The organism is Kribbella sp. NPDC020701 (assembly GCF_055562215.1).
Genome location: NZ_JBVHFT010000023.1, coordinates 1 through 106,185 on the forward strand (window position 1 = coordinate 1; position 106,185 = coordinate 106,185).

The 106,185-nt window shown below is 68.0% G+C and carries 101 protein-coding genes and 2 pseudogenes; 44 read left to right on the forward strand and 59 right to left on the reverse strand.

The window, feature by feature from the left end; translation table 11 throughout:
• The first annotated feature begins 244 nt into the window (after nt 1-244).
• The 3 genes from ACZ3HV_RS38615 to ACZ3HV_RS38625 are packed head-to-tail and all read left to right on the forward strand — an operon-like array spanning nt 245 to nt 2,419.
• Nucleotides 245-1,045: a nitroreductase family protein gene (locus ACZ3HV_RS38615; RefSeq protein WP_465692061.1), complete on the forward strand. Its 801-nt coding sequence runs from the start codon at nt 245-247 to the stop codon at nt 1,043-1,045.
• A 17-nt stretch (nt 1,046-1,062) separates the two neighbouring features.
• A complete protein-coding gene (locus ACZ3HV_RS38620; RefSeq protein ID WP_465692063.1) occupies nt 1,063-1,938 on the forward strand; it encodes a universal stress protein in 876 nt (291 codons plus the stop codon).
• A 4-nt stretch (nt 1,939-1,942) separates the two neighbouring features.
• Nucleotides 1,943-2,419, forward strand: coding sequence for a GyrI-like domain-containing protein (locus tag ACZ3HV_RS38625; RefSeq protein ID WP_465692065.1), 477 nt, complete (start codon nt 1,943-1,945; stop codon nt 2,417-2,419).
• A 48-nt stretch (nt 2,420-2,467) separates the two neighbouring features.
• Here ACZ3HV_RS38625 and ACZ3HV_RS38630 read toward each other — a convergent pair whose 3' ends face one another.
• Nucleotides 2,468-3,520, reverse strand: coding sequence for a zinc-dependent alcohol dehydrogenase family protein (locus ACZ3HV_RS38630; RefSeq protein WP_465692067.1), 1,053 nt, complete (start codon nt 3,518-3,520; stop codon nt 2,468-2,470).
• Nucleotides 3,521-3,716: 196 nt separating this feature from the next.
• On the opposite strand from ACZ3HV_RS38630, the gene ACZ3HV_RS38635 reads away from it, so the two are divergent.
• Entirely contained in the window at nt 3,717-4,223 is a 507-nt protein-coding gene (locus ACZ3HV_RS38635; RefSeq protein WP_465692069.1) for a DUF1579 family protein, read from the forward strand.
• On the opposite strand, the gene ACZ3HV_RS38640 is transcribed toward ACZ3HV_RS38635, so the two are convergent.
• Nucleotides 4,216-5,076: a universal stress protein gene (locus ACZ3HV_RS38640; protein ID WP_465692071.1), complete on the reverse strand. Its 861-nt coding sequence runs from the start codon at nt 5,074-5,076 to the stop codon at nt 4,216-4,218. The two genes, ACZ3HV_RS38635 and ACZ3HV_RS38640, sit on opposite strands and share 8 nt — an antisense overlap.
• A 134-nt stretch (nt 5,077-5,210) precedes the next feature.
• On the opposite strand from ACZ3HV_RS38640, the gene ppk2 reads away from it, so the two are divergent.
• From ppk2 to narI, 8 genes are all read left to right on the forward strand, one after another.
• Nucleotides 5,211-6,017 (forward strand): polyphosphate kinase 2, encoded by an 807-nt coding sequence (gene ppk2, locus ACZ3HV_RS38645; RefSeq protein ID WP_465692073.1) that lies wholly within the window; start codon nt 5,211-5,213, stop codon nt 6,015-6,017.
• A 111-nt stretch (nt 6,018-6,128) separates the two neighbouring features.
• The gene (locus ACZ3HV_RS38650; protein ID WP_465692075.1) at nt 6,129-6,941 is read left to right on the forward strand and encodes a 2-oxo acid dehydrogenase subunit E2; all 813 of its coding nucleotides are present in this window, start codon (nt 6,129-6,131) and stop codon (nt 6,939-6,941) included.
• Nucleotides 6,938-7,708, forward strand: a complete 771-nt coding sequence (locus ACZ3HV_RS38655) for a universal stress protein (RefSeq protein WP_465692077.1) — start codon at nt 6,938-6,940, stop codon at nt 7,706-7,708. Before ACZ3HV_RS38650 ends, ACZ3HV_RS38655 begins: the two co-directional genes overlap by 4 nt.
• Nucleotides 7,709-7,710: 2 nt before the next feature.
• A complete protein-coding gene (locus ACZ3HV_RS38660; RefSeq protein ID WP_465692079.1) occupies nt 7,711-8,949 on the forward strand; it encodes an MFS transporter in 1,239 nt (412 codons plus the stop codon).
• Nucleotides 8,946-12,644, forward strand: a complete 3,699-nt coding sequence (locus tag ACZ3HV_RS38665) for a nitrate reductase subunit alpha (protein WP_465692081.1) — start codon at nt 8,946-8,948, stop codon at nt 12,642-12,644. Before ACZ3HV_RS38660 ends, ACZ3HV_RS38665 begins: the two co-directional genes overlap by 4 nt.
• Nucleotides 12,644-14,266, forward strand: coding sequence for a nitrate reductase subunit beta (narH, locus tag ACZ3HV_RS38670; protein ID WP_465692083.1), 1,623 nt, complete (start codon nt 12,644-12,646; stop codon nt 14,264-14,266). Before ACZ3HV_RS38665 ends, narH begins: the two co-directional genes overlap by 1 nt.
• Complete coding sequence (gene narJ, locus ACZ3HV_RS38675; protein WP_465692085.1) at nt 14,263-14,946, forward strand: nitrate reductase molybdenum cofactor assembly chaperone; 684 nt, start codon at nt 14,263-14,265, stop codon at nt 14,944-14,946. Before narH ends, narJ begins: the two co-directional genes overlap by 4 nt.
• Nucleotides 14,943-15,656, forward strand: a complete 714-nt coding sequence (gene narI, locus ACZ3HV_RS38680; RefSeq protein ID WP_465692087.1) for a respiratory nitrate reductase subunit gamma — start codon at nt 14,943-14,945, stop codon at nt 15,654-15,656. The genes narJ and narI overlap by 4 nt, the downstream gene beginning before the upstream one ends.
• Before the next feature lie 161 nt (nt 15,657-15,817).
• Here the strand turns inward: narI and ACZ3HV_RS38685 are convergent, their stop codons facing one another.
• From ACZ3HV_RS38685 to ACZ3HV_RS38700, 4 genes are all read right to left on the reverse strand, one after another.
• The gene (locus tag ACZ3HV_RS38685; protein ID WP_465692089.1) at nt 15,818-17,770 is read right to left on the reverse strand and encodes a heparinase II/III domain-containing protein; all 1,953 of its coding nucleotides are present in this window, start codon (nt 17,768-17,770) and stop codon (nt 15,818-15,820) included.
• 218 nt (nt 17,771-17,988) lie between these two features.
• Nucleotides 17,989-18,813, reverse strand: a complete 825-nt coding sequence (locus ACZ3HV_RS38690; RefSeq protein ID WP_465692091.1) for a M55 family metallopeptidase — start codon at nt 18,811-18,813, stop codon at nt 17,989-17,991.
• A 66-nt stretch (nt 18,814-18,879) separates the two neighbouring features.
• Nucleotides 18,880-19,644 carry a carbohydrate deacetylase gene (locus tag ACZ3HV_RS38695; RefSeq protein WP_465692093.1) on the reverse strand — a complete coding sequence of 255 codons (765 nt, stop codon included), beginning with the start codon at nt 19,642-19,644 and terminating at the stop codon, nt 18,880-18,882.
• Nucleotides 19,645-19,770: 126 nt separating this feature from the next.
• Nucleotides 19,771-19,992 (reverse strand): hypothetical protein, encoded by a 222-nt coding sequence (locus ACZ3HV_RS38700; protein ID WP_465692095.1) that lies wholly within the window; start codon nt 19,990-19,992, stop codon nt 19,771-19,773.
• A 398-nt stretch (nt 19,993-20,390) separates the two neighbouring features.
• On the opposite strand from ACZ3HV_RS38700, the gene ACZ3HV_RS38705 reads away from it, so the two are divergent.
• Nucleotides 20,391-22,376 carry a hypothetical protein gene (locus tag ACZ3HV_RS38705; protein WP_465692097.1) on the forward strand — a complete coding sequence of 662 codons (1,986 nt, stop codon included), beginning with the start codon at nt 20,391-20,393 and terminating at the stop codon, nt 22,374-22,376.
• Between the two features lie 20 nt (nt 22,377-22,396).
• Entirely contained in the window at nt 22,397-23,542 is a 1,146-nt protein-coding gene (locus ACZ3HV_RS38710) for a S1C family serine protease (RefSeq protein WP_465692099.1), read from the forward strand.
• A 1-nt stretch (nt 23,543) separates the two neighbouring features.
• Here ACZ3HV_RS38710 and glsA read toward each other — a convergent pair whose 3' ends face one another.
• The 12 genes and pseudogenes from glsA to ACZ3HV_RS38770 all read right to left on the reverse strand — a co-directional run bounded on the left by glsA (nt 23,544) and on the right by ACZ3HV_RS38770 (nt 35,005).
• A complete protein-coding gene (glsA, locus tag ACZ3HV_RS38715; RefSeq protein ID WP_465692101.1) occupies nt 23,544-24,530 on the reverse strand; it encodes a glutaminase A in 987 nt (328 codons plus the stop codon).
• Nucleotide 24,531: 1 nt separating this feature from the next.
• Nucleotides 24,532-24,711 carry a hypothetical protein gene (locus tag ACZ3HV_RS38720; protein ID WP_465692103.1) on the reverse strand — a complete coding sequence of 60 codons (180 nt, stop codon included), beginning with the start codon at nt 24,709-24,711 and terminating at the stop codon, nt 24,532-24,534.
• Nucleotides 24,711-25,421, reverse strand: a pseudogene (locus ACZ3HV_RS38725) (leucyl aminopeptidase family protein). Before ACZ3HV_RS38725 ends, ACZ3HV_RS38720 begins: the two are co-directional and overlap by 1 nt.
• A gap of 46 nt (nt 25,422-25,467) precedes the next feature.
• Nucleotides 25,468-25,857, reverse strand: a complete 390-nt coding sequence (locus tag ACZ3HV_RS38730; RefSeq protein ID WP_465692105.1) for a hypothetical protein — start codon at nt 25,855-25,857, stop codon at nt 25,468-25,470.
• Nucleotides 25,858-26,060: 203 nt separating this feature from the next.
• Nucleotides 26,061-28,712 carry a LuxR C-terminal-related transcriptional regulator gene (locus tag ACZ3HV_RS38735; RefSeq protein ID WP_465692107.1) on the reverse strand — a complete coding sequence of 884 codons (2,652 nt, stop codon included), beginning with the start codon at nt 28,710-28,712 and terminating at the stop codon, nt 26,061-26,063.
• A 161-nt stretch (nt 28,713-28,873) separates the two neighbouring features.
• Entirely contained in the window at nt 28,874-29,728 is an 855-nt protein-coding gene (gene qcrC, locus ACZ3HV_RS38740; RefSeq protein ID WP_465692109.1) for a cytochrome bc1 complex diheme cytochrome c subunit, read from the reverse strand.
• A gap of 97 nt (nt 29,729-29,825) precedes the next feature.
• Complete coding sequence (locus ACZ3HV_RS38745; protein ID WP_465692111.1) at nt 29,826-30,323, reverse strand: hypothetical protein; 498 nt, start codon at nt 30,321-30,323, stop codon at nt 29,826-29,828.
• Nucleotides 30,324-30,350: 27 nt separating this feature from the next.
• Entirely contained in the window at nt 30,351-31,010 is a 660-nt protein-coding gene (locus ACZ3HV_RS38750; RefSeq protein WP_465692113.1) for an alcohol dehydrogenase catalytic domain-containing protein, read from the reverse strand.
• Nucleotides 31,007-31,816 carry a carbohydrate ABC transporter permease gene (locus ACZ3HV_RS38755; RefSeq protein ID WP_360374076.1) on the reverse strand — a complete coding sequence of 270 codons (810 nt, stop codon included), beginning with the start codon at nt 31,814-31,816 and terminating at the stop codon, nt 31,007-31,009. Before ACZ3HV_RS38755 ends, ACZ3HV_RS38750 begins: the two co-directional genes overlap by 4 nt.
• Nucleotides 31,813-32,625: a carbohydrate ABC transporter permease gene (locus ACZ3HV_RS38760; protein WP_465692115.1), complete on the reverse strand. Its 813-nt coding sequence runs from the start codon at nt 32,623-32,625 to the stop codon at nt 31,813-31,815. The genes ACZ3HV_RS38755 and ACZ3HV_RS38760 overlap by 4 nt, the downstream gene beginning before the upstream one ends.
• A gap of 62 nt (nt 32,626-32,687) precedes the next feature.
• Nucleotides 32,688-34,034 carry an ABC transporter substrate-binding protein gene (locus ACZ3HV_RS38765; protein ID WP_465692117.1) on the reverse strand — a complete coding sequence of 449 codons (1,347 nt, stop codon included), beginning with the start codon at nt 34,032-34,034 and terminating at the stop codon, nt 32,688-32,690.
• The gene (locus tag ACZ3HV_RS38770; RefSeq protein WP_465692120.1) at nt 34,022-35,005 is read right to left on the reverse strand and encodes an alpha/beta hydrolase; all 984 of its coding nucleotides are present in this window, start codon (nt 35,003-35,005) and stop codon (nt 34,022-34,024) included. The genes ACZ3HV_RS38765 and ACZ3HV_RS38770 overlap by 13 nt, the downstream gene beginning before the upstream one ends.
• Nucleotides 35,006-35,132: 127 nt before the next feature.
• On the opposite strand from ACZ3HV_RS38770, the gene ACZ3HV_RS38775 reads away from it, so the two are divergent.
• A complete protein-coding gene (locus ACZ3HV_RS38775) occupies nt 35,133-35,756 on the forward strand; it encodes a TetR/AcrR family transcriptional regulator (RefSeq protein ID WP_465692122.1) in 624 nt (207 codons plus the stop codon).
• Nucleotides 35,757-35,758: 2 nt separating this feature from the next.
• Here ACZ3HV_RS38775 and lhgO read toward each other — a convergent pair whose 3' ends face one another.
• Both lhgO and ACZ3HV_RS38785 read right to left on the reverse strand, forming a co-directional pair.
• The gene (lhgO, locus tag ACZ3HV_RS38780; protein WP_465692124.1) at nt 35,759-36,964 is read right to left on the reverse strand and encodes an L-2-hydroxyglutarate oxidase; all 1,206 of its coding nucleotides are present in this window, start codon (nt 36,962-36,964) and stop codon (nt 35,759-35,761) included.
• A 78-nt stretch (nt 36,965-37,042) separates the two neighbouring features.
• Nucleotides 37,043-38,551: a M48 family metalloprotease gene (locus ACZ3HV_RS38785; RefSeq protein WP_465692126.1), complete on the reverse strand. Its 1,509-nt coding sequence runs from the start codon at nt 38,549-38,551 to the stop codon at nt 37,043-37,045.
• Between the two features lie 211 nt (nt 38,552-38,762).
• Between ACZ3HV_RS38785 and ACZ3HV_RS38790 the strand changes: the two genes are divergently transcribed.
• Complete coding sequence (locus tag ACZ3HV_RS38790) at nt 38,763-39,380, forward strand: RNA polymerase sigma factor (RefSeq protein WP_465692128.1); 618 nt, start codon at nt 38,763-38,765, stop codon at nt 39,378-39,380.
• Nucleotides 39,358-39,816, forward strand: coding sequence for a hypothetical protein (locus ACZ3HV_RS38795; RefSeq protein ID WP_465692130.1), 459 nt, complete (start codon nt 39,358-39,360; stop codon nt 39,814-39,816). The genes ACZ3HV_RS38790 and ACZ3HV_RS38795 overlap by 23 nt, the downstream gene beginning before the upstream one ends.
• Nucleotides 39,817-39,823: 7 nt before the next feature.
• Here the strand turns inward: ACZ3HV_RS38795 and ACZ3HV_RS38800 are convergent, their stop codons facing one another.
• Nucleotides 39,824-42,346 carry a CHAT domain-containing protein gene (locus ACZ3HV_RS38800; protein WP_465692132.1) on the reverse strand — a complete coding sequence of 841 codons (2,523 nt, stop codon included), beginning with the start codon at nt 42,344-42,346 and terminating at the stop codon, nt 39,824-39,826.
• A 155-nt stretch (nt 42,347-42,501) separates the two neighbouring features.
• Between ACZ3HV_RS38800 and ACZ3HV_RS38805 the strand changes: the two genes are divergently transcribed.
• The 4 genes from ACZ3HV_RS38805 to ACZ3HV_RS38820 all read left to right on the forward strand — a co-directional run bounded on the left by ACZ3HV_RS38805 (nt 42,502) and on the right by ACZ3HV_RS38820 (nt 47,068).
• Nucleotides 42,502-44,019, forward strand: a complete 1,518-nt coding sequence (locus ACZ3HV_RS38805) for a S8 family peptidase (RefSeq protein ID WP_465692134.1) — start codon at nt 42,502-42,504, stop codon at nt 44,017-44,019.
• 111 nt (nt 44,020-44,130) lie between these two features.
• The gene (locus tag ACZ3HV_RS38810; protein ID WP_465692136.1) at nt 44,131-44,706 is read left to right on the forward strand and encodes a dihydrofolate reductase family protein; all 576 of its coding nucleotides are present in this window, start codon (nt 44,131-44,133) and stop codon (nt 44,704-44,706) included.
• A gap of 140 nt (nt 44,707-44,846) precedes the next feature.
• Nucleotides 44,847-46,472, forward strand: a complete 1,626-nt coding sequence (locus tag ACZ3HV_RS38815) for a PASTA domain-containing protein (RefSeq protein ID WP_465692138.1) — start codon at nt 44,847-44,849, stop codon at nt 46,470-46,472.
• Entirely contained in the window at nt 46,469-47,068 is a 600-nt protein-coding gene (locus tag ACZ3HV_RS38820; RefSeq protein WP_465692140.1) for a hypothetical protein, read from the forward strand. The genes ACZ3HV_RS38815 and ACZ3HV_RS38820 overlap by 4 nt, the downstream gene beginning before the upstream one ends.
• Nucleotides 47,069-47,253: 185 nt before the next feature.
• Here the strand turns inward: ACZ3HV_RS38820 and ACZ3HV_RS38825 are convergent, their stop codons facing one another.
• From ACZ3HV_RS38825 to ACZ3HV_RS38850, 6 genes are all read right to left on the reverse strand, one after another.
• The gene (locus ACZ3HV_RS38825) at nt 47,254-48,273 is read right to left on the reverse strand and encodes a LacI family DNA-binding transcriptional regulator (RefSeq protein WP_465692142.1); all 1,020 of its coding nucleotides are present in this window, start codon (nt 48,271-48,273) and stop codon (nt 47,254-47,256) included.
• Between the two features lie 10 nt (nt 48,274-48,283).
• On the reverse strand, nt 48,284-49,141 hold the full coding sequence (locus tag ACZ3HV_RS38830; protein ID WP_465692144.1) for a carbohydrate ABC transporter permease: 858 nt from the start codon (nt 49,139-49,141) through the stop codon (nt 48,284-48,286).
• Entirely contained in the window at nt 49,138-50,049 is a 912-nt protein-coding gene (locus ACZ3HV_RS38835) for a carbohydrate ABC transporter permease (protein ID WP_465692146.1), read from the reverse strand. Before ACZ3HV_RS38835 ends, ACZ3HV_RS38830 begins: the two co-directional genes overlap by 4 nt.
• Nucleotides 50,046-51,317: an ABC transporter substrate-binding protein gene (locus ACZ3HV_RS38840; RefSeq protein WP_465692148.1), complete on the reverse strand. Its 1,272-nt coding sequence runs from the start codon at nt 51,315-51,317 to the stop codon at nt 50,046-50,048. Before ACZ3HV_RS38840 ends, ACZ3HV_RS38835 begins: the two co-directional genes overlap by 4 nt.
• A gap of 34 nt (nt 51,318-51,351) precedes the next feature.
• The gene (locus tag ACZ3HV_RS38845) at nt 51,352-52,809 is read right to left on the reverse strand and encodes a sulfatase family protein (RefSeq protein WP_465692150.1); all 1,458 of its coding nucleotides are present in this window, start codon (nt 52,807-52,809) and stop codon (nt 51,352-51,354) included.
• Nucleotides 52,810-52,896: 87 nt separating this feature from the next.
• Nucleotides 52,897-53,721: a nuclear transport factor 2 family protein gene (locus tag ACZ3HV_RS38850; protein ID WP_465692152.1), complete on the reverse strand. Its 825-nt coding sequence runs from the start codon at nt 53,719-53,721 to the stop codon at nt 52,897-52,899.
• 136 nt (nt 53,722-53,857) lie between these two features.
• On the opposite strand from ACZ3HV_RS38850, the gene ACZ3HV_RS38855 reads away from it, so the two are divergent.
• A complete protein-coding gene (locus ACZ3HV_RS38855; protein WP_465692154.1) occupies nt 53,858-54,592 on the forward strand; it encodes a GAF and ANTAR domain-containing protein in 735 nt (244 codons plus the stop codon).
• On the opposite strand, the gene ACZ3HV_RS38860 is transcribed toward ACZ3HV_RS38855, so the two are convergent.
• The gene (locus tag ACZ3HV_RS38860; protein ID WP_465692156.1) at nt 54,593-54,916 is read right to left on the reverse strand and encodes a plasmid stabilization protein; all 324 of its coding nucleotides are present in this window, start codon (nt 54,914-54,916) and stop codon (nt 54,593-54,595) included.
• A 105-nt stretch (nt 54,917-55,021) separates the two neighbouring features.
• On the opposite strand from ACZ3HV_RS38860, the gene ACZ3HV_RS38865 reads away from it, so the two are divergent.
• Nucleotides 55,022-55,501, forward strand: a complete 480-nt coding sequence (locus ACZ3HV_RS38865) for a DUF6328 family protein (RefSeq protein ID WP_465692158.1) — start codon at nt 55,022-55,024, stop codon at nt 55,499-55,501.
• 167 nt (nt 55,502-55,668) lie between these two features.
• On the opposite strand, the gene ACZ3HV_RS38870 is transcribed toward ACZ3HV_RS38865, so the two are convergent.
• The 5 genes from ACZ3HV_RS38870 to ACZ3HV_RS38890 form a co-directional block, all read right to left on the reverse strand.
• Nucleotides 55,669-56,016 carry a DUF1707 SHOCT-like domain-containing protein gene (locus tag ACZ3HV_RS38870; protein WP_465692160.1) on the reverse strand — a complete coding sequence of 116 codons (348 nt, stop codon included), beginning with the start codon at nt 56,014-56,016 and terminating at the stop codon, nt 55,669-55,671.
• Nucleotides 56,013-56,600, reverse strand: a complete 588-nt coding sequence (locus tag ACZ3HV_RS38875) for an ArsR/SmtB family transcription factor (RefSeq protein WP_465692162.1) — start codon at nt 56,598-56,600, stop codon at nt 56,013-56,015. The genes ACZ3HV_RS38870 and ACZ3HV_RS38875 overlap by 4 nt, the downstream gene beginning before the upstream one ends.
• A 209-nt stretch (nt 56,601-56,809) precedes the next feature.
• Complete coding sequence (locus tag ACZ3HV_RS38880; RefSeq protein WP_465692164.1) at nt 56,810-57,298, reverse strand: hypothetical protein; 489 nt, start codon at nt 57,296-57,298, stop codon at nt 56,810-56,812.
• A 25-nt stretch (nt 57,299-57,323) separates the two neighbouring features.
• Nucleotides 57,324-57,854: a DUF6458 family protein gene (locus tag ACZ3HV_RS38885; protein WP_465692166.1), complete on the reverse strand. Its 531-nt coding sequence runs from the start codon at nt 57,852-57,854 to the stop codon at nt 57,324-57,326.
• An 80-nt stretch (nt 57,855-57,934) separates the two neighbouring features.
• On the reverse strand, nt 57,935-59,317 hold the full coding sequence (locus ACZ3HV_RS38890) for a serine/threonine-protein kinase (protein ID WP_465692168.1): 1,383 nt from the start codon (nt 59,315-59,317) through the stop codon (nt 57,935-57,937).
• A 107-nt stretch (nt 59,318-59,424) separates the two neighbouring features.
• Here ACZ3HV_RS38890 and ACZ3HV_RS38895 point away from each other — a divergent pair, with 107 nt between their 5' ends.
• Entirely contained in the window at nt 59,425-59,583 is a 159-nt protein-coding gene (locus ACZ3HV_RS38895; protein ID WP_465692170.1) for a hypothetical protein, read from the forward strand.
• Nucleotides 59,584-59,627: 44 nt separating this feature from the next.
• On the opposite strand, the gene ACZ3HV_RS38900 is transcribed toward ACZ3HV_RS38895, so the two are convergent.
• The gene (locus ACZ3HV_RS38900; RefSeq protein ID WP_465692172.1) at nt 59,628-60,074 is read right to left on the reverse strand and encodes an SRPBCC family protein; all 447 of its coding nucleotides are present in this window, start codon (nt 60,072-60,074) and stop codon (nt 59,628-59,630) included.
• Between the two features lie 583 nt (nt 60,075-60,657).
• Between ACZ3HV_RS38900 and ACZ3HV_RS38905 the strand changes: the two genes are divergently transcribed.
• Nucleotides 60,658-60,840: a hypothetical protein gene (locus tag ACZ3HV_RS38905; protein ID WP_465692174.1), complete on the forward strand. Its 183-nt coding sequence runs from the start codon at nt 60,658-60,660 to the stop codon at nt 60,838-60,840.
• Between the two features lie 6 nt (nt 60,841-60,846).
• Here ACZ3HV_RS38905 and ACZ3HV_RS38910 read toward each other — a convergent pair whose 3' ends face one another.
• Together ACZ3HV_RS38910 and ACZ3HV_RS38915 are read right to left on the reverse strand one after the other, a co-directional pair.
• The gene (locus tag ACZ3HV_RS38910; RefSeq protein WP_465692176.1) at nt 60,847-62,070 is read right to left on the reverse strand and encodes an MFS transporter; all 1,224 of its coding nucleotides are present in this window, start codon (nt 62,068-62,070) and stop codon (nt 60,847-60,849) included.
• A 70-nt stretch (nt 62,071-62,140) separates the two neighbouring features.
• Nucleotides 62,141-62,638, reverse strand: coding sequence for a winged helix-turn-helix transcriptional regulator (locus tag ACZ3HV_RS38915; RefSeq protein WP_465692178.1), 498 nt, complete (start codon nt 62,636-62,638; stop codon nt 62,141-62,143).
• A gap of 12 nt (nt 62,639-62,650) precedes the next feature.
• Here ACZ3HV_RS38915 and ACZ3HV_RS38920 point away from each other — a divergent pair.
• A pseudogene (locus tag ACZ3HV_RS38920) lies at nt 62,651-63,621 on the forward strand (ABC transporter ATP-binding protein).
• On the forward strand, nt 63,618-64,388 hold the full coding sequence (locus ACZ3HV_RS38925) for an ABC transporter permease (RefSeq protein WP_465692180.1): 771 nt from the start codon (nt 63,618-63,620) through the stop codon (nt 64,386-64,388). The pseudogene ACZ3HV_RS38920 and the gene ACZ3HV_RS38925 overlap by 4 nt, the downstream one beginning before the upstream one ends.
• Here the strand turns inward: ACZ3HV_RS38925 and ACZ3HV_RS38930 are convergent.
• Nucleotides 64,385-65,245, reverse strand: coding sequence for a hypothetical protein (locus ACZ3HV_RS38930; RefSeq protein WP_465692182.1), 861 nt, complete (start codon nt 65,243-65,245; stop codon nt 64,385-64,387). The two genes, ACZ3HV_RS38925 and ACZ3HV_RS38930, sit on opposite strands and share 4 nt — an antisense overlap.
• Nucleotides 65,242-65,514, reverse strand: coding sequence for a hypothetical protein (locus ACZ3HV_RS38935; protein WP_465692184.1), 273 nt, complete (start codon nt 65,512-65,514; stop codon nt 65,242-65,244). The genes ACZ3HV_RS38930 and ACZ3HV_RS38935 overlap by 4 nt, the downstream gene beginning before the upstream one ends.
• Before the next feature lie 270 nt (nt 65,515-65,784).
• On the opposite strand from ACZ3HV_RS38935, the gene ACZ3HV_RS38940 reads away from it, so the two are divergent.
• The 4 genes from ACZ3HV_RS38940 (at nt 65,785) to ACZ3HV_RS38955 (ending at nt 69,265) form a co-directional block, all read left to right on the forward strand.
• Entirely contained in the window at nt 65,785-66,069 is a 285-nt protein-coding gene (locus tag ACZ3HV_RS38940; RefSeq protein WP_465692186.1) for a twin-arginine translocation signal domain-containing protein, read from the forward strand.
• Between the two features lie 14 nt (nt 66,070-66,083).
• Entirely contained in the window at nt 66,084-67,463 is a 1,380-nt protein-coding gene (locus ACZ3HV_RS38945) for a DUF4331 domain-containing protein (protein WP_465692188.1), read from the forward strand.
• Entirely contained in the window at nt 67,460-67,798 is a 339-nt protein-coding gene (locus ACZ3HV_RS38950) for a hypothetical protein (RefSeq protein ID WP_465692190.1), read from the forward strand. The genes ACZ3HV_RS38945 and ACZ3HV_RS38950 overlap by 4 nt, the downstream gene beginning before the upstream one ends.
• Nucleotides 67,799-67,927: 129 nt before the next feature.
• Nucleotides 67,928-69,265 carry a sigma-54-dependent transcriptional regulator gene (locus tag ACZ3HV_RS38955; protein ID WP_465692192.1) on the forward strand — a complete coding sequence of 446 codons (1,338 nt, stop codon included), beginning with the start codon at nt 67,928-67,930 and terminating at the stop codon, nt 69,263-69,265.
• Between the two features lies 1 nt (nt 69,266).
• Here ACZ3HV_RS38955 and ACZ3HV_RS38960 read toward each other — a convergent pair whose 3' ends face one another.
• The 8 genes from ACZ3HV_RS38960 to ACZ3HV_RS38995 all read right to left on the reverse strand — a co-directional run bounded on the left by ACZ3HV_RS38960 (nt 69,267) and on the right by ACZ3HV_RS38995 (nt 77,577).
• Complete coding sequence (locus tag ACZ3HV_RS38960) at nt 69,267-69,884, reverse strand: hypothetical protein (RefSeq protein WP_465692194.1); 618 nt, start codon at nt 69,882-69,884, stop codon at nt 69,267-69,269.
• Complete coding sequence (locus ACZ3HV_RS38965; protein WP_465692196.1) at nt 69,881-70,678, reverse strand: amidohydrolase family protein; 798 nt, start codon at nt 70,676-70,678, stop codon at nt 69,881-69,883. Before ACZ3HV_RS38965 ends, ACZ3HV_RS38960 begins: the two co-directional genes overlap by 4 nt.
• Entirely contained in the window at nt 70,675-71,739 is a 1,065-nt protein-coding gene (locus ACZ3HV_RS38970; RefSeq protein WP_465692198.1) for a hypothetical protein, read from the reverse strand. The genes ACZ3HV_RS38965 and ACZ3HV_RS38970 overlap by 4 nt, the downstream gene beginning before the upstream one ends.
• Entirely contained in the window at nt 71,736-73,346 is a 1,611-nt protein-coding gene (locus ACZ3HV_RS38975; RefSeq protein WP_465692199.1) for a hypothetical protein, read from the reverse strand. Before ACZ3HV_RS38975 ends, ACZ3HV_RS38970 begins: the two co-directional genes overlap by 4 nt.
• A 23-nt stretch (nt 73,347-73,369) precedes the next feature.
• The gene (locus ACZ3HV_RS38980) at nt 73,370-74,674 is read right to left on the reverse strand and encodes a hypothetical protein (RefSeq protein WP_465692201.1); all 1,305 of its coding nucleotides are present in this window, start codon (nt 74,672-74,674) and stop codon (nt 73,370-73,372) included.
• 9 nt (nt 74,675-74,683) lie between these two features.
• On the reverse strand, nt 74,684-75,523 hold the full coding sequence (locus ACZ3HV_RS38985; protein ID WP_465692203.1) for a hypothetical protein: 840 nt from the start codon (nt 75,521-75,523) through the stop codon (nt 74,684-74,686).
• A 27-nt stretch (nt 75,524-75,550) separates the two neighbouring features.
• A complete protein-coding gene (locus ACZ3HV_RS38990) occupies nt 75,551-76,177 on the reverse strand; it encodes a hypothetical protein (protein WP_465692204.1) in 627 nt (208 codons plus the stop codon).
• Nucleotides 76,178-76,308: 131 nt separating this feature from the next.
• Nucleotides 76,309-77,577: an RNA polymerase factor sigma-54 gene (locus tag ACZ3HV_RS38995; protein WP_465692206.1), complete on the reverse strand. Its 1,269-nt coding sequence runs from the start codon at nt 77,575-77,577 to the stop codon at nt 76,309-76,311.
• 101 nt (nt 77,578-77,678) lie between these two features.
• Here ACZ3HV_RS38995 and ACZ3HV_RS39000 point away from each other — a divergent pair, with 101 nt between their 5' ends.
• The gene (locus ACZ3HV_RS39000) at nt 77,679-78,878 is read left to right on the forward strand and encodes an MFS transporter (protein ID WP_465692208.1); all 1,200 of its coding nucleotides are present in this window, start codon (nt 77,679-77,681) and stop codon (nt 78,876-78,878) included.
• A gap of 296 nt (nt 78,879-79,174) precedes the next feature.
• On the opposite strand, the gene ACZ3HV_RS39005 is transcribed toward ACZ3HV_RS39000, so the two are convergent.
• Nucleotides 79,175-79,348 carry a CsbD family protein gene (locus ACZ3HV_RS39005; protein ID WP_465692210.1) on the reverse strand — a complete coding sequence of 58 codons (174 nt, stop codon included), beginning with the start codon at nt 79,346-79,348 and terminating at the stop codon, nt 79,175-79,177.
• Nucleotides 79,349-79,376: 28 nt separating this feature from the next.
• Nucleotides 79,377-81,077 (reverse strand): SulP family inorganic anion transporter, encoded by a 1,701-nt coding sequence (locus tag ACZ3HV_RS39010; RefSeq protein WP_465692212.1) that lies wholly within the window; start codon nt 81,075-81,077, stop codon nt 79,377-79,379.
• Nucleotides 81,078-81,530: 453 nt separating this feature from the next.
• Here ACZ3HV_RS39010 and ACZ3HV_RS39015 point away from each other — a divergent pair, with 453 nt between their 5' ends.
• Nucleotides 81,531-81,749, forward strand: a complete 219-nt coding sequence (locus ACZ3HV_RS39015; protein WP_465692213.1) for a hypothetical protein — start codon at nt 81,531-81,533, stop codon at nt 81,747-81,749.
• Between the two features lie 99 nt (nt 81,750-81,848).
• On the opposite strand, the gene ACZ3HV_RS39020 is transcribed toward ACZ3HV_RS39015, so the two are convergent.
• The 6 genes from ACZ3HV_RS39020 to ACZ3HV_RS39045 form a co-directional block, all read right to left on the reverse strand.
• On the reverse strand, nt 81,849-82,163 hold the full coding sequence (locus ACZ3HV_RS39020; protein ID WP_465692214.1) for a hypothetical protein: 315 nt from the start codon (nt 82,161-82,163) through the stop codon (nt 81,849-81,851).
• A 69-nt stretch (nt 82,164-82,232) separates the two neighbouring features.
• The gene (locus ACZ3HV_RS39025; protein ID WP_465692216.1) at nt 82,233-82,805 is read right to left on the reverse strand and encodes a TetR/AcrR family transcriptional regulator; all 573 of its coding nucleotides are present in this window, start codon (nt 82,803-82,805) and stop codon (nt 82,233-82,235) included.
• On the reverse strand, nt 82,802-83,737 hold the full coding sequence (locus tag ACZ3HV_RS39030) for a GTP-binding protein LepA (protein ID WP_465692218.1): 936 nt from the start codon (nt 83,735-83,737) through the stop codon (nt 82,802-82,804). Before ACZ3HV_RS39030 ends, ACZ3HV_RS39025 begins: the two co-directional genes overlap by 4 nt.
• Nucleotides 83,738-83,880: 143 nt before the next feature.
• Entirely contained in the window at nt 83,881-84,705 is an 825-nt protein-coding gene (locus tag ACZ3HV_RS39035; RefSeq protein WP_465692220.1) for an NADPH-dependent oxidoreductase, read from the reverse strand.
• A gap of 10 nt (nt 84,706-84,715) precedes the next feature.
• Nucleotides 84,716-85,732, reverse strand: coding sequence for an aldo/keto reductase (locus ACZ3HV_RS39040; RefSeq protein ID WP_465692222.1), 1,017 nt, complete (start codon nt 85,730-85,732; stop codon nt 84,716-84,718).
• Nucleotides 85,733-85,936: 204 nt separating this feature from the next.
• Complete coding sequence (locus ACZ3HV_RS39045) at nt 85,937-86,923, reverse strand: methyltransferase (RefSeq protein ID WP_465692224.1); 987 nt, start codon at nt 86,921-86,923, stop codon at nt 85,937-85,939.
• A gap of 134 nt (nt 86,924-87,057) precedes the next feature.
• On the opposite strand from ACZ3HV_RS39045, the gene ACZ3HV_RS39050 reads away from it, so the two are divergent.
• Both ACZ3HV_RS39050 and ACZ3HV_RS39055 read left to right on the forward strand, forming a co-directional pair.
• The gene (locus ACZ3HV_RS39050) at nt 87,058-87,354 is read left to right on the forward strand and encodes a muconolactone Delta-isomerase family protein (protein ID WP_465692226.1); all 297 of its coding nucleotides are present in this window, start codon (nt 87,058-87,060) and stop codon (nt 87,352-87,354) included.
• A gap of 1 nt (nt 87,355) precedes the next feature.
• Nucleotides 87,356-88,228, forward strand: coding sequence for a hypothetical protein (locus tag ACZ3HV_RS39055; protein WP_465692227.1), 873 nt, complete (start codon nt 87,356-87,358; stop codon nt 88,226-88,228).
• 3 nt (nt 88,229-88,231) lie between these two features.
• On the opposite strand, the gene ACZ3HV_RS39060 is transcribed toward ACZ3HV_RS39055, so the two are convergent.
• On the reverse strand, nt 88,232-88,960 hold the full coding sequence (locus ACZ3HV_RS39060; protein ID WP_360374506.1) for an SDR family oxidoreductase: 729 nt from the start codon (nt 88,958-88,960) through the stop codon (nt 88,232-88,234).
• Between the two features lie 183 nt (nt 88,961-89,143).
• On the opposite strand from ACZ3HV_RS39060, the gene ACZ3HV_RS39065 reads away from it, so the two are divergent.
• Nucleotides 89,144-89,803 (forward strand): VOC family protein, encoded by a 660-nt coding sequence (locus ACZ3HV_RS39065; RefSeq protein ID WP_465692230.1) that lies wholly within the window; start codon nt 89,144-89,146, stop codon nt 89,801-89,803.
• Between the two features lie 10 nt (nt 89,804-89,813).
• Here the strand turns inward: ACZ3HV_RS39065 and ACZ3HV_RS39070 are convergent, their stop codons facing one another.
• Nucleotides 89,814-90,245 carry a VOC family protein gene (locus tag ACZ3HV_RS39070; RefSeq protein WP_465692232.1) on the reverse strand — a complete coding sequence of 144 codons (432 nt, stop codon included), beginning with the start codon at nt 90,243-90,245 and terminating at the stop codon, nt 89,814-89,816.
• Between the two features lie 185 nt (nt 90,246-90,430).
• The gene (locus tag ACZ3HV_RS39075; RefSeq protein WP_465692234.1) at nt 90,431-91,699 is read right to left on the reverse strand and encodes a hypothetical protein; all 1,269 of its coding nucleotides are present in this window, start codon (nt 91,697-91,699) and stop codon (nt 90,431-90,433) included.
• A gap of 65 nt (nt 91,700-91,764) precedes the next feature.
• Here ACZ3HV_RS39075 and ACZ3HV_RS39080 point away from each other — a divergent pair, with 65 nt between their 5' ends.
• From ACZ3HV_RS39080 to ACZ3HV_RS39090, 3 genes are all read left to right on the forward strand, one after another.
• Nucleotides 91,765-92,658: a MurR/RpiR family transcriptional regulator gene (locus ACZ3HV_RS39080; RefSeq protein WP_465692236.1), complete on the forward strand. Its 894-nt coding sequence runs from the start codon at nt 91,765-91,767 to the stop codon at nt 92,656-92,658.
• A 76-nt stretch (nt 92,659-92,734) separates the two neighbouring features.
• A complete protein-coding gene (locus tag ACZ3HV_RS39085) occupies nt 92,735-93,499 on the forward strand; it encodes an SDR family NAD(P)-dependent oxidoreductase (RefSeq protein ID WP_465692238.1) in 765 nt (254 codons plus the stop codon).
• The gene (locus ACZ3HV_RS39090; protein ID WP_465692240.1) at nt 93,496-96,351 is read left to right on the forward strand and encodes an aminotransferase; all 2,856 of its coding nucleotides are present in this window, start codon (nt 93,496-93,498) and stop codon (nt 96,349-96,351) included. The genes ACZ3HV_RS39085 and ACZ3HV_RS39090 overlap by 4 nt, the downstream gene beginning before the upstream one ends.
• Nucleotide 96,352: 1 nt before the next feature.
• On the opposite strand, the gene ACZ3HV_RS39095 is transcribed toward ACZ3HV_RS39090, so the two are convergent.
• Nucleotides 96,353-99,223 (reverse strand): aminotransferase class III-fold pyridoxal phosphate-dependent enzyme, encoded by a 2,871-nt coding sequence (locus tag ACZ3HV_RS39095; protein ID WP_465692243.1) that lies wholly within the window; start codon nt 99,221-99,223, stop codon nt 96,353-96,355.
• A gap of 104 nt (nt 99,224-99,327) precedes the next feature.
• Between ACZ3HV_RS39095 and ACZ3HV_RS39100 the strand changes: the two genes are divergently transcribed.
• Complete coding sequence (locus ACZ3HV_RS39100; RefSeq protein WP_465692245.1) at nt 99,328-100,029, forward strand: GntR family transcriptional regulator; 702 nt, start codon at nt 99,328-99,330, stop codon at nt 100,027-100,029.
• Between the two features lie 37 nt (nt 100,030-100,066).
• On the opposite strand, the gene ACZ3HV_RS39105 is transcribed toward ACZ3HV_RS39100, so the two are convergent.
• Complete coding sequence (locus tag ACZ3HV_RS39105; RefSeq protein ID WP_465692247.1) at nt 100,067-101,761, reverse strand: amidohydrolase; 1,695 nt, start codon at nt 101,759-101,761, stop codon at nt 100,067-100,069.
• A 127-nt stretch (nt 101,762-101,888) separates the two neighbouring features.
• Between ACZ3HV_RS39105 and ACZ3HV_RS39110 the strand changes: the two genes are divergently transcribed.
• The 4 genes from ACZ3HV_RS39110 to ACZ3HV_RS39125 all read left to right on the forward strand — a co-directional run bounded on the left by ACZ3HV_RS39110 (nt 101,889) and on the right by ACZ3HV_RS39125 (nt 106,051).
• Nucleotides 101,889-102,995: a C45 family autoproteolytic acyltransferase/hydolase gene (locus ACZ3HV_RS39110; RefSeq protein ID WP_465692249.1), complete on the forward strand. Its 1,107-nt coding sequence runs from the start codon at nt 101,889-101,891 to the stop codon at nt 102,993-102,995.
• Nucleotides 102,992-103,831, forward strand: a complete 840-nt coding sequence (locus ACZ3HV_RS39115; protein ID WP_465692251.1) for an alpha/beta hydrolase — start codon at nt 102,992-102,994, stop codon at nt 103,829-103,831. The genes ACZ3HV_RS39110 and ACZ3HV_RS39115 overlap by 4 nt, the downstream gene beginning before the upstream one ends.
• A gap of 15 nt (nt 103,832-103,846) precedes the next feature.
• On the forward strand, nt 103,847-104,869 hold the full coding sequence (locus ACZ3HV_RS39120) for an ABC transporter substrate-binding protein (protein WP_465692253.1): 1,023 nt from the start codon (nt 103,847-103,849) through the stop codon (nt 104,867-104,869).
• A 120-nt stretch (nt 104,870-104,989) separates the two neighbouring features.
• A complete protein-coding gene (locus ACZ3HV_RS39125; RefSeq protein ID WP_465692255.1) occupies nt 104,990-106,051 on the forward strand; it encodes a FecCD family ABC transporter permease in 1,062 nt (353 codons plus the stop codon).
• Nucleotides 106,052-106,185: the final 134 nt, after the last annotated feature.

The following is a 106,185-nucleotide window of genomic DNA, read 5'->3' on the forward strand; positions in this document are numbered from 1 at the left end:
TCGCCGTCAGGCTCGATGGTGCGAGCCGGCAGCCGGTTCGGCGTGGTGGTCATGATGGCTTCCTTTCACTCGATTCCGACACTTCGATCGTCGAATCTCAGCACCGCGCCGGTCAGGGCCCTTGTCACCTCAGCACCGCGAGCCGAACGGCCCGTCAGCTAGGGACTCTTGCCGCTAGGCCACACCCCACAGTCAGGCGCAGGCTGGAGGAGGCACACGATCCAGGCCGCAGAACGGACCGCTGATGAACTCAACCTCCGGGCTCACCGACGACGAGGTCGACATCCTGCTCACGGCCGCGGTGACCGCACCGTCGCTGCGCAACACGCAGCCGTGGCGGTTCGAGGTGCACGGGCCGGTGGTCGACGTACTGCTCGACGAGAAGCACTCGCTGCCCGCCGAGGATCCCGCCGGCCGCGCCGCGCGGATCGCTCTCGGGGCGGCCGTGTTCAACATCCGGGTGGCGGCGGCGATGCTCGGCCACGAGTCCCTCGTCGCTCCGGATCCGGATCCGCAGTACCCCGAGATGGCGGCCCGGGTCTTCCTCGCCAGACGCGAGGCGCCGGTGCCGGTGCTCAGCCGCCTGTACGGCGAACTCCATCGGCGACACACGTATCACGGGGCGCTCCTGGAGCGTGCCGTCTCACCGAAGGTGCTGCAAAAGCTCGACGAAGCGGCACAGTCCGAGGGTGCTCGGCTGCAGTGGCTCGGCCAGACCGAGCTGACACAGCTCGGCGCCATCGGCCAGGGGGTCTACGAGACGCAATCGGCCACCGGCGTACTCACCACACGAGATGAGCACACCGCGGCCTGGGTGCAAGCCGGCCAGGCACTGCAGCGGGTTCTGCTGGTGGCCACGTCGTACGACCTGACCGCGTCGTTCCTCAATCAAGTGCTTGAGCGCACCGCTCCGCGCTTCCAGGTCCGGGAGCTGATCGGCGGCCGGCTCTGGCCGCAGATGGTGATCCGGATCGGCTACCCCGCCCAGCCCAACGGCCGGACGCCCCGCCGGGGCTGGCGCGATTCCTTCGACCAGTGGTTCTGAGACACAGGGAGGTTGACATGTCGTCACAGCCCAGTCCGATCGTGATCGGGTACGACGGCTCACCGAGCAGCCAGAACGCGCTGCGCTGGGCCGCCGCCGAAGCGGCCCGGCAGCTGGCACCGCTGAGGATCGTCGAAGCGTTCGAGCTCGTCATCGTCTCGCGTCCGTCACCAGGACAGGTCGTACCGCTCGACGCCGTACGGACGGCCCGGCAGAAAGGGCTCGAGGCTGTCGCCGAGGGCGTCCGCCTGCAGCACCCCGGACTGCACGTCGAGACGAGCCTGGTGAGCGGCGGCGCCGTCGCGTCCGTGCTCGACGAGGCCGAGCGCGCCCGGCTCGTCGTCCTGGGATCACGTGGCCTCGGGGGCTGGAGCGGGCTTCTGCTCGGCTCCGTCGCGGCCCAGGTGACCACCCACGCGCAGTGCCCGGTGGTCGTGATCCCGCACGACCTGCGGCCGCACGCTCAGGAGGGACCGACCGTGGCTGTCGGCGTCGACGGTTCCAAGACATCGGCCAAGGCGATCGAGTTCGCCTTCGACCAGGCGGAGGCGCTGCACGCCAAAGTCGCCGCCGTCTACGCGTGGAGCAGCCCGTTCCTCACCTACGCCGACGGTGCGTCGATGCTCCAGTTCGACGACGAGAAGATCGAGGACGAGGCGCGGCTGCTCGTCGCCGAGTCGGTGGCCGGCGCGGCTGCCGACCATCCCGACGTGCAGTGGACCACCGAACTGGTCAGCGGGTCGGCTCCCCAAGCCCTGGTACGCCGGTCCGAGTCGGCCGACCTGGTCGTCGTCGGCTCCCGCGGCCGGGGCGGCTTCACCGGCCTGCTCCTCGGCTCGGTCAGCCAGAGCGTCCTGCACCACGCCCAGTCTCCCGTCGCAATCGTGCGCTGACGCCATGTCCAGCCTCCGTCCGCAGACACGAATGCTCTCCGAGCAGGCAACGGCTGTCCGGCGCGCAGTACTCGTACCGGACCACCTCTCCGACTGGGTTCCGCAAGCGTGTGCCGAGGTCGCCACCTACCTGCATCGACGCGGCATCGCGCCGGCCGGCTACCCGTTCGCGCGCTGCCACTCGTTGCTCGACAACCTGATCGAGGTCGAGGCCGGAATCCCGGTTGCGGCCCCGATCGCGGGATCCCGCGCGGTCGGCCCGTCAACGCTCCCGGCCGGTCCGGCCGTCGTCGTCTGGCACACGGACCCGCACGAGAAGATCGGCCTCGCCCAGCACGCGATCGACGACTGGTTGCAGTCCGAACCTGCCGACCGGACCGGAGACAGCTGGGAGGTCTACCACGATCTGCCCACCTGCGATCAGGTCGGCGTGCGCATCGAGGTCATCCAGCCGATCGTCTTCGCAACAGCAACCGTTTGATCCCGAGCAGCCGCGGTCCGCAGATTGCGGACCGCGGCTTGGTTTCTCCTAGGCGATCCCGGCCTCGGTGAAGAGCGCGACCTTCAGGGCGCCGGTCTCCGCGGGCCGCGAGAAGACGTCGTACGCGTCCTGCATCTCGTCGAGGCCGAACCGGTGGGTGATCAACCCCGGCAGCTCCAGCCGCCCCGCGGCGAGCATCGACAGCAACCGCGGGGTCGAGAACGTGTCCACCAGCCCGGTGGTGATGGTGACGTTCTTGATCCAGAGATCCTCCAGATGCAGCGTCGCCGGCGCACCGTGCACGCCGATGTTCGCGACCGTGCCGCCCGGCCGGACGACGCGAGTACACAGCTCGAACGTCGCCGGGATGCCGACCGCCTCGATCGCCACGTCAGCCCCCAGCCCACCGGTCAGCTCACGAATCGTCGCCTCCACGTCCTCGTCCGGACCCAGCGCGAGGTGCGCGCCCCGCTCGAGCGCGGCCTTGCGCCGCGAGTCGGCCGCGTCGACCACGACGATCCGCGACGGGCTGAACAACTTGCTGGTCGCGATCGCCGCCAGGCCGATCGGTCCCGCGCCCACGATCACGACCGTGTCACCCGGCGACACCTTGCCGTTCAGTACGCCGACCTCGTACGACGTCGGCAGGATGTCGGCCAGCAACACCGCCGCCTCATCGGTGACGTTGTCCGGCAGCTTGTACACCGACCGATCGGCGAACGGGACCCGGACCTGCTCGGCCTGGGTGCCGTCGATCAGATGGCCGAGGATCCAGCCGCCACCGCCGAGGCACTGCCCATAGTGACCCTGCCGGCAGTACTCACACCGGCCGCACGACGTGATACACGAGATCAGCACCCGGTCACCGATCGCGACGTCCCGGACCCCGCTGCCGACGTCGACGACCGTACCGACCGCCTCGTGACCGAGGATCCGGCCCGGCTCGACCGTCGGCACATCGCCCTTCAGGATGTGCAGATCGGTGCCGCAGATCGTCACCGCGTCGACGCGGACGATCGCGTCCTCGGGATCCTGGATCACCGGATCCGGCACCTCGTGCCAGCTTCGCTGCCCCGGACCGTTGTAGACCAATGCCTTCATCACAGACCTCCCTAGGCGAGACTTCCCACCTTCGACACTCGCCCTCCGAACCGCCTCGCCGCAGCGGCCGAACAACCCCCTTCCCCAGGACCTTCGACCCTCCCCGCACCGCCTGCGCACCGCTTGACTGGAGCCAAGCGGGAGGTGGCCACATGTCCAGAGAAATGCCCGTACTGCTTGGGATCGACGGCTCCCGATGACCCAGGTAGCAGGAGTTCCGTTGCCGTCGCAGCCCGGCGAGGAGCTGGCTGGGCTCGCGCGATTCCATCGGGATGCCCGGTGGACCGGCACCATCGAAGCGGGCGGGATGGGACCTGGCAGCCCGGCGATGACTGCGACCGGCGAAGGTCGCCACCACACCATCCAGAACGGATTGTGGATCGTCGGCGACTACCAGCAGGACCAGTTCCTCACCGATGGGACCTTCGTCCTGCACTGGCAGCTTCGGTGGTTGGCCGGCTGGGATCCGCAGGCCGGCGAGTACCGCGCGTCGGTCGCCGACAACTACGGCCACGTCGAGATCCTGTCCGGTCACATCGACGGGGACCTGCTCACGTTCGAGAGCATCGGAAGCCCACCGGTCCGCCTGCGCTTGTCGTGGCAGCTCGTCGACGAGGCGACCATGGTTTGGCGCAACGAGGTCGCCGTACAGGGCGGTCCGTTCGAACTTGTCGAACGGTACGTCTGTACCAGCATCAGCTAACCGCGGTTCGCTTCTCGTGGGGGCGGATGATTGCGACCGGTGAGTCTGCGTGATACAGGAGGCTTTGGCTGACGGATCCCACCAGCAGGCCGGCGACACCGCCGCGGCCGCGGGAACCGACCACCACCAGGGACGCTGTCGCCGACAGATCGACGAGCTCAGCGCTCGCCCGGCCTCCGATCACCGACGCCTGCGCCCGTACCGTCGGGTACTTGTTCCGATACGGCGCGAGGCTCTCGGCCAGCCAGTTCTGCAGCAACCCCTCGGTGCTCGCGACCGAATCGGCCTGCTGATCCTGAGGATGCCAGCAGTACACGACCCTCAATGGTTGCCCGGTCCGGGCAGCCTCCTCGAACCCGAAGGCCACGGCCTGCTCCGAGTCCGCCGAGCCGTCAGTGCCCACCACCACCGGTCCGGTACGCCGCTCACCGCGCACCACGACCACCGGACACGGAGCCTTCGCCGCAACCGACGTCGCCACCGAACCAAGCACGACCGCCGACATCTTGTTCCGCGACCTGGTCCCGACCACCACCATCTCGGCCTCCCCCGCCTCGGTCAGGATCGCGTGCGCCGGATCATTGTTCGCCAGCCACCCGGACCCACCCTCGTAGCCGAGCCGGTCCCGCGCGTACCGCACGGCGGTTTCGACCTGCTGCTCGTACTCGTCCAGCGGCATGGGCGACGGAACATAGCCCTCGACCCCCAGCGCAGGCCACCTGCTCAGCTCATTCAAATAGGCTCGGACCACCCGGACCGCGACCCCGCGCGCTTCAGCCGCCTCGACCGCCCAGTGCAGCGCCAGCTGGCTCTCGGGCGTGTCGTCGATACCCACGAGGATGAACTTGTTCATCGATTGCTCCCTTCGCTGAGGCGCCGCACCACCAGACCGTAGCGCTCCTGCGGTGTGGCCGGAACCGCCCGGGCCGGCTCCTCTTCGCGCTGTTGATGCTGTGATCTGGGCGGCGGATGCGAGATGGTTCAGGGATGAGTGGTACGACGAAGCGGTTGCCGAAGAAGACGTACGTGCGGGAGTTGCTGCGGCTGCAGGCCGAGCTGGTGAAGTTGCAGGAATGGGTCAAGGTCGAAGGCGCTCGGCTGGTGGTGGTCTTCGAGGGCCGCGATGCGGCCGGGAAGGGCAGCACGATCAAGCGGGTGACTGAGTTCCTCAACCCGCGGGTCGCGCGGATCGTGGCGCTGCCGTCGCCGACCGAGCGGCAGCGGTCGCAGTGGTACTTCCAGCGGTACGTCGAACACCTGCCGGCGGCCGGCGAGATCGTGCTGTTCGACCGCAGTTGGTACAACCGGGCCGGTGTCGAGCGGGTGATGCGGTTCTGCACGAACCAGGAGTACGCGCGGTTCCTGCACCAGAGCCCGATCTTCGAGCGGCTGCTGGTCGAGGACGGCGTACTGCTGCGCAAGTACTGGTTCTCCGTCAGCGACAGCGAACAGGAGAACCGCTTCCGCAGCCGGCTCGAGGACCCGATGCGCCGCTGGAAGCTCTCCCCGATGGACCTCGAGTCGATCACCCGCTGGGAGGACTACTCTCGCGCCAAGGACGAGATGTTCGTCCACACCGACATCCCCGAGGCGCCGTGGCACGTGGTCGAGAGCGAGGACAAGCGCTCGGCCCGGATCAACATGATCGCGCACCTGCTGTCGACGATCCAGTACCACGAAGTCCAGCGGCCACCGCTCGGCTTGCCACCCCGCCCACCGTCGAAGGGCTACGAACGGCCACCACGCGACATGCAGACCCAGGTTCCCGACCACGCCGCCGAGCTGCGGCGCTGAGAGTCGAAGGTCCTTAAGAGTCCAAAGTCCCGAACTCCGTGGACCGATCGACCGATGCGTACGGCGTTGTGCCGTCCGATCCTGGAATCAGATCGGTTCAGGAGGTGGATCGTGCAGCACGCGGACGCGAGGGTCGTCCAGGTCCCCTGGGCCCGGCAGCTCGTGATCGATGCGGGCCGGGCCGCGCGGCGCCGCCATCCGATCCATGGCCTGGTCGAGGTGGACGTGACCTCGGCTCGGGGTGCGCTCCGCGCCCACGAGGAAGCCACCGGCGAGGACTTGTCGTTCACCGCGTTCGTGATCGCCTGTGTCGCCCGCGCGGTCGCCGCCGATCCGAGCGTCCAGGCGTACCGGGATCTCCGCGGCCGTGAGGTGATCTTCGACCAGGTCGACGTCGGACTGCCCATCGAGGTCGAGCTGAACGGGAGCCCCTTCGCCTTCACCCACGTCCTGCGCGACGCCGGTAGGCGAACCGTGCAGGACCTGCATCGCGAGATCCGTGCGGTGAAGGCGGATCCGCAGCTCAGCCCGTCGGTACGCAAGACACCTTGGGTCCATGCGTATCTGCTCCTCCCGGGGTTCGTCCGGGTCGCTTTGCTCGGGACGCTGCACCGGCTTCCGCATCGCCAGCGAGACATCGCCGGAACCATCGGCGTGACGGCGGTCGGGATGTTCGGCGCCGGCGGTGGCTGGGGTATCGCGTTCCAGCTCCATACGCTCGGCATCGTTATCGGAGGCATTGTCCGCCGGCCCATCCTCTTCCAGGGCCGGCTGGTCGAACGCGAGTACCTGCAGCTGACCGTCAGCGTCGACCACGACATCGTCGACGGCGCCCCGACAGCACGCTTCGTCAAGCGTCTGCGCGATCTGCTCACGGTCGCCGACGGCATCCCGTCCGGCGTACCGGCAAGGAGGCCGGCATGAAGGTTGTCGTAGGTATCGACGGCTCACCAGCTGCGGAAGCCGCCATCAGGTGGGCAGCGGCCGAAGCAGCCTCGCTCGGCGCCGAACTGAACCTCGTGCACGCGGTGCCGCCACCGCCCGACCCGTCCGCTCAGCACATCGTCACCGCCGCGATCGCGCTCGCCCGCCAACTCCAACCGGCGATCACCGTCGACGGCTGGTCCGAGACCGGTTGGCCGTCGACCGCCCTGGTCAAGGCCTCCGCTGATGCCAGAATGGTGGTCATCGGCAGCCGCGGCCTGGGCCTCATGCTCGGCGCACTGATCGGCTCGACCGGCCTCGATCTCGCGGCCAACGCCTGGTGCCCGGTCGTCGTCGTACGCCCCGATCTCAATCCGGCCGGGCGCCGCGTCGTGATCGGGTACGACGGCTCGTCCGCCAGCGACACCGCCCTCGACTTCGGCCTGGACTACGCCCGCCGCCACGACCAAGCTGTCCGCGTCGTCGCCGCGCAACCTCCGGGAACCGAGCTGCACCGGATCACCGAGACCGAACTGCAGGACGCCGTACGCCAACGCGGCGGCCACGACGCGGAACTCATCCAGATCACCGGCCACCCCGCCGAACACCTCCTGCGCCTCGCCGCCGACGCGAGCCTGATCGTCCTCGGTGCGCGCGGCCGCGGCGGCTTCGCCGGCATGCTCCTCGGCTCGGTCAGCCAAACCGTCCTCCACCACGCCGACTGCCCGGTGGTCATCATCCCCACCGCCACGACAACCGGAGGCTGACGATGAATCAGCTGGACCGGGCGTCACAACGGGCGCCGTGGGTGATGCTCGCTGTTGCCACTGTGGGGTTCGCGGTCAACTTCTGGGCCTGGGCGCTGCTCAGTCCGCTCGGTCCGCTCTTCCGGACCCAGGGCACCCTCGGCAGGCTGTCCGAGTCCGACGTGGCGCTGCTGGTCGCCGTACCGGTGGTGGTCGGCTCGCTCGGCCGGATCCCGGTCGGTGCGCTGACCGACCGGTTCGGCGGGCGGGTGATGTTCCCGCTGGTCACGGCCGCGACCATCGTGCCGATCCTGTTCATCTGCTTCTTCGCCCTCGACTCGTACGGCGCACTCCTGATCGGCGGCTTCTTCCTCGGCATCGGCGGCACGGCCTTCGCGGTCGGCGTACCGTTCGTCAGCGCCTGGTTCCCACCCCAGCGCCGCGGCTTGGCGGTCGGCATCTTCGGCGCGGGCATGGGCGGTACGGCGATCAGCGCGCTGACCACCGTCAAGCTGTACAGCAACGCCGGCCACCGGGTCCCGTTCCTGATCACGGCCGGCATGATGGCCGGGTACGCCGTACTCGCGTGGCTGGTACTTCGGGACGCACCGGGCCGGCGCCCGGCACAGGGCTCGTTCGTGGCGCGGCTGGTCTCGAACGCCAAGCTCCCGATCAGCTGGCAGGCCTGCATCCTGTACGCCGTCGCCTTCGGCGGCTACGTGGCCTTTTCGGTGTACCTGCCGTCGTACCTGAAGACCGCCTACGACCTGAGTGCCGCTGACGCGGCCAACCGGATGGCCGGCTTCGTCGTCATCGCCGTCCTGATGCGACCGCTCGGCGGCTGGATGTCCGACCGCTTCGGACCAGTGCCCGTCCTCGCTGTGTGTTACGGGATCGTCGTCGCGGCCGCTGCAGTCGCCGCCACCACCCCGATACTCGAACACATCGGTACGGCGGCCTTCCTGTCCATGGCGGCCGCGCTGGGCGGCGGCAGCGGAGCGACGTTCGCACTCGTTGCCAAGGTCACCGATCCGGCCCGGGTCGGCGGCGTGACCGGGCTGGTCGGTGCGGCCGGCGGACTGGGCGGCTTCGTGCCGCCACTGATCATGGGCTACGTCTACGGCCACACCGACTCGTACGGGATCGGCCTGATGTTGCTGTCCGTGACTGCGGCCTTGACCCTGCTGCTGACTGTCACCATCGTGAGAAGGACCGCGAACCAGAAGCGCAACGAGCACTCGATCAGCGAGGCGACTGCATGAACACTGGGGATCGTTCACCGGCCAACACCGAGATCGGGCTCGACGGCGGCCTCAGCGAGGCGCTGGTTCGGACTCGCCGCTACTTCACCAAGGGCAGGGTCTCCGACGACCTGCGCACCTTGGACAAGGTCGGCGGACGCGGCGCCGACGACTTCTACCGGGACCGATGGAGCCACGACAAGGTCGTCCGCTCCACCCACGGCGTGAACTGCACGGGTTCCTGCTCGTGGAAGGTGTACGTCAAGGACGGCATCATCACCTGGGAGACCCAGCAGACCGACTATCCCTCGGTCGGTCCCGACAAGCCCGAGTACGAGCCCCGCGGCTGCCCGCGGGGCGCGGCGTTCTCCTGGTACACCTACTCCCCCACGCGCATCCGCTACCCCTACATCCGCGGCGTCCTGCTGCAGTTGTATCGCGAGGCCAAGGCCCAGTACGGCGATCCGGTCGCCGCCTGGGAGCACATTGTCAACAATCCGACGCTCGCACAAAAGTACAAAGCTGCCCGCGGCAAGGGCGGTCTCGTTCGAGCGACCTGGGACGAGGCGACCGAGCTCATCGCAGCCGCCTACGTGCACACGCTGAAGAAGTGGGGCCCGGACCGGATCGCCGGCTTCTCGCCGATCCCGGCGATGTCGATGGTGTCGCATGCCTCCGGCGCCCGATTCACCTCGCTGATCGGCGGCACGATGCTGTCGTTCTACGACTGGTACGCCGACCTCCCGGTCGCGTCTCCACAGGTGTTCGGCGACCAGACCGACGTCCCCGAGTCCGGTGACTGGTGGGACGCCGGCTATCTGATCATGTGGGGCTCGAACCTGCCGGTGACGCGGACACCCGATGCGCATTGGATGGCCGAGGCGCGCTACCGCGGACAGAAAGTCGTCGCGGTCGCACCGGACTACGCGGACAACGTGAAGTTCGCCGACGAGTGGTTGCCTGCGGCACCTGGTACGGACGGCGCGCTCGCGATGGCGATGGGCCACGTCATCCTCAAGGAGTTCTTCGTCGACCGCGAGACGCCGTACTTCACCGACTACGCCAAGACCTACACCGACCTCCCGTACCTGATCCGGCTCGATGCCGCGGGCAACGGTGTCCACCGACCCGGCAAGTTCCTCACCGCAGCGGATCTCCCCGACCACGAGGAGGAAGACGCCGACTTCAAGACCGTGGTGCTCGACTCCGTCACCGGCCTGCCCGTCGTACCGAACGGGTCGCTCGGGCACCGCTTCGGCGAGGCCGGCCAAGGCAAGTGGAATCTGGACCTGGGCTCGGTCGATCCCGCATTGACGCTAGCCGGCGAGGACGCCGAGACCGTGCTGCTCCGGTTGCCGCGATTCGACACCGGAGACGGGTCGGCCGGTGACCTGATGCGTGGTGTCCCGGCACGCCGGATCGGCGGACACCTCGTCACGTCCGTCTACGACCTGATGCTCGCGCAGTACGGCGTTGCCCGCCCCGGATTGCCCGGCGACTGGCCCAGCTCGTACGACGACCTCATTCCGTACACACCCGCCTGGCAGGAACGCATCACCGGCGTTCCGGCTGCAGCCGCCGCCCGGATCGCCCGTGAATTCGCGCAGAACGCCGAGGACTCCGGCGGCCGCTCGATGATCGTGATGGGTGCCGGCACCAACCACTGGTTCCACTCCGACACCATCTACCGTGCGTTCCTGGCGCTGACGACATTGACCGGCTGCCAGGGTGTGAACGGCGGCGGCTGGGCCCACTACGTCGGGCAGGAGAAGTGCCGTCCGATCACCGGCTGGGCGCAGCTCGCGTTCGGGCTGGACTGGTCACGACCGCCGCGCCAGATGATCCAGACGGCGTACTGGTACCTGCACACCGACCAGTTCCGCTACGACCCGTTCGGTGCGGACACGCTGGCGGCGAAGACGGGACATGGACAACTTGCGGGGAAGACCACCGCGGACCTGATCGCGCTCAGCGCCCGGCTCGGCTGGATGCCGTCGTACCCGACCTTCAACCGCAATCCACACGACCTCGCCGACGAGGCGCACGCAGTGGGACGACCGGTCGCCGAGCATGTCGTCGACCAACTCAAGACCGGCGCCCTCCGATTCGCCTGCGAGGACCCGGACTCCCCCGAGAACTTCCCGCGCATCCTGTCGATCTGGCGCGCCAACCTGCTCGGTTCCTCGGCCAAAGGCAACGAGTACTTCCTCGAGCACCTCCTCGGCGCCGGATCGTCGCTGCGGGCGAGTGAGGGTGCTCATCCGCAGGACGTGGACTGGCATGACGAAGCGCCTCGCGGAAAGCTCGATCTCCTGCTGACGCTGGACTTCCGGCAGACCAGTACGACGCTGTTCTCCGACGTCGTGTTGCCTGCAGCAACGTGGTACGAGAAGCACGACCTCAACACCACCGACATGCACCCCTTCATCCACTCGTTCAACCCCGCCATCGCACCGCCGTGGCAGACCCGCACCGACTGGGACGCGTGGCAGACGATCGCGGAGAAGTTCAGCGAGCTGGCCCAGCAGCATCTCGGCGTACGCCGCGACGTCGTCGCCGTACCCCTTCTGCACGACACCCCCGACGAGCTGGCGAACCCGCACGGAGTCGTCCGCGACTGGAAAGCGGGCGAGTGCGACCCTATCCCCGGCGTGACGATGCCGAAGCTGGTCGAGGTCGAGCGTGACTACGGCGCCGTCGCGGCCAAGATGGCGGCCCTCGGCCCGCTGATGGACAAGCTCGGCGCAACGACCAAGGGCGTCACGTTCGACGAGACCGAGTCCGTCGAGTACCTGCGCGCGAAGAACGGCACCGTCCGCGGCGGACCCGCCGACGGCCGCCCGTCGCTGGTCCGCGACATCCACGCCTGCGAAGCGATCCTGGCCCTCTCCGGTACGACGAACGGCCGCCTCGCCACCGAGGGATTCAAGACGCTGGAGACCCGGGTCGGCAAGCCACTGCACGACCTCGCCGCGGAGAACGAGGGCAAGCGCATCACGTTCGCCGACACCCAGGCCGCACCCGTGCCGGTCATCACCTCACCTGAGTGGTCGGGCTCGGAAACCGGCGGCCGGCGCTACTCACCGTTCACGATCAATGTCGAACGGCTCAAGCCTTGGCACACGCTCACCGGTCGCCAGCATTTCTTCCTGGACCACGACTGGATGGCCGAGCTCGGCGAGAACTTGCCGGTCTACCGACCGCCCCTGGACATGGGCGCCCTCTTCGCCGAACCAGAGATCGGCTCGGTCACCGAGCACGGTGTGACGGTTCGCTACCTGACTCCGCACAACAAGTGGTCGATCCACTCGGAGTACCAGGACAACCTGTTCATGCTCTCGCTGTCGCGCGGCGGCCAGACCATCTGGATGAGTGACCAGGACGCCGCGAAAGTCGGCATCGCGGACAACGACTGGATCGAGGCGGTCAACCGCAACGGCGTGGTGGTGGCGCGGGCGATCGTCTCGCACCGGATGCCCGAAGGCACGGTCTATATGCATCATGCGCAGGACCGGCTGATCGACGTACCGATCGCGGAGACGTCGAAGAAGCGCGGCGGCATCCACAACTCGCTGACCCGATTGCTGATCAAGCCGACGCATCTGATCGGTGGCTACGCGCAACTGTCCTTCGCCTTCAACTACCTAGGACCGACCGGCAACCAGCGCGACGAGGTCACCGTGATCCGGCGGCGCTCGCAGGAGGTGACGTACTGATGCGAGTGATGGCGCAGATGGCGATGGTGATGAACCTCGACAAGTGCATCGGGTGCCACACCTGCTCGGTCACCTGCAAGCAGGCCTGGACCAACCGGTCCGGCACCGAGTACGTCTGGTTCAACAACGTCGAGACCCGCCCCGGGCAGGGCTATCCGCGGACCTACGAGGACCAGGAGACCTGGAAGGGCGGCTGGACGCTCACCAAGCGCGGACGGCTCACGCTGAAGGCCGGCGGGCGGTTGAAGAAGCTGCTGACCATCTTCTCCAACCCGAAGATGCCGTCCATCCAGGACTACTACGAGCCCTGGACGTACGACTACGCGACGCTCACCGACGCGCCGGCCCAGCAGCACACACCGGTCGCGCGGCCGAAGTCGTTGATCTCCGGGCAGAACATGAAGGTGTCCTGGTCGGCCAACTGGGACGACGACCTGGGCGGTTCCGCGGCGACGGCCGAGCGCGACCCGGTGCTCAAGAAGGTCGGCGACAAGGTCAAGTTCGAGTTCGAGCAGACGTTCATGTTCTACCTCCCCCGGATCTGCGAGCACTGCCTGAACCCCTCGTGCGCGGCGTCCTGTCCGAGCGGCGCCATCTACAAGCGGACCGAGGACGGCATCGTCCTGGTCGATCAGGACCGCTGCCGCGGCTGGCGGATGTGCATCTCCGGTTGCCCGTACAAGAAGGTCTACTTCAACCACCGCACCGGCAAGGCCGAGAAGTGCACCTTCTGCTTCCCGCGGGTGGAGGTCGGGCTGCCGACCGTGTGCTCGGAGACCTGCGTCGGCCGGCTGCGCTACCTCGGCCTGATGCTGTACGACGCCGACAAGGTCCTGGCCGCCGCGTCGACACCGGACGAGCACGGACTCTACGAAGCCCAGCGGGATGTGTTCCTCGACCCCTCGGACCCCGACGTACGACGGGCAGCCGAGCGGGCCGGGATCCCGCACGACTGGATCGAGGCCGCTCAGCGATCGCCCGTGTATGCGCTGATCAACCGCTACAAGGTCGCGCTGCCGCTGCATCCGGAGTACCGGACGTTGCCGATGGTCTGGTACATCCCGCCCCTGTCCCCGGTCGTCGATGTGGTGCGGGAGACGGGTGAAGACGCCGAGCAGCGGGAGAACCTGTTCGCCGCCATCGACGCGCTGCGGATCCCGATCGAGTACCTGGCCGAGCTCTTCACCGCCGGGGATGCCGGGCCGGTCGACCTGGTGCTGCGCAAGCTCGCCGCGATGCGCTCGTACATGCGTGACATCAATCTCGGCCGCGACCCCGACGGCAGCATCCCGCACGCGGTCGGCATGACCGAAGAGGACCTGTACGACATGTATCGCCTGCTCGCACTGGCCAAGTACGACGAGCGCTACGTGATCCCGGCCGCGCACACCGAGCAAGCGCACGCACTCGAGGAACTTGCCTGCTCGCTCGACTACGAAGGTGGTCCGGGCATGGGTGGATCCGGTCCGTTCGGCGAGGGCTCCGGCGTACCGACCCCGATCGCCGTGGAGAACTTCCAGATGCTGAAGGACCGGCAGACCTCCGACCGCGTCAACCTGCTCAACTGGGATGGCAAAGGCACACCACCGGGGTTGTTCCCGCCGAAAGGCGATGAAGAATGACGAAGTACGCCGAACCGACGCTGCCCGCGCACCAGTTGACGATCACCTGGCAGGCCGCATCCTTGCTGCTCGACTACCCCGACGAAGCGCTCATCACCCGACTGGACCTCATCAACCGTGCAGCAGCCGAACTGCCGGCGGCACTCGCGGATCCATTACGCGCCACGGCGCACGAGCTCGGGTCCGTTGACCTACCTGTGCTCCAGCAGCGGTACGTCGACACGTTCGACAACCGGCGGCGGCACAACCTCTACCTGACGTACTTCGCCCACGGAGACACCAGGCGTCGTGGAGTCGCACTACTGCGCTTCAAGCAGACCTACCTGCGGTCCGGCTTCGTGCTGGACGACAGCGAACTGCCCGATCACCTCTGCGTGGTGCTGGAGTACGCGGCAACGGTTGACCGGCACCTCGGCTGGCGCCTCCTGCTCGATCACCGCGCGGGCCTCGAGCTGCTCCGGCTGGCTCTCGCGGAGGCCGGGTCCGCCTGGCACGGCGCCGTACGGGCGATCACCGCGACCCTGCCACCGCTCGCCGGCGACGAACGCGCCGCGATCGACCGGCTCGCCGCCGAAGGCCCGCCGCAGGAGGAGGTCGGACTCACGCCGTACGCGACACCTGCCTTCGATCCGGCGACACAGTCGTTGCCGATGCCAACGTTCCCCGGAGCACGCCGATGAACGAGTTCCTGTGGGTGGTCGTTCCCTACATCTGCCTGACGGTCTTCGTGGTCGGGCACTTCTGGCGGTACCGGTACGACAAGTTCGGCTGGACCACCCGCTCCTCGCAGCTGTACGAGAACAGGCTGCTGCGCTGGGGCAGCCCGCTGTTCCACTTCGGCATCCTCGGAGTGTTCCTAGGGCACGTGATCGGTCTCGGTGTGCCAGAGTCCTGGACCGAGGCCGTCGGCATCTCGGAGGGCCTCTACCACTTCCTCGCCGTCTCGATCGGCGCGCTCGCCGGCTTTGCCACGGTGGCCGGCCTGGCCATCCTCATCTACCGCCGCCGCACGGTCGGACCCGTGTTCTCCGCCACGACCCGGATGGACAAGGTCATGTACCTGTTCCTCGCCACGGTGATCGTGCTCGGCCTGGTGAACACGGTGGCGGCGAACATCTTCGGCGATTACAACTACCGCGAGGGCCTCTCTGTCTGGTTCCGCGGCATCTTCCGCTTCGACCTCCACCCCGAACTCATGGCCGAAGCTCCCCTCACCTTCCAACTGCATGGCCTGGTCGCGATGGCCCTCTTCGCTCTTTGGCCCTTCACCCGCCTCGTCCACGTCTTCAGCGCTCCGATCGGCTACCTCACCAGGCCCTACATCGTCTACCGAAGCCGCGCCCCCCAGACCCCCACCCACTCCCCCCGCCGCGGCTGGGACGGCCGCTGAGGCACAGTGGTGGAACTGTAAGGAGTCGACCACAGTGAGGGCGGGTTTGCGTGGCAGCGACAGGCGGGGCGCCGACTCGTGCGCGGTGGGCTGACCGCCGTACAAGTTGTCATCGGCATCGCCGCCGGCCGAGACCGCCGGCGGCGATGACACGAATCGGGTCAGCCGGCTCGGTAGACGGAGCCGCCGGGTGAGACGGCTACCACGGCACGCTGGCCGCCGACGTTGAGGTAGATGATGAAGGTGCCGCCGGACTGACGGGTGGTGTAGCTGACTGAGCCGGTGGCACGGACGGGTACGACGAACGACAGGATCGACGCGCTCTTGCCGGCCCGGGCCAGCAGCACGGTCGGAGCGGACTTGCGGACGAAGATGCTGGGGTAGTACCAGCCTTGGATCGGGTTCGTCTGGGCCTGGTTGATCAGCGTCGCGCCGGCCGGGAGCGCCTGCTTGAACGGGACCTGGAACACGACCGTCTTGGTCGTGTCACCCGGCGCCATCGAGACCGCGGTGGTCCGGGAAAGGACGGTGGCCCGCTGGCCCGGCGGCAGGTGCCACAGGGTCCGGAAGGACTGCGCAGTGGTCGCCGACGCACGGTCCCAGGTGACGAGCAGGTCCGGACCCTTGAGGACCAGAACCGACCGGACGCGGCTGATCCCGCTCCCCGGCACATCGGTGAACTGGTACGCCTCCGCGTTCGACTTCACCGAGTAGGCAGTCAGCCTCGTCACCGGGTTCACGTCCTTCGCCAGCGGCGTCGCCAACACACTGTGGGCGCTCGGGCTCATCACCCAGGTGCGGTACGCGCCCGCCGAGTACGCCGCAGACCCGCTGTCGATGACGATCTCGCGGCCCCGGGCCGTGTAGGTGATACTCGTGTGATCGCTGTGCCCATGGAGTGCCCGCGCCGGCCCGTACCTGATGCTGTACGTCGACTCACCCGCGAATCCCCTGGCCGGATCGGTGCCCCAGCCAGTCCGGCCGAAGACATAGCCGGCCGAGTAGACCCCGACTCGCCACGGCGGCGCCACACCCTTCGTACCGTGCGAACCGGCGTACTCCATCGGCGTCCCGGGGTACGGGTACGTCGCCCGCAGTTCGGTGTCACCGAGTTGGTGCAGGTTGCCGAGCGAGTTCGTCGCCAGCGCCAGCCATTTCGCCAGCAACGCGCGCCGGGTCGCGATCGTCGTACCGGGATCGACGCCACAGTTCTGCATCACGGCCATCGCGCGACCCCAGAGCGAGTAGTTGAACGCCGCGTACCCGGTCGACTGTTCGTTGGTCGCCCCCTGGGAGTCGATCGAGGTGGTGATGGCGGCCCCCAGACGCTGCTGGGCCAGGTTCTTGTAGTCGGTCCGGTTCAAGGTGCAGCCGACTCCGAAGAGCGCGATGCTCTCGTCGGTGCCGTGGTTCCAGGCGCCGCTCCAGTAGTTCGTGAGGAATCTCGCGTGGTTCAAGAGCGCCGTGTCGACCCAGGCGTAGCGGGTCGGCACCGTGGTCACCTGCAGCCCGGTCAGGATCGCCTGCCGGAGGCAGATCAGTACGTTCGTCCGGTGCATCGTCGACTCCCACGCACCGACGTTGCCCTTCCACGAATACGGGTTGTCGCGATACCAGTCCCACGCGATGGTGTTCACCCGGGTGAGCGCGGTCAGATCGCCCTGGCCCGCCGCGATGATGCCCTGGCCGAGCCAGCGCAGCGAGTGGAACCACATGTACCAGCTCGTGTTCTTGTACGGGTTCGCCGCCCAGTTGATGTTTCCGCCGCCGTTGCCGACCTTGTACGGCGCGAAGGGTCCCCAGGTGTACACATCGCGGTACAGATTCGCCAACGGGTTCGGCTTCTCGATGCCGCTGAAGCCCGGGCACGCGTAGAACGGCGCCGCCAGCGACCGGACCTGATTCTTCCCGATGTCCGTGGCGGCCGGCGCGGACGCTGGTACGACATTGCTGCCGCCGGGCACGAACTGTGCCCCGTCCGGCCCCTCCGGCCCCGGTACGATCGCGATGCCGGGCCCCGCCGCCGGCGTTCGAGTTGTTCCTGTTGCCGCTCCCGCCCCCAGCACCAGAGCGGCGATCCCGACGGCCACCCCGGCCGTGCTCGTGAATCGCATGACGTTGTCCTTCCCCCGCCGTCGCCGGACACCGGCGACGGCACGCAGCTGTCTGGCGGCGCACGTGCTGGCCATGCCCCCTGGCTGCCAGGTACGCCTTTACCGACGGTGAGCCCGCGGCCCGCCGCGTAGGTGGTCCGCTCACCGCCGGTGTCGTCGAAGAAACTCCCTATCTGCCTTGATGCAGGGGAGCCACCGAATGTTGCGCTGGGGTTCGGTTATTCGCTCACGCCGCGGCTGAGGAGTACGGCGGCGATGAACGTGCGGAACAGTTGCAGCGGGTCGTCGTTGCGCAGGGCAACGACCTTCTCCTCGACCTGCTCGACGCCGCGCAGTGCGCACGCCAGCTCCGCGAACGCGCGGTTGTGGTACCGGATGGTCAGCTCTGCCGGCAGCGTGACACTCGGCAGCCGGAAGCCGGCCACCCGGTCCAGCGCGCGCTGCGCACCATCCCGGATCAGCTCACGTGCCACCTCTGGATGCACGGACAGGGCGGCATTGTGCGAGACCGACTCCTTGACGACCACCGACTCGATGTCGGGGCAGAACGGTTGCGCCTCATCGATCGTGACCCGATCGCCCGAGATGAGTACCACCGGAACCCCGTGGGCGAGAGCCACCAGAGCGTTGACTCCGGACTCTCCGGCGATCGCGCCGTTGAGACGTACTTCGGCAATGGCGCGAGGGTTGTACGTGTGGTGCAGCACCGAGGACGTTGCGCCGGCCGAGCCGTGGTACGAGATGAAGAACGCCGCATCGAAGGAGTCGTCGAGACCTTCCATCATGTACATCGGCTTGTGCTTCCCGGACAGATAGCTCGCGCGGCCGTGGAGCTCGTCCGGGCGAAGGTTCTGCATCGTCGAGTGTGAGTCATTGACCAGGAACTCGGTCGCGCCGGCGGCGAGTGCGCCGTCGATCGCCGCGTTGACCTCCGCCTGCAGTTGGCCCCGGTAGTACTCGTACTCCTCACCCGGCCCGCGGCACTGAGTCCAGTCGACGACCCCCGCCGTACCCTCCATGTCGGTCGACAAGAACACCTTCACAACGCGCTCCGTTCCGTCGGCCACTTTTCGGTCACGGCCGCACTCCAACCCTTGCCGTGGCCGCCGTCAGTCGGTGAAGGCGTTGCGCATCGACACCAGCTCGATGCCGCGCTCCTCGATCGCCTTGCGGATCTCCGGGTCGGTCACGATCTCCTGATCCGAGAGCCGGTATTCCTCGGCCCAGCGATAGGTCTCGCTTCCGGGTGCGTGCATCGCACCGAGCTCGGGTCCCGCGACAGCGCAGTGCGTGACCAGCAGGTGTACGCCGGGCGTCAGGCCGGCGATGTGGTCGAGAACCCAGTCCTTCTTGACTGCCGCGTCCCGGTCGCTCAGTGTCTCGATCGAGCCGAACCGCTGCGACTCCACAGGGCCGTAGATGAACGGCCTGCCGACGGCGTTCGAGACCTCGTCGTACGCCTGCTCCGACGCCGACTGGCCCATATGAACGTCCAGGTAGTCGACAGTGAGCCCTTCCGCAGCGAACTTCGCCGCCTGAGCGGACAGCTCACGTACGGCGTCGGCCTGGGTGATGGAAGCCCGTGCCTCGGCCACCGTCCGGAAGAAGGTCCCATCCTCCCCCACCAGCGAGGGCCCATCGGTGAGCGGCCGCCACCGCAGAAAATCCCACTCGCACGTCAGCGTCTGATGTACGCCGAGCGGAATCCCGTACTCACGCGCCAGCGCTGCAGCCCCCGTGAACCACGGGCACGCAGCCATCGTCGACGCCTGCGTCAGGATCCCCTCCCGAAACGCCTGCACCGTCCCGACGTTGACGGCATGACACATCCCGAAGTCATCACCCTGAACGATCAGCCGAACCTCACCAGCCACGCCCACTCCTCCGCTCAACACCCGAAAGGCGACCGTACCCCAACGGGTCAGCGGAAGAAGTCTAGGCCGTGGCCTATGAGGACGGCGGCGAGGATGGTGAGGAGGGGCCGCCTCAGTGCCGACGCGTCAAGGGCTGTCCGGTGGCGGGGCCGGAGGGACCTGCATCACTTCGAGGATGTTGATTCCCAGCATGTCGAGGTGGTTCAGGATGCCGGCCAGCGCTGCCTGGTCGTCAAGATACCCGTGGAGGACAGTCTGCGCAGGCTCCTCATCGGCGGTCAGTGTGGGGAACGCGTCGGTCAGGTCGCGCGACAGGGTTCCCTTCACGCGAATCACGTAGTGGCCCATGGGACGCCCCTTTCACGACCCGTCGCCAACGACTCTGCTGCCTCGGGCACTCCGAGACATCACCCTTCCTGGGCGACCGGGGCGATCTGGTACGTCGCGGGAACGTCATCGATCTGTACCACCGCCTGGTCCCCCGGATCGGGGGATGGTCGTTTCGCGTCCGATCAGCAGGCTGGGAGACGTGGCCGAGCCGCCCGCGCCCCAACCGGTGGTACCGATCCACAGCGCTGCACGGCGGAAGATCCCGAAGCCTGCGCTGTGGCTTGTCCGGCCCCGCCGGCCGGCTAGCCAGTCCGACGCAGCGCACAAGGGATCACCCGGATCGGGTGACCCACGCGGCAACAATGGGGTCGAGCCGGAGGGTGTCGGGATCAGGTCGGCAAGCCCATGCTGCTGCCATGAGAGCTCTGCCACTGGTCATGTCCGCTCTGGCCACGGTGACGGTCCTCTGCCTGCCGGAGCCGGCCGCCGCCGCGGGTTCGCCCGAGGATCCCGCCGCGCAAACGCTGGCCGAGCGTTACTCCCCCGTCGTCAAACTGCAGAAGGCTTCCGCGAGGTGCGAGGACGGCGAGCAGTTTCAGCCCACCGACGTCGAAGCCGTCCTGGGTGATCAGCAGGTCGCGCTCCGTGGGCCGTGGCGACCGCCCGACCTCGTCAAGCCGCAACCGGAAGGCGCGGACCTCGGTCACGGTTTCCCCGGCCACTTCCTGGACTTTCCCGGCGACCCCCTGCGCCCCGGCTGCGACTATGCCGAGTGGTCGGCGCTCATCAACGCGACGCACCCGGCGACCGTCTACGCCCATGTCGTCCGTGACCCCGAGTTCCCCGATCAGATCTCCTTGGAGTACTGGTTCTTCTACGTCTTCAACGACTACAACAACACCCACGAAGGCGACTGGGAATCGATCCAGCTCGTCTTCAAGACGGCCACACCGGCGGCTGCGCTGACCATGAGCCCGGCCGCCGTCGGGTTCAGCCAGCATGGTGGAGCCGAGCGAGCACGGTGGGGCGACGCCAAGCTCCAGATCGTCGACGGCACTCATCCGGTCGTCTACCCGGCCGCGGGCTCGCACGCCAACAAGTACGGCCAGCGCCTGTACCTCGGCCGCGGTTCGGAAGGACTGGGTTGTGACGACACGACCAATCCGGCATCCGAGCTCAGACCTCGCGTCGCCTATGTGCCGATGGCCCGCGCGGACTACGTCCAGCAGTACCCATGGCTGGCCTTCGAGGGGCGGTGGGGCGAACGGCAGCGGTCCTTCTTCGACGGGCCGACCGGGCCGAACATGAAGGACTCGTGGACCACGCCCATCCAGGACGCGGAGGCGACCTGGCGCGACGACAGCAGTACCGTGCCGGCCGGCACCTTGCTCGGTCCGAGCAGCACCGGTGTCTTCTGTACGGCCGTCGCGACCGGATCCAACCTGGTCCGCGAGACGCTCGACCGGACCTGGCTGCTCGGCCTGCTGCTCGCCGCGCTCGTGGCGCTGATTTGGTTCGCGGCCAGCCGTACGCGCTGGAGCCCTGCGGATCCGCTGCCGGCCCGGCAGCGACGGGCGTGGGGTCAGGCAGTCGTCTCCGCGCTGCGGTTGTTCCGGCAGCGCCCCTGGCTCTTCGGAGGCTTCGCCGCGGTTTTCGTCATCCTGAGCCTGGTGACGGTTGTGCTGGCCAAGCTTCAAGTGGCCAGACGTGATGCTCCGACCGACCTCGGTGCCCCGACCGAGAACGCGACCGGTCTCTGGGCCTCGCTGGTCGCCATCGCTGTCACGCTCCTGACCATTGCGACGTACGTCGCCCTCCTGGCCGCCGTCACGGCCATGCTCGACCAGCTGGACCGAGGGGTGCCGCCGTCAACCGGTGCCGCGTTGCGCGAGGTGGTGTCGAGCCGGCGGCCGCTGAGCCGTGCGGCCGGGGTGTACTTCGTCGTGATCGCCGTACTCACGCTGGTCGTCGCGACGATCCCGGTCGCCGTCTACTACGCGGTCAGCCGGGCGTTCGCCGTACCGGCCGTCATGGCGGAACACTGCTCCGGGAGTACGGCGCTCAGCCGCAGCAAGATGCTGGTCAGGGGCCGGTGGTGGCGCACCGCCGGGCCACTCGCGATCATCATCGGACTCGGCCTGGCGGCAGGCCCGATCGCCGGGATCGCCCTGCTGCTCGGCACAGATCTGCCGGCCACGCTGGTCAACGTCACGTCGTCGATCCTCTTCGCCCTGGCGATGCCGGTCGCCTCGACGGCCCTCGTGTACCTGTACTTCGACCGCGCCGTGGCACTACCGGAATCACCTGGATCGGGTGACCTGCCGGACGCGGGCCGAACCTATTCTCGGGATGGCGACGGGAGCGTCGAGCACGACCTGCCATCGGTGCGTTCCGACTCCTGAGCGGACCAGAGGAGGCCGAGATGGTCCAGGCCGACGGCGAAGTGCCGGAGCCGGCAGCTACCCCACCGACCGGCTGGCGGCGCTTCGTCCCTGGACGCCCGCTGGCCCTCGCGATCGCGGCCGGCCTCGTCGTCGGCGCGCTCATCACCGCGCTGATCTTCGTCATCGCGCAACGCGACGACAGCACGGTCGACGCGGCCGGCAACGCGGACCCGGGTACGGCGATGTGCCCCGCGATCCCGGTGGCGAACCAGGTCCTGCCGTCGATCGTCACGATCGCGGCGAGCCGGGGCGCCGCCGCCGGCACCGGGTCGGGGCAGATCATCAAAGACGGTGGCTACATCCTCACCAACGACCACGTCATCTCGGTCGCCGCGGGTGGCGGCACCGTGTCCGTCCTGTACAGCGACGGTCATCGCTCCGACGCGGTCATCGTCGGCCGTGATCCGAGTACCGATCTGGCGGTGCTGAAAGCCGCCGACAGCGCGAAGGGCTTTCCCGTGATCGGCTTCGGATCGTCGGCGTCCGTACAGGTCGGTCAGCCGGTCGTCGCCCTCGGCGCTCCGCTCGGACTCGCCAGTACGGTGACGTCGGGCATCGTCAGCGCACTGGATCGGTATGTGCCGGTGCCGGGCGACGGCGTGACCCACCATCTGATCGGTGCCATCCAGACCGATGCGGCCATCAACCCCGGCAACAGCGGAGGCGCTCTGGTCAACTGCGCGGGACAACTGGTCGGCGTCAACGCGGCGATCGCCACGGTGCCGAACGAAGCCGGTGTCAGCGGCGGCGGAAGCGTCGGTCTCGGCTTCGCGATCCCGATCGACCTGGCGAAACCGATCTCCGACGAGCTCATCCGAACCGGCGAGCCTGGACATCCGACCACCGGCCTGCAGGTGCAGGAGATACCGCCTTCGGTCGCCGAGGCAGCGGGCACCCCGACCGGACTCTTCGTACTCGCGGTCGACGCCGGTGGACCGGGTGAGAAGGCCGGGCTGAAGGCAGGCGACATCATCACCAAGGTCGACAACGCACCGGCCGTCAGCAGTGAGCAGATCGTGGTCGCGACCCTGACCCGCAAGGTCGGAGACACCATCGAACTGACCTACCTGCGGCCCGGTACGGCGGCCCCGGCCACCACCACCCTTACCTTGGGCGCCCCGTAGGTCACGCGGGCGGTACCGGCTGCGAGGCGAGCAGGTCGAGCCCGAGCCGGCGGGCGAGAAACTGTGTGGCCAGCCGGCCGTTGACGCTGTTGCCGGCCTGATCCAGCCGCGGCCCGAAGGTTGCCAACGCACCCTTTCCGGGTGAGACCGTCACGATGCCGCCACCGATCCCGCTCTTGCCCGGAACGCCGACGTCGAGCAACCAGTCACCGGAGGTCTCGTACAGGCCGGCGATCGTCATCACCGCCAGCGTCACCCGGGCGACGTCCGGATCGATGACCCGTTCCTGCGTCAGCGGGCAGATCCCGCCGTCCGCCAGCGTCGCGCCCATCACCGCCAGGTCGGTCGCCGCGACGCTCAGACAGCTCTGCCTGGTGTAGAGCTCGGTCGCCTCATCGGGATCACCGACCAGGCCGCCGACACTCTTGAGCAGCGCGGCGAGGGCGCGGTTGCGGTGGTTCGTGGCCAAGGCCGACGCGAGTACGTCGGCGTCCAGCCGGAGCTCGCGTCCCGCGAATCGAGACAGACCATCGACGATGAACCGCCAACGCTCGTCCACCGAGCCGCCAGGCGTGAGGCTGGTCGTCGCGATCGCACCGGCGTTCACCATCGGGTTCGTCCGTCCCGCCTGGGACTGCTCGACCGCCTGCACCGAGTTGAAAGCCAGCCCGGTCGCATTCACCCCCACCAGGGAGCGGATCGCATCGACACCGACCGCCTGACAGGTCAGCGCGAACACGAACGGCTTGGCGACGCTCATGATGCTGAACGGCCGGCGGGACTCCCCCGCCTCGAACCGGCGGCCGTCGATCGCCTCGACGCAGATCCCGAAGGAGTCCGGATCGACTCGGGTCAAGGCGGGGTACACGTCCGACACCGCACCATCGCGGATGCCACGGAAGCGCTCGTACGCCGTCCGAACCAGCTCGGCGACGGCTGCCACCTCAGGCAGACCGCCGGTCGAAATGTATCTGTCGGCGATCGACATCTCAGAAGTGCCAGACGAGCGGGATGATGACCAGTGCCGTCAGCAACCACCACGCCATCACCACGAGGCCGAGCTTCCAGTAGTCCCCGAAGCGGTAGCCCGCCGGGCTCATGATCATCATGTTCGCGGGTGTGGAGATGGGAGTCAGCAGCGCCGCCGCGCCGGCGACGGCGATGAGCATCAGGACCGGCTTGACCGACGTCCCGGTCCCCTCGGCCGCTCGAGGAAGAGCGCGGCGGTGATCGAACCCGCGTTGACACCGCCCATGTTGGTCAGGTCGGCGATCGACGAGTCGAGCTGCGATCGGTAGGACTTGTGCAGCGGGAGCTCCCAGACCGGTTCGTCGGCGACGTCGCCCGCGCGCTTCAGTTGCTCCACCACAGCAGAGTTGTTGCCCATCACACCGGCGATCTCGACACCGAACGTCCGCAAGCAGGCGCCGGTCAGCGTCGCGATGTCGACGATCGCGTCGACCGGCTCTTCAGCGGCCATCGCCAATCCGTCGGCCATGACGAGACGCCCTTCCGCATCGGTGTTCAGCACTTCGACCGTCGTACCGTTGCGCATCCTCAACACGTCACCCAGCTTCATGGCCGACCCCGATGGCATGTTGTCGGTGCACATCATGTAGCCGGTGACAGCTGTCGTACAGCCCAAGTCGCGCAGGGCTGTCATCGATGCGAGGACGGCCGCGGCCCCGGTCATGTCGTTCTTCATCTGCGCGTGCGACTCGTCGCTCGGCTTGAGGCTGATGCCGCCGGAGTCCTACATGACGCCCTTGCCGATCAGGGCGATCCGTCCCGTCGGGTCGGCAGGCTCGTAGCGCAGCCGGATCATCCGGGGCGGCTCCACACATCCCCGGTTGACGCCGAGGATTCCGCCGCACCCCATCGCGATCAGCTGGCCAGCGAGCCAGCAGCACGCCTTCGGTCACCGCCTAGGCGAAGTCGGCGACGGACACGCCGACGTCGCGGGCCGGAACCTCGATCGCGAGGCGCTTGTGCCACGGCACCGCACGGGCGAACTCCGCGGCCAGATCCCGCACGAGTGCGACGTCGAACTCGCCGGGGGCACCGATGCCGACCGCGACCCGCACCGGACCGTCGGAGCGGGGTTGGACCAGCGTCTGGCCGCGGTCTCCCTTGAAGCCGGCGGACGCCAGACCCGCCCGGTCGGTCCCGAGCTCGTCGGGTGGGTCCCCGTCGGCCGCGACCGGTACGGCGAGGGCGTCCGCCTCATCCTCGGCCTGCTTCAGTGAAGCGACACCGACCCTGGCCCGGAATCTGGTCGAAGGAATCGGATCGAAATCGTCTGGGGTCGTGTTCACGAAACCTCCTCCGGTCGGAGCGCGGCCGCCAGGGCCTGTCCGTGCCGCGGGGCAGCCGCGTCGCGGTTGCCCCGGGGACGTCTCATCCCATCAACCGGGCCCCTCCCCGGCCTCCTCCGATTAGGGTGAATTCCCCGGCCCCGCGCGACGGGCAGCCATCGGCGTACGGCGGCCACGCTGGATCACCCGGTACGGGGGATGAACTACAACAGGCCGACAGAACGAGCGACTCGCAGCGCCGCGGATCGCTTCTCGACGCCCAGCTTGCGGTAGAGCGAGATCAGGTGCGTCTTGACGGTGTTCTCGGTGATGAACAGCGCCTGGGCGATCTCGGTGTACGAACTGCCGAGCGCGAGCTGGTCGAGCACATCCGCCTCGCGGGCCGTCAACCGGATCCGGGCATTGTTGATCATCGCGTCGAGACGACGCGGCGGCGGGGCGTGGACGTCGAGCCGGGTCCGGGCCAGCAAAGTCATCCCGCCGGCCTGGCTCCACCCCGGCTGGTAGCTCGACAACTTCTCGAGCGCCACCGCGGCGAACGGATGCGGGTTCGGGCCGGTGACGTGCTTGCGCAACCGGTCGAGGAAGGCAGGCTCGTCGCCGGCCGGAGTGAGCGCATGCAGCATGCGTTGCGGCGTGACCCGGTTCAGGGTGTCCACCAGCGCGGCTTCGGCGGCCGGCTCGTCACCGGCTCGGCCCAGCAGGACGGCTCGGAACGACGCGGCCATCGAGGCCAGCGGCGGATAGAGGCCGGGCCGGTCGACCACATCGTCGATCAGCTTGAGCGTCATCGGGATGTCCCCCTGGACGATCGTGGCCAGCGCCCGGACCAGCTCGGCCTCGGCGGGGTTCCCGGTCCGCTCGAGCACGGTCACCTGTGTCTCGATGGCTGCCTTGTCTCCGACCAGGGTCGCCAGCCAGGACCGTACGAGCGCCAGGTCCCGGGACAGGAACGACGGCAAGGGACCGGCCGACGCCGGGTCGGTGGTGAGCTCGGTCAGCGCCTCGCCCAGGCGCCCTCGCTCGACCAGGAGCACCGCTCGCAACATCGCACGCAACGCCACGACCACCGTGTCCGCCCCGGCCACGTCGGTGGCCGCGACGACCTCGTGGCAGTGCCATGCGGTGTCCAGATCGAGCTCACTGAGTGCCGCGAGTCCCAGGACGACCTGCGCGCGTACGGCGTACTCCTCGGGTAGTCCTTGTTCTCCGCCCGCGTCGATCGCCGCCTGTGCCGAACGGGCCGCGTTCCGGATCTGGCCGCGCACACACTCCACGACCGCCCGGTGGGCGAGACCACCTGCGATCAGCCGATGATGGCCCACCATCCGCGCGGTCACGAGTGCCTCGTCCAGATGGCTGACGGCCGCGTCCAACTCGTCGGCCCAGGTCTCCGCGGCCGCGAGCTCGATCAGCAGCCAGGCCAGTCGCTCAGGCCCCAGGACGGCGCGGGGCCGGCCGTCACCGTCGGTCGGAGCCAGGGCCAGCAGGTCTCTCGCCCGCCCGATCGCCGCGTGGACGTCGTGCCAGCCGTAGCGCGATTCCCACAGGCGCAGCAGTACGGCGTCCGCGGCCAGCGCGTCGTCGTCCGGCGTACCCGAATCCGTCCCCGCGGCCAGGCCGTCGGCCCGCGCCGCGTCCAGGACCGCCCCGGCCACGTCCCCGTTCACTCGCCGCAGCAGGCCGCGGACACCGATCAGTCGGGACTGCTCGTCGACATAACCGGCCGGCAGCGCTTCGAAGGCGGCCTCGACCAGACCGGACTCACCGGCAGCCAGTATTCCCGGCCCGTGACCGAGCAGGATCCGGGCGACCAGCGCCGCGTCGTCGGCCTCGAGTGCGCTGCGCAGTGCTGAGCAGCCGTCACCACGGTTCTCGAAGTAGAGGGCAGATCGATGCCGCCCGGCGACGGCCAGCTGCCTGTCCGCGGGGCTGACCGCGACGCGGCGCCGGAGCAACTCCAGGAGCAGCGGGTGGTATCGGTAGAGCGGCTCGCCGGCCGGATCGTCGGCGTACGCCGTCACCAGGAGTCCGCTGCCCGCGAGATCCGCAAGCATCGGACCGGCCTCGGCGTCCCCGCTCAGCACCGTTGCGAGGTGTTCGGTCAACGTGGTGGTTCCGAAGGTGCTCAGCAGCATCGCCTGGACCCGCTCGTCGAGAGTGCTCAATGATTCGCCGAGCAGGAGATCGAGCACCGGCCGTTGATTGACCAGGGCCCACACGGCGTCACCGGACGCGGCGAGCGTCCGGGCGGCGAGAACCAGCGCGGCAGCCCAGCCAGCGGTCTTCTCCTGGAACAGCTGGATGTCGTCGGTGGTCGCGTTCCGGGCGTGCGCCTGGACGAGCGCGGTCGCCTCGGCATCGTTGAATCGCAGATCCCGCGAACGCAAGGTCAGCGCCATCCCCCGGAGCTCGAGCTCCGGCACCGGCAGCGGGAGGTCGTACCGGCTGGCGAGCAGCAGCCGGACCGAGTGGGGTGACTCCTGCAGGACGTCCGACATCTCGGCGACAGCTGACTTCGGCAGCAGGTGCGCGTCATCGACCACGATCGGATCCGGGGCATCGGCGCCGATCACCTGCGCGAGGACGCCGCCCAGCGCGCCGGGCGTCTGTCCGGACACCCAGATCACCGGCTCGCCGGACTTCTGCCGGCGCGCGACCCAGTCCGACAGCAGCACCGTCTTGCCGGTACCGGCCGGGGCGATCAGCATGGTCAGCGACGACCGAATGCCGAGGTCGAGGGCAGAATGCAGCCGCTCGCGAGTCACCAGCGTGAGTGGCGGCCGCGGGATCTTCGCGGCAGCCGGATGCTGGAACTCCTCGCGCGCCCTTCCTCCAGAACCCGGGCTCGTCACACGCGTCGCCCTCCTCTGGGTGGGCGTGCCCTTTTTCGGTGAGTTGTCCGGCTTTTTGCGTCCTCGAGAAACGAGACTAACCGGTGCGCACCGATTGCGGGAGTAGAAACGCGGAGTGGTGTTTACGTGGCGAAACTGGCCGACCTCACAGGCGTTTGTTTTCAGTCGCCTTTTGTCTTAATTCGCCGGCCGTGGATCCGGGGTACTTTCGCCCCGATCCAGACCGCCACCACGACCAGGAGACCGATCCCGAGCAGCCATCCCCACAGGCCTTCGGAGACGGGTCCGAGCCGCCCGAGACCGAAACCTCCCGGGTCCTTCTCGTTCTGCAGTGCAACGATGTAGGCGATGATGGCGCGCTTGTCCTCGGGGAGCAGCACATCGTCGGAGAAGACGGGCATCTGTTGTGGACCGGTGAGCATCGCCTGATACATGTTCCTCGGCGTGGTCTCCATCAGCGATGGCGCGTAGCGGCCGTTCGGGAGCGCTCCACCCCGCCCGGCGAAGTTGTGACACGCCGTGCAGTTCGTCCGGAACAGTTCGCCACCCCGGACGATCTCCTCCTGCGTCACCTTGCTGATGTCGTACGACTCCGACGCGGGCACCGCGGGTCCCGGAGCGAGCGAGCCGATGTACGCCGCCAGCGCTGCGATCTCCTCCTCCGTGTACGCAGGGGCCTTCTGCGGGATCTGGGCACCGGTCTGTGCCGCCGGCATCCGTCCCGTGCTGACTTGGAAATCGACCGCGGCCGCGCCGACACCGATGAGCGATGGTCCTGTCACCGCGCCGTCGCCGTTGGTCCCACCTTCGGCGTGCAGGCCGTGACAACTCGAGCAGCCGACCGCGAACAGCTTCCGGCCTTCCTCGATCTGCTGGGACTGCGCCCCGTCAGCACCCGCCGCGCCGTCCGGCACCAGTACGCCGTACGCCAGGCCGACCGCTACCAGGGCAGCACCGATCACGAGCGCCTTGGCGAAACGCCCTCGACGTAACGGCCGTGCGGTCGCACTGTCCATCTTTCGGCACCTCCCGGCTGACACGGGACACCAGCAAACCTGGCCGCGGTCCCGGCTGTGATCCCCCGATTCGGGCGAGCTTCCCTCGTTCTCAGGCTCAGCGAGCGTCGCGCTTCGCCTGACGGCGGGCGCCTTGGGCCTGGGTGGATGCATCCTTCTTCAATCCACCCGTGGTCTTGGTCGCGCGCGGCCTGCCGGCCGCTTCCACGGTCGACTTGGCGACCGTGCTCATCGCCGGACCGCCGGCCTTCGCGGACCTGGCCGCCTCGATCCGCTCGCTCCGCAGTTGCATCGACGCGCGATTGGCTGCCACGGCAACTTCCCGGCTCACCCTCGCCAGCACCGACTCGAACAGCTCCGCCTTGTCGCGATCGCGCTGGTTCTTGGCGTACGACATCCCGCGTCCACCCGCCTGCGCGACGGCGGCACTCGCTGAGCGCCGATAGTTCTTCACGTACTTCGTCCGAACCCGCCGGATCCGCTGGTGCAGATCCAGGAGCTCGTCCTCATCCAGACCCTTCAGCACATCCCGCTCGGTCTCAGCCACCAGCATGCGCTCAGCATCCGTCAACGAGTTCAGCAAGCCTTGATTCATGAGACTCTCCTAGCCGCCTTCCGCAGACTACGTGACCACCACACCTCCGTCGAGAGTCATCACAATGAGCGCTTTGACAAAACCATCCTCGAAGACCACGTCGAACGCGTCGGTCAGCTGGGCCACGTCGCCGGGGCTGAATGCGGCCGAAGCGCCGTACAGCAACGCGGCTCGCTTGGCGTCTTCCCGTACGTCGATCGCGACAAGCTCCCCGATCGGGTTCGTCGCCAGTAGCTGGATGAGGCACAGCCCCATGAACCCAGCTCCGACCACGGCAACGCGATCGCCGGTGTCGATCCGCGCCCGGCGCAATGCCTCGACGATGCAACCAAGTGGCTCACCGATCCCGGCCGCGTCGCTGAGCCCAGGCGGTACGACGACGGCGTACTCGGCCGGTACGACCATCAGCTCGGCGAACGACGAGGTCCAGCGACCGGTGACGAGGTCGCCGATAGCTGGGGCGTCGACACCGTCTCCCACGTCGACGACGCGGCCGACGGGCTCGTGTCCGAGCGTTCTCGGGGCACCCTCGGCCGGACCGCTCGACCACGCCGGCAGCTCACTGGCGCACAGGCCGTTCGCGATCACCTGGACCAGCAGCTCGCCAGGTCCGGGCGCGCGGACCTCGATCTCCTCGAGCTTCGAGGTTGCCGGGGCGACGAGGACGCTGTGGCGAGGGTGGTTCACTTCACGGCTCCTTGCATCAGGGCTTTGACGAAGTTGCGCTGGAAGATCAGGAAGATCACCAGCGAGGGCAGGATGATCAGCAGCGATCCGGCGCACAGCAGCACGATGTCGGTGCCGTACTGGCCCTGGAAGGCGCCCAGCCCGCCGGCCACGGTGCGCTTCGTCGGGTCGTCGACGAGCACCAGCGGCAGCAGGTACTGATTCCAGCTGGCGAGGAAGAAGAGCACCGACAACGCGGACCACGCCGAGGTGGCGAGTGGAAGATGGATGCGGCGGAACGTCTGCCAGGAGGTCGCACCGTCGACCTTCGCGGCTTCGGTGAGCGCCGGCTCCGCACCGAGGAAGTGTGCGCGCATCCAGAAGACCCCGAAGGGCATCAGCAGTCCGATGAGTGGCAGGACGATCGCCAGCCGCGTCCCGAGCAGTCCCATGCTCCGGAGGTCGTAGTACAGCGGGGTGATCAGTGCCTCGAACGGCAGGGTCAGCCCGACGAGCAGCAGACCGTAGATCGCCTTGCCGAAGGGCACGTTCAGCTGGGCGAGCGCGTAGCCCGCGGCCGTGGCCATGGCGACCGTGGCCGGGACGACACCCAGCACGATGAGCGTGCTCGAGCGGAACAGGGCGAGGAAGTTCGCCGCACTCCACGCGTCCACGAAGTTGTGCCAGTGCGGATCGCTCGGCCAGCTGAGCCCCTGGGGCGTGCTGCCCGGCGCCGCGAGTGCCGTGGTGAACATGCTCAGCAACGGCACGATCGCGAACAGCATCAGTGCGAGCAGGATGCCGGTGCGGGTGACTCGCTGGGTCATCGCTCCCTCCCGAGCCGCTGGATCGGCCAGATGACCACCAGTACGAGCGCGGCGAGGAACACCGCCAGCGCCGAGGCCTGGCCGACGTGCTGCTGCAGGAACGTCAGCCGGTAGATCTGTACGCCGGGCACCATCGTCTGGTAGCCGGGGCCGCCCTGCGTCGAGATCTGGATGACGTCGAAGCTCGCCAGCGCCGCGATCATCGTGAACGTCGTACACACGACGAGCTCCCGCCGCAGCCCGGGCAGCGTCACGGCGAAGAACTCGCTGATCCACCCGGCGCCGTCCAGCTTGGCCGCCTCGTACAGCGCCGGGTCGATCTTGCCGATCCCCGCGAGCAGCAGCACCGTGCAGAAGCCGAGCATGACCCAGACCCCGATGACACCCACCGCGGGCAAGGCGGACGTGAAGTCACCGAGCCACGCCCGCGTGTGCCGATCGAGGCCGACCGCGCGCAGGACCTGGTTGACCAAGCCGTTCGAGGAGTACATCCAGGTCCAGGCGATCCCGGCCGCGACCAACGGCAGTACCTGTGGGATGAACAGCACCACCCGCGCCGTCGTACTGAACGCTCCCGGCCGGAGTTCGCGGATGAACGAGGCCGCGACGAGCCCGAGCCCGACCGGTAGGACCGTGTAGAAGATGATGAGGATGAAGGCGTGCTCCACGGAGGCCAACAGCTCCGGTCGGGTGAAGATCGCCTTCCAGTTGTCCAGCCCGGCCGGTGTCGCGCGGCCGATGCCGTCCCAGTCGTAGAACGAGTACTGAACGGACTGCAGCATCGGGAACAGCACGAACACGGCGTACATGCCGAACCCTGGCGCAACCCAGAGCAATGCACTCCAGCGCCGAGGCTGTCGGTTCGCCACCATCACCTACCGAGGTCGCGTGCGTAGTCGGACTGCACCTTCGCCGCGTACGCCTCGGGTGTCGTCTTGCTTGCCAGCAGCAACTGTGTCTGCGGGATCAGGCTGTTGACGTGGATCGAAGCCGTTGCGTCGGCCATGAAGCCAACCAACCCGTTGCTCTTCAGCAGCTGCTGGAACGCGCCGACGGTGGCAGCGACCGCCGATCCCGCGGGCGCGGTCGGCGCCGCGGCGTCCGACGGGCCTGCCGGCACCAGGCCGCCGAGGGTCACCGTGTCCTGCCGCGCTTTCTCGTTGGTCTGCACGAAGTCCAGGAACGCGGCCGCAACGTCGGCATGGGACGACTTGGCCGGGATCCCCAGGTTGGCAGCGGCGGTCATCGCGTACGACGGCCCGCCGGCTTCACCGGCCGGGAAGAGGAAGAACCCGAACTGGCCGGCCCCGGCCTTGTCCAGTCCCGGCGCCTGCCAGTTGCCGCTCGGGAAGAACACACCGTTGCCCTTGGCAAACTCGACAGGTGCCCGGGTCTGGTCGATGTCGTTCACGTCGGCGGGCAGGTATCCGGCCTTTCCCCAGCGCTGCAGCGTCGTGGCGGCCTTCACCGTCGCCGGGTTGTCGATACTTGCGCCGGGCTTGGCGAAGTTCCAGTCCTGGACACCTTGCGCGTCGGCCTCGGTCGCCATCACCAGGTTCTGCAGCGGATACACGCTGCCGCCGTCCTTGCCGTTGATCATGATCGGCTGCAGCCCGGCGGCCTTCGCCTTGGCGAGCAGTTGCTCGAACTCGGCGACGGTCGCCGGTGGCTGCGTCATGCCGATCCGTTGCGCGAGCGCCTTGTTGTAGTACACCCCGGTCAGGCCGAATCCGGCGCCGGCGGCGTACAGCGAACCCGTCCCCCGCTCTTTGCCGTCCGGCCCGACGCGGGTCGAGCTGAACTGCGACTGCGGCCACTTGTCCCAGCCGTACGCCGCGGCATACGGGTCGAGGCTGGCGAGCAGGTGATCGTCGATCAGGTTGCCGAGCTGCGAGACCCGGACGAGATCAGGCACGTTGCTCCCGGCAAGGATGTGCGCGATGTTCGTAGTCAGGGTGGCGTAGTCCTGGTTCTCCACCTTGACCGTGACGTTCGCGTACTTGGCGTGGAACAGGTCGCCGAGCGCGGTGTAGAACGGGACGTCGACGCCGCTGTTGACGAGCAGCTTCAGGGTGACCGGCTCGGTCCCGACGCCGGTGGTCGCCGGCTTGGACGGCACCGGGCCGGCTTCGGAGTTCCCGCCGGGTGCACAGGCGGTGATGAGCAGAGTGGTGGCCGCTACCACGGCGGCCAGGCGGTACGTGGTCAGCGATCGCACGAGAACTCCCTCGAAGGCTGGATGGATTGGAAGGCACGGCGTACGGCGTCGCCGGCCACGCCGATGGCGTGATGTGAGTCGGTCATGACGGTGAACATCTCGAAGAAGCCATGGATCTGGCCCGCGTACTCGTGCAGCTCGATCGGCACGCCGGCCGTCTGCAGGCGCCGGGCGTAGTCCTCGGCCTCGCCGCGGAGGAAGTCGTGTTCGGCGGTGATGATCGTTGCGGGCGCAACGCCGTACACAGATCGGGCATGGAGCGGTGACGCGTACGACGCCGTGCGCGCGGCTGGATCGGGGACATAGGTCTCCCAGATGTGCTTGAGCCGTCGATAGCTGTTCGAGCCGAAACCCGGCCGGCCGGCGAAGCGCTCGTACCGCTGCTGGAACCCGATCTTGTAATCGGTGTCCTCGGTGCTGTCGAGCACCGGGTAGACGAGCAGTTGGGCTGCCAAATCGACGCCGTCATCGCGTGCCTTGAGCGCCGCCGCGGCGGCGAGATTTCCGCCTGAGCTGTCGCCACCGACGGCCACGCTGTCGAAGGTGCGTCGAGCCCATGTGATGGCGGTCCAAGTGTCGTCGAAACCGGCCGGAAAGGGGTGCTCGGGAGCCAGCCGGTAGCCGACCGACAAGACAGCGCAGGCGGCCCGGTTCGCCAGAGCGCGGGCGACACCATCGGCGGTGTCGAGGTCGCCGTGCATCCAGCCGCCACCGTGTGCCCAGATCAGCACTTGTCGTTCGCCACCAGTGGGTCGGTAGAGCCGGCCCGGCACGCCGCCCGCGTCGATCGACTCGGCGGAAGCGACCGATGAGGGCTCGCCGGACACGGCCAGGACCTTCTCGCGCGCGTCCGCCCGCACCGTCGCGATGTCGGCGCTCCACGGGTCGGGTGATGAGCCGGAGCTGTCCAGGAAGGCCTGGACCTGCTCGTGCGGCCGGGGCGGGGATTCCCGCGGGGACGCTGCGCTCATCGGGACCGTCCTTTCGTTGCCTCAATCCAGACTGAGTACTCAGTCTGTTTTGCAAAGCTACCGAGTACTCAGTCGGTTGTCTATGCTTGGCGGCGACCGTTTCGGCCCATCGCGAGGGAGATCGACCGTGCCCGCTACCCAGAAGCCCAAGACCTCGGCCAAGGGCCTCGAGACCCGCGAGCGCATCGTCGACGTCGCCGTACGCTTCATCGCCCGCAACGGAGCGCGCGGCACGAGCCTGGCCGACATCGCGGCCGAGGCGGGTGTGTCACAGACCGGGTTGCTCTATCACTTCGGCAGCAAGGAGGCGCTGCTCAACGCCGTGCTGGACCGCCACCTGGCTTTCACCGAGGAGTGGCTGTGGGGCGACGGGCCCGACCCCGGCGTCAAGATCGTGGACATCATCGCCCGGCACATGGCGAGCTGGCCGAGCCAGCACGACGACAAGGTGTACAGCCTGCTCGGCATGAACACGGTCGTCCTCGGCGAGAACGTCTCCCCCGACACCGACCTCCACCCCCGCCTGGTGGAGGGCTACCGCACGACCATCGAACGCGTGACGGCGACCTTGCGGTCCGCCCAGCACCGCGGCGAGATGCGCGACGACATCGATCCGCAGCTCAAGGCCATGGAGATCATCGCGTTCTGCTACGGCCTCGAGGCCGCATGGCTGGTCAACCCGACGATCCCGGTCGCCGAGGCAGCCGCCCGCTGGGCCGCGCAGCAGACCACCCAGATGACGACGCCCTGACCTCAGGCTCGGTCGGCGCTGAGTTCTTCGGCTATCCGGTCGGCGATGGTCAGGCAGGCGGTGGCGGCTGGCGAGGGGGCGTTGAGGACGTGGAGGGTGCGGCCGTCGCGGAGGAAGAGGAAGTCGTCGACGAGTTTGCCGTCGCGGGTGACCGCTTGGGCGCGCACGCCGGCGCCTGAGCGTCGTACGTCGGAGACTCGTAGCTCGGGCAGCATTCGCTGGGCTTCGCGGACGAGCGCTCGGCCGGTGAGTGAGCGCATGACCTCCTTGGCGCCGGTCTTGGCGTAGCGCCGCGCGAGCTTCCACGAGCCCCGGTAGAACAAGGACTCCCGCAGATCCCGAGCCACGATCTTCCGCCAGGAGTAGCCCTCGCGCGCCAGGGCGGGTACGGCGTTCGGCCCGACGTGGACCGTGCCGTCGATGCCACGGGTGAGGTGTACGCCGAGGAACGGCAGGTCGGGATCGGGCACCGGATAGACCAGACCCTTCACCAGGAAGTCACGCTCCGGGACGATCTCGCTGAACTCGCCGCGGAACGGAAGAATGCGGACACCTGGCTCGAGTCCGGAGGCCCGCGCGAGCCGGTCGCTGTGCAAGCCGGCACAGACCGCGGCGCGATCCGCCTCGATCACGTCGTCCGTCGTACGCACGCGGACGACGGAGCCCACGTTCTCGATCGACGTCACCGTCACCCCGGTACGGATCTCGCCACCGGCCGCGCGGACGTCGTCGGCCAGGGCATCCGCCACGAGCTTGAAGTCCACCCGGCCGGTGGAATCGACCGCCAGGGCAGCTTTCACGCGCAGATGCGGTTCGCGCTCCGCGACCTCGTCGAGGGTCAGCCGCCGGACCGGGACACCGTTCGCATGGCCGTTGCCGAAGAGCCGGTCGAGCTGTGGCAACTCGGCCTCGGTGGTCGCGACGACGAGCTTCCCGCAGATGTCGACCGGGATGCCCTTCTCATCGCAGTACTCCTTCAGCGCCGCTCCCCCGGCCACGGCCAGCCGTGCTTTCAGGGAGCCAGGCTTGTAATACAGCCCGGAGTGCACAACCCCCGAGTTGTGCCCGGTCTGGTGCGCCGCGACCGACCCTTCCTTCTCGAGCACGATCACCGGCGTCCCGGGATCAAGCCGCTGCAAGGCCCTCGCCACGGCCAAGCCGACGATCCCGCCACCGACCACAACCGCAGTTCTCCCCGCAGATCCCATCGACCCCTCCTGCAACGACGACTCCCGACCTGTCCACAAGAGGCGGCACAGGTGCCGATAAATACAGTTTCGAGAAGCCTAGGAGATCACGGCGTGCTGCTTCCACCAGGCGTAGAGGTCATCGACCTCGAGAGTCTCGTCCTGGGCGATGGCGAGGAGGGCCGCGTCGTCGGTGCCCCACAGGACCGTCGCCTTCCCCGAACGGGCGGTGTAGCAGGCCAGCGATCCACGGGTGATGCTGTTGGACGTCCACGTCGTCCGGTGGTTCGAGCCGGTCTCGCACTGACCGGTTGCCATCTCGCCGACGTACCGCTCGAAGGCCGCGCGCAGTGTGGCCGCGCTCGGGTAAGCCAGGTAGCTCACCGTCTCGGGTGCCGAGGAGCCGGTCGGGGTGCAGTCGACCACCAGCACGACCTCATCGGACTCCGGTGTCCCGGTAGTGCAGGTCGCTCGCAGGTCCGCGGGCAGTCTCGCGATCAAGACGTCCGCCGGGTCCAGCGTCGGCTGGATCGGGCTCGGGGTAGTGACCGGGTCGGTAGGCAGTACAGGTTCGGGTTCGCTGCCGCCGCCCCGGTTGAAGTAGTCGTAGGCGAAGTTTGCGACGCCGGTGTCCCGCACGGTCAGTCCGGTCAAGATGCCGCCGAGGAGCAGCAGGACGGACAACGCGACACCGATCGCCGGGGCCGCTCCGTTCGCTCGCCGGCTTCCCAGCTGCGCAAGGACACCGTCGAACTCCCGGGTGGCCGGGTCCACCTCGCTGCGAAACGCCTCGAACCCCGCGGGTTCGCGCTGAGCCGCGAAGGACAACAGTTCGAGGTACCTGTTGGTCGCGTGTGGCGAGAAGTGGAGCAGTTGGGAAAGCCGCAGGAGCATCCGACGTCGCGCGTGGAGGGCCTGGGCCACGAAGCCGCCGGGCCGCACATGGGTCGAGATGTCCTTGCCGACCAGGTCCCGGTAGAACGCCTGCAGGCTCACACCGAGATCTCCGCAGCAGGCGAGCGCGATCCGGTCGCCGGTGTACACCGTCGCGCGGTACCACGGAGCGACGAACGGTCCGACCAACCGCGGGAGCGCCAAACCCCGCAGGATCGACAGGATCAGCGACCAGGCTGTGTGCCGCGCCTTGAGCGCTCCGACGTACGTCGCCAGCAGAAATACGAACTGCCCGCGCTGACTGTCGTCCGACAGATCACCGATCACGTCGCCCTCGACCAGGATGAACCGGACACCGAAGAAGCTGATCATCGCGACCGGCGCCGACGTCTCGCCGAGCGTGCGGCTGGTCTTGTTCACCACGAAGATGTCCAGCCGGCCCTCGTACGCCAACCGGGCCCGGACCTCGCGGACCACGTCGTCGACATCGGGAAGGGTCGCGGCCGATACGTGGACCGCGTTCGCGAGCAGGTGAATCCGCAGCACCATCTGCACCACGCGAATCAGCAGGATGAGCAGCACGAGGATGACGATGATCAGCGCGATCTCGAGGGCATGGCCGGTCGACAAGAAGACGAACACCGCGCCCGCGACCACCGCCGTACTGGCGATGCACGCGAGGGCGAAGCGTGAGCCCTCTGTCGGATGGCGCAAGGCACTGACATCAAGCGCGTTCGACCTCGGTGGCGCGGGTGCCGGCGCCGGTCTGTACATCGGCGGTGTGCTCATGGGATCCCCCCGAAAACGAGTCCTCTACCGACGGACCCGGCGCGGCGTCCTCCAGATACCTGGCACCGAGATGTATCTGGCGGTCCCCTGGTGCGGTCCGTACCAATAAGAGCCCTGAACAACAGGGGGAACCGGAATGATGGATGAGGTTTCACCGGTCACCGATCTGGTGACCGCCGCGGCCGGGGGCGAGCAGCAGGCGTGGCGCGAGCTCGTCGTGCGGTACGCGCCGTTGCTGGTGTCCGTCGTCCGGCGGTTCCGGCTGACGCCGAGCGAGACCGACGACGTCGCACAGACCGTGTGGCTGCGGCTGGTCGAGCACCTCGACAGCCTGCACGAACCGCAGGCGATCCCGGGGTGGATCATCACGACCGCACGTCGCGAGTCGATCCGGTACCTCTCGACCAGCCGTCGGCTGCGGCCCAGCGATCCGCTGGATGCCGAGTATCAGTCGGTGGCGGCCGACACCGGTGAGCCCGACGACGGCCTGTGCCGGGCCGAGCGGCACGAGGTGCTGCTCGCCGGGATGGCTGAACTGCCGCGCCGGCAGCGCGAGTTGCTGTTGTTACTGCTGGAAGACCCACCACCGTCGTACGTCGAGATCAGCGAGCGCACCGGGATTCCGGTCGGCAGCATCGGGCCGACCCGCTCACGCGCGCTGGAGCGGCTCCGCGGCTCGCCGCCGGTCAGAGCGTACGTCGAAGCTTCGGAATCGTCGGGAGGTGATCCGCATGACGCGGCGACGCTGGGATGACGACGACCGCCTCCTGGAGGATCTCGCGGAGGCTCTCCGGGAGACCGCACCGCTGGCACGGACGGTCGCCGAGCATGCCGAGGGAGCGCTCTCGTGGCGCACGATCGACGAGGAACTCCTGCGGGCCTTCCTGACCTTCGACTCCTCGCTGGAGCCGGTTGCGGAGACCCGGGCTGAACCCGGGGAGAACCGGCTGCTGGTGTTCACCTCCGCTCCCCTGTCGATGGAACTCGAGGTGACGTTGGTCGAAGTGGTCGGCCAGATCCTCCCGCCCAGCGCGGGCGAGATCCTCATCGAGACCTCGGACGGCGCGGAGTACCGCGTCACAGCCGACGAAACCGGCTTCTTCGTCCTGCCGACCCTGCCTGCTGGTTCGGTCCGGCTGCGCTGCGACACGGCCACCGGCCGAGTGGTCACCGACTGGGTGCGACTATGACCGGCGCTCACGCTCCAAGGGCAATGAAGGACTGCGCAGCCGTGCGCGCCAACTGGCCGTCGCCGACCGACTCCCGGGCCTGGGCGAGTGCTTCGGCGAGATCGTCTCCGAGTCGCAGCCTGCCATGCAGACCCAGCATCAGCGGCACCGTCGCCGGGTCGCTCACTGGTACGACGCTCGCCACCAACCCTGACGACCCGAGCGCGACCAATGCGCTCACCAGACCGAGCAACTCGTCCGCACCGCTGGGTCCACCAAGGGCCGAGCTGCAACTCGACAGCACCACTCGGTGTGGCGCCCGTTCCAGCCGTTCGAGGTCGTACACCGTGAGCGGTCCGTCATCCAGTTCGAGCGCCGAGAACAGCGGGCTGTCCGCCCGGAACGTGCCATGGGCCGCGACATGCACCAACGCCGCCCCGTCCATCGCTTCCAGCACCGCTTCGGCCGTCGCATCGCCACCGGTGAGCACCACCGCGTCCGGATACAGCTCCGCGAGACGCCGTACCTCCTCTCGTCCTGTCGACAGCTGTGGACCACCGATCAGCACCACCCGCTGTGACGACGGCGCAGCGTTCCGGGCACGCAACCAGGCTGCCGCCGACGGGGCCACCGACGTAGGCCGGTGCCGTAGCGAGGGCAGGAGGCTCCAGGGAACTGCGTGCAGCCGGCCTGTCGGTACGACGACCACCGGGCCGTCCTCCAGATGCTTGACCACGTCACCCAGCAGGGCCGTCTCGAGTCGGGCTCCGATGTCGTCAAGATCGAGCTGGTGCGCGCCGCGTCCGGTCGCCTCGCGTCGCAGTGCGAACAACGCGTGGGAGAGCCGATGAGTCGCCAGTGCGGTAGGACCGACCGGCTTGAGGCGGATCCGCCCACGCGCCGCGACCATGGCGTACAACTGATCGTCAACGTCGGTGAGCTCGACCAGGCTGCGATCTCCGAGGTGATCGAGCAGATCGGTACTGCGGAACTGGTCGGGCCGGTCGCCCGTAGCGCCGGGTGTCACCAGGACCCGGCGGCGTACGACGGCCTCGAGGCGCCGGCGCTCGCGATGCAGCGGACCGGATCCGGCGCGGTAGTCGCGGCTGGCCTCCAGACGGTGAGTCAGGTCCCGCAGCGCGGTCAGATCGGCGACCAGGCCGTCATCGCGCTGCGGCCGGACCGGCGGGATCGCGAGCACGGTGGCCCGCCAGCGTTCACTCCAGTCGAGGACTTGGCGGGCATTGCCGCGCTGGACGGCGTACCGGAGCGCCATCGAGGCGAGCTCCGCGCCCTGGGCGGTGGCCAGGACGCGGAGTTCGGTGGCACCGAGAGTGCGCACGTAGATCTCGATCAGGCTCAGGCCCTGCCGGCAGGCGGCGAGCATCGCGCGCGGACGGCCGTCGCCTTGGTGGAGCGTGGCTTGAGCGAGCCAGCCGGCGCCGCGTGCGCGCAGGCCACGGTGCCGCGCTGCGGCCGCGATCTTCAGGTGGCGTGTGGCCTCGGCCGAGTCGGTCCGCGCGAGAGCGAGCCGACCGGTCAGCAGATGCGCCTCCGCGGCCAGGTCCAGGTCGAGCCTGTCGAGCTCCGCACAGACCCGTTGGCCGGTGTGCAGCAGACGCGCCGTACGGTCGCCGCCCGCGTAGCGGGACTGGAGCAGTGCAAGCTCCGCACGCGCCGCCCACCACGGACGCTGCTGGCGGCGGAGCAGCTTCAGCGCGTCGCGGCTGCGGCTCTCGGCCAGATCCAGAGCGCCGACCGCGTGCGCTGCCAGTCCGGCGCAGTACAACAACTCTGCGCGGCGCGCCGTCGAGCCATGCTGCTGTTCGATCCGGTCGAGCGCGCTGTTGATCTCGGTGAGTGCGTCGCGCGTCAGACCGGCCGCCAACAGAACCAAACACTTGTTGGCGAAGAAGTCCGGATCGAGGACGCCGAGCTCGTCGACCACCCGTTGTGCGTCGTCGAGGTACAGCAGCGCCGTCGGCAGATCACCGCGGGCGAACGCCGCTGCACCACGCGCCTGCCGGGTGTCGGCGTACTCGGCCTGCTGACCGCACTTCGCGAACAACTCCTCGCTGCGGGCGTAGTCCTCGTCGGCGCGATCGATCGCGCCCATGGCCAGCAACACCATTGCCCGGTGGGTCAGCGCCCGCGCCTCCCAGACCAGGTCGCCCGTGTCACTCAGCAGCGCCACTGCCTGTTCAGCGTCGGCCAGCGCCTCGTCGTACTTGCCGAGCACCGCGCCCCACACCCAGACGCGGCGGATCAGGATCCGACCGGCGGGCACGCCGGTCCGGCCGGGCGCGATCGAGTTGAGCGCGGCCACCCCGCGGTCGGTGTGACCCTCCATCACCAGGGCCACGCCGAGGCTGGCCAGAATGTCGGCCTCGTGATCCCGATCGGCCGCCTGACGAGCATGCCGGTGCGCCGCCTTGAGCTCGACCACCGCCTGATGGATGTCGCCGAAGTCGCGGTGGACGACCCCCGCCGCCTGATGAGCTGCCGCGGCCTCGGAGTGCGACGGGGAGTTCGCCAGTACCTCTTCGGCCATCCTCAGAGCCTCAGCCGGCCGCGAGAGTGCAAGCGCATGCAACTCGAACGCGTCCACGCCAAAACCCGCCCTCCCGTTACCCGAACATCTTCCGATCGTAATACCCCCGCCTCGCGCATTCTCCGAATTTCTTGACCACAAAGGAGGGGACCAAAATGCCAGCAGACCAACGCCTCAAAGAAGCACTGCACCTCATCCTGAAAGACCCGAACGAGGACGGCGGGCCCGAACGGTGGCGTGGCACTACGGCCGCGTACCCAGACGATTGGGAAAACCTCGGATACGTCGAGTACTTCTATCGGCGGGACACTCTTCTCGTCCGCACGGAGGACGTTGACCTGGTGCTCGACGCCCTGACTCGAACGCCCGAGCCTGATGACCAGGAAGCGCAGCCTGCTGACGAGCAGAAGCCGAGTCGTGAAGACGTCGGACCGATCATTCCCGAAGACGTCGCGATCGGCCTGTTGCCCGTGATCGACGGGGTCACCAGCCTGGTCTGGCGAAATGGCATGCCCCATGACGCGGCCGGCAGAGCGAGCCTCCGGAGGGTCCGTGGCGACCAGGCCGGCGCTGGGTACGGCGAGCGGCCCAACGATCACGATTCACTGTCGACGCCGAACGTTCTCCGCCGGCTGGATCAAGTACTCGGTGTGGGAAAGGCGACCCCCAACCACGCTCTCTCGTTGTGTGGCAACGGGCATCCGTGCCCGGCGACGGAGCCGGCCGTGGTGCCGAGCGGGTCGGCGGGCCCAGTACCGCCGATGACCAGCGGAATCTGTTGCGGGACGCACGGATGGGACGGCCATGGCGTGGTGGTCGGGGTCGTCGACGAAGGTCTGATCGACGGCGCGTCGCGGATGTGGCCGTGGATGGCCGGCGTGGACGGCGACACCGAGGACCCCTACGTGACTGGCAAGAAACTCATCAAGGCCTACGCCTGCCACGGGACCTTCGTGGCCGGCTGTGTGCGCTGTATGGCACCGAAGGCCACGGTGTGCGTCAAGCGGGCGGAGCCCATCGACTACCACGAGGACGCAGGCATGGCGTACGAGGACGAGATCATCCGGCGGATGGACGCCGTGCTCGACCTGGGTGCGGACATCATCGTCTGTGAGTTCGACGGCATCACCCGGTTCCATCGCCCGATGCTGACCTTCAACGCCTTCTACGACAAGCGTTTGCGCCACTTGAATGCCGTCGTAGTTGCACCGGCCGGAAACGACACGACCAACCTGCCGACGTTCCCGGCGGCGTATTCCTGGGTGATCGGGGTCGGAGCACTGTCTGCGGACGGTAACAGCCGTGCGGATTTCTCCAACTACGGCGGTTGGGTGGACGTCTACGCCCTCGGCGAGGATCTGGTCAACGCGTTCGGGGTCGGTGACTACGTTTGCTTCGAAGACGAAAAGCCACATGAGGTACGACGCTTCGCGGGGATCGCGAGCTGGAGTGGGACGTCGTTCTCGGCGCCGCTGATGGCCGGGATGATCGCGGCGCGGATGTCCGCGACGGGAGAGAACGCTCCCATCGCCGCGGAAGCGCTGTTGCGCTTGGCCCGTAGCCAGGCTCTGCCGGGTGTCGGCCCAGTGCTGCTGCCACACCAGGTTTGCGGCACTCCGCGCGAGCCCTGCCATTCCAGATGCGACTGCGAGTGCGGGCCTAAGCACTGCTGACCGAATGTGACCGGCGTCACATTGGGCTTGGTGTGGGGGGTGTCGAGTTCGGGTGGTGTTGTTCGATGCACTGACGACAGCACTTCGAGCACAGCAGCCAAGGAGCATCCGATGCGTACTCTGATCGCCACCGCGTTCGTCTCACTCGACGGCGTCGTCGACTCCCCCGGCGGCGAGCCGGGCTACCGCAACTCGGGCTGGACGTTCAAGGACATCCCGTTCGACGAGGCCGCCTACGAACTGAAGGGCCGTGAGCAGACCGAGGCGGCGGCCATGATGATGGGCCGGGTCAGCTACGAGGCCTTCTCGCCGGTCTGGCCGACGATGACCGAGGACTTCCCGCTGTACCGCACAATGCCGAAGTACGTCGTCTCGACCACCTTGAAGGACGAGGACCTGGTGACCAACTGGGGCGACATCACCATCCTGCGGTCCCTCGACGACGTCGCCGCGCTCAAGGAGACCGAGGGTGGCCCGATCATCCTGCACGGCAGCGCCACCCTTGACCGCAACCTGTCCGACGCCGGCCTGATCGACCGCTACCACCTGCTGGTCTTCCCGGTCCTGCTCGGCGCCGGCAAGCGACTGTTCAGCGAAACCGACAAGGACAAGCAGAGCCTCACGCTCATCGAGAGCGAGTCCTTCTCCAACGGAATCCAGAAGCTGGTCTACGACGTCACCCGCTGACCCCGAACGACAGCAGGGCTACCGCGAGCCGGCCCGAGCCACCGTCCTCGGTCCGACTCGCGGAGAACGTCCTCACGGGCCGGTATCAAACGCGTCTGCCGGAGGGTCAGACAAGTGTGATACCTCGGGGGGAGGTTTGCGTGACTCATCGCGTACTGCGGCTGATCGTCGGTGCTGGAGTCTTCGTCGCTCTGTTCTTCACGGTGCTGCCGACGCTCCCGGCCGACGCCGGGAACGGGCGCCCGGACTGTCTGTCACGCGCTGACACGAACGAGTGGACAGGCTCTCCCCTCAACCCTCCCGACGTGCTCGGGTTGTCGGTAGAGGCAGCTGTCACACGCATCCGGTCCGACGAATTCATCTGCATGCTCCTGAACGACAAGCCGTCGACGGTCGACGAGAACAAGGTCGTGATCGCCCAGCAGGAAGTGCGCAGCATGCCAGACCCCGACGGCGCCTTTCCGGTAGTGGCTCTCTGGCTTGGCGTCGTGCTGCCTGACCTGGTCGGGCAGAAACTCGACGCCGCACGCGAGGTGGCGGACGGGCTCGGCTTCGTCGTACGGCCGTCCCCCAGAACGGCGAAAGCGGACTGGATCGTCGGCCGGCAGAATCCTGCCGCCGGCGCGTACGGGGTGTTCGGCCAGATTGTCGAGCTCGTCCTCAAGGAGCCCGTCCAGCCGAAGACGGCCCCGGATCTCGTTGGCCATACCGAAGACGAGGCGGAGGCGCTCTGCAAGCTCGCCGAGCTCGTCTACGTCCCACGGATCGTCCAGGATGGCAAGCGTCCTGGCCGGGTGGTGAGCCAGGAGCCGCAGGCAGGCGAGCCGGTGGAGGTCGGCACCAAGGTGACCGCCGACATCCGCCGAGAGCCGGCAGTCAAGTTGGTCGACGTGCCCGACGTGGTCGGCCAGCTCGAAACGACGGCGCGCAAGACGATCGAGACCGCCAAGTTGGGGTTCGATCCGAGGATCGTCAAGGACGGTCCTGGAACTGGACGGGTCGTCCGGCAGTCGCCGCGCGATGGTCAGGTTCCGGTGGGCACCGTGATTACCGTCGAGATCGAGCGCGCCCCCGCGCCGCCGGTGCCAGTACCGCCGGTGCCAGTACCGCCGGTGCCAGTACGGACAGTCGTGCCAGACGTCGTGGGCAATCTCGAAGCCGCGGCACAGAAAGCGATCGGGGCGGCTCGCCTGAAGTTCCAGCCCCGCATCGTCAAGCCAGGGACGGCAGTTGGGATCGTCGTGAACCAGCGTCCGGCGGCCGGCACCGAAGTCGACGTCGGAACTGTCGTCACTGTCGATCTCAACCGTGAGCCGACACGGGAGCTCGTACCGGTTCCCGACCTGCTCGATCGCAGTGAGGACGAAGCGCGCGGCGCGGTCGCAGGCGGCCGGCTGCTGTTCGAGCTGATCAGCGGGAGTGATTCGTCGGGTGGATCGCGGCATGTGACTCGCCAAACACCAAGCGCCGGCGAGCTGGTCCCTGAGGGAACGACCGTCACCGTGGAACTGGCAGCCGACGAGTCGAATTGGCCGTCGTGGTTGCTGCCGCTGCTCATCGGAGCCGGCGTCCTCGCAGCCGGAAAGGCCATGCGCGTACACAAGGGGCGTCAACCCGATGGCCGTCTGCTACCTCAGATCACAGCGGTCGGACGGCCTCTCACCCCGACGAGCCCGAGCATGCAGGAGTCCGGTCCGGCACATCACATCAGCGTGAAGGCTCGCCTTGACCGCGGGCAGCAGTACCTGCAGGAGGACAAGCGATGAACACCAGTAACCACCGCGTCACGATCGTCTCTCTCTTCACCGAGGCCAGTCACGACGCATCCACTGAACTCAACGACTTCGTCACGCGCAGCGGAGTCCTCAAGGCTGTGCCCCGAGTCGGTCCGCTGGTCTCGGGTCCCGTGGCCGGCGCGCTCGCCAAGGTGCTCGATGAGGACCTCGGCGCGCCCATCCTGTGGGCCTGGCGGACGCACCGCGACCTCAAGGAAGCGGCGAGAGCCACACTGGCAGGTGCCGGGACTCCCGAGCATGTCAGCTTGGCCAGCCACAAGATCAAGTCGGACCATCACCCCGAGGTGGAGGTGACCGTCGACGCACAGTCTCCCATGACCATCAGGTTCGATCTCACCTTGCTCTACACGCTGGATGCCCTGCTGCTGACTGTCCAGAGGGGTCGCCTCGTGGGCCTGAGCCCAGCCGAATGCTCGGTCACCATGACCTTCGGCACCCACGGCATCAACACCACCCGCTCCAGCAAGTACGCACTCCCCGAGCTGCTGACTGTGCACTCCGGCCTGCGCCTCCTACCGAAGTCGGCCTACGCACCCGTCGAGGCCGAGTCAGCGAGCCGCGCCTAGCTGGTGGAGGAGGGATTGTTGGTCTACCAGGGCCCAGTGTCCGCGACGGCCGGCACCGCTCCGGCGGCGTCGGGATCGAGCAGGCCCACACGCGCCCGCGTGCGAGTACGCCGTACAGCCCATGTGCTGCAGGAGCGCCGCGTAGAACACATCGCACATCACCATCGCGGACCGTCACCACCGACCTACTGGCCAGTGCTCTCCCGCACGACGAGGCGGAACGAGGCCTGCTGGTCGGAGACTTCGTACGGCGTACCCGCGGCCAAAGCCCCCATCTGGTCCTCCAGGGAGGAAACGGCCAGCTGGGCGATCGCCGTACGGTCCGGAGAGATCGTGGTGAGCGTCGGAGTAGCGGCGCGCCCGTACGGAATGTCGTCGAAGCCGATCACCGCGACGTCGTCGGGCACCCGCAACCCGCGCGTCTGCAACGCCCGGATCACACCAAGCGCGACCCAGTCGGTCACACAGAACACCGCATCCGGTGGATCGCCGGGATTCTCGGCGAGGAGCTCCGCCATCTGCCGCTCCCCCTCCTCACCGAGGTTGCTCCGGATCGGCTTGATCCACTCCGTCCGCTCGGGCAGTCCGGCCGCGCGCAACGCCTGGCGGTAGCCGCGGAGCCTCGGGTGCCGCCGGTCGGTGGGGCTCGAGCCGATCAGCGCGATCCGCCGCCGCCCGATGTCGATCAGATGCTGTACGGCGGTCTCGGCAGCCGCGACGTTGTCGATCGCAACATGCTGGACCATGCCCTGGTAGTTCCGCTCCCCGAGCATCACGAGCGGAGTCCCGTCCGTGCGGTCGCGCAGGTCGGCCGGACCGATCCGCTGCGGGCTCAGGATCAGTCCGTCCATCCGCTGTGGGAAGTGACCGGCCAGCGCGTCCCGCTCGACCTTGGGATCACCGCCGCTCTGCTGGATCAGCACGACCCAGTTGCTCCGCGCCGCCGCCTCCAGGACCTGACCGGCGAGCGCGGCGAAGTACGGCATGTCCAGCTGTGGAACGACGAGCGCGATCATGCCGGCCCGGCCGAGCGCGAGGTTGCGCGCCGACAGGTTCGGCCGGTAGCCGATCTCCTCGATCGCGGCCTGGACGCGGGCCCGCATCTGCGGCGACACGTGCTGGAAGTCGTTGATCACGTTCGAGACGGTCTTCATCGAGACGCCGGCCCGAGCGGCCACGTCAGCCAGCCGCGGTCTGGTGGTCACGGTCGCCAGACTACTTCAGGCCGGAGGTGGCGAACCCTTCGACGATCCGGCGCTGGAAGAACACGAACGCCGCCAGCACCGGCACCATCGTGACGATGCTCATCGCGAACATCTGTCCCCACTCGGACTGACCGGATGCGTCGAGGAAGGTCCGCAGTGCCAGCGGCACGGTCAGCTTGCTCGGATCGGAGATGTAGATGAGCGCGGTGAAGAAGTCGTTGTAGCTCCAGATGAACGAGAAGATCGCCGTCGTCACCAGCGCCGGCCGCAGCAGTGGCAGCACGATCCGCAGATAGATCTGGAACACCCCGCACCCGTCGATCCGGGCCGCCTCGTCCAGCTCCCGCGGCAGCCCACGGATGAACTGCACCATCAAGAAGATGAAGAACGCCTCCGTGCCGAGGAACTTCGGCACCACCAGCGGCAGGTAGGTGTCCACCCAGCCGAGGTCACGGAAGATCGAGTACTGCGCGATCAGCGTCACGTGCTGCGGCAGCATGATCGTGCCCAGCATCAACCCGAACAGCACCCGCCGTCCCACGAACGACATCCGTGCGAACGCGTACGCCGCCAACGAGCACGACAGCAGGTTGCCGGCAATCGTGAGTCCGCAGATCAGCAATGAGTTCAGCAGGTAGACGCTGAACGGCGACCCCGGACCGGTCCAGCCGTCACGGTAGTTGGCAAGACTCGGCGAATGCGGCAGCAACGACCCCGAGCCGAAGATCTGGTCGTTCGGCTCCAGCGAACTGCTCACCATCCACAGCAACGGGTAGAGCATGACCAGCCCGATCAGGATCACCGCCGCGTGCGCGATCGTCCGGCGGGACAGCAATCCGGTCGCTCCCGCCCGGTCCGTCGTACTCATCGTGCCTCCCGCTCGTCGGCGTAGAAGACCCAGCGCCGGCTCATCACGAAGTTGGCCGCGGTGAAGCCGGCGATGATCAGCAACAGCACCCACGCCATCGCCGCGGCATAGCCCATCTCGAAACTGCCGAACGCCTTCTGGTACAGGTACAGCGTGTAGAACAGCGTCGAGTCCGACGGCCCGCCGCTGCCGCCGGAGACGATGAACGCCGGGGTGAACGCCTGGAACGCGCCGATGATCTGCAGCACCAGGTTGAAGAACACGATCGGCGACAGCAGCGGCAACGTGATGTGCAGGAACCGCCGTACCCGCCCGGCCCCGTCCACCTCGGCGGCCTCGAGTACGTCGCCCGGGATCTGCCGCAATCCGGCCAGGAAGATCACCATCGGCGCACCGAACTGCCAGACCCGAAGCAGCACGAGCGTGAGCAGCGACGTGTCAGGCGACGCGATCCAGCTAGGCCCGTCGACCCCGACCGAACTGAGCAGGTGGTTCACCAGTCCGTCCGCGCCGAAGATCTGCCGCCACAGGATCGCGATCGCGACACTGCCCCCGAGCAGGCTCGGCACGTAGTACACGGCCCGATAGAACGCGACCGCCTTCAGCCCTTGGTTGAGTACGACGGCAACCGCGAGCGCGAACACCATCTCCAGCGGCACCGACAGCAGCACGTAGGTGAAGGTGACGACCAGCGAGTGCTGGTACCGGTCGTCGGACAGCATCCGTTGGTAGTTCGCCAGACCCTCCCAGACCGGCGGGGCGAGCAGGCTGTAGTCGGTGAACGAGTAGTACAGCGACAGCACCATCGGCACCAGCGTCAGCCCGACCAGACCTACCAGCCAGGGCGCCAGGAAGCCGTAAGCCGGCAGGCTCTCCCGCAGTTTGCCCGGCAGGGTCCGGCTGATCATGCGCTCAAGACCCGGGTCGCCTCGGACCCGAACTTGTCCGCCGCCGCGGCCGGGTTGGTGCGGCCGAAGCCGATGTCCTGGTTGAGCCGGGTGAAGACGCTCAGCAGTTCGCCGTACCCCTTCGGCCAGGGCTGCGGGGACGGCCCGACCTGCTGCTCGATCTTCTCGACGTACGCGATCGCGCGGCCCGCCGCCGTGTTCGGCTGCGCGGCGATCAGATCGCGGGACTTCTTCGACGGCGGTACGCCGAGCGTCAGCCCGATCGCCGTGACCGCACGGTCGTCGTTGATCAGGAAATCGATCAGCTGGGCGGCCGCGTCGACGTTCTTCGTACTCGCGGAGACCGACCAGAAATCGAGCGCCTTGAGGAACTGACCGCGTAGCGACCCCGGCTCCCGGCCCGGTACGGCGCCGACCACCAGCTCGGCGTTCTTGACCAGGGGCTGGTAGAACGTGACCTGCTGGACCCAGCCGAACTCGACCGGCGACTTGCCCTTGGACAGCTGGGACGTCTCGAACGAGCCGCCCTCCGCGGACGCGTCGGCCGGCGGTGCCGCCTTGGCCTTCCGCAGGTCCTGCCAGTATTCGAACCAGCCCTCGAGCACCTCCTTGCCGACGGCAAGCTTGCCATCGGCAAACACTTCGGATCCGTACGCACGCGCCCAGACCTCGAAGATCTGGAAGTTGCCGCCGGCATCACTGGTGCCGTACGACCCCGGCCCGGCCTCGGCGGCGAAGTCCTTGGCGAAGGTGGCGAAGGTCTGCCAGCTCCACCGCTCCGGCAGCTTCCCGCCGACCTTCTCCACCAGCTGCGGGTTGCGGAACGTCGCGTGCGTGATCGACGACTGCCCGATCCCCATCAGCTTGCCGTCGATCTTCCCGCTCTCCGCGACATCTTTGTCCAGCGCGTCGAGCTTGATCGGCTTGCCGGCGAGATCCAGCAGTGCCTTGCGCTTCGCGTAGTCGGAGAAGTAGCTCATCGACATCCGGAACACGTCCGGACTCTTCCGGCCGGCGGTCTGTGTCGCGAGCTTGTCCCAGTAGTCGGCGAACGCGGCCCGTTCGGTGGTGAGCTTCGTACCGTTGTGGTCGGTGCCGAACGCGGCCAGTGCGGCATCCATTGCCTTGTGCACCGGATCGCCGCCGTACCAGGCGACCCGGAGGCCGTCGGACGATCCTTCGCCACCTCCGCCACAGCCGGGCACGGTGACGGCCGTCGCGGCCGCCGCTCCGAACCCGAGCAAGGTCCGTCGAGTGATTCCTGCCATGGTGCGCCTCCAGGGGTCGGCAGCGCCGCGCGGGTCAGGCCCAGCGCCAGTTGTGCTTGGTGGTCTTCGGTACATAGGCCCCGGCCGGCAGGTCGTCGGCGACGCGGATCATCCACCGCACCAACGTGGCCTGCAACGCGTCCAGCACGTCATGGTGGGCGGGGTCGTCGGACAGGTCGACCAGCTCGGCCGGATCGGCACGGAGGTCGAACAGCCTTCGCCGGCCACGGTCGTCCACGATCAACTTGTGGTGACCGCTGACCAGCATGCGTTCGCCACCGCTCTGGGTGACGCTGTTCAGTTCGTCGTACGTCGAGCCGTCGTAGGGGAAATGCAGTTCCGGGCGGTCCTGCTCGTCGTACGACACACCGCCGTACCCGAGCTCGGCGTACATGCTGCCGAACTCGGCCTCGGGTCCTTCTTCGCCGGCGAGCAGTGGCGCGAGGCTTCGGCCCTGCACCCCGTCCGGCAGGTCCGCGCCGACCACCTCACACACGGTCGGGAGCAGGTCGACCATGGACACCAACTCGTCGCGATGCCCCGGCTCCACCCCCGGTCCGCTGATGACAAAGGGGATTCGCATCAGCGCATCCGACATGCCTGCACCCTTGCGCTGCAGCCCGTACTCCCCCACGTAGTCGCCGTGATCGCTGACGAACACGACCAGCGTGTCGTCGAGCCGATCACCGAGACCGTCCAGCAGGCGGGCGATCTGGTCGTCGATCAGGCGCAGCATGCCGAGGTAGTTGGCCCGGTACCTTCGCCAGGCATCGTCGTACCCAGGTCGCTTGTCGGCGACCAGTTCGTGCAGCCAGCGATAGCGCCAGCCGAGCTCCGGGATCGCCTCCGGACCGGCCAGCCGATCCGGTACGTCGTCCTCGGGGAAGAGACTGAAATACGGCTCCGGCACCTGGTACGGGTTGTGCGGCTCTGGAAACGAGACCCACAGGAAGAACGGATCCTCCGCGGACGTCGTACCCACCGCGTCGAGCGCGCCGGACACGATCCGGTACGGCAGTTGCGCCTCGAGCGGGTACGGCGTCGGCTCCGAAGCCACCCCGTGGTCGAGTCCGTGCAGCCACTGGTCGAACGCTGCCTCGGTGCCAGACGCCGCCGGACCACGATCATGCATGAACGGACCGTGGAACGTATCGAAGTCTTCAGCCGAGCGATGCATGTGCGGTTTCCCCGCGAAGTGCAGCGAGTAGCCGCTGCCGCGAAGTACGTCGAGCAGATCATCCGAGTAGTACGCATGCTGCGCGTTGCTGTTCTGCCGAACCCGGTGCGCGGTCGGGAAGCGACCGGTGAGCAAGCTCGTCCGCGCCGGCACACACGCCGGGTAACTCGTGTAAGCCCGCTCGAACGACGCCCCCGCCGCCGCAATCCCATCCAGACACGGCATCGTGTCCAGCCCGAACCCCGACCCGGCAGTGAAACCAGCCCGATGCTGATCGGTCATCAACAACAGGATGTTCGGACGGCTCGTCGACATGCCGCGACTTTACAGCGCTGTAAATCTTTCTGTCTACAGCGCTGTAAATTTCGCGCACAAGAAGATGCTTGGCCCGCTCCGGACTGACTACATGGGGCTTGGGGGTTCTACGTCGTCGTAGATGCGGACTGCTGTGAGGAGGCCGTCCGGGCTGCGTTCGTAGACGGCGATGCCGGCTTGGGGTGGTACGGCGTGGGTTCCCCAGGAGATGAGGTTGTACTCCAGGGCGCAGCGGATGCCGTCGTCGATCATCGTGCAGCTTTGGAGGCCGATGCCGCCGGCGCTGAAGGTACCGGTGTAGAAGGATCGGAGTTCGTGGGCGCCGCGATGGATGTAGTGCGGTCCGATCGGCTCGGCGACGTACCCGTCCGGCACGAAGGTCTTCAGGATCGATTCGGTGTCACCGGTGGCGAGCGCACCGAGATGGCGGCCGACGACGTCGCCGGGCTCGGCGTGCCCGGGCTCGAAGACCGGAGGTCTGACGTGGCGTCGTCCGTCGACCGGCCACTGGCTGCAGTACGTGCGGAACACGACCGATCGATCGTCCGGTGATTCGGCGACGACCGCCATCGGCCAGGGCACCTCGCGGCCGTCGTACCGCACGTGGGCCAGGAGCTCGACGACGGCGCGCGTACCGACGACGGTCGACGCCATCGTCTCGATCCGCGCCTCGTGCTCAGCCAGCCACGAGCGGTTGTCCTGGACGAAGGTCCGCAACTCTCGGTGACCGCGGACAACTCCGGCCCGTGGATCGTGGATCACCACCTCGCCGGGCCACACGACCTCGAGAGCGTCGGTCCTGCCTTCGTTCAACGCGGTGAAGTACTGCGCGACCGGATCAGCCTGCCCGGCGATCCGAATCTCGCGCCGCGCCAACTCTGCCGCACTGCTGAACTCCGGAAACCACGGCATCTCCGCCCCACCTCCTGAGCCACGCACCACGCAGCACGCTACCGCCAAGGATGTCGCACACACCACCGACGCCCGCCAGGAAACAGCCGCCACACCGGCTGATGGATTAGGCAATCCGGCGACGAATCACGCAAACTTGGCCTCTGCACTCCGGAGATGTGGGTGGTTCTTCACCCATGCCCCCGGGGGACTTCTCAGTGCCGAACCAGCCGGAGCTTTCGGTCGCGGCAGCGCTCTCCCAACTCACCGTGGACTCCACGACGCCGGCGTCGATCAGGTCGCGGCCGCGGTCGTCGAGTTCGCTGCCCAGACGCTTGCCTGGCCGTTCGCCAGCCTTGTACTGACCCGACGCGCCGGCCGGGTCGAGCTTGCGGCGCTCTCCGACCCGGCCATCGGACCGCTCTGCCGGGACCTGCTCACCGAGGGCAGTCCGCTGCTGGTCGTGGCGCGCGGCAACGACCCGGTCGTCGTCGACCATTCCAACGATCAGGTGCAGCCGCCGGCCGGCGTTGCCGCCGTCGCCCATCTGCCGTTGAGGGTCGAGTCCGGCCCGGTGGGAGCTCTCAGCCTGTACGAGAGCGACCCCGATCGAGTGGGGAACGAACGCCTCACGATCGCCGCTCTCCTCGCGCAACATGCGTCGGCAGCGATCACCCAAGCACGTCATCGCGAATCGATGCTGAACGCCGTCGAGGCACGCAAGCTGGTCGGCCAGGCCGTAGGCATCCTCATGCAACGGTTCGACATCGGCGCCGACCTGGCGTTCCACGTCCTCAGCCGCCACTCACAGCACAGCAACATCAAACTCCGTGAAATCGCCGAGTACGTCCTCCGCCACCGCCGCCTACCGACTCCACCTGGCTCCGAATAGCTACCGGCCGACGGCCTTCGCCAACTGGGCCTTGTTCATCGACGAACGGCCCTTGATGTTCTTCTGTTTGGCCTCGTTGTAGAGCTGTTCCTTGGTGCGGCCCTTCGAGCCGCTGTGTGACCGCAGGCCGCCGCGCCGGCTGGACGACATGTCGTGCGTGGAGGAACGGCTCTTCTGCTTCGCCTCCCCCGCACGCGCCCGCTCCTTGTTCACCGTCCGTGCCGCGATCTCCTCGGCGGTGTCCTCGCTCCGGCCACTCTTCTTCAGCCCGGCCTTGATGTGCTCGTACTGCCGTTCCCGCTTCGGACTCGAACCTGCAGGCATGACGCGCTCTCCCTTCGCTCAGCCGCCCGGTACCCGCATCCCGGTCGACTACGCGTGTTCCGGGGTACTGGGTGCTTACCCGCCTACCCAGACGTGAGGAAAGCGATGACCGTCCGACCGTACGAACGCGACGAAGAGAACGCCGGTGCCCGGCTGGACCGGCATTGGAGCGAACTCCTGCAGGAGCTGCGCCTCGCCCAGACCGGCACGCAGATCCTGTTCGCCTTCCTGCTGACCATCGCCTTCCAGAACCAGTTCCAGGCCGCCGACCAGTTCACGCACTACGTGTACGCCGTCACCCTGACCACGTCGGCCCTCGCGGTCGCGCTGTTCCTGGCCCCGGTGTCCTTCCACCGCATCCTCTACCAGCAGAAACTCCGCGACCGGCTGGTCCCGATCACCCATCGCCTGATCAGCGTCGGACTCGTCTTCCTGCTCGCAGCGATCGCCGGCGGGGTCCTGATCGCCCTGGACGCGATCCTCTCCCGTCCCGTCGCGCTGGTCATCCTCGGCGCGGTCGTGATCTGGTTCGTCGTCTTCTGGTACGCGCTTCCCGCCTACGTACGCCGTACCGCCCGATCGTGACCGAGCTCCGCCTGTAGCCAGGCGATTCCCCTCCGACCACCGCCCCGTCATCACCGACCTCCGCTGGCACGACCGCTAGCCCTACTCAACAGGCGGCCGGAACGCGGGGGCTGGGACACCTTCTGGGGCCCTCAGACAAGCAATAACCTGTTCACCCCCACCAATACCTATCCCCACCTCCTCTCTCGGAGGTAGTAGATGAGCCAGTAGACGAGGGCCGCGGGTGGCGAGGTGCACAGGAGGATGATCAGCAGGCGGGTGTCGATCTCAGCTGTGGGTGACGCGGCTGCTTCCACCTCGACCGGTAGATCCGTCACGAGCGCGTCGAGTTGGTCGCGGGTTCGTGCTGCGTACGCCTCGGCCAAGCGTTCTTCGAGCTCGGGCAATGTCAGCCGGCCAACCGCGAAGTGGTGTTGCAGCTGCGCCCCGACCTGATCGCGCTCGGCGTCCGAGGCCCGGATCGCAATCGCCGTCCGGGTGTTGGGGTCGGTCGTGCAGTCCTCACTGTCATTCATGACGACCTCTCAGACTCTGGTGGTGCAGCAGCGTCCGGGGACGGGCGGTCTTGCAGGTCAACGATCGCGACAACCACTCGCGTCCAGGTCCCTGGCGCATCGCGGTCCCCAGACTGGGTGGCGAGCCGTTCGATGTGGCCGCGCAGTTCGGCGAGCGCCTCGTCGGTCAGCCGCATGGCACCGCGGTGCACAGAGACCTCCCGACGTCCGCCGGCCTGCTCGGACCGGTAGGCGGCGTTGATATCAGCCCGGGTAGCGTCCAGGATCGACCCGAGGAACTCGGCCATCTCTTCCGGGCTCGCGGCATCGCCGGGGGGTTCTGTGACCGCGGGCGCATAGACCCGCTCGACCTTGCCGCGGGCCAGCGGCCGGTACTCGGCGATCTCGATCAGCCGGGCCTGTTCGAGCTGCCCCAGGTGGTAGTAGAGCCGGTCAGCCGGTACGTCGGCCCGCTCGGCGAGCTCCCGTGCGGACTGCGGCCTCTCCCACAGCGCCTCCAGAAGCCGGATCCGCAGCGGATCGGCCAGCGCCTTGTGCACCCCACGCCACCGCCGGGCCGACGTACCTGAGCCTTCTGCGCTCATCGACCCCACCCCGCTCATTGCACTGATTTCCGTTGGTTGGAAGATTCTACAACGACCGCAGGTCACAGGATCCGGCAATCTGGGCTTTTGGTACTTGCCGGCATCCAGAGACCGGCGCCGGCTCCTTGTGGCTCCATCAAGGACGCCACTACCGACAGCCGCTGGCCGAGATGGGCACCCACGGCCGCCGAGAACGGGATGCGTCTCACTCATGCCTGATCAGTACCGAGCACAACCTTCCGCAGCGCTTGGCTGATCACTTCGGTGAGGGCAGGATGGATCCAATAGGGGCGCTCGGCAAGACTCTGAGCACCAATGTCGAGTGTCATCGCCATGACCAGCGGTTGGATGAGGGTCGCCGCCTGCGGCCCCATGATGTGCGCGCCCAGAAGACGACCCGTGCCACGGTCGGCGAGCACCTTGCAGAAACCTGTGGTGTCTTCCATTGCCCACCCATACGCGACATCGGCGAATTGGGTGCTTGCGGCAACATAATTCCGCGCCGCGTCACGGCAGTCCTGCTCGGTCGCACCCACTGACGCAATCTGCGGATAGGTGAAGACTGCGGCCGGTACGACGTCGTGGTCGGTAGCGCGCAGCTGGCGCGGGTGGCGGAGATTGTGTGCGACCACCTCGGCCTCGCGATTCGCGACATGCTTGAGCGGGTACGGCGTACAGTTGTCGCCGAGCGCGAACACCCCGTCGACCTCAGTGCGCTCGCTGTCAGGACTCGGTGCGCGGCCCTTGAGGCTCAGGGGCGGTGGGCGGCGACGGAGTGGCGGCTGATGATGTCACGGGCGCCGCGCGGTTAGGTGCCGGTGTGTGCAGGCCGCTCGCGGCGGGATCGAGCTCCACATGCCGTTCGGTGGCGGTGTCGGCGGCTTGATCGACCTTCGGCGGGGCCTTGCGTGTCACTGCGACAGGCCAGGTCACTTTGAACGCGGCAGCGCGCGAGCTGCGCTTGGCGCGAGCCTTCGGCGGGGGTGCGGACTCGGTGCGTTCGGAGGCCTCGGCGTACTGTCTCGCGGTGTCCTCGATGGTGCGGTACTCCTCCTCCACGGCCGGATCGAGCGCCTGGGTTTCGACTCGCCTGCGCCTGTTCGTGATGTAGAAGGAGAGCCAGATGCCGGCTCCGCCCGCGAGCATGATCACCACACCGACGATGTTGAGGTCCACCGCATCACTTCGGTCACGGATACCGAAGGCAAGGATCGCGCCTACCGTAATCAGGAAGATGCCGGCACCGATACTCATCACGCCTCCCGGAACGCCACCTGTCTGTGCGCCCCCGGTACCCACTGGTGAATCTGCGCGCACTCGCCGCAGGGCTGCCGCTAGTCCGATCCCGGCCCGGCGTTCTGTGCGGCTGGTGATGGTGACTGGGTTGATGGTGCGCTTGTTGTGGGGGCGTCGGTTGGCGCGGTACTGGAGGGGGAGGTCGTGGGAGTGGGGTCGCTGGGTGTCGTGCTGGGCCTGGCTGTCGTGCTGGGTGACGTGGTGGTGGGCGACGGCGTACTGATCGGGGCAGTGCTGGGCGAAGGGGTGCCCGATTTGGACGGGATTTGTGACGGCTCAGCTGACGTGGTCGCAGTCGACTGACGCGCAGTACCAGGCTGGGTTGGACCGGTGGTTGATGCAGTTCTCGTCGCGGCGGGCTTCGGTCCTGGCGTGCTTTGGGTCGGTTGGGGACCGACGTCGGTGGTTGGAGGCAGCCGCTTGTCGTTTTCGTTGAGTACGACGCCAGTCGTCACAGCCGCCGCCGTGGCGATGACGGCGATCAGTCCCGCCACAAGAGCCTTGTTTCGCATCCGATTGGGCGGCTCATCGGTCCGAGTGTCCGCGATGGGGTCTCGCTCGGCGGTTGGATCCGAGGCGGCGGGGACGGCGACGAGAGGCCAGGGGGCATGTCCGGGCAACTGGGTACGCAAGGCGCCGGCGGCGATCTCGTCGGCCGTTGGACGGTCAGCGGGATCCTTGGCCAGCATCTGGAGCAGAACGTTCTCGAACGATCCACTGAGCTCGGGGCGGCTCGCGCTCGGTGGTGCGGGAGGCGTGTCGACGTGCTGGTACAGAATTGCCGCCGGGTGATCCGCCGTGAACGGCGGTCGACCGGTGACCAACTGGTAGAGCACACAACCCAGCGCGTACACGTCTGATGCCTTGCCGGCCTGCGCGCCTTTCGCTTGCTCGGGCGCGAGGTAGTGCGTGGTGCCGATGATCTGGCCGGCCGCGGTGAGCGTGGTCGATCCTTGTCCTGGAAGGTGGGCGATACCGAAGTCCGCGACTTTGACGGTCCCGTCCGCTGCGAGCAGCAGGTTGCCCGGTTTCACATCACGATGGACGACGTCCTCGCGATGCGCCGCGGCCAGGCCCCTGGCGGCCTGTTCGACGATGTCGATGGCGCGGTCTTTCGGCAGGGTGCCGTGCTCGGCGAGTTCTTCTGCGACTGACCGGCCTTCGACCAACTCCATCACCAAGAAGAACCCGTCATCGTGGTCGCCGAAGTCATACACCGACACGACGTGCGCATCGCTCACCCTCGCCGCGGCTCGCGCCTCACGATGGAATCGCTCAGCCGCTCTCACACCCTGATCGGTCGGCAACAACAACTTGACGGCGACCAAACGCCCCAACTGTTCATCGGTGGCGCGGAAGACCTCTCCCATGCCGCCCCGACCAATTGAGGGACCCATTCTGTACCGCTTCGCAACCAGCATCCCGCCACCCGTACCCAACGCCATCCCCAGCCAACCTAACCAGGGGGCAAAGGTGCCGCATGGCCTTGGGTACCGGGCGGGGCCAAACGAGCTGGAGGGACAGTTGGATGGCCGGGGACGTTGTTGATCTGATGATGCAGGACCACCGCGAGGTCGAGCGTTTGTTCGACGAACTGAAGGACAATCCGGAGAAGCGTCCGAATTTGCTTCCGGTGCTGACGACCCTGCTGACCGCTCACAGCCGCGCCGAGGAGAGCCTTGAGTAGGGCTTCGGGGAAGGCGGGGAGGTCGTCTGGGTTGCGGCTTGTGATCAGGTTTTCGTCGGTGCCTGCTTCTCGGCGAGGAGGGCGAGGCGTTCCAGGGTTTCGGCGTTGCGGGCGCGGAGCATGACGTCTGCTACTGCTGAGGGCATCAGGGCCGCGGGGCCGCTGGTTGTGTGTTCGCGCATGACGAGTCGGCAGCCTTCGGCGGTCTCGGTTGCTACGAACTCGACCTCGCCTTCGCCCACCGGCCAGACTCGGACCCGCAACAGCAGGCGGCGCAGGGGCTCGTACTCGAGGGCTCTCGTCGTGTCGTCGATCAGTAGCGGCCAGGCCCCGACCGAGTGGTGGATGCTGCGGCCGGGTTCCGGGAAACCCGCTTCGACGTCGCGGACCCTGGATGCGCCGACGACCCAGCCGGCGTACGACCATCCGTCCGTCAGGATCGCGAACACGTCCTTGATGTCCGCGTGGATCAGCCGCTCGTTCTCGCTCATTGGTCGACCTCCCGTTCCTGGCCCTCAGGTACCCCTCACCGAGCACTTCATCCGAACGAGTGCGCCACTAGCCGAGGACGCGCCGTGCCTGGGCCGCCATGGTGAGGTCCTCCCGCGCCGGTACGACGCACGCCGTCACCCGCGATCCAGACGCGGTGATGACCCGCTCGCGACGACCCACGGGACAAGGAGACGGAGGGCCACTACAAGTTCCCGTACGGCGATTTCCGCCGCGTGCACCGCTGCGGCGTGATCAGCGCCGAGTCCCGGGCCGCCCAGTACGAGCACGACGAGATCACCAAGGCGCTCGAAAGCCTGCACAAGCTGCTCGACGGGGATCACGCCTGACCTTGTGTAACGTCTTTCGGTTGGGGCGCGATGTGGTGGGTGAAGCGTGGACCGGTCGATGTCGGACTGCCTCGGTCGGGTCACGGCACCACCTACGGGGGTTGGTCACACGTGAGACCAACGATTCCAGGTCCCGGTGTTCAGAACAGCAGCTCCGGGACCGTCCAACTCGGCAAGCGCTGCCGGCGTGTCCGGGTTGGGGTCAGCGAACGACGGCTGGGGGGAGGACCCGACGATGTGCGCAACGACGCAACGGCTCATCACGCTGCTGCGCATCCTCGAACGCGAGCCTGCCCCCTTCGGAGCCCTCGGCGACGACGCGCTCCTCGACGCCTGGTTCGGGACCCGCTCTCCCCTCGTCGGACACCCGCAGCGCCCGGAGGCCCACGAGGACGTGCCGGCGCCTGTGTCGCCGTGACGACCTTCAAGACCGCCGGAGTCGGAGCTGGGCGACGAGGCTGATCAGGGCGAGCAGCACGGTCGTCGCTGTGTACAAGGTCACTGCCGGGATCTCCCCGAGCGGGCCGGCGAGTTGCCCGGCGATCACGATCGGAACACCGAGGGCGACGTACGAGACCAGGTAGATCCCGGCGATGACCGCGGCACGCTGGTGAACCGGAGCGAGCGGGAAGACCAGCCGCAGCGCGGCCGTGAACGCCGCGCCGAAGCCGACGCCGGCCACTGCCTGACCGACGATCATGATCGGCAGGCTCCCGGCCAGGACACCACCGATGATGCCGACCGCTCCGACGATCGACGCATGGATCCCGATCGTCATCGCCCGTCGTGGCTCGACCCTCGCGAAGGCGAGGCCGACGACGGCGGAGACGGCTGGTGCGACGAATCCGGCGAAGCCGTTGAGCAGGCCGCTGTTCAGGTGGAACACGCTGCGCACCATGCTCGGCGCGAGTCCACCGGACAGGCCGGCGAGCATCCACACCGCGGCGACCACGGGCGCCGCCGCGGCGAACTCCCGTCGTACAGCCGGCGGGAAGGCGATCCGCGGAATCAGCGACCGCGCTGCGCCCGGTACCCGCGACACGGTCTCCGGCGACAGTACGGCGACGACGATCCCCAGCGCGGTGAGGACCGTCAGCGAGATGAAGACGATCGAGTTGGCTCGGGGCGTGAGCTGGATCGCCAACCCCGCCAGCAACGAGCCGGCTCCGAGCCCTCCGGTGAGACCGACGCTACCGAGGACCGCACCCAGTCGCTTGCGGTTCGTCGGCGCCAACTCGACGAGCGCCGCCGTGAACGCCGACGTGGCGGCGCCGCTCGCGACGCCCTGCACGATCCGGCCGGCGATCACCCAGCCGACGTCCGAAGCAGCCAGGAACAACAGGTTGGACGCGATCTGGACGATCATTGCCCCGATCAACACCGGTCGCCGTCCGATGTGGTCGGACAGTGAACCAACGGTGAGTACGGCGGCCAGGAAGCCGACCGCGTAGACGGCGAAGGCCACCGTGAGAACGGCCGGCGCGAAGTTCCACCTCTCCTTGTAGACCACCAGGAGCGGTGTCAGCGCACCGGCGGCCAGGTAGAGGCTCGTGAACGAGATCGCCGCACCGGCGACCGCGAACCCGGCCGGTAGCGTGCGACGGCGCCGACTTGACGGCACCTCAGTACGAAGCTGTGTCGACAGCAAGAGAATGCTCCTTCGAGAAGACCAGGCGCGCTGGTCGACAGTTGTCGATACCTGCGCCCGATCCCGAAGCTCAGCTGCTCTGCACGTCGGCCCAATCCCCGTTGGCGACGATCGCGAGGTCCTCGAGCTCGAGGTCCCGGCCGGATTCGGTCCGCGGACCGATGACAACCGGCTCACCGGTGCCCCGCTCCACCAGACGCAGCGGACCACCGTCCTCGGCCTGCAGGTACTTGTTGCCCCACTGCATCAGTGCGAACACCGCAGGGAGCAGGTCCCTCCCCTTGTCGGTCAGGACATATTCGTAGCGGGTGCGTTGACCTGGCTCCCGGTACGGCTCTTTCGTGAACAGCTCGATGTCGCTGAGTTCCTTGAGGCGGGCCGCGACGATGGCGTCGGTCGACTTGGTCCGCCGGACGAAGTCGTCGAACCTGGTCGTGCCGTACAGCGCCTCGCGCAGGATCAGCATCGACGACCGCGTGCCGATCAGGTCCATCGCCCGTGCGATCGAGCAGTTGTCCAGCCGCCACGTGCTCCGGTCGGCCAGAACCCCTTCGAAGGTGATCGACATCTTCCCGTCTCCATGACTCGGACACTGGACTCACTTCCACGCCGGGCGTTCAATGCCGTTGGCAAGGACCTTTGGGGAGGGCAGTTGACCAGCGCGGTGATCACGGCCGACGGGCTGCGGAAGTCGTACGGGCACCACGACGCGGTGCGCGGGATCGACCTGGAGGTTCGCGCGGGCGAGATCTTCGCCTTCCTCGGCCCGAACGGCGCCGGCAAGACGACGACCGTCGAGATTCTCGAGGGATACCGGGACCCGACCGCCGGGAAGGTCGAGGTGCTCGGCGCCGATCCGGCCCGCGCGGACCGGGAGTGGCGATCGCGGATCGGTGTGATGTTGCAGAGCTGGCAGGTCGAGCCGGCGCTCACCGTCCGCGAGTCGCTCGAGCAGTTCGCCGGCTACTACCCACGACGCTACCGGTCGACGAGGTGGTCCAGCTCGTCGGCCTCGAGGAACAGGGCCGTACTCGCGCCGGCCGACTCTCCGGTGGTCAGCAGCGCCGGCTCGACCTCGGGATCGCCTTGATCGGTGACCCTGAACTCTTGTTCCTCGACGAGCCCACCACCGGTTTCGATCCGGCAGCACGCCGCGGGGCGTGGCAGATCATCGCCTCGCTACGAGAAGCCGGCAAGACCGTACTGCTGACGACTCATTACCTGGACGAGGCCCAAGCGCTCGCCGACCGCGTCGCGATCCTCGTGGACGGCCGGATCCGGACCGAGGGGCCGCCGGACTCCCTGGTGGCCGGCCACGCGACGCGGATTACCTTCACACTCCCCCACGGCGTCGAGCTCCCCGCCCTCCCCGAGCCGGCCGAGGTATCAGCCGGCCGGGTCGAGCTTCGCTCCCACGAACCTGTGCCACTGGTCCACGCACTGACCGCCTGGGCCGTCCAGAACGAACTCGACCTCACCGACTTCGAGGTACGACGACCCAGCCTCGAGGACGTCTACCTCGAGCTCACGACCGGGGCGGCGCAACCGTGAGCCTCGTGCGGCACCAGGTCCGCTACGACTGGAAGACGTTCTGGCGGAGTCCGAGCACGATCTTCTTCGCCGTCGTCCTGCCGATCATGTTCCTGATCATCTTCGTCACCGTGTTCGGAAACCAGCGGATGGAACTCGCCGACGGGCAGCTGGTCAGCGGCGCGACGTACTATCTGCCGGGCATCGTGACCCTCGGGATCGTTCAGACCACCTTCACCAACCTCACCGTCTCCCTCACCGCCTCCCGCGAGCGCGGTCTGCTGAAACGGCTCCGCACCACGCCACTCCCGACCTGGACGTTCATGGCCGGACGCATCATCACGTCCGCGGTCGCGGCGATCCTGCTTGTCGTGGTCCTCGTGGCCATCGGGCGGATCGTGTACGACGTCGCCGTACCGACCACCACGATCGCGGCCGGTCTGCTGGCTCTCGTGGTCGGGACCTTCACCTTCTCGGCCCTCGCGTTCGCCGTGTCGGCGGCGATCCCGTCCCAGGACGCGGCCGTGCCGATCACGAACGCCATCACCCTCCCGCTGTACTTCATCTCCGGAATCTTCATCCCGCAGGAACTCATCCCGAGTGGCGTCCGCGAGTTCGCGCAGATCTTCCCGGTGCAGCGGCTCTACGACGCGTTCCTGACCGTCTTCGACCCAGCAACCACAGGCGCCGGATTCGAACCCGTCGACCTCGCCATCGTCGCCGCCTGGGGCGTCGTCGCCACCATCATCGGTACGACGACCTTCCGCTGGGCACCTCGCACCAGCTAGGTCGGCAGAAGGCGATGGACCAGGTCGAGGATGCGGGACGGCGGCGGCTCCCAGAAGCTGTCGTCGGCTGACAGCGCGTAGGTCAGGGATCCGCCGTCGATGAAGTCCAGCAGACCCGGGTCGGCGAGTTCGTTGGCCGACCATTCGTAGAGCTGTCGCAGCCGCGGGACGATCACCCCGAAGTCCAGGAGCCGACCGAGCCCGAGTTCCTGTCGGAGGTAGTACCGGACCTCCTCGCGCAGAGGGTACTCGTCCGGCAGCACGCGGGACAGCTGGAGGAAGATCCCGGCCATGCCGACCCTTGGGTCACCGAGCAGCGGGGCGAGCGGACGAAGCCAGCCCAGTGCGATCCGCGGCGCGGCCACCAGGGCGTGGGTGTAGAGCACCCGGCAGAGCACGACGTTCATGAAAAACCGCTCCGCTGTATTCTCCGTCTCGGCCAGTGCGCGGTGCTCCAGGTACCCGGCGACCACGCTGCCGTTGTGCGCTCGCCACCACGCCCTGGCGGTCGGGTACTGCGCGAAGGACAACCAGTAGGCGACCGTGCGCGACGAAGCCGAGCCGGCCAGTTCCCCGCTCAGTGCCACCGCCTCGCAGCCGTCCCGAAGGACGCGCTCATTCACCGCCCGCCACCACGGACTCCCTGGACGGTCACTGAACGGTGGCTGCAGCACACCGCGCCGCAACTCCCATCGCATCGCCGACATCGCCGCGCGGCGATAGGGCAGGTGCCGAGGTGCCTTGCCGAACGGACCGTAGTAGCAGCGCTGCATCAGGGCGAGCCGGCCGGACGGGTCATCCCGGACGGCCGCGACCTGCTGCTCGGCCCAAGCAGCGGCCGTCATGCCAGAACTCACCGCAACAGGATGGCACTCAACCCCAGGCCCGCGATCACCACAGTGCAGGTGACGAGCAGGCTGACGAGCAGCGGGGCCCGGACTTTGCGCGGCGGCCTGTCGTGGCCGCGGGCCAACTCTTCGTGACGGCCGAGCGCGGGTCCCCACCCGAACGGCGCGAACGGCGGATCGCCGCCTGGCATCCCCGGTAGCGGATGGCTGTCGTAGTACGGCATCGATCCGTCGGGCAACGCCGGGCGCGGCTTCGCTGTCCTGTCCTGATCTGACAAAACCTCACTCCTCCCCACGACACCTGCGGCCACTCCCCAGTACCCCAAACCAACAGGTGTGACATCGAATGTACGACGTCATCCCGACACCGGCGAGGGCCGAATATCCAGGCCGCCGCTGGCGCTCACACCGTGCAGGCGAGCGGAGACGTTCCGTCGAATTTCCTTCCCGGCATGGGGTTCGGGCTATCCGTCCGGCGGCCGGCGCCGAACGCGAGGTGGTCCGACTACCGGTGTTCGCCGGTGGTCCAGGCAAAGGGAGGAACAGTCATGAGTGACGCCACACGCCGCGGATTCCTGGTGTTCGCGGGGGCGGGCACGGCGGCCGCGGTCGGTGCGGTCGCAGCGCCGAAGATCTTCAGCGACCGGCCGACGCCGACCGCACCACAGGCCGCATCGAAGCTGACGGCGGCCGAGCTGGCCAACGCCGAGTCGTTCGTCGTCCACGTCAAGAACGTCAAGAAGGGGCAGATGGCCATCATGGTCGGCCAGCGCGAAGTCCTCGTCACCGATCACGAACTGGCCGAGCGCCTGGCCGGCAAGACCACGGCCTGAGGAAGGAACCTGTCATGTCCTCGCACCGCGAAGCGCCCGAGATCTCGAAGGATCCGGTCGCCGACAACACCGATGTGTACGCCTTCGTGTCCCCGGACAAGCCGGACACGGTCACGATCATCGCCAACTTCATCCCGTTCGAGAACCCGTACGGCGGCCCGAACTTCTACGAGTTCGGCGACGACGTGCTCTACCAGATCCACATCTCCAACAGCGGTACCGGGAAGGCGGACATCAGCTACCAGTTCCGCTTCCAGGCCAAGATCCGCAACCCCAAGACGTTCCTGTACAACACCGGCCCGATCACCTCGATCAAGGACCCGAACTGGAACCGCCCGCAGTTCTACTCGGTCACCCGGGTCGAGGCCGGCAAGTCCCGGATCATCGCGCGTGACCTCGCCTCACCACCGGTCAACGTCGGAATCCGCAGTACGCCGAACTACACCAAGCTGGCGCGGCAGGCGATCCACACCATCGGGAGGAACCGCCAGGTCTTCGCCGGTCAGCGCGCGGACGGCTTCTTCGCCGACCTCGGCAGCATCTTCGACCTCGCGGGCCTCCGGCCGTTCCAGATGGCCCACCTGATCCCGTCGGCCGCCGCGATGGGCGTCAACGGGCTGCAGGGATCCAACGTGCACACGATCGCGCTCCAGGTCCCGATCAGCGACCTGACCCGCGACGGCTCGACTCCCAAGGACGTGCTGGACCCGAAGTCCGTCATCGGCGTCTACGCCTCCGCGAGCCGCCAGCAGTCCCGGATCCTCGACGACCTGAGCGGTGACCCGATCTGGCACGGCCCCTACAAACAGGTCTCGCGGCTGGGCAACCCGCTGTTCAACGAGGTCATCGTGCCGATGGCCGAGAAGGACAGGTGGAACCGCCTGGCACCCAAGGACGACAAGGCCTTCGCGAAGTACGTCACCACGCCGGAGCTGGCCGGGCTGTTGCCGGTGCTCTACCCGGGTGTGTTCCCGCGGCTGGCGGCGTACAAGAAGCCCCGGGCCGACCTCGCGGCGATCCTGCTGACCGGTATCCCCAAGGGTGTCGTGCCCGGCTTCCAGAACTACACCGGGCCGGTCCAGGCCGACATGCTGCGGCTGAACGTCGCCGTACCGCCGTCGAAGTCGCCGAACCCGCTCGGGCTGGTGGCAGGCGACGCGGCCGGCTTCCCGAACGGACGCCGGGTCTTCGACGACGTCGTCACCGTCGAGCTGCGCGCGGTCGCCGGAATCACGATCCCGCTGGTCGACCCCGCCTTCAAGCCCGACGACGCGGCCGGTGCGATCAAGGACGGTACGTCGAACACGAACTCCGACTACCTCAACTGGTTCCCGTACCTCGGTACGCCGGCCGGCGGATACTCGTCCACCCCCGGTAAGCCGGCCGTCGCATGACCAGGCCGCTCACGAACGCCGAGGAGAATCCCCATGCGGGTAGGGGATCCTCGGTCCTGCTCGACATCGGCGACGACATCGGCGCGATCGTCATCACCGCCCCCGCCGAGTTGTACGACGCCGAGATCGTCCGCCGCCCGGCCGGCGAACATCGTCATGGGCACTTTCCCCATGTCGGAGTGGTCCAACGATCCGCGCCCGACGGCCGCACCATCCACTCGGCAGTCTTCTTCGACGTACCAGAAGGCCGCTACAACCTCGCCGTACTACCCGACGGTCCCGTCCGGCGCACCGTCAACGTCTCCGGCGGCCGGGTCACCGAAGTGTCCTGGTAGCCACGCCTGAACTCTGGCACAAGGCAAACCGGCCACCTACCCTCGAAACAGGGGGTGGGTGGCCGGCTGCAGCCGGCAATGGCGGGTCAGAGGCCCACGCCCTAGCGGGGTTGTTTCCCGGGGGATCTGATGACGTGGGTGCTCGACCTTGGCGTAGGTGCACGTACCAAGGCGATCGCGCGTGCAATCAGCGCCGCACACCACGACCTGCGCCTGGTGACAGCTCCCGAACCAGGTGAGCTGACCGGCGTCGTCGTGTGCTCGGCCTTCTCCCGCGATCTCGAACAAGCGCTGGCGATGGCGGCGTCGTCCAACGCCCATGTGATCGTCGTGTCGGAAGCCGGACACAGCCTCGAGCCCTGGTCGCTGCTGGCGTGTGGTGCGACGGATCTGATGATCTGGCACGACGATCCCCGACCGATCCAGGCTCGCCTCGAGCGACTGATCGAGGTGGAGAACGTGGTCGAGTCTCCACCCGTCGCCGACGTCATCCGGGGCAGCAGCCCGGCCTTGCGACAGGCGCTGCGAGACCTGGTCACGGCCGCCAAGTTCGGCGGCGGGCCGATCCTGATCACGGGTGAGACCGGGACCGGGAAGGAGCTGGCCGCGAAGGTGGCGCACACGGTGAGCGCGGCCGGCCGGTCCGGACATCTCGTGGTGGTGGACTGCACGACCATCGTTCCCAGCTTGTCCGGCTCGGAGTTGTTCGGCCACGAACGAGGTGCGTTCACCGGCGCGGTCAGCGTGCGAACCGGCGCGTGCGCCGCGGCGAACGGCGGGACGCTGATGCTCGACGAAGTGGGCGAGCTCCCCCTCGAGCTGCAGCCGGAACTGCTGCGCGTGGTCCAGGAGGGTATGTACAAGCGAGTCGGCGCGGACACCTGGCAACACACGAGCTTCCGGCTGATCTGTGCCACCAACCGCGTCCTCGAGGACGACGTCACCGCCGGCCGGTTCCGGGCCGACTTCTACTACCGCATCGCCGCGTACTCGGTGCAGCTGCCACCGCTGAGAGACCGTCCCGGGGATCTCATCCCGCTGTTCCGCAGCTTCCTGTCCGAGGCCCAAGGCCAGGCCGAACCGGCGGAGGTGACACCCGAGGTGGAGGTCGCGTTGCGGCGCCGTGACTACCCCGGCAATCTCCGGGACCTCCGGCAGCTCGCCCACCGGGTGGCGTCGCGGCACGTCGGCCCGGGGCCAGTCACCCCAGGAGATCTCCCGCCGTCGGACCGCCCACTGTCCACGGACGGTACGGCGGACAGCCGGGCGCCGACCCTGATGGACGCGATCCGGCAGCAGCTGCGGCAGGGCATGACGCTCAAGGAACTGCGCGACTACGTTGCCGACCTGGCGGTGGCGGCCGCGATGGAGGATTCCGGTGGCAGCATCCGCGCGGCCGCGGCACGCCTGGGCGTCACCGACAGGGCATTGCAGCTGCGCCGGGCGAAGCGTCGTACCGCGCGATGAGCTAGGCGGCCATCGCCTCCAGCTCCGACGCCAGCTCGGCGTACAGCGGATCCCGCAACTCGTGCGCCAGCTCGCGGTAGAAGTCGGCGAGCTCGGAGTAGGTCATGTCCGGGCCTGGTGAGGGACCGCCCGCGGCCGTCCACTTCCGCTGCGGAGTCGCCAGCGCGACCGCCAGTTTCACCCGCGCCTGGACGACGGGCTCGACCGCCCAGCCGAAGGCGGGCGCATGGTCCACCGGCGGGTGACTCATCGTCGGTTCCAGTTTGGTGAATCCCAGGTAGTGCCACCTCCCCGGCTGGTTGTACGCCGCCGGCGTGGGTTTCGGCTTGGCGTTCACCACCACCGCGTAGACCCGCAGGTACTTCGCCATGCCCTTGCTGAGCGGATTGCCGCGGGCGTCGGTCCCCACGTAGGTCGCGAGCACCCCGCTCGGAAGGTTTGCCTTCTCCAGGCGGGCGCCGAGCTGAGCCAGGCCGGAGCGGATCCCGGAGAGCGTGTGTGGCTTGATCTCCACGTACCCCGGCGTGCGCAGAGTCAGGCTCTGCCCCGGCGAGGATGCGGGCGGAAGGAAGCTGGTCGCCCAGTTCCGGACCTCGGACTCCTGCGGTGTGATGGTCATCGTTCGTACCTCCGGTTCTGGGTGGCCGCTCGATCAGGCGATGGCCGGGCCGAGCGGCGGGCGGTCCGGGTCAGTCGCAGGAGGTTGCCCCCGAGTACCAGAGCGGCGTCCTCGGCGGACAGGTGGAGGGCGTGGATCTTGCTGATCTCCACCGCGGGATGGAGGAACGGGCCGTCGGACCCGAACAGCACCTTGTCGGGTCCGGCCCGGCGTACCGCATCAGCCAGTACGTCGAAGTACCGCACGCCGGCCGTGTCCGTGAACAGGTTCGGCAGCCGGACCAGTTGGTCGACGAAGGCGATCTGCGCCTTCCAGTCGTCGGCGAACGAGGACAGGTGCGGGATGATCCACGCGACCTCCGGGTACGACGTCGCGGCCATCTCCACCGTCGCGGTGTCGCCGGCCGGGTCGTACAGGATCGGCAGCCGCCGGCGCCGTGCCACCTCAGCCACCTCACGAGTGATCCGGCCGTCGCGCCAATGCACTTTGATGCCACACGCACCCCAAGCACGCGCCTCGTCCACCATGGCAGCGATCCGGCCCCGATCGGTCACGGGATTCACGAAGGCGAAGCCGAAATAGCATCGCGGCTCCGCGGTCACCATGGCGCCCACGGCTCGATTGGCCGTGCGGTAGTCGGAGGTGAGTGGAGCCAGCAGCACGGTCATGTCGATGCCGGCCTCCTTGGCACGCTCGCGGTACCGGTCGAGCGATGCGTCGGTGTCCCACGGGCCGGTGAACCCGTCGCCGAGGCCGGCGTGGCAATGCGAGTCGATGACCAGCGGGCGTCTCATGCCACGCCTCGCTGTCCAGCGTGCAGCGCCACGGTCAGTCGTTCGAGATCGGCAGGCGAGTGATCGGCTCGCACCAGGACGGTGAGCATGACTCCTCGTCGGCACCGGGACTGCTGCAGTAGCGCGCGGATGCCGGCCGACTGAAGTCGCGACCACCACCTCTGCGCGTCCGAACCCGGCAACGGGATGCTCACGACCGGAAACGGCAGGCCGTTGACCGACAGGCCGAGGTCATGCAATCGGCCGCGCAGGCGCAGAACCTGCCTTTGCAGCTGGGTACGGCGAACTCGGTTGCCGCTCGGGTCACGCAGAGCCGTGCCCGCAGCCGCCAGATCTGCGGCCGAAGGCGGACTGCTGTGCACCCGGTTGCCACCCTCCCCCGCCAGCCGCCTGATCGTCGTGGAATCGCCGGTCGTCACCGCCAGCGGCGCCCCGAAAGCCTTGGCCAGCGAGGCGACCCACACGATGCCCGCGTGATCCAGTCCGCACCACCTCGGCGTACCGCTGCCGTCGCCGAACACCTCGCCGCGCCGTTTGTTGCCTAGGACACCGAATGCCAGCGAGTCGTCGACGATGAGTGCGCCACCCGTCTCGCGGGCCAGCTGCTGCAACTCCGGCAGCGGCGCCGGCCGGTTGCAGCCGGGGCACCAACCATCGGTCAGGACGAACAGCCGTCGTCCGGCTATCGGGACGATCGCCTCCGGGCTGTGGTGCCGATACCTGCGCACCACAGCGCCGTTGGCTGCTGCCCGCAACGCCGCCCACTCGGCGAGCGAATAGGCCGCCGAGTCGATCGCGACGACGTCGCCGCGTTGCGGAATCATCCCCATCACGTCCATCAGCGCATGCAGAGCGGAACGTCCGACCACGCCGGCTCGCGCACCTTGCGCTGCCGCGACGGTGGCAGCGACTCGGTGCGCATCGGCCGCCTCGTGCAGCACCGCCGGTACGCCGGTTGTGAGCGAAGCCCATGGCGGCAGCGACCCGCTGCCGTGGTGCAGGCCGAGGAACAACGACGAGGTGAAGTCGAGCCTCGGGTCCAGTGCGGCATGACCGGTCACGCTCGGCGGATTTGCCGGCCGCCGCGGCGCGCCAGCAGGACCGAGGGCATCGTGGCGTCGACTGTGGTCGCCAGATCGACTCCGGTGACGGTCCGGTACGCGTGCATGTAGCGCTGAACTTCGTTGCGCCAGGTCAGTGCCCAGTTCGCGGCGTCCTCGCGGGTCCGGCTCGACTCGTTCCAGCGTCCGTGCCGGATCGAGAGCAGCAGTTGTTCGCCATGGACGGCCAGTTCGAAGAAGTGCGTGATGCTGGCCTCGGGCCAGCCCTGGATGCTCTTCATCGTGTCGACCCGGTCCATCCAGTCCTCTTCGTACGGAACCATGGTCGGGCCGCCGAGGAACTCCCGCATCTCCGGCTGGGCGAGGATCCACTGCATCGTCAGCATCTCCGCGCGCGCCACCAGCGGAAGGTCGGCGAACTGGTTGTGCGCCCCATGCGCGAGGACCAGGTGCACCTCACGCAGGCTGCTCAGCAACGGGAACGCGTCCGCGTCGACGGTCTTGTCGTCGCGTTCCTTGTAGAACTCGTGCGCCGCGTGCAGCAGCGCGTGGAAGCCCTCGAGGAACTGCGTCCGCCGATCCACCATCGTGTACGGCGGTGGCACGGCCCGGCCGACCAGCGGTAGCCCGTACTGCACCATGTACTCCGCCGCCCGGCGACGTACCGTCAGCCGGCTCTGCTCGTCCTCGGCGAACCCCCACAGCAGGTTGCGCAGTGGTAGCAGCGGATTGAGGTCGAACCGGGCCAGAGCGTCGTACTGCGGTCCGATCCGGCGGTTCTGGAACCGCGCGAGGATGTGGTTCATCGTCTGCACGAGACCACCTTCCTCATGCCAGTAGTTCCAGATGAGCTCGACAAACGGCACATTCGGCAACGGGAACAGCGCAGCGGGTCCGCCGCCGGCCCTGGTCGCCACACTGACGTCGTTCCGGACCGGAACGTCGGCGGCGAAGCGCAGGAACGGCTGGGCCAGGTCATCGCGCTCGCTGCTCACGTAGGAACGCTCGAGCCCGCCGGCCACGGTTCCCGGCGAGATCTCGTGCTTGAGCAGCTTCCGCTTCTCGACCGCGCGCAGCGGGTCGGCGGCTGCCTCGACGAAGGTCTCGGCGGCCCGGAACAGCCGGCGGTAGGCGTCGGTGCCGAACCACTCGGGTCCGGACAGACCGGTGAGCTTGGGCTCGACGAACTCGTGGAACTCCTCGAACCGCAACTGCCCGGTGAGTTCGCGGATGAAGCTCCAGAGCACCTCGTCGTCGCTCTGCGGCGGATCTCCTGCCACCAGCGCGACCGTCTGGGTCGGTACCTGCGCAACAGCCGCGGCGAGCACCGGGATGGTCACCTCCGGGTCCCCCTCGAAGGGCCCGGTGTCCTTTCCCCTGGTGATCGTGAGCGTCTTGGACCCTTCGACGCTGAAGAGCATCTCGGGTTCGAAGTCCAGGCCGCGCCGCATGCGATGGGCGATGCCGGTGCCGAAGGGGTTGACCTCGTCGGTCGCCACAGTGAGCCGGAAGGTGTAGTCGCCCGGGTCGTCGGTGTCCTCCAGCAGGAGCTGCAGGACGGCCAACTGGCCGGCCCGGATGGGGTCCGGTGTCCACGAAACTTGCACGGTCGTGTCCTTTCAATCGTTCTTCATGACGCCCGGCGCGCGGACGGCAGGTGGTTGGTATGAGGTCGTTGGACGACGTCGAGGCTGCTGCGGACCGCCCAGGCCTGGAGGAGGGCCGACAGCAGGTCGCTCTCCGCCTCCGGGCTGATCAGGTCGGCCGCCTTGGCCTGGCCGATGACGGCGAACACCAGCGACGGTGGACGGCGCGCCATCACCGCGACGTCGCCGGCCCACTCGCGATGCAGCCGGATCAGCCGCGCCGGCTGGCGTTCCCGGGCCGGCCAGATGTCTCCGAGCCGCCGGCCATGCAGGGCTGGTGAGCGGTGCGCGAGCAGCAGCCGGACGAAGGACGGGATCGCGGCCTCGAGCCGTTCCAGGTCGGTACGACGGCCGGCCGGCAGCTCGTGGGTCGGATAGAGCTGCTTCCAGGTGTGCCGCATCGCTGCCCACTGCGGGTGCGGGTACACGGCCTCGCCGATGGTCGCGCTGATCAGGACACGCAGGTACGGAACCGGATGCGGGTCACTGCCGGACGGCCGGAAGACGAAGAAGGCCGGCAGGCTGACGACGGCGAGCAGACCGACCGTGGACGTGATCCCGAGCTTCCCGACCGACCAGCAGTCGGCGACGATCTCACTGATCCACTTGTCCCACGTCGGCCAGCAACCCTTGGGATCCTTGGTCGCCGCTCGGGCGATGTCGACCCGCAACGACTCGACCAGCCCCAGTTGCGCAGCTCCCTGGTGCCCCACCTCGTGAACCAGTGAGCTCGCGACACCGCTACCCACCATGCGCTCCCGGGGCACCCGGATGATCGCGACCGGGTTCGAATCGCCGCCGGGCAAGCGCGTGCGGGCCCGGCGGATCGCGGCACCGGGACCGCGGGCGAGGTAGCACACCGCCGGCACCTGCTCGTAGCCGTCGAGATCGAGCCGGAGCGCGTCCCGCGCCAGTACGTCGAGACCGGACAACCACACCCCCGTCCCGTGCTCGCTGCGCTGGGTGATCACCTCGGTGAACAGATCGAACTGGGACAGCACGTCGTTGAATCCCAGCCGGATCAGCACGAAGCGCCGCTGCTGTTCGGCCGCGCCGGCCCGACGACCCTGGCCGTGCAGCCAGTCGAGATATCCATGGACCTTCTCCCGAAGGCGGCCGCGGCCCGCGTGCAGGAAGCGCTCGATGATCACCTGCGCTTCGTACGGGAGCGTCGCGGCGAGCACCATCGTCTCGTGCAGCGCGAAGGGCCTCACCTGGTCCAGACGGGCCAGCAGCCCTCGAGCCTCATGCTCGAGCAAGCGCGTCGCCAAGCCTCCGGGATCGACCATCGGAACCTCTCACGCACCAAGGACGACGATGCGGCCACCCCGGCGTACCCAGCGCCCGGACATGGCCCGTGACCCGTTGCTGCTGGGCGGACGGCCTGCCGCCTCGCCCTCGCCCTCGCCGGACTCGTAGTCGTCGCCGCCCTGCCACCACCCATCGGGCTCGCCGCCGTAACCGCCGCCGGCGTAGTCGTCCCCACCGCCGGACCACGGGGCCGGCTCGGCGTACTGCCACGCCGGCCGGTAGCCGCCGCCGTACGAACGCCGGCGCGAGCGCCACGGCGACATCCGCTGGCCGGATTGGAGCAGGCTGGGCGCGTAGCGGCGGGCCGAGCTGATGCTGGCCGCACGGACGGCTGCCCGCATCGGCACGTTCTGCGGGGCGCGCGCGGCATTGGAGTACGCGCCGCGGGCGAACCGGACGTAGCGGCTCGCGGCCTCCCACTCGGCCTCGACCTCACCCATGGACTCGGCTTCCTGCGCCTCGAGCAGACCACCTGCCATCGATCCCAGCTTGGCACCGATCGCGGTCCCGGCCCCCGGCAGCACCATGGAACCGAGTGCTCCGCCGACCATCGGCAACGCGGTCTTGGCGACGTTCTTCAGTACGCCGCCCAGCGCCTTGCCGATCGGCGACTTGACGAACTTCGACGCGCCCTTGATCACGCTGCTGGCCAGCTTGCCGAGGAACCGGTCCAGCTCGGCCTCGGTGGTGACCTCCAGCAATTCCTGGACGAGCTCGGCTTCCATCGCCTCGGCTTCGCCCTCGTAGGCCTCGCCCGACTCCCACTCGGACTCGGCCTCACCAGGAAACTCGTAGCTCTCCCCCGGGATCTCAAATGCCTCGTACATGCCGGTGTCCCTTCTTTCTTGGCTGTATCACGCGTCGAGGATGATGATTCGATTGCCGCGACGGATCCAGCGGCCCTCGCTGCCGCGACCGCCGCCGGCCGCACCCCGGGCCCCCACCAGTCCGGGCAGATGCCGCTGAGCCGCGGCGATGGCAGCCCGCTGGGCGGCCACCGCGGGCGGCATCGTGGGAGGCGCCTGCGCGGCGCCGCGGGCGGTCTCCTCCGCGAAGCGGACGAAAGCGCGTGCGGTCTCGTACTCGCGGTCTTCGGCCGACAACCCTTCGGTCTGCAGCCCCAGCTCCAGCTTGCCGCCGAGCCACTGACCGGCCCGCTGGCCGATCGCGCCACCCCGCCCGGGGGCCACGGTGTCGCCGACCAGCTTCCCCAGTTGCGGCAAGGCCTGCTTGGCCGCCGACTTGAGGATCCCGCCGACCGCCCGGCCGGCATCGGAGCCGGCGAAGCCGCGGGCCGCGGAGATCGCCCTGCTGACCAACTGGCCGAGGAACCGGTCGAGCTCGGCCTCGGTCGTCACTTCCAGCAGCTCCGAGGCCAGCGCCAGCTCGTTCTCCGACGTCTCGCCGAACTCCTGGTACTCGTTGTACTCACCCTCGCCGAAGGCTTCGGACTCGAACAGCGCCCGGTCGATGTCGTGCATGGATATCTCCTTCTCCGCGTGGTCTCACCCACCTACTGCACAATTCGTGCCAACTCGGTGGAGCGCCCGTACGGCGTGCGGATGCGAAGCGCTCTTCGTGCGGAAGGACTGGATCGGACCTGCAACCGAAGTCAGGTTCGGCGGCGGAGCCCGCCCGCGGCGATGCCCAGTTCGGCGCGGTACTTCGCGACCGTCCGTCGGGCGACGATGTGTCCGCTGTCCGCGAGCGCCCGGCACAAACGGGCATCGCTGACCCGGCCGGCCGCGGCCAGTTCGGCGATCCGCGCCTTGATCGCGACCGCACCGCCGAGCAGGTCGGCGAGTGCGACGATCTGCCCGTCCGGATCGCGCAGCAGCTTGCCGGCAACGCAGCGGCTGACCGTCGACGGGTGCAGCCCGAGCTCGACGGCTACATCGGTCCGGGTGAGCGGGACGTGGCCCGCCGGCCCGCGCGCGAAGTACCCGGCCTGTCGATCGACGATGTACGTCGCCACCCGGCGCAGCACACTTCCCCGGATGTCGAGTTGGCGGAGCAGCTCTCGGGCAGCGCGTTCGTGTCCGCCGAGCCAGGCCACGGCTTCGGCGTCGGCCCGAACGGCGGGCGTCACCTCGGCCAGGCGCAGACCGAACCACTCGCTGTCGGGAACCTCGACCTCGAGGACTCCCGAGCGGGTGCGGTAGACGAAGACATCCGGGATCCCTGACGAGTCCGACCGTTCGGCTACCTCGACGGCGGCGACGGGCCGCAGCTTCGCCCGGACCAGCCGGAACGCTGCTTCGACGTCCTGCTGCGAAAGCCGGAGCACTCCGGCGACGGTCGCTGTGTTGCCTGCGGCAACGGCTTCCAGGTGGTCCCGCACCAGGTCGACGATCCAGGGCTCGGCCTCGCCGGCCGTCACGAGTGCGCGGGCCTGGGCGAGCAACAGGTCGATGACGGAGGTCTCCGCGACGCCGACCGGTCCGGCCGCCTTGATCGCGCGGACCGCTTCGGCGACCGCGTGCGGTGCGATGCCGTGCGCTGCCGCGATCTCGTCCGGCTCGGCGTCGAGCAGTCCACGGCGGGTGAGATGGGCGATCACCACTGGCAGCACCTCTCGGCAGTCCGACCGGATCTCGCAGGCAGCGGCCGACTCCAAGGTGTCGAACGGCATGACGGTTGGATCGCGACCGGTGTAGCGAGGTACAGCGGAACACCGCGGGCAACTGTTCGTCGTACGGTGGCGACCGCACCCCGGGCACGCCGAGCCGGAAGCACGCTCCAGCATCGGGTTGTCGTTGAGTGCGCGCTCCACTGTGCCGGACAGAGCGTCGTACCCGAGCGGTAGCAGCCGGAGGGAATGCAGCAGGCCAGGAACAGCTCGAAGCTCACCCCGAGCCCCCAACTCCAACCGAACCGCCATCCCCGGCCCCACCTGTCAACGGTAGGCCTGAGACAGCGCCTGGCAACGGCGTCGGGACAGCTAGAGTTCGGTAGTCGTCTTACATATCTAGGTGGGGGCTGATGCTGGACCGGTCCGAGTCCGCGCTGCAAATCGTCTTGCGGTCCCGTTTCTACCGTTCTGCGTTCCTGTCCTTGCTGATAGCCGGCATCGGGCTGTCGGCCGCGACTCCTCAGCTGACCCTGTTCCTGGTGCTCGAGCTCGGCACTCCCCTGCCCGTGGCGGGGTTGTACTACGTCACGAACCTGGCTGCCCCTGTCGCCGGCTACCTCGTTGGTCGGTGGTCGGACCGTACACAGGACCGGCTTTTCTGGTTCCGGGTGTGCACGGTGATCGGAACTGCCGGCTGGCTCGCCATGGCCGCGGCGAACACGGTCTGGCTCCCGTTTGTCATCAGCACTGTCGCGCTGAGCATCGCCGGCGGGTCCATGGCCCAGCTGTTCGCCGCATGCCGGGACGAGCTGAGCCGGCACCCGACGAAGGCCGAGAATCGTGTCGTCGCGACCATCCGGATGGCATTCACCGTCGGGTGGATCCTCGGGCCAGTGCTGGGCAGCTGGTTCGGCGGTGTCTTCGGGCTCCGAGCGCTGCTGGTCGCCACCGCTACCTGCGTCTTCGCAGCACTCATCCCGCTCGGCCGCCAACGAGTCGAGCGGTACGAGGTAGTGATTCCGCCGCGACCCGGGTCCCGGCGACGGATCGACCACATGATGCCGCTGCTCACCTTCACCGCCATCTGCATCCTGGCGATGACCGGCGACACGATCAAGTTCGGCTACCTGCCGATCTACATGGCCGAGCAACTCCACATCTCCGACTCCGTCCGCGGCGTGGTCATCGGAATCCAGCCCCTACTCGAACTACTGCTCCTCCCCGTCGTGGCGCGTCTGGCCGACCGCTTCGGAGCACTCCGCATCATGACGGCGGGGACCGTGCTCGGCCTGGCTGGAAACCTCGCCTACGCCACCAGCACCTCCGTCGCCGGACTCCTCCTCGGACAAGCGTTGACCGCGGGCGTCTGGGCCTGCGTCGGGGCCCTCGGAGTCTCCATCGCCCAGCATCTCTACCCCGAAGGCGTCGCCACCGCGTCCGGCATCTACCTGAGCAGCATCGCCGTCAGCTCCGCCATCGGCGGCACGATCGGCGGCATCGGCGTGGCCGCCATCGGCCTCCCCCACGTCTTCTTCATCCCGGCGTTCCTGACCACGCTCGCCACGGTCGCTTTCGTCGTACTCGACACACGCCTCAAACCGATCAGCTGAATGCGTGTCAGCGGGCGCACTCTCTGCCCACCAAGCACCCGACATCCACCGGTGGTGTCCGCTAAGCGGTCGACTCAGAGAATTTCGGTATACACGGTCCGAAATACGCTTCTAGTGTGGAATTGCTCGCCTGGCGGTTGTAACCCCCACAACCGGACAGCCTGACCGAAATGCGCTGGGTCGCGCGACCCTCACCCCAAGAGGCGTGCCACTGCCCCGCCCGGTCCAAGCAGTTGTCCGGCACCGCCAGGCGGCCTGCGCCCTACGAGACGACAGCACCACGGACCGTCCACGCCTCAGTCCTTGAAGGCGTCCTTGACCTTCTCGCCGGCTTGCTTGAGGTTTGCCTTGGTCTGGTCCGCCTGGCCTTCGGCTTGCAGGTCGCGGTCATCGGTGGCGTCGCCGGCCTTCTCCTTGACCTTTCCCTTGGCTTCCTCGGCCGCATTCCGAAGTTTGTCGTCCGTACCCATCGATCTCTCCTGACCTGGCTCCGATGTTCTAGGTCTCGGGTGCCCCTCCCCCGCCACTCCATGCGTGGAAAGCTTCTACTGCGGTGGGGAGGGTGTAGAAGACGCGGTTCGGGCCCAGGCGGTCCAGGAAGCCGGCGGCTTGGAGGTCGTCGCGGAGTTCTTGTTTGACGCGGGCCAGGGCGAGGGTGATGCCGCGGTCGGCGAGTTCTTCGCGCAGCGAGTCGAGGGCGTCGATCGCGGTGATGTCGATCTCGATGTTCGCCTCGGTGTTGAGGAGCAGCCAGCGGACCGGCGTACCGGCGGTGTCGACCGCGGCCAGGGCGCGGCGGCGGAAGTTTTCGGCGTTCGCGAAGAACAGCGGGGAGTCGTAGCGATAGACCACGAGCCCTGGGACGGGCTGGGCGTCGGGGTAGTCGTCGACGTCGTGCATGCCCGCGATACCTGGCACGTAGCCGAGGATGCCGTCGTGCGGTCGCGCGACCCGGCGCAGTACGTCGAGCACCGACAACGCGACCGCCACGAGTACGCCGTACAGGACGTTGAGAGCGATCACGCCGATAGTCGTTGCCACCGCCAACAACAGCTCACTGGACCGGAAGGACGCGATCCGGCGGAACTCGCCGAGCTCGATCAGCCGGAGGGCCGCGAAGACCACGAGCGCTCCGAGCGCCGGGATCGGGAACGTCGACAGCAGCGGCCCAGCGAACAGCAGAGTCGCGACGATGACCGCCGCGGCGACGAGCGAGTACACCTGGCTCTTCGCTCCGGATGCTTGAGCGACCGCCGTACGGCTTCCACTACTGCTGACCGGGAAACCACGAACCAAGCCCGCGCTGATGTTCGCCAACCCGAGAACCAGCAACTCCCGGTCGGCATCGACGCGCTCATCACCTCGGGCCGCAAAGGCCCGCCCGGTCAGCACAGTGTCCGTGTAGCCGACCAGCGCAACCCCGAGCGCGGGCAGCGCGAGCAGTGCGAGATCTTCTCCGGTCAGCGCAGGCACGTGCAGCTCCGGAAGGCCGCTCGGCACCTGACCGACCAGCGCCACTCCCTTGTCCTCCAGTCCCGCCGCCCACGCGACGAAAGCGGCCAGCGCAACGACGATCAGCGGCCCAGGCAGCCGAGGTGCCCAGCGCGCCAGCGCCAGCAACGACGCCAAGGAGGTCACCGACAACAGCACCGGCGCCAGCTGCCACTCGCCGAACAACCGGATCGCCGACAACACCTCGGCCGGCGGCGAGTCTCCGCTCACCGGAGCGCCGGTCAGCCGCCCGAGCTGACCGCTCATCATGATCACCGCGATTCCGGCCATGTACCCGACGAGCACCGGCTTCGACAACAGATCCGCAAGAAACCCCAGCCGGGCCACCCATCCCACCACACAGATGGCCCCGACCATCAACGCCAGTACGGCGGCCAGCAGCGCATACCGAGCCGGATCACCCGCAGCCAGCGGCGCGATCGCCGCTGCGGTCAGCAACGCGGTCGTGGACTCCGGCCCGAGCGACAGCAACCGAGACGTGCCGAGCAGGAAGTAGATCACCAGCGGCGCCAGTGAGACCCAGAGCCCGGCGACCGCGGGCAGCCCGGCGAGCTGGGCATACGCCATCACCTGCGGGACGAAGTACGCCGCCACCGTGACGCCCGCGATCAGGTCGGAACGAAGCCAGGCCACGCGGTACTGACGAAGTGTCGCAACCCCGGGAGACGACAATCTCCAGCCCGCCATCGCGAACCCCCCTCGCCTCGATCATTGTGCACGCGACCCCGGCCCCAGGACACGCAACTGGAGCTGAATGCCGAAGCGTACGTCGGGATCGTCGAGGTCGAGAGCACCGACGTCGACGGCGCGGCGGAGGCGGTAGCGGAACCGCCCAAGCCACCCCCGGCACCTCATGCCGAGCGATCGCCGCCGGAACATACTCCCCCAGCCACTTCCCGACCTCTCCCAAACCAGTCATGCGGACAAGCTAGGCACCCCACCCACGCCGGTATCTGTCCCACCCAACAGAATCCCGATCACCCCTCTGTCCCCCACAACAACCACCCCGGACCGGTCAGTTTTGTATCAACTCGTACCGCTGGACGGTCCGATCTACGACCGCACCTTCCAGATCAGCGTTCTCGATCCCGGGGTTCGGGTCTACGCAGTCACCTTCGGCTAGATCAGGGGGGTCCGGCCATGTCAGATCAAGTTCCGGCGGTTGCCGACACTCGGCGGCGACGAGTACGCGTCTGGTTCGGGAGCCACGTGATCGCCGAGCTCATCGCCGTACCGGCCACCGCGGAGCGTTACGCCGCGGCGATGGACCGAAGGTTCGGTGGCCTGCGGATCACCAACGACCCCATGCCCGGCACAGGCCGCGCCGAAGAGGCTGCGCCACCGCTCTGGTCGCCCTGAGCGAGGACAGCACAGCGAGCAGTCACCAGACCGGTGGGCGGGCGTTCAGAGTCTCCTCAGCGCCCGCCCGCCGCGCCAACCGGTTCTTCGGGCAGTCGGTCAGGAGCGGTCGTAGTGGCTCGGGGGGAACGGGTGGCGTTCGGTCAGCGGATAGGCCTCGCCCTCCGCCTCCTCCCGGCGCAGCTCCGCCTGAGCCTCCTGGAACTCCTCGGACTCGGTCACATCGGTCGGCACCGGGTCGTCCGTCGCCGGCGGCACGTCGTCCGGGTCGTAGTCGTCGATGCCGGCCTCGACGCGCTCCTGCTCGGTCCGGCGGGCCAGGTCGTCGTCGTCCGGCCGGATCGACGATGCCCCACCGTGCTCGCGCCGATCACGCCGAGCATCCTCAGAAGTCTCGAACGGTTCCTCCGTCATCACTCCTCCTCAGCCCATGACCCCACCAACCACCCATTAATCACCCGCTGACCCGGTTCGCGGTAGGGGTCAGTGCGGGGTGACGAGAGATTGTTCGAGGAGGGCGATCATGGCGGCGTGCCGTTTGGCGGCGGTGTGGGCCTCGCCCAGGGCGATGATGTCGAGGAAGACCCGGCTGACGATGAGCTCGGCGGCGGTCTGGACCCGGGCGCGGTCGGCGACGACGTCGTCCGCTCCGTTGAGGACGTCGGCGACCGTGGCGGCCGCTTCGGCGAACAGTTCGGCGGCGCGGGCGGCGATCTCGGGGTGTGACTGTGCTTCGCGGAAGACGATGATCCTCGGGTAGCGGTTGCGCTCGAGTTCCGCGGCGACGACGGACACGATCGCGCGGAGCCGGCTGTGCACCGTGCGGCCGCGCGCGGCCGAGCGAATCACCTCGCTCGGGGTCGGCCGCTCGTGGACGATGGCCAGCAGGAGGTCCATCTTGGTGGCGAAGTGGTAGAACACCAGGCTGGACGGAACCCCGGCCTCCTGGGCGATGCGTGCCGTCGACGAAGCGTCGTACCCGTGCTCGGCGAACAGGCGCTCGGCGGTCTCGACGATCGCCTGCCGCTTGCTGCTGTGCTTGGTGGAGGTGGTCACCCCTCGGCCCGTCCGAACCTGGCCCACCAGCGATCTCCATCCTTGTCCACAGCCGATTCCGCGGCCCGGCGGAAGGCCTCGAAGACATAGTCCGGCACCCGGAGACCGCGCCGGTGAGCCCACAGTAACTCGTGCTCGACCCGGCCGACCTGGCGGGCGTACTGCAGCAGGTCCGCCTCGTCATCAGTACTGATGCCGAGCGCGCGAATCGCCTGCCCGAACTCCGCTCGCTGCCGGTCATTGCTGACTCCGACCGGCCCGAACGTCCGTCGCCGCAAGGTGCGCACCAGCCACCGCTGCCAGGCGCTCAACTGACCCCAGAGCTCGCGGGCTGCGATCTGGTAGTAGGCGAAATGGCCAGGCTCCTGGCGCCGGATCGGCGCGACCACAGTCGCCGCGACGGCCCGCTCGCCCAGCTCTTGCAGGCCGGCATGAAGCTTGTTGTAGGCAAGCACCGCGGACCGCTCCGTCGCCAGCCCGGTGAGGTAGTAGAGCATCCGGCTCACGTCCTGTACGGCGCTCACCCGGCCGAGGGCCCCGAGCAGCCGGAGCTGAAAGGACACGTCGGTCACGTTGGGCTCGGCGGCGTCGAGACCGGCGAGGATCTGCAGCCGATCGAGGATCAGCCCGTGGCGCGTCTCCTGCGGAAGCCACACGTCGGCGTAGAAGTGCCGATCGACCTCGGGCGGGTCCGGCAGCAGCAGGTTGAGTTCCAGGACGTTGCGCTCGACCTCGAGCTCGACGCGGGACATGTAGGACAGCACGGGCCCGAACCGCTCGGCCAGCAGGTCCGGCCGGTTCATCGTGTAATCGACGCTGTCCAGCGGGATCGGTGGGTGCTCCTCCCCCAGCCGATCGACATGGTCGGCCAGTCGCGAGTCTCCCCGTCGCCGGCCGCTTCGCAGCGGAACAGCCACATTCGTCAGCGCCATCGTCGGCACCTCACTCCGGTCCAGAGCTTTGCTTCGATCCAGCACTTGAAAGCGTAACAAACAAACCTGACTGATCAGTCAGTCAAGTAATGTGACGTCGCCGACAGCTGGTGTGATCGTGCATAGTTGCTACTAGCAACCGTTTAGCGGAGCTGGAAGCCTTGAGTGTGAAGGGCGTCACGCAGATGTTCGCGACCGTTCAGACCGGCGACAGTGCCGAAGCGGCGGGCGACTCGTTTCGCCCAGCTGTCGGGAAGGCCGGCCGCGGCGTAGAAGGTGTTGAGCAGTTCCTCGTAGGTTTCGACGTGGGCCGTCTGCGGCTCCAAGGCGTAGCGCTCGTGGTGCAGGACGGCATGTTGCGGGAGGCGAGGCTTGACGGCGCTCTCGGCCACGCGATCCGGGTGACCGACCGTCAGGCCGAAGACCGGGAAGACATTCGGCGGCAGGTCCAGCTCCGCCGCGACGTCGAGCGGCCGGTTCCGGATGGCGCCCACGAAGACCGTGCCGAGACCGAGCGACTCCGCGGCCAGGGACGCGTTCTGGGCCGCGAGGGCCACGTCGACGAACGACAGTACGGCGGCCTCGACGAAGTCCGCGCCTTCAGCGGTCGCCGAGGCAACTCCCGTGGTCACCTGGCGCGCCCGGGCGAGATCGGCCAGCCAGACCAGGAACAACGGCGCCTCGACGATGAACTGCTGATCGCCCGCGAGGTGCGCGAGCCGGGCACGACGCTCGTCGTCGCGCACGGCCACGACACTCCACAGCTGCAGGTTGCCCGACGTCGGAGCCGACTGTGCCGCGGCGATCAGCGCCGACAGCGTCGCGTCGGCCACGGGCTCCGGGCGGTAGCTCCGCACGGATCGGTGATCCAGCTGCTGCGCGAGTACGTCGGTCCACTCAGCCGCCGGATCGAGCGTCGGCTCGGATCCGTACCGCAGCCGATAGGACGCTTCCGGGGATACGGTCACGAACTCTCCTTCACGCGCGCTGTCCGGTGCCATGGATGCCGTACTGGTCGATGAGAGCCAATTCCGCCTCGGTCAGCGGCGGGAAGTCCAGAGCGGCCACGTTGTGATCCAGCTGACTCGTCGAGCTCGCACCGATCAGGGCGGTGGTGATCCCGGGCTGACGCAGGACCCATTGCAGCGCCAGCTGAGCCAGCGACTGACCACGCTCCCGGGCAATTCCGTTGAGAGCAGCAGCGCGCTCGCGGTACACCTCGTCGATCTGAGCCGGCGAGAGGAACGTGCTGTTGGCAGCTCGGGCACCCGCCGGGATCGTGCCGTCGAGGTACTTGTCGGTCAGCAGCCCCTGAGCAAGGGGGCTGTAGGCAACGAGTCCGAACCCGTCCGCGGCGGCGAGCTTCAGCAGCCCGGTGTTCTCCGGCCCACGATCGAAGATCGAGTACCGCGGCTGGTGAACAAGCAGCGGTACGCCGGCTGCCCGCAGCAACTCGGCGGCCTCGTGCGCCTGCTCGGTCGGGTAGTTCGACACCCCGACATACAACGCCTTCCCCTGCTGAACAGCACTCACCAACGCGCCGACCGTCTCCTCCAGCGGCGTCGAGGGGTCCGGTCGGTGGTGGTAGAAGATGTCGACGTACTCCGTGCCGAGGTCGCGCAGACTGTGGTCCAGCGAGGACAACACTGATTTGCGCGATCCCCCTTTGGAATAAGGGCTCGGACTGATCGGGTTACCGGCCTTGGTCGTGATGATCAGCTCGTCGCGGTACGCCGCCAGGTCCGTCCGGAGCACTTGCCCGAGGAACTTCTCCGCCGCGCGATGCGGCGGCCCGTACCGGTTCGCGTTGTCGAAGTGGGTGATCCCCAGGTCGAACGCGTGCAGCAGGATCTCCCGCTGCGTCTCGAACGGATAGTCGGTCCCGAACTTCTGCCACAACCCCAGCGACAGCGCCGGCAGGTCCAGCCCGGATCGACCGGCCCGCCGGTACTCGAGTCGCTCGTATCGGTCGTCGGCCGCTCCATAGGTCGTCACGTCAACAATTCTCCCCGATGTCGAGTGCCCCACTCGACAATGTCCGGCATGTGGTGCCTGGTTGGCCCGGGTGCCCGGCTCTGGCGTGCAGACCGACAGGAGGTATCGGCCCTGGTCCCGGCCCGGCCGACCGGTCTCACGCCTGAACACCCCGCGCACCACAATTCCTGGACCGACACCTCCTGTCGATCTGCACATCGAGCGTCAGCTGGTGGCGGCCTCGAGGATGCAGACTCGGGTGCCGGTGTCGATGACCTGGTTCAGGTGTAGGCCGGCGGCTTCGAAGAGGGCGGCGTACTCGTCTTCGGTGCGTTCGCGGCCGCCGGGCATCACCAGCATGTTGAGGTCCGAGAACGCCGCTATGACCTCGTGACCCGGCCGGTCCAGGACCAGCTCGATCACCAGGACGACGCCACCGGGGTTGAGCGATGCGGCGCAGGTGCGCAGGATCTTTACGCACCGGTCGTCCGGCCAGTCGTGCAGGATCGACTTGATCAGGTACCCGTCCGCCGGCGGGACCGCCTCGAAGAAGCTGCCCGCCACGGCCGACCACCGCGACGCCACCGCCGCGGACCTCGGCCCGGTGGCCACGACATGCGGCAGGTCGAAGACGACACCCTGCAACTGCTCGTACCGGTTCAGCACCGCGTCCAGCAGAATCCCCTGCCCGCCGCCGACGTCCACAACCGTGCCCAGCCCGGAGAAGTCATAGGAGTCCGCCACCGACTTTCCGACGTACCAACTGAGCGCGGTCATGTTGTCGTTGAAGATCGCGTTGTATTCGGGCCGCTGCTCCCGATGAGTCCAGACATCCACACCGTGCACTGCCTCGAACGCGTTCTCACCCGTGCGCACGCTGTGAGCGAGATGCCCCCAAGCCGCCCAGAACGCCGGGTCCTGCCCCATCCGGGCCAACGGTCGCAGGGACCCCGGTACGTCGGAACGCAGCCGCTCCCCGATCGACGTGTTGGTGTACACCCCGTCCTGTACGGCGTACACCCCGACAGCCACCAAGGCCCGCAGCAACCGGCCCAGCGTCTCCTCGTCCGCCTTCACAGCCGCGGCCAACTCGGCGAGCGTCTGCCCCTCCCCCGCCAAGGCGTCCGAGATGCCGAACTCGGCCGCCACACTGAGCGCCGCTGAAACGCGGAACCCCGTAATCATCGCCTGCAGAGTCTCCCCATCATCCATAGGCCGATGATGCGCTCAGTGCACGGGCGCGACCAGTCCCCGGTGCCCTGGCCCGGGAGTCTCACTGGTGCGACCCGGCGTCGCGCGGGCCGAGAATGGCGACATCGGGGTTCAGCCGAAGGAAGAGGGACACCATGCAATTTCTGGTCACCATGACGACCCACGTTCCCGACGGAGTCTCGGCGGAGACGGTCGACGAAGTTCGCGGACGCGAGGCTGCCCGCTCGCGCGAGCTCGCCGCCGAGGGACATCTGCTCCGGCTGTGGCGGCCGCCGCTCGCACCCGGCGAGTGGCGCACGCTCGGTCTGTTCGCCGCCGTCGACGAGGTTGAGCTCGAAAAGGTGCTCGCCTCGATGCCACTGCGGATCTGGCGGACCGACGAGGTGACACCCCTCTCGCCCCACCCCAACGATCCAGCACTCGGAGGCTGAGATGACGCTCCACCTGCCCTCACTCGACGGGGCGACGACCTGGTTGAACTCCGCTCCGCTGCGAAGCGCCGAGCTGCGCGGGAACGTCGTACTGTTCGACTTCGGCACGCTGACGTGCATCAACTGGCTGCGCACCCAGCCCTACATCCGGGCCTGGTCGCGGGCTTACCGGGCCGACGGCCTGATCGTCATCGGGGTCCACACCCCGGAGTTCGCCTTCGAGCACGACATCGACCGGGTACGCCGGGCCGTCAAGGAGCGCGGCATCGACTACGCGGTGGCCGTCGACAACGACTATGCGGTCTGGAGCGCCTTCGACAACCACTACTGGCCGGCGCTGTACTTCGTCGACACCGACGGCGTGATCCGCGATCACCACTTCGGCGAAGGCAACTACGACCGGTCGGAGCGCCGGATCCAGCAGCTACTCGACGTCGACCGCGACCTCGTGTCGGTGCAACCCTCCGGCATCGAGGCGGCCGCTGACTGGCCCAGCCTGCGGACTCCCGAGACGTACCTCGGTGATCAACGTGGCGCACCCGGCCAGTGGGCCTTGGACGGCAAGTGGACGAGCCGGCCCGAGTACGTCGAGCTGGACGACGCCCGCGGGACGATCGCGTATCGCTACCACGCTCGGGACGCACATCTCGTCGCGTCACCCGGAACGCAGGGACCCGTTCCGTTCCGTGTCCGGCTCGACGGCGATGCGCCGGGCGCGGCCCACGGACTCGACGTCGATGCGGACGGGAACGGCGTACTCGACGACGGCCGCTTGTACCAGCTCATTCGTACGCGGGACGCGGTCCGCGATCGGACCCTGGAGATCACCTTCCTGGCCGCCGGGGCCCGCGCCTACGTGTTCACCTTCGGGTAGGGGTCAGACGAGTTGCTGGCCGCCGTCGATGTCGAAGGTGGCGCCGGTGACGGCCGGGTTGTTCATCAGCTGGACGGCCAGCAAGGCGATGTCTTCCGGTCCCACCACACGGCCGATCGGCAGCGTCGTACGGAGCTGCTCACGGCGTGCCTCCAGGTCGTCACCCAGGAGCGTCGCCGACAGCGGGGTGTCGACGAACCCGGCCGCGATCAGGTTCACCCGGATCGGCGCGATCTCGAGCGCGAGGTTCCGCACCAGCGCCGGCATCGCGGCCGTCAGGGCACCGATCAGCGTGAGGCCCACGCCCGTACGCCGGCCACCCGTGCCGCCCATGAAGGACAGCGATCCACCGGCGCGGACCCGGCCGATCGAGAGCTTGGCGATCTGCAACGGAAGGAACAGATGGGACTCGATGTCATCCCGGGCCTTGTCGAAGTCGAATACCTCCAGCGGGGCGTAGTACGGGCCGGGCCCGGTGACGAGGATGTGATCGATGGGAGCGGGCAGGTCGTCGAAGAACTCCTTGAGCCGGTCGGTATCGGTCGCGTCGAAGGCGGCCGTGTCGGCTCCGAGTTCCTTGCCCGCCAACTGCAGGCGTTCCTGGTTCCGGGCCGTGATGATCACCGAGGCGCCCTCGGCCCGGGCGCGGCGAGCCGTCTCGAGCCCGATTCCCAGACTGCCACCGATCACGACGACCGTCTGCCCGGCCAACTCAGGTGTGCTCGCGCTCATGGCTACCTCCTGCTCGATCCGGTGTCAGGACCCACAGTGCCGCCTGGACGACCGCCGCGCACCAGTGAGAGCCCTGGTGAACGAGATTCGCACCACAGCTGACCAGTGACGAGCACTGGTGTGCCGGCGGTGCCCGAGCAGTCATAGTCAGTGGTGACAGCACCACGACTCAGGAGGCAGCGAATGAGCACCACCGACGAGACGGCCGCCGCGAAGGTTCCGTTCAAGCTCGAGGCCGTCGTCATCCCGGTCACCGACGTCGACCGGTCGAAGGACTTCTACGCGGGGCTGGGCTGGCGGCTCGACGCGGACTTCGCGTTCGACAACGGCTTCCGGATCGTCCAGTTCACGCCGCCGGGCTCGCCGGCCTCGGTCCAGTTCGGGACCAGCGTCACCTCGGCCGCGCCGGGCTCGGCCCAGGGCCTTTACCTGGTCGTCTCCGACATCAAGGTCGCGCGCGACGAGATGGCCGGCCACGGTGTCGAGGTCAGCGAGGTGTTCCACCCGGGTACGCCGGGCGCCCAGTTCCAGCCGGTCGACTCGGACAGCCGCGTGGGCGGGCCGGACGGCGACCACGCCAGCTACGGGTCGTTCGCCACCTTCACCGACCCGGACGGCAATGGCTGGCTGCTCCAGGAGATCACCACCCGGCTGCCCGGCCGCATCGAGGCCACGGAGACGACGTACGCCTCGGTGGAGGACCTGCAGCAGGCGCTGACGCGCGCGGCGACCGCTCACGGCGAGCACGAGGCGCGCAACGGCGGCGTGCGCGACGCGGAGTGGCCCGCCTGGTACGCCAAGTACATGGTCGCGGAGGCCGCCGGCGACGAGCTCCCCCAGTGATCGGAGGCTGCTAGACGGCGAAGACCTGGGAGTCGTCGGCGAAGGCCTTGAACTCCAGAGCGTTGCCGGCCGGGTCGAGGAGGAACATCGTCCACTGCTCACCGGTCTGTCCCTCGAAGCGCACGTACGGCTCGATCACGAACTCGGCGTTCGCGGCGCGCAGCCGGTCGGCGAGCTTCTGGAACTCGGGCACGGTCAGGATCAACCCGAAGTGCGGCACCGGTACGTCGTGACCGTCGACGGGGTTGTGGATCCGCTGGGTTCGCTCCGGGGCCACATGTGTCACGAACTGGTGGCCTTGGAGGTTCCAGTCGATCCAGGTCTCGGAGCTCCGGCCCTGCTCCAGGCCGAGCACCTCGCCGTAGAACTGTCGTGCGGCGGCCAGGTCGTCGACCGGCATGGCGAGGTGGAACCGCGGGATCGGCGAGTCGAGAACAGTCATGGACGTCCTTCCTGGGGCATTGGATGTCGCAATGTTAGGACCTGGGCTGCGTGCATTCTCCGGGCCGGAATGGGAACTGGACCGGGGAGAGGTGATCCGGCGCTCGGGAGTCGTGGACACCTCGAGGTCTGGGACCGTTCAGTCAAAGAAGCGGCCCCGGACCGTACCCCAAGCATCCGGACCGTTCAGGCAGGTGGTGGGTACGGCGAATCCGGGAGACCGAGGTTGCGCCAGACGAAGCGCGGGACGCGGGCCAGGAAGCCTCGCAGGAACAGCGAGCTGTGGGCAATGGCCGGCTGACTGTGCACGCCGGGCGAGAACCACGCCCAGTCGTCGGTCAGCGCGAAGGACGCGGGCGGGTCGGCCATCAGGTATTCCATCTGCCGCGGATGGATGACGTCGTACGCGTACTTCGTGTCCTGCGCGTGCACCGCGAACTGATCGTTGAACGCCTGACTCTCGAAGCTGATCCCCCGGCCGAAGCCGCGTCGCGCGACCTGCAGCGGCGGCATCCGGATCGGCAACTGGAACCCGAGGATCGGCTCGCTGTGGCTCTCGACCACGGTCCGGGTCTGACTGCGCCCCTCGCTGTCGGTGTAGGTCTCGGTCCGCGTCGTCTTCCAGTGGTGCGTGAACGCGACGAACGGCGGTCCGTCACCATCGCGACCGCGGACGACGTCGCTGGTGCGGTGGTCATGGCCCGACCGGCTCACCGGGGTGAACTGCAGGAGGCTGTCGTCGACGCCGATCCAGTACCACTCCGGGTGGTGATAGAAGGTCAGCCGGGGTGGCTGCTCGGGCTGGATCCACTGATCCAGCGGCGCGGCGTCGATCACCGCGGCGATGCTGCCGAGCTGCTCGAGCCAGGGTCCGAGGAGCTCGACCTCCTTGCGCGGCGGGTCCAGCATCACCAGTTGGTCGGCGTCGATGCTCAGGTTCACACCGGGGTGACCGGCGGCCAGCGCGTTCAGTCGCTCACAGAACTGTGGCGAGACCACGGCTGCGGCGAACGACGGGTCCAGTGCGCCGATCTGCCACCCCGGACCGAGCTGCGCGGGAGACGGTACGCCGGTCGCCAGTACGCCGTACCGCGGCTGCGTCTCGCCACCGGTGATCCAAAGCTCCGGCAGCCGGCGGGAGAGACTGACCATCCCGACCCAGCCCGACCAGTGCTCGGACTTGTACTCGATGACCTGGAACGGCCGGCCGAGGCTGGTCAGCCCGGTGATCTGATCGTCGGGCTGCCGGTGGAACCCGATCCCGAACGGCGGGTTGCCGAGCCGCGCGACCGCGTCGAACGTCGGGCTGTTCACGAACGTCCAGCCCCGATCCCGCAGCGAACCGATGTACTGCTGCCGCCGGACCAGCGCGATGATGCCCCAGGTGATCCCAGCCACGCCCAACAGCGCGACGACCAGCACGAAGATCCCGAGTCCGCCCAGGTGACCACTCACGCCAGAACCCAACCACACCGCGAGGTTCAGCCCCGGAGTCCACGCAGCCTCGTACCATCCATGGCATGAATGACGCTCGCAGTACCACCGGCGAGACGCAGGCCGAGGTGATCGCGGACCTGCGCTCCCGGATCCGGGAGCGCTGGGAGGGGTTCTCTCCGGCAGCGCGCGCCGTCTGCCGGTCGTTGGCCGAGCGGTCGGCGGAGGAGCTGCTCTTCCTGACCGCCGTCGAGCTCGGCGCCGAGGCCAAGACGAGCAACGCGACGGTCGTCCGAACCGTCCAGGCGCTCGGCTACACCGGCCTGGCCGAGCTGAAGGCGAGGATCGCCGCACCGTTCACCCGGTCCAACCGGCCCGAGTTGCGGGCGCGCAAGCGGGTCGAGTCCAGCGGTGGCGACCTCGAGAACCTGTGGCAACGGGTGCTCGCGGAGTCGATGGACCGGATCGAGCTCCTGCAGCCGACGTTCGCGCTCGATCGCTACCAGCAGGCCGTTCAGCTTCTCCTCGATGCGAACAACACGCTGACCTACGGCTTCGGCGCGTCGTTCGTCGCGGCGGACCATCTGACCTTGATCCTGCGGCGCGTCGGTCTCCGCTCGTCCACCCTCCAGGCCGGCGGTTTCCGGCTCGCAGACGACCTGCTCGGGATCGGATCCGGAGATGTGGTCGTCCTCTTCGCACCCGGCCGTTCGGTGGTCGAGGTCGAGACCCTGGTCGATCAGGCCCGTACGGTCGGCGCCTCGACCGTCCTGATCACCGACGACCCGGCCAGCAAGCTCGCCGAGCAGGTGACGGTCCCACTGCAGTCGCCGACGACGCCCACGGGCCTCACCGGTGAGCCGCTGACGTCGATCATCGTCGCCGACGTTCTGGCCCAGGGCGTGGCCGCCGCGAACGTGGAGCAGTCGGTCGAGGCCTCCGAGCGGCTGACCGCTCTGCGTCATCGCCTCGGCTTCTAGCGCAAGCGCCATCCAAGATTGATCACCAATTCCGGTTCTGCTAAATTGCTCACCAATCGCGAGGAAGGCGGCAGGGGTGGGCGAGCTGGCGGGCAGAGCTGCGGTCGTCACCGGCGTCGGCGGGCCTCGCGGCATCGGGTTCGCGGTCGCGCGCGCGTTGGCTGCTCGCGGTGCGTCACTCGTCGTCTCCGCCACCGGCGACAGAGTCCATCAACGCGCCGCTGAGCTCCCGTCCGGGACCGTCGCGATCACCGGGGACCTGACTCACTCCGGGACTTCGGAGCTGCTTGCCGGCGCGGCCAAGTCACACTTCGGCCGGCTCGACATCGCCGTGAACTGCGCAGGTATGACCTCGACGACTCACCCCGAGCCCGAGGCAGGGCGTGTGCAGGACATGTCGTTGGAGACCTGGCGAGCCGGCCTCGCGCGCAATCTGGACGCTGCGTTCCTGTTCGCCCGCGCCGTCATGCCGGCGCTCGAGGAGTCCGATGCCGGGCGCCTGGTGCTGGTGGCCAGCCTGACCGGCCAGGCCATGGCAATGCGCGGCGAAGTCGCGTACGGCGCTGCGAAGGCAGGCGTTGTCGGACTCGTCCGAAGCCTCGCGCTCGACTCGGCCACCGCCGGAGTCACCGTGAACGCCGTCGCGCCCGGATGGATCGCCACCGACTCCCAAACACCGGCCGAACACCAGCAGGGCTTGCGAACTCCGCTCGGTCGCAGCGGTACGGCTGACGAAGTGGCCGGCCTGATCGCCTACCTGTGCACCCCATCGTCGTCCTACCTCACCGGCCAGTGCGTCATCGTCGACGGCGGCAACTCGATCGCGGAGGAACGCGCATGACCCAGTCGTTCAACTTCTTCGAGCAGCCGTCGCTCCCGGTGCCGGAGATCTCCGCGGTCCAGGCCGAGGAGTTCGTGCGTACGACGTACGGCATCGAGGGCACGGCGACCGAGCTCGGGAGTCAGCAGGACGCGAACTTCCTGATCTCCGGGGAGTACGTCCTGAAGGTGTCCAACGCGGCGTTCACCCGCGAGGATCTCGCCGCGCAGGATCAGGCCGCGGCTCACGTCGCACGTTCCGAACCGGGCATTCAGGTGCACACTGCTCTTGCCGGGCTCGACGGGTCCACAGTGCAACCCGTCGTACTGGCCGGCCGGCCGACGCATGCTCGGCTGGTGACCTTTGTCCCGGGCGATGTCCTCAGCGCCAGTCGCTATCTCGCGCCCGAGGTGGTTGCGGCGTTGGGAGACCTCGCCGGCCGGACCTGCCGGGCGTTGGCCGACTTCGAGGGCGTCGTCCCTCCGCGTGCTCTGCAGTGGGACCTCCGGCACGCTGAGGAGGTGGTGTCGCGGCTGGCCGACTTCGTGACCGTCACGGGCGGGCCGGCCGCAGCGCGCGCCGCGGCTCGAACGGCTGGCAACGCGCTGGCGCCGTACGTCGAGCGCCTGCCGCTGCAGGTCATCCATGGCGATCTGACCGACGACAACGTGATCAGTGCTGTAGGCAGCGACGGTCGGCCACAACCGGTCGGCGTCATCGACTTCGGTGACCTGATGGAGAGTTGGGCGATCGCCGAACTCGCGGTGACCTGCACGTCCCTGCTGTATTACTCGGCCGATCCGGCGACGATGCTGCCGGCGATCCGGGCGTTCAACCGGATCAGGCCGATCTCCGATGACGAACTCGCGGCGCTCGGGCCGCTCGTCGTCCTGCGGGCTGCCGCGCTGATGGTCAGCGGTCAGCAGCAGACACAGGTCGACGGCGACAACCGGTACGCCGCGGAGAACCTGGAGCGGGAGTGGCGCATCTTCGAGCGAGCGACCTCGCTTCCGCTCGAGGTACTGACGGTACTGATCCGCGCGTCGGTCCGGCCTCCCCTGCAGCGCCGGCCCGCGCAGGGCTCACCTTTGCTCTGGACAGCTGACCAGCCCGTTGTGCCCACGCAAATCGATCTGTCGGTGACGAATCCCGACGTGGAGCCTTCTACCTTCACTTGGACTGCGTCGGAGGTGGCTTATGTTCCGTTCCTTCAAGCGAGGCTGACGCAGACGCGCTTGAACTCCCACGATGCTCCGGCGTCCATCGGCGTCGGTGTCGAGGTCTTCACCGCAGAAGATCTCGACGTCTGCGCGCCCTGGGCCGGCGTCGTGCACCAGTACGGCGATCGCCTGAAGCTCACGCACTCGGACGGAACGAATCTGTGGCTGAGCAGCCCTGACCTCGCGATCTCGGCCGACGGACCCGTCGAAGCTGGTGAGCTTCTCGGCCGCCTGACCTCTGACGCCGCACTGCGGATCCAGGTGAGCCGCCTCGACGACCAGCCACCCTTCTTCGTTCCCCAGTCGCTCGCCGACGCTTGGGCACAGTCATGCCTGGACCCGACCAGCCTGATCGATCCAAGCTTTGTGCAGCAGGTCGACGACGACGCGTTGCTGTCCCGGCGGGACTCGGCGTTCGCCAAGGTTCAGGAGCACTACTTCCGCGAGCCTCCGCAGATCGAGCGTGGCTGGCGCAACCACCTGTTCGATCTCGGCGGACGCTCGTACCTCGACATGGTCAACAATGTGTCGATCCTCGGCCATGGGCATCCACGCCTCGCAGCGGCGATCGAGCGGCAGTGGCGGTTGCTCAACACCAACTCGCGCTTCCACTACCGGGCCGTCGTCGAGTTCTCGGAGCGCCTGGCCGCGCTACTGCCCGAACCGCTGAACACGGTGTTCCTGGTCAACAGTGGAACCGAGGCGGACGACCTCGCGCTGCGGCTCGCGTGGGCGAACACCGGGCGGCGTGACGTCGTCTCCGTCCGGGAGGCGTACCACGGGTGGTCGGATGCGACCGATGCCATCTCGACCTCGGTGGCCGACAACCCCAACGCCCTCGACACGCGGCCTTCCTGGGTGCACACGGTCGCGGCGCCGAACGCGTACCGGGGCCAGTACCGGGGAGCCGACGCGCATCGGTACGCCGAGGATGCCGTTGCCTACATCAACGACCTGGCCTCTCCCCCGGCGGCCTTCCTCGCCGAACCGTTCTACGGCAATGCCGGCGGCATGGCACTGCCGGACGGCTATCTCCGTCAGGTCTATGCGGCGGTACGGCGAGCCGGTGGGCTATGTATCGCGGACGAGGTGCAGAGCGGGTACGGCCGGCTCGGCGATCACTTCTGGGGCTTCGAGCAACAAGGCGTCGTACCCGACATCGTGACGGTGGCGAAGGCGATGGGCAACGGGCACCCGCTCGGGGCCGTCATCACCTCGGCCGAGATCGCCGAGGGATATCGCAACCAGGGGTACTTCTTCTCGTCGGCCGGCGGGAGTCCGGTCAGTTGCGTCGCCGGTCTGACGGTCCTCGACGTACTGCGTGACGAGCAACTGCAGGAGAACGCGCGGGTCGTGGGCAACCATCTTCGGCAGCGGTTGCTGGAGCTCGCCGACCGCCACCCGATCATCGGTGCAGTGCATGGGATGGGCCTGTACGTCGGTGTCGAGCTGGTGCGCGATCGCGTCACACTGGAGCCGGCGCAGCAGGAGACCGCGGCGATCTGTGAGCGGATGCGTGAGCTCGGTGTGATCATGCAGCCGACGTCCGATCGCCTGTGTGTACTGAAGATCAAGCCGCCGCTGGGCATCGGGATCGCCGACGCCGACTTCTTCGCCGACACCCTCGACCGCGTTCTGACCGAGGGCTGGTAGCTCACCAGTCCCTGGTCAGCACCTCGTCCAGAACGTCGGCGAACAACTCGGCATCGCGCTTCGTGAAGGTGAGCGGCGGCTTGAGCTTCAGCACGTTGCCCGCCGATCCCGTCGGGTAGACGAGCACTCCTTCGTCCTTCATCAGCTCGCTGACCAGCAGGGCCTCCTGGCCCGCCGGCTCCTTGGTCGTACGATCGCGGACCAATTCGACGCCGAGGTACATGCCGTGACCGCGCACGTCACCGATCAACTCATGCCTGGCCGCCAGTTGCTCGAGCCTGCTCTTGAACTCCCGCCCGGTCTCGGCAGCACGCGCCTGGAGGTCCTGCTCAGCGATCTCGTCGAGCACAGCGGTTCCGATTGCACAGGACACCGGGTTCCCGCCGAAGGTGTTGAAGTACTTCATCCCGGTGTCGAAGGCGTCGGCGATCTCCCGGGTGGTGACGACCGCGGCCATCGGATGCCCGTTGCCGATCGGCTTGCCCATCGTGACGATATCCGGAACGACGCCCTGGCTCTGGAATCCCCAGAACACGTCACCGAGCCGGCCGAAGCCGACCTGGACCTCGTCGGCGATGCACAGACCACCCGCCGCCCGGACGGCGGCGTACGCGTGGTCGAGGTAGCGATCGGGATAGAAGATGCTTCCGGCCGTGCCCATGGCCGACTCCGCGATGAACGCGGCAGGTGGCCGGCGTTGTTGGGTGAGTCGCTCGAGCTGCCGCTGGACGTCGGCGGCGTACTTGGGTCCGGCTTGGTTATCGCCGTACCCGAAGCGGCCGCGGTAGAGGTTGGGCTGCTCGACCTCGTGCGTCGTCGGGTCGGGACCGGTGCCGCCCGGGCCTTTGTAGCGGTTCGGGCTCAGCCCGGTGATCACCGAGGTGTTGCCGTGGTACGCGCCGTCGACCACCAGCACATCCGAGCGGCCCGTCACCTGCCGCGCCATCCGGATCGCCAGGTCGTTGGCCTCACTCCCGCTGCAGACCAGGAACACGACGTCGAGCGGATCGGGCAGCAACGCCGTGAGCCGCTCGGCGTACTCGGCGATGCCCGGGTACAGGAACCTGCTGTTCGTGTTGAGCCGCTGCAACTGCGCGGTCGCCGCCGCCACGACCCGGGGATTCCCGTGACCGACGTGGCTGACGTTGTTCATCGCGTCGAGGTAGCCCCGGCCGAACTCGTCGTACAACCAGGAGCCGCGCCCGGCCACAAGATTCATCGGCCGCTCATAGTACGAACGCTGGGACCGAGCGAAGTGCACATCCCTGGTGGCCAGCACCCGTCCGGCCGTCCACCAGTCCCCCTCACGCGAACGCCGTACGCCAAGCCCAAGAAACTCCTGCGGATCCGGAGACACGACCGCCCAAGCGCCGACCTCGGACACAGGAACCAACGCCCGCTCAACCAACCGTGCCGCCTCAACCGACCGAAACACCGCCACCCGAACCCCGACGTGAGACTGCCTGTCAGACCGCGCCGCCGTCTCGCCGATCACGTCGCCGGCCGCGACACATTCACCCCTGGACAACGTCGAAACCAGCCCGGTCCACCGGGACCAGATGGACCCCTCGTGACGAAGGATCAGGAACGGTTCGGGTACCGCACTGCGCTCCTCGACAACACCGTCGTACGGCGAGGAGACCTTGAATGGCTCAGCCGACGCGAGCTCAACACCAAGCCGATGGGCAGCCGTCTCCCCCGCCACAGTCGACCGCCGCGCACCCAGCTCGGCAACAGGGTGGAGGTGAGCCCGCACATCCACGGCCGGTCCAGCGCTGGTACCCAAGACCGACAGAGCGCCCTCTCCCGCGACCAGGACCACGGGCGCGACCGTGGCGCCGGCAGCCTCACGGAAGACCAGCTCAGCCAACTCCGGTGGCGTACTGCCGAGGTGCGCGATCGCAGGCCAGGTGTGCCTCATCCGCTCCTGCCCGTACGCCGTACCGCCCTCCGCGCACCGCTTCGTCCACGTCACGGCATTGACGCACAACCTGACCGCCGCCAGCGGGTAAAGCACCGCGAGCTCCGCATCCGTCAACTCGAGCTCAGCGGCGTACCCACGAACCACCGCGGCGGCCGCGCTCAGCGGATTCGGCTTGCGCAGCATCGCGTACGCAACCGCGATCGCGAGCTCACCAACACGCACGGTATACAACGCATCAGCGAAGTCGAGCACACCGTGCACCTGATGCCGACCGTCGATCCCACGCCGAGCGAGCACGTTGAAGTCATTCAAATCATGGTGAACAACCGCCATCGGAAGATCCCCCCGATGCCGGTCCATCGCGTCGTCAAACCACGAAACAATCCGCCGCACCTGCCCCACCCGAGCCCGATCGTCAACCGCGCCGATGCCGTCCGCGATCGCCTCCGGCGCGCGCAACAGATCCCAGTGATGACTACTTGCCGTCGGCAACCCTTTGGCCGACGCAAGTGCTTGAACCATCCGAGCAGCGGTCCACCCAAGCTCCCCAAGAAGCTCCACAGAATGCGCATTCAGCTCGGACAGGGTCCTCCCCTCCACCCACCCCTGCACAGTCACCAACCGCGCCCCCGCACCACCCCGAACGCTGTCTCCACCCCTGACCACAGTCCCGTCGGAGGCGAGCTCGACGACTGTGTCGCCGGTGTGGGATGGGACCATCGTCGGTACGTGCACCGGGTCTAGCGCGCCTTGCTGGGCGGCTAGGGACATCAGGGTGTGTTGCCAGCGGAGGTGGTCCGGGTCGGTGCCTGGGGGTGAGATCTTGACGACTACGCGCGTACCGTCGTGCAGGTCGACGGCCAGGTTCTGGTCGACCTCCCCACCTAGAGGTGACACCGCGACCGGGCGGAGGCCGAAGGCTTGCTCGAGTACCTCGGTGATCACCATTCGATGTCCTCACAGGATTGGTCACCAATGCAGCAATGATACGATAGCAGGTGTGCGCGGCTAGAGTTGCGCTGAATTTGTCCACGGCGAGAAGGGGAACCGCCATGCCGGTCGACGGCCGTATCCCGACCTTGAGTCGCGGCACCACCGCCGAGGAGGTCGCCACGCTGCTGCGCGACCTGATCATGGGCGGCACGCTGAAACCCGGTGAGCAACTGCGCGAGGAGGGATTGTCGGCGCAGTTCGACGTCTCCCGGCGTACCGTGCGGGACGCTCTCGGCATCCTCGCGCGGGAGCGGATCGTCCGGCACTACCGGCACCGGGGCTCCCGGGTCGTGCTGTTCACCGAGAACGACATCCACGACCTGTACCGGGTCCGGAAGACGCTCGAAGGCAGTGCGGCGGCGAAGGCGGACGAGCTGACCGACGCGCAACTGAAGGTGCTGACGGAGGCCTTCGAGAACCTCGCCGACGCCACCCGGGCCGGCCACGCGAACGAGATCGTCAGCCGGGATCTCGAGTTCCACCAGGCGGTGGTCAGGCTGATCGGCAGTCCCCGGGTCGACGACTTCTTCGCCGGTATCGCGGTCGAGATGCGGTACGCCCTCTCGATCCTGGAGTCCACCTACCACGAGTCGTCCAAGCGCCCCGCCGAAGCACTCGACGAGCACCGAGCCATCTGGGCCGCCTTCGTCAACCGCAACGTCGCCGAAGCCACCCGCCTCGTCGAAGCCCACGCCGACTCCAACGAGCGCCTCCTGGTCGAAGCCGTCGCCGCCACCGACGTCATAGACCTGGCCCCCTGACCGCCGGCCGGTGCAATGACAGCCGGCCGGCGAACAGTCAGGAAGCGGAATACACCAGGCGACCGCCGAGGTACGTCTGCTCGACCGTTGCCCGAAGCAACACCTCGGGATCGCCGGCGCGGATGTCCTCGCTGAGGACCACGAGGTCGGCCAGTTTGCCGGGGGTGATGGTGCCCTTGATGTCTTCCTCGTGGGAGGCGTGGGCAGGATTGGCGGTGTAGGCGAGGAGGGCCTCGTCGAGGGTGATTGCCTGGTCGGGGTGGAAAGCAGCGCCGTCGGCGGCCTGGCGGGTGATGGCGACGTACATGTTGTGCAGGGGGTTGATCTGCGCGACGTGCGACTTGTTGAAGGCGCCGGGGAAGTCTGAGACCAGGTTGACGGTCACGTCGCTGTCGATGAGGCGGCGCCAGGCGAAGGCGTTGGCGGCGCGGGCGGCACCGAGTGCCTTGTCCAGGCCGTTCGAGTAGAGCGCGAGTTGGTCGGAGGTCACATCGGCGACCAGGCCCAGTTTGCCGGCTCGGGCGAAGTCGTCGGCGGCTAGGTGCCAGGCGTGGATGAGCCGGTGGCGCCGGTCCCGCGGGCCGTTCAACTGGGCGGCGTACTCGAAGGCATCGATCGCAATTCGAGCCCCGCGGTCGCCAGTGACATGTACGCCGATGTCGAAGCCGGCCGCGTCGCCGGCCAGCACGAGTTCGCCCAGGCGTTCCTCCCCGACGAACCGGTACGACCACCCGTCGGTCAGCCCGGTACCCCGTGCGTCGGCCGGGTCGAACGGTGGCAGCATCGCACCGCTGTCGATGAAGATCTTCAGGGCACCGAACCGCAGCCAGTCGTCACCGGTCTTCGGCGTGATGCCATGCCCGGCGAGCCGGTCGAAGGTGTCGAGCGGGAGGAACGCATACACCCGTACGGACAGCTCGTCGCGGTCCGCGAGGCGCTGGAAGATCTCCGCGTTGGAGAAGCTGCGCTCGAGGAAGACCGAAGGGATCGTTTCCTCGGTCACCGCGGGCAGCCTGGCGATGTCGTGGATCGAGGTGATCCCGACCGCGTTCAGCTGCGCCATGACGCCGCGCGCACCCACCAGCTTCTGCTCCAGTGAGATCGGGCTGACCAGTCGCTGGACGAACTCGCCGGCTTGCCCGAAGAGCATCCCGGACAGCGCTCCCTGCTGATCTCGGCCGAACCTGCCGCCGCGGAGATCGGGCGTGCCGCGATCGATCTTGGCAACCTCGAGCGCCTTCGAGTTGGCGAAGTACGAGTGATCGGCCCGGCGGATGATCAACGGGTTGCCGGGCGTCAGCGCATCGATCGCGGCCAGGTCGGGTTCGAGCAGCGTTGGTGACGCCTCCCGCGTGGAGGCGAAGTCGCCCAGGTCTCCCCCGGTGATCCACAGTCCGGGCCCGAGTCGCGCGGCGGTGGCTGCGACGCGCTCAGAGAGCGTTGCCTGGTCGTTCACGTCGGTGAGCGCGACCTGGAAGTACCAGTCGACCGCGTTCTCGAAGTGCGTGTGCGCGTCGTTGAACCCTGGGCACACCATCCGCCCCGCCAGATCGACGAGCTGGGTTCGCGGGTTGATCAGCGCCAGTACCTCGGCGTCGCTGCCGACTCTGGCGATGCGGTCACCGGCGACCGCGACCGCCGAGGCCAAGGGCTGCTGTGGATCGGCGGTCCAGACCACACCGCCGTACAGGATCAGGTCGACGGGCTGCTTGCTGGGCGGTCGAGTGGTCATCCGATGCCGGCTCCTCACTGGATTCCTGGGGCTGTTCGCCGCAAGGTCTGGACAGGACCGTAATAGCCGTTACAGTATTGCGTCAATGTTCCCCTTTTAATCAACGGCACCTCACCAAGGAGTCCCTGTGCCGAGTCCCCGAGTCATCGAGATCGTCAGCGAGTCGCCGGCCGAGCGCGGCCGCCAGTACGGGAGTGCGGCCGCCGATCTGATCGCCCAGGCGATCGCGTACTACCGCACCGGGTTCGCCCACCAGACCGGACTGGCCTGGGACCAGGTGCTCGAGCACACCCGCCCGTGGCAGCAACTCGTCGAGCGCGACTTCCCCGAGCTCCTGGACGAGATGCAAGGCATCGCGGACGGCGCCGGCGTCTCGCTCCCGGAGATCGTCGCCCTCAACTGCCGCGGCGAGATCATCTACGACAACTGGTTCCCCGAAGGCCCGGACGGCTGTACGTCGTTCTCCCTGATCGACCGTGCGGCCGGCGACGGCCACGTGTACGCCGGCCAGAACTGGGACTGGCGGCACGCGATCCGTGGCACCGTCGTGATCCTGCGGGTCGTCCAGCCACCCAAGCCCACCCTGATCATGCAGGTCGAGGCCGGCCAGATCGGCCGGCACGGCGCCAACTCCGCCGGCCTCGCCCTCAACGCCAACGGCCTCGGCGGCCGGTACGACGACTCGGTGGGGATGCCGCAGACGGTCATCCGGCGCGCGGTCCTCGACACACCCAACGTCGCGGACGCGATCAAGATCCTCACCTGGACCAAGGCCCACATCCCCAGCAACGCACTGATCACCCACCGGGACGGCTTCTCGATCGACATCGAGACGACGCCAGCCGGCCACGGCTGGGAGTACGGCGACAACGGACTCCTTGTCCACGGCAACCACTACCAGGCCTGCACCCCACCGGCGGAGCGTCTGATGTCCCCGGACTCACTCGTCCGGGTACCGCGGGCTCGCAGAGGCTTGGCGAAGGCGGCGTACGCCGAGAAGTCCGCCGACGTCCGGACCGCCATCCACACAGCGATGTCGGACCACCTCGGCCACCCGGATTCCCTGTGTGCCCACCCCGACGAGCGGTTGCCGGAGGTCGAGCAGTGGTCGACCACTCTCTCCAGCTGCGTCGACCTCACCACCGGCGAGTACTACGTGGCCGCGGGATCCCCGTGCCAGAACCAGTACGAGCTGGTGCCGTTCAACCTCTACCAGGAGGAGAGCCACCCGTGACCAACCGACCGACCTGGGCCCACTACACCCGGGGCAAGACGCCGATCTTCGCCTCGCAGTACGACCAGCGGCTCGGCTACTGCCTCTACGTCCCGGACAACCTGCGGACCGACCGGGCTCCGCTGCTCGTCATGCAGCACGGCACCGAGCGCAACGCCTCGTTGTACCGCGACCACATGGTCGCCTTCGCCGACGAGCACCAGGTCGTCGTCCTCGCACCGTTGTTCCCCGCCGGGATCATCGACCCCGACGACCTGCACAACTTCAAGTTCATCGAGTACCGCGGTATTCGCTACGACCAAGCGCTGCTCGCGATCGTCGACGAGATCAGCGAGCGGTACCCCGTCGACCCGGACCGGTTCTACCTGCACGGGTTCTCCGGCGGCGGGCAGTTCGCCCACCGCTTCCTCTACCTCCACCCGGATCGTCTGGCCGGGGTGTCGATCGGCGCGCCCGGCCGGATCACCCAGCTCGACGACAGCGTCCCCTGGTGGCTCGGTACGGCGGACTTCGAACAGCGGTTCGGCCGTGCCATCGACCTCGACGCGCTCCGTCGCGTCCCGGTCCTGATGGTGGTCGGTGGCAACGACATCGACACCTGGGAGATCGACAACCCCGGCGAGTCCAACTGGATGGACGGCGCCGAGAAGACCGGCGGCACCCGGATCGAGCGACTCCGGACCCTCGAACGCGACTTCGTTGTCCAGGGCATCGACGTACGGTTCGAGCTGGTCCCCGGTGTCGCCCACCGCGGCTCGCTCGTCCTCCCCGTGGTCCGCGACTTCTTCGCCGGACTCCTGCGGTCCAGCCAATCCATCCCTGCACAGCGTCTTTGACACCAGGAGAGCGCCATGTTCCACATTTCTACGAGGGCTCGGCAGCCGATCGCCGTACTCGCCCTGATCGTCGCAGCGGCCGGCCTGTCCGGCTGCGGCGCCGCGTCCACGGCCAACTCGACCGGGGCGGCACCGAATGCCGACCGCGGTGCGGCCGCCCAAGGGGTCAGCTCGGACGTCAATCTCGAGCAGTGCGGCAAACCCACCCGGACGATCAAGCACGACCTGGGCACCACCACGATCACCGGCGAACCGAAGCGCGTGGTGGCGCTGGAGTTCTCGTTCGTCGACGCGCTGGTGTCGGTCGGCCTGTCGCCGGTCGGCGTCGCGGACGACGACAAGCCGGAGCGGATCATCCCGGGCCTGCGCGACAAGATCGGTGAGTACAAGTCGGTCGGCCTGCGGGCGACGCCGAACATCCAGGTGATCACCGCACTCAAGCCGGACCTGATCGTGGCCGACAGCGGCCGGCACAAGGCGATCTACGCGCAACTGTCGAAGATCGCGCCGACCGTTGCGTACGCCAGTCTCAACGGCAACTACCAGCAGGTGCTGGACAGCGAGATGTCCACCGCGATCGTGCTGAACCGCTGCGACCAGATGAAGACGCGGCTGTCCGAGCACGAACAGATCCTCGAGGACCTGAAGGCCAAGGTCGACTCCGGTGAGACCCGCAAGGCGCTGTTCGCGGTGTCGTCGGACAAGGAGTTCACCGCGTTCCCGCCGAAGGCCTACACGCCCGGTGTGCTGGCGCTGCTGGGGATCCAGTCGCCACTGTCGGACGACAGCGGCGACGCGACGGTCGCGCTCACGCTGGAGACGGTGGTCTCGACCAAGCCTGACGTGATGTTCATCGCCGGCCAGACCGGCGACACCCTCGCCGACACCTGGACCAAGAGTCCTTTGTGGAAGCAGATCCCGGCCGTCGAGAACGGCGCGACCTACAAGGTCGACCAGAACATCTGGTCCAGGTCGCGCGGCCTGCTGGCCTCCGAACTGGTCGCCCAGGAAGCCGTCAAGCTGCTCTACGGGAAGTGACATGACAGTGCTTTTGGCCTCGCCTCCGGCTCGGCGGGTCATGGGGCTTTACTCCCGGCCTTCCCTCGTCGCTCCAGTCGCTTCGCTCCCTGCGCTCCTCAGTCCAGGCCGGGAGGCCCCATGACCCTGTCCGTGGGCACTGCGCCCAAATCCACCGAGGACGCCGCGCACAAGCGTCCGAAGATCGTTACGGACAAGCAGCGAGTCACCTGGGTCACGCTGGCGCTGCTGGTCGTGCTGGCCGGCGGTGTCATCTGGAGTCTGTCGATCGGCAGTCAGCACATCTCGTTGTCGCGGCTGCCCGGTGCGATCTTCAAGGCGGACGAGCCGGATGAGTTGATCCTGCAGTCCATCCGGATGCCGCGGGTGGTGCTGGCGCTCTGCGTCGGCGCCGCCCTGGCGGTAGCCGGCGCACTGATGCAGGCCGTCGCGGCCAACCCGCTGGCAGCACCGGAGATCATGGGTGTCAACGCCGGCGCGGTGTTCGTCGTCGTACTCGCGATCACCGTCGTACCGTCCCTGTCTGGCGCGCCGACGATCCTGCTGGCCTTCGGCGGCGCGGCCGCGGCGGGTGTCTCGGTGATGATGCTGGCTGGTTCGGGGCGTGGGCGGACGAGTCCTGTCCGGTTGGCATTGGCCGGCGTGACGGCAAGCAGTCTGTTGATCTCGCTGACCCAGGTGCTGATCATCTTCGACGAGAACTCAGCTGACAGCGTGTTGTTCTGGCTGGTCGGCGGGGTGAACTTCGCCGGCTGGCATGACATCCGCAACCTGCTTCCGTGGCTGGCCCTTGGCCTGGTCGGTGCATTCGCGATGGCGCGCCCACTCAACTTGCTTGCCCTCGGCGACGACATGGCTCGCGGTCTCGGCCAGAACGTCGAGCGGACGCGGATGCTGGGTTCGGCACTGGTGATCGTGCTGTGCGGTGCGGCGGTGTCGGTGGCCGGTCCGGTCGCCTTCATCGGCCTGATCGTGCCGCACATCCTCCGTCGGCTGGTGGGTTCCAGCTACACCGCACTCCTGCCACTGTGCACGCTCGGCGGTGGCGTCCTGGTGCTGTACGCCGACATCGTGTCGCGCTACGTCAAGCCGCCGTTCGAAGTCCCCGCCGGTGTGGTGACCGCGTTGATCGGTGCACCGATCTTCGTCTACCTGGCTCGTCGACAGAAGGTGACCTCATGACCAGCACGACGATCGTCGCGCAGCACGTACGGCGTACGACGCTGGCCAAACGGCATCCCGCCGTACTGATGGGATCGCTCGGTGTCCTGGCGCTTGTACTGAGCGTATACAGCCTGAAAATCGGGGCGACCGAG

What these genes read in the sequence shown, in the direction of transcription:
- ACZ3HV_RS38665 (WP_465692081.1), top strand. Translation starts at nt 8,946, where the DNA reads ATGAACACTGGGGATCGTTCACCGGCCAACACCGAGATCGGGCTCGAC.
- ACZ3HV_RS38905 (WP_465692174.1), top strand. Translation starts at nt 60,658, where the DNA reads ATGTGCGCAACGACGCAACGGCTCATCACGCTGCTGCGCATCCTCGAA.
- ACZ3HV_RS39045 (WP_465692224.1), bottom strand. Translation starts at nt 86,923, where the DNA reads ATGGATGATGGGGAGACTCTGCAGGCGATGATTACGGGGTTCCGCGTT.
- ACZ3HV_RS38790 (WP_465692128.1), top strand. Translation starts at nt 38,763, where the DNA reads ATGATGGATGAGGTTTCACCGGTCACCGATCTGGTGACCGCCGCGGCC.
- ACZ3HV_RS39120 (WP_465692253.1), top strand. Translation starts at nt 103,847, where the DNA reads ATGTTCCACATTTCTACGAGGGCTCGGCAGCCGATCGCCGTACTCGCC.
- ACZ3HV_RS39010 (WP_465692212.1), bottom strand. Translation starts at nt 81,077, where the DNA reads ATGGCGGGCTGGAGATTGTCGTCTCCCGGGGTTGCGACACTTCGTCAG.
- ACZ3HV_RS38870 (WP_465692160.1), bottom strand. Translation starts at nt 56,016, where the DNA reads ATGAATGACAGTGAGGACTGCACGACCGACCCCAACACCCGGACGGCG.
- ACZ3HV_RS38845 (WP_465692150.1), bottom strand. Translation starts at nt 52,809, where the DNA reads ATGTCGACGAGCCGTCCGAACATCCTGTTGTTGATGACCGATCAGCAT.
- ACZ3HV_RS38890 (WP_465692168.1), bottom strand. Translation starts at nt 59,317, where the DNA reads ATGCTGGTTGCGAAGCGGTACAGAATGGGTCCCTCAATTGGTCGGGGC.
- ACZ3HV_RS39060 (WP_360374506.1), bottom strand. Translation starts at nt 88,960, where the DNA reads ATGAGCGCGAGCACACCTGAGTTGGCCGGGCAGACGGTCGTCGTGATC.
- ACZ3HV_RS39080 (WP_465692236.1), top strand. Translation starts at nt 91,765, where the DNA reads ATGAATGACGCTCGCAGTACCACCGGCGAGACGCAGGCCGAGGTGATC.
- ACZ3HV_RS39105 (WP_465692247.1), bottom strand. Translation starts at nt 101,761, where the DNA reads ATGACCACTCGACCGCCCAGCAAGCAGCCCGTCGACCTGATCCTGTAC.
- ACZ3HV_RS38745 (WP_465692111.1), bottom strand. Translation starts at nt 30,323, where the DNA reads ATGAATCAAGGCTTGCTGAACTCGTTGACGGATGCTGAGCGCATGCTG.
- ACZ3HV_RS38655 (WP_465692077.1), top strand. Translation starts at nt 6,938, where the DNA reads ATGAAGGTTGTCGTAGGTATCGACGGCTCACCAGCTGCGGAAGCCGCC.
- ACZ3HV_RS38795 (WP_465692130.1), top strand. Translation starts at nt 39,358, where the DNA reads ATGACGCGGCGACGCTGGGATGACGACGACCGCCTCCTGGAGGATCTC.
- ACZ3HV_RS39000 (WP_465692208.1), top strand. Translation starts at nt 77,679, where the DNA reads ATGCTGGACCGGTCCGAGTCCGCGCTGCAAATCGTCTTGCGGTCCCGT.
- narI (WP_465692087.1), top strand. Translation starts at nt 14,943, where the DNA reads ATGAACGAGTTCCTGTGGGTGGTCGTTCCCTACATCTGCCTGACGGTC.
- ACZ3HV_RS38760 (WP_465692115.1), bottom strand. Translation starts at nt 32,625, where the DNA reads ATGTACGCCGTGTTCGTGCTGTTCCCGATGCTGCAGTCCGTTCAGTAC.
- ACZ3HV_RS38965 (WP_465692196.1), bottom strand. Translation starts at nt 70,678, where the DNA reads ATGAGACGCCCGCTGGTCATCGACTCGCATTGCCACGCCGGCCTCGGC.
- ACZ3HV_RS38980 (WP_465692201.1), bottom strand. Translation starts at nt 74,674, where the DNA reads ATGGTCGATCCCGGAGGCTTGGCGACGCGCTTGCTCGAGCATGAGGCT.
- ppk2 (WP_465692073.1), top strand. Translation starts at nt 5,211, where the DNA reads ATGAGTGGTACGACGAAGCGGTTGCCGAAGAAGACGTACGTGCGGGAG.
- ACZ3HV_RS38660 (WP_465692079.1), top strand. Translation starts at nt 7,711, where the DNA reads ATGAATCAGCTGGACCGGGCGTCACAACGGGCGCCGTGGGTGATGCTC.
- ACZ3HV_RS38955 (WP_465692192.1), top strand. Translation starts at nt 67,928, where the DNA reads ATGACGTGGGTGCTCGACCTTGGCGTAGGTGCACGTACCAAGGCGATC.
- ACZ3HV_RS38800 (WP_465692132.1), bottom strand. Translation starts at nt 42,346, where the DNA reads ATGGCCGAAGAGGTACTGGCGAACTCCCCGTCGCACTCCGAGGCCGCG.
- ACZ3HV_RS38805 (WP_465692134.1), top strand. Translation starts at nt 42,502, where the DNA reads ATGCCAGCAGACCAACGCCTCAAAGAAGCACTGCACCTCATCCTGAAA.
- ACZ3HV_RS38840 (WP_465692148.1), bottom strand. Translation starts at nt 51,317, where the DNA reads ATGGCAGGAATCACTCGACGGACCTTGCTCGGGTTCGGAGCGGCGGCC.
- ACZ3HV_RS38940 (WP_465692186.1), top strand. Translation starts at nt 65,785, where the DNA reads ATGAGTGACGCCACACGCCGCGGATTCCTGGTGTTCGCGGGGGCGGGC.
- ACZ3HV_RS38885 (WP_465692166.1), bottom strand. Translation starts at nt 57,854, where the DNA reads ATGAGTATCGGTGCCGGCATCTTCCTGATTACGGTAGGCGCGATCCTT.
- ACZ3HV_RS39015 (WP_465692213.1), top strand. Translation starts at nt 81,531, where the DNA reads ATGTCAGATCAAGTTCCGGCGGTTGCCGACACTCGGCGGCGACGAGTA.
- ACZ3HV_RS38915 (WP_465692178.1), bottom strand. Translation starts at nt 62,638, where the DNA reads ATGTCGATCACCTTCGAAGGGGTTCTGGCCGACCGGAGCACGTGGCGG.
- ACZ3HV_RS38950 (WP_465692190.1), top strand. Translation starts at nt 67,460, where the DNA reads ATGACCAGGCCGCTCACGAACGCCGAGGAGAATCCCCATGCGGGTAGG.
- ACZ3HV_RS38900 (WP_465692172.1), bottom strand. Translation starts at nt 60,074, where the DNA reads ATGAGCGAGAACGAGCGGCTGATCCACGCGGACATCAAGGACGTGTTC.
- ACZ3HV_RS38640 (WP_465692071.1), bottom strand. Translation starts at nt 5,076, where the DNA reads ATGAACAAGTTCATCCTCGTGGGTATCGACGACACGCCCGAGAGCCAG.
- ACZ3HV_RS38830 (WP_465692144.1), bottom strand. Translation starts at nt 49,141, where the DNA reads ATGAGTACGACGGACCGGGCGGGAGCGACCGGATTGCTGTCCCGCCGG.
- ACZ3HV_RS39095 (WP_465692243.1), bottom strand. Translation starts at nt 99,223, where the DNA reads ATGGTGATCACCGAGGTACTCGAGCAAGCCTTCGGCCTCCGCCCGGTC.
- ACZ3HV_RS38615 (WP_465692061.1), top strand. Translation starts at nt 245, where the DNA reads ATGAACTCAACCTCCGGGCTCACCGACGACGAGGTCGACATCCTGCTC.
- ACZ3HV_RS38865 (WP_465692158.1), top strand. Translation starts at nt 55,022, where the DNA reads ATGACCGTCCGACCGTACGAACGCGACGAAGAGAACGCCGGTGCCCGG.
- ACZ3HV_RS39065 (WP_465692230.1), top strand. Translation starts at nt 89,144, where the DNA reads ATGAGCACCACCGACGAGACGGCCGCCGCGAAGGTTCCGTTCAAGCTC.
- ACZ3HV_RS38960 (WP_465692194.1), bottom strand. Translation starts at nt 69,884, where the DNA reads ATGACCATCACACCGCAGGAGTCCGAGGTCCGGAACTGGGCGACCAGC.
- ACZ3HV_RS38990 (WP_465692204.1), bottom strand. Translation starts at nt 76,177, where the DNA reads ATGCACGACATCGACCGGGCGCTGTTCGAGTCCGAAGCCTTCGGCGAG.
- ACZ3HV_RS38720 (WP_465692103.1), bottom strand. Translation starts at nt 24,711, where the DNA reads ATGCTCATCGCCGTCGCCGGCGCGGCGGCGCTGCTGACTCCCATCTCC.
- ACZ3HV_RS38875 (WP_465692162.1), bottom strand. Translation starts at nt 56,600, where the DNA reads ATGAGCGCAGAAGGCTCAGGTACGTCGGCCCGGCGGTGGCGTGGGGTG.
- ACZ3HV_RS38710 (WP_465692099.1), top strand. Translation starts at nt 22,397, where the DNA reads ATGGTCCAGGCCGACGGCGAAGTGCCGGAGCCGGCAGCTACCCCACCG.
- ACZ3HV_RS38700 (WP_465692095.1), bottom strand. Translation starts at nt 19,992, where the DNA reads ATGGGCCACTACGTGATTCGCGTGAAGGGAACCCTGTCGCGCGACCTG.
- ACZ3HV_RS38630 (WP_465692067.1), bottom strand. Translation starts at nt 3,520, where the DNA reads ATGAAGGCATTGGTCTACAACGGTCCGGGGCAGCGAAGCTGGCACGAG.
- ACZ3HV_RS38945 (WP_465692188.1), top strand. Translation starts at nt 66,084, where the DNA reads ATGTCCTCGCACCGCGAAGCGCCCGAGATCTCGAAGGATCCGGTCGCC.
- qcrC (WP_465692109.1), bottom strand. Translation starts at nt 29,728, where the DNA reads ATGGACAGTGCGACCGCACGGCCGTTACGTCGAGGGCGTTTCGCCAAG.
- ACZ3HV_RS38860 (WP_465692156.1), bottom strand. Translation starts at nt 54,916, where the DNA reads ATGCCTGCAGGTTCGAGTCCGAAGCGGGAACGGCAGTACGAGCACATC.
- ACZ3HV_RS38820 (WP_465692140.1), top strand. Translation starts at nt 46,469, where the DNA reads ATGAACACCAGTAACCACCGCGTCACGATCGTCTCTCTCTTCACCGAG.
- ACZ3HV_RS38635 (WP_465692069.1), top strand. Translation starts at nt 3,717, where the DNA reads ATGACCCAGGTAGCAGGAGTTCCGTTGCCGTCGCAGCCCGGCGAGGAG.
- lhgO (WP_465692124.1), bottom strand. Translation starts at nt 36,964, where the DNA reads ATGGGATCTGCGGGGAGAACTGCGGTTGTGGTCGGTGGCGGGATCGTC.
- ACZ3HV_RS39005 (WP_465692210.1), bottom strand. Translation starts at nt 79,348, where the DNA reads ATGGGTACGGACGACAAACTTCGGAATGCGGCCGAGGAAGCCAAGGGA.
- ACZ3HV_RS38755 (WP_360374076.1), bottom strand. Translation starts at nt 31,816, where the DNA reads ATGACCCAGCGAGTCACCCGCACCGGCATCCTGCTCGCACTGATGCTG.
- ACZ3HV_RS38835 (WP_465692146.1), bottom strand. Translation starts at nt 50,049, where the DNA reads ATGATCAGCCGGACCCTGCCGGGCAAACTGCGGGAGAGCCTGCCGGCT.
- glsA (WP_465692101.1), bottom strand. Translation starts at nt 24,530, where the DNA reads ATGTCGATCGCCGACAGATACATTTCGACCGGCGGTCTGCCTGAGGTG.
- ACZ3HV_RS38995 (WP_465692206.1), bottom strand. Translation starts at nt 77,577, where the DNA reads ATGGCGGTTCGGTTGGAGTTGGGGGCTCGGGGTGAGCTTCGAGCTGTT.
- narH (WP_465692083.1), top strand. Translation starts at nt 12,644, where the DNA reads ATGCGAGTGATGGCGCAGATGGCGATGGTGATGAACCTCGACAAGTGC.
- ACZ3HV_RS39125 (WP_465692255.1), top strand. Translation starts at nt 104,990, where the DNA reads ATGACCCTGTCCGTGGGCACTGCGCCCAAATCCACCGAGGACGCCGCG.
- ACZ3HV_RS39050 (WP_465692226.1), top strand. Translation starts at nt 87,058, where the DNA reads ATGCAATTTCTGGTCACCATGACGACCCACGTTCCCGACGGAGTCTCG.
- ACZ3HV_RS39030 (WP_465692218.1), bottom strand. Translation starts at nt 83,737, where the DNA reads ATGGCGCTGACGAATGTGGCTGTTCCGCTGCGAAGCGGCCGGCGACGG.
- ACZ3HV_RS38620 (WP_465692063.1), top strand. Translation starts at nt 1,063, where the DNA reads ATGTCGTCACAGCCCAGTCCGATCGTGATCGGGTACGACGGCTCACCG.
- ACZ3HV_RS38770 (WP_465692120.1), bottom strand. Translation starts at nt 35,005, where the DNA reads ATGAGCGCAGCGTCCCCGCGGGAATCCCCGCCCCGGCCGCACGAGCAG.
- ACZ3HV_RS39090 (WP_465692240.1), top strand. Translation starts at nt 93,496, where the DNA reads ATGACCCAGTCGTTCAACTTCTTCGAGCAGCCGTCGCTCCCGGTGCCG.
- ACZ3HV_RS39020 (WP_465692214.1), bottom strand. Translation starts at nt 82,163, where the DNA reads ATGACGGAGGAACCGTTCGAGACTTCTGAGGATGCTCGGCGTGATCGG.
- ACZ3HV_RS39070 (WP_465692232.1), bottom strand. Translation starts at nt 90,245, where the DNA reads ATGACTGTTCTCGACTCGCCGATCCCGCGGTTCCACCTCGCCATGCCG.
- ACZ3HV_RS38705 (WP_465692097.1), top strand. Translation starts at nt 20,391, where the DNA reads ATGAGAGCTCTGCCACTGGTCATGTCCGCTCTGGCCACGGTGACGGTC.
- ACZ3HV_RS38625 (WP_465692065.1), top strand. Translation starts at nt 1,943, where the DNA reads ATGTCCAGCCTCCGTCCGCAGACACGAATGCTCTCCGAGCAGGCAACG.
- ACZ3HV_RS38850 (WP_465692152.1), bottom strand. Translation starts at nt 53,721, where the DNA reads ATGCCGTGGTTTCCGGAGTTCAGCAGTGCGGCAGAGTTGGCGCGGCGC.
- ACZ3HV_RS39055 (WP_465692227.1), top strand. Translation starts at nt 87,356, where the DNA reads ATGACGCTCCACCTGCCCTCACTCGACGGGGCGACGACCTGGTTGAAC.
- ACZ3HV_RS38895 (WP_465692170.1), top strand. Translation starts at nt 59,425, where the DNA reads ATGGCCGGGGACGTTGTTGATCTGATGATGCAGGACCACCGCGAGGTC.
- ACZ3HV_RS39100 (WP_465692245.1), top strand. Translation starts at nt 99,328, where the DNA reads ATGCCGGTCGACGGCCGTATCCCGACCTTGAGTCGCGGCACCACCGCC.
- ACZ3HV_RS38685 (WP_465692089.1), bottom strand. Translation starts at nt 17,770, where the DNA reads ATGCGATTCACGAGCACGGCCGGGGTGGCCGTCGGGATCGCCGCTCTG.
- narJ (WP_465692085.1), top strand. Translation starts at nt 14,263, where the DNA reads ATGACGAAGTACGCCGAACCGACGCTGCCCGCGCACCAGTTGACGATC.
- ACZ3HV_RS38985 (WP_465692203.1), bottom strand. Translation starts at nt 75,523, where the DNA reads ATGTACGAGGCATTTGAGATCCCGGGGGAGAGCTACGAGTTTCCTGGT.
- ACZ3HV_RS38810 (WP_465692136.1), top strand. Translation starts at nt 44,131, where the DNA reads ATGCGTACTCTGATCGCCACCGCGTTCGTCTCACTCGACGGCGTCGTC.